This is a genomic window from Emticicia aquatilis (genome assembly GCF_014644295.1).
Taxonomy (GTDB): Bacteria; Bacteroidota; Bacteroidia; order Cytophagales; family Spirosomataceae; genus Emticicia; species Emticicia aquatilis.
The window spans coordinates 173014-288356 of the sequence record NZ_BMKK01000008.1; the positions used below are offsets into that span (position 1 = coordinate 173014).

At 37.2% G+C, this 115343-nt stretch carries 93 protein-coding genes, 2 tRNA genes and 1 pseudogene (2 of these 96 only partly in view); 61 read left to right on the forward strand and 35 right to left on the reverse strand.

Annotated features, from left to right (window positions below; translation table 11 throughout):
• A protein-coding gene (locus tag IEX65_RS19075) for a ComEA family DNA-binding protein (protein WP_188768278.1) crosses the window boundary here: on the forward strand, window positions 1-706 show its 3' portion. It extends 293 nt beyond the left edge of the window; only the last 706 of its 999 coding nucleotides appear in the window; its start codon lies off the left edge, out of view; it ends in the stop codon at window positions 704-706.
• Between the two features lie 36 nt (window positions 707-742).
• Here IEX65_RS19075 and IEX65_RS19080 read toward each other — a convergent pair whose 3' ends face one another.
• From IEX65_RS19080 to IEX65_RS19095, 4 genes are all read right to left on the reverse strand, one after another.
• Complete coding sequence (locus IEX65_RS19080; protein ID WP_188768282.1) at window positions 743-3124, reverse strand: TonB-dependent receptor; 2382 nt, start codon at window positions 3122-3124, stop codon at window positions 743-745.
• Between the two features lie 36 nt (window positions 3125-3160).
• Window positions 3161-4297, reverse strand: coding sequence for a DUF4249 domain-containing protein (locus IEX65_RS19085; RefSeq protein WP_229250778.1), 1137 nt, complete (start codon window positions 4295-4297; stop codon window positions 3161-3163).
• Between the two features lie 146 nt (window positions 4298-4443).
• Window positions 4444-5574, reverse strand: coding sequence for a DUF4249 domain-containing protein (locus IEX65_RS19090; protein ID WP_229250780.1), 1131 nt, complete (start codon window positions 5572-5574; stop codon window positions 4444-4446).
• A gap of 65 nt (window positions 5575-5639) precedes the next feature.
• Window positions 5640-8033 (reverse strand): TonB-dependent receptor, encoded by a 2394-nt coding sequence (locus IEX65_RS19095; protein ID WP_188768284.1) that lies wholly within the window; start codon window positions 8031-8033, stop codon window positions 5640-5642.
• Between the two features lie 135 nt (window positions 8034-8168).
• Here IEX65_RS19095 and IEX65_RS19100 point away from each other — a divergent pair, with 135 nt between their 5' ends.
• The 5 genes from IEX65_RS19100 (at window position 8169) to IEX65_RS19120 (ending at window position 13142) form a co-directional block, all read left to right on the forward strand.
• Window positions 8169-9521, forward strand: coding sequence for a M24 family metallopeptidase (locus tag IEX65_RS19100; RefSeq protein WP_188768286.1), 1353 nt, complete (start codon window positions 8169-8171; stop codon window positions 9519-9521).
• Between the two features lie 252 nt (window positions 9522-9773).
• Window positions 9774-10550 carry a phage tail-like protein gene (locus IEX65_RS19105; RefSeq protein ID WP_188768288.1) on the forward strand — a complete coding sequence of 259 codons (777 nt, stop codon included), beginning with the start codon at window positions 9774-9776 and terminating at the stop codon, window positions 10548-10550.
• A 19-nt stretch (window positions 10551-10569) separates the two neighbouring features.
• Window positions 10570-11487 carry a right-handed parallel beta-helix repeat-containing protein gene (locus IEX65_RS19110; RefSeq protein ID WP_188768290.1) on the forward strand — a complete coding sequence of 306 codons (918 nt, stop codon included), beginning with the start codon at window positions 10570-10572 and terminating at the stop codon, window positions 11485-11487.
• 118 nt (window positions 11488-11605) lie between these two features.
• Entirely contained in the window at window positions 11606-12295 is a 690-nt protein-coding gene (locus tag IEX65_RS19115; protein WP_188768292.1) for an HAD family hydrolase, read from the forward strand.
• Window positions 12296-12401: 106 nt separating this feature from the next.
• Window positions 12402-13142 carry a hypothetical protein gene (locus IEX65_RS19120; RefSeq protein WP_188768295.1) on the forward strand — a complete coding sequence of 247 codons (741 nt, stop codon included), beginning with the start codon at window positions 12402-12404 and terminating at the stop codon, window positions 13140-13142.
• A 22-nt stretch (window positions 13143-13164) separates the two neighbouring features.
• Here the strand turns inward: IEX65_RS19120 and IEX65_RS19125 are convergent, their stop codons facing one another.
• From IEX65_RS19125 to IEX65_RS19140, 4 genes are all read right to left on the reverse strand, one after another.
• Window positions 13165-13917, reverse strand: coding sequence for a hypothetical protein (locus IEX65_RS19125; RefSeq protein WP_188768297.1), 753 nt, complete (start codon window positions 13915-13917; stop codon window positions 13165-13167).
• Between the two features lie 107 nt (window positions 13918-14024).
• Window positions 14025-14285, reverse strand: a complete 261-nt coding sequence (locus IEX65_RS19130; protein ID WP_188768300.1) for a hypothetical protein — start codon at window positions 14283-14285, stop codon at window positions 14025-14027.
• A 7-nt stretch (window positions 14286-14292) separates the two neighbouring features.
• Window positions 14293-15123 carry a lipoprotein signal peptidase gene (locus IEX65_RS19135; RefSeq protein ID WP_188768302.1) on the reverse strand — a complete coding sequence of 277 codons (831 nt, stop codon included), beginning with the start codon at window positions 15121-15123 and terminating at the stop codon, window positions 14293-14295.
• A gap of 96 nt (window positions 15124-15219) precedes the next feature.
• A complete protein-coding gene (locus IEX65_RS19140; protein ID WP_188768303.1) occupies window positions 15220-16425 on the reverse strand; it encodes a proline dehydrogenase family protein in 1206 nt (401 codons plus the stop codon).
• Window positions 16426-16603: 178 nt separating this feature from the next.
• Between IEX65_RS19140 and IEX65_RS19145 the strand changes: the two genes are divergently transcribed.
• The gene (locus IEX65_RS19145) at window positions 16604-17698 is read left to right on the forward strand and encodes a chorismate mutase (RefSeq protein WP_064198472.1); all 1095 of its coding nucleotides are present in this window, start codon (window positions 16604-16606) and stop codon (window positions 17696-17698) included.
• A gap of 65 nt (window positions 17699-17763) precedes the next feature.
• Here IEX65_RS19145 and IEX65_RS19150 read toward each other — a convergent pair whose 3' ends face one another.
• The gene (locus tag IEX65_RS19150; protein WP_188768304.1) at window positions 17764-18081 is read right to left on the reverse strand and encodes a hypothetical protein; all 318 of its coding nucleotides are present in this window, start codon (window positions 18079-18081) and stop codon (window positions 17764-17766) included.
• A 167-nt stretch (window positions 18082-18248) separates the two neighbouring features.
• Here IEX65_RS19150 and IEX65_RS19155 point away from each other — a divergent pair, with 167 nt between their 5' ends.
• From IEX65_RS19155 to hemW, 3 genes are all read left to right on the forward strand, one after another.
• Window positions 18249-21854: a zinc-dependent metalloprotease gene (locus tag IEX65_RS19155; protein ID WP_188768305.1), complete on the forward strand. Its 3606-nt coding sequence runs from the start codon at window positions 18249-18251 to the stop codon at window positions 21852-21854.
• A 119-nt stretch (window positions 21855-21973) separates the two neighbouring features.
• A complete protein-coding gene (locus IEX65_RS19160) occupies window positions 21974-22750 on the forward strand; it encodes a class I SAM-dependent methyltransferase (RefSeq protein WP_188768306.1) in 777 nt (258 codons plus the stop codon).
• A 69-nt stretch (window positions 22751-22819) separates the two neighbouring features.
• Entirely contained in the window at window positions 22820-23995 is a 1176-nt protein-coding gene (hemW, locus tag IEX65_RS19165) for a radical SAM family heme chaperone HemW (protein WP_188768311.1), read from the forward strand.
• 3 nt (window positions 23996-23998) lie between these two features.
• On the opposite strand, the gene IEX65_RS19170 is transcribed toward hemW, so the two are convergent.
• The 7 genes from IEX65_RS19170 to IEX65_RS19200 form a co-directional block, all read right to left on the reverse strand.
• On the reverse strand, window positions 23999-24505 hold the full coding sequence (locus tag IEX65_RS19170; RefSeq protein WP_188768320.1) for a DUF1772 domain-containing protein: 507 nt from the start codon (window positions 24503-24505) through the stop codon (window positions 23999-24001).
• 168 nt (window positions 24506-24673) lie between these two features.
• Entirely contained in the window at window positions 24674-25390 is a 717-nt protein-coding gene (locus IEX65_RS19175; RefSeq protein ID WP_188768328.1) for a LysM peptidoglycan-binding domain-containing protein, read from the reverse strand.
• Between the two features lie 136 nt (window positions 25391-25526).
• Complete coding sequence (gene purE / locus IEX65_RS19180; RefSeq protein ID WP_188768329.1) at window positions 25527-26012, reverse strand: 5-(carboxyamino)imidazole ribonucleotide mutase; 486 nt, start codon at window positions 26010-26012, stop codon at window positions 25527-25529.
• Between the two features lie 90 nt (window positions 26013-26102).
• Window positions 26103-27272 (reverse strand): 5-(carboxyamino)imidazole ribonucleotide synthase, encoded by a 1170-nt coding sequence (locus IEX65_RS19185; RefSeq protein ID WP_188768330.1) that lies wholly within the window; start codon window positions 27270-27272, stop codon window positions 26103-26105.
• A gap of 20 nt (window positions 27273-27292) precedes the next feature.
• The gene (locus IEX65_RS19190) at window positions 27293-28102 is read right to left on the reverse strand and encodes an ion transporter (protein ID WP_188768331.1); all 810 of its coding nucleotides are present in this window, start codon (window positions 28100-28102) and stop codon (window positions 27293-27295) included.
• 118 nt (window positions 28103-28220) lie between these two features.
• Window positions 28221-28412, reverse strand: coding sequence for a hypothetical protein (locus IEX65_RS19195; RefSeq protein ID WP_188768332.1), 192 nt, complete (start codon window positions 28410-28412; stop codon window positions 28221-28223).
• 154 nt (window positions 28413-28566) lie between these two features.
• A complete protein-coding gene (locus IEX65_RS19200) occupies window positions 28567-28986 on the reverse strand; it encodes an OsmC family protein (protein ID WP_188768333.1) in 420 nt (139 codons plus the stop codon).
• Window positions 28987-29422: 436 nt separating this feature from the next.
• Between IEX65_RS19200 and IEX65_RS19205 the strand changes: the two genes are divergently transcribed.
• Window positions 29423-29713, forward strand: coding sequence for a hypothetical protein (locus tag IEX65_RS19205; RefSeq protein WP_188768335.1), 291 nt, complete (start codon window positions 29423-29425; stop codon window positions 29711-29713).
• Between the two features lie 276 nt (window positions 29714-29989).
• Window positions 29990-32617: an ATP-dependent chaperone ClpB gene (gene clpB / locus IEX65_RS19210; RefSeq protein ID WP_188768337.1), complete on the forward strand. Its 2628-nt coding sequence runs from the start codon at window positions 29990-29992 to the stop codon at window positions 32615-32617.
• A gap of 98 nt (window positions 32618-32715) precedes the next feature.
• Here clpB and IEX65_RS19215 read toward each other — a convergent pair whose 3' ends face one another.
• The 5 genes from IEX65_RS19215 to IEX65_RS19235 form a co-directional block, all read right to left on the reverse strand.
• Window positions 32716-33900, reverse strand: coding sequence for a Wadjet anti-phage system protein JetD domain-containing protein (locus IEX65_RS19215; protein ID WP_188768339.1), 1185 nt, complete (start codon window positions 33898-33900; stop codon window positions 32716-32718).
• Window positions 33878-37351 (reverse strand): ATP-binding protein, encoded by a 3474-nt coding sequence (locus tag IEX65_RS19220; RefSeq protein WP_188768341.1) that lies wholly within the window; start codon window positions 37349-37351, stop codon window positions 33878-33880. The genes IEX65_RS19215 and IEX65_RS19220 overlap by 23 nt, the downstream gene beginning before the upstream one ends.
• Complete coding sequence (locus IEX65_RS19225) at window positions 37332-37925, reverse strand: DUF4194 domain-containing protein (protein WP_188768343.1); 594 nt, start codon at window positions 37923-37925, stop codon at window positions 37332-37334. The genes IEX65_RS19220 and IEX65_RS19225 overlap by 20 nt, the downstream gene beginning before the upstream one ends.
• Complete coding sequence (locus IEX65_RS19230; protein WP_188768345.1) at window positions 37925-39373, reverse strand: DUF3375 domain-containing protein; 1449 nt, start codon at window positions 39371-39373, stop codon at window positions 37925-37927. The genes IEX65_RS19225 and IEX65_RS19230 overlap by 1 nt, the downstream gene beginning before the upstream one ends.
• 183 nt (window positions 39374-39556) lie before the next feature.
• Window positions 39557-40726 (reverse strand): WG repeat-containing protein, encoded by a 1170-nt coding sequence (locus IEX65_RS19235; RefSeq protein WP_188768348.1) that lies wholly within the window; start codon window positions 40724-40726, stop codon window positions 39557-39559.
• 325 nt (window positions 40727-41051) lie between these two features.
• Between IEX65_RS19235 and pheT the strand changes: the two genes are divergently transcribed.
• Window positions 41052-43484, forward strand: a complete 2433-nt coding sequence (pheT, locus tag IEX65_RS19240; protein WP_188768350.1) for a phenylalanine--tRNA ligase subunit beta — start codon at window positions 41052-41054, stop codon at window positions 43482-43484.
• Between the two features lie 98 nt (window positions 43485-43582).
• On the forward strand, window positions 43583-44200 hold the full coding sequence (locus tag IEX65_RS19245; protein WP_188768352.1) for a hypothetical protein: 618 nt from the start codon (window positions 43583-43585) through the stop codon (window positions 44198-44200).
• 96 nt (window positions 44201-44296) lie between these two features.
• Here the strand turns inward: IEX65_RS19245 and mce are convergent, their stop codons facing one another.
• Window positions 44297-44698: a methylmalonyl-CoA epimerase gene (gene mce / locus IEX65_RS19250; RefSeq protein ID WP_188768354.1), complete on the reverse strand. Its 402-nt coding sequence runs from the start codon at window positions 44696-44698 to the stop codon at window positions 44297-44299.
• Window positions 44699-44897: 199 nt separating this feature from the next.
• On the opposite strand from mce, the gene IEX65_RS19255 reads away from it, so the two are divergent.
• The 28 genes from IEX65_RS19255 to IEX65_RS19390 all read left to right on the forward strand — a co-directional run bounded on the left by IEX65_RS19255 (window position 44898) and on the right by IEX65_RS19390 (window position 70464).
• Entirely contained in the window at window positions 44898-45251 is a 354-nt protein-coding gene (locus tag IEX65_RS19255; protein ID WP_188768356.1) for an S-adenosylmethionine decarboxylase family protein, read from the forward strand.
• Complete coding sequence (locus IEX65_RS19260) at window positions 45252-46526, forward strand: DUF4178 domain-containing protein (protein ID WP_188768358.1); 1275 nt, start codon at window positions 45252-45254, stop codon at window positions 46524-46526. It abuts the gene before it with no gap.
• 1 nt (window position 46527) lies between these two features.
• Window positions 46528-46701 carry a hypothetical protein gene (locus IEX65_RS19265; RefSeq protein ID WP_188768360.1) on the forward strand — a complete coding sequence of 58 codons (174 nt, stop codon included), beginning with the start codon at window positions 46528-46530 and terminating at the stop codon, window positions 46699-46701.
• Between the two features lie 58 nt (window positions 46702-46759).
• Entirely contained in the window at window positions 46760-46978 is a 219-nt protein-coding gene (locus IEX65_RS19270) for a DUF350 domain-containing protein (protein ID WP_188768362.1), read from the forward strand.
• Window positions 46971-48488: a polyamine aminopropyltransferase gene (locus IEX65_RS19275; protein ID WP_188768364.1), complete on the forward strand. Its 1518-nt coding sequence runs from the start codon at window positions 46971-46973 to the stop codon at window positions 48486-48488. The genes IEX65_RS19270 and IEX65_RS19275 overlap by 8 nt, the downstream gene beginning before the upstream one ends.
• Complete coding sequence (locus tag IEX65_RS19280) at window positions 48470-50131, forward strand: flavin monoamine oxidase family protein (RefSeq protein ID WP_188768366.1); 1662 nt, start codon at window positions 48470-48472, stop codon at window positions 50129-50131. Before IEX65_RS19275 ends, IEX65_RS19280 begins: the two co-directional genes overlap by 19 nt.
• A gap of 34 nt (window positions 50132-50165) precedes the next feature.
• On the forward strand, window positions 50166-51188 hold the full coding sequence (locus IEX65_RS19285; RefSeq protein WP_188768369.1) for a hypothetical protein: 1023 nt from the start codon (window positions 50166-50168) through the stop codon (window positions 51186-51188).
• 37 nt (window positions 51189-51225) lie between these two features.
• Window positions 51226-51867, forward strand: coding sequence for a TetR/AcrR family transcriptional regulator (locus IEX65_RS19290; RefSeq protein WP_188768371.1), 642 nt, complete (start codon window positions 51226-51228; stop codon window positions 51865-51867).
• A gap of 59 nt (window positions 51868-51926) precedes the next feature.
• Complete coding sequence (locus IEX65_RS19295; RefSeq protein ID WP_188768373.1) at window positions 51927-52283, forward strand: hypothetical protein; 357 nt, start codon at window positions 51927-51929, stop codon at window positions 52281-52283.
• 100 nt (window positions 52284-52383) lie between these two features.
• On the forward strand, window positions 52384-52998 hold the full coding sequence (locus tag IEX65_RS19300) for a TetR/AcrR family transcriptional regulator (protein ID WP_188768375.1): 615 nt from the start codon (window positions 52384-52386) through the stop codon (window positions 52996-52998).
• Window positions 52999-53192: 194 nt separating this feature from the next.
• Window positions 53193-54176, forward strand: coding sequence for an NADH-quinone oxidoreductase subunit B family protein (locus IEX65_RS19305; protein ID WP_188768377.1), 984 nt, complete (start codon window positions 53193-53195; stop codon window positions 54174-54176).
• A 58-nt stretch (window positions 54177-54234) separates the two neighbouring features.
• The gene (locus tag IEX65_RS19310; RefSeq protein ID WP_188768379.1) at window positions 54235-55827 is read left to right on the forward strand and encodes a nickel-dependent hydrogenase large subunit; all 1593 of its coding nucleotides are present in this window, start codon (window positions 54235-54237) and stop codon (window positions 55825-55827) included.
• A gap of 89 nt (window positions 55828-55916) precedes the next feature.
• Window positions 55917-56447, forward strand: a complete 531-nt coding sequence (locus IEX65_RS19315; RefSeq protein ID WP_188768380.1) for a hydrogenase maturation protease — start codon at window positions 55917-55919, stop codon at window positions 56445-56447.
• A 119-nt stretch (window positions 56448-56566) separates the two neighbouring features.
• Entirely contained in the window at window positions 56567-56872 is a 306-nt protein-coding gene (locus IEX65_RS19320; RefSeq protein WP_188768383.1) for a hypothetical protein, read from the forward strand.
• On the forward strand, window positions 56873-57196 hold the full coding sequence (locus tag IEX65_RS19325) for a hypothetical protein (protein WP_188768385.1): 324 nt from the start codon (window positions 56873-56875) through the stop codon (window positions 57194-57196).
• Complete coding sequence (locus IEX65_RS19330; protein ID WP_188768388.1) at window positions 57171-58688, forward strand: hypothetical protein; 1518 nt, start codon at window positions 57171-57173, stop codon at window positions 58686-58688. Before IEX65_RS19325 ends, IEX65_RS19330 begins: the two co-directional genes overlap by 26 nt.
• A 139-nt stretch (window positions 58689-58827) precedes the next feature.
• Entirely contained in the window at window positions 58828-59166 is a 339-nt protein-coding gene (locus tag IEX65_RS19335; protein WP_188768390.1) for a hydrogenase maturation nickel metallochaperone HypA/HybF, read from the forward strand.
• 53 nt (window positions 59167-59219) lie between these two features.
• Window positions 59220-59918: a hydrogenase nickel incorporation protein HypB gene (gene hypB, locus IEX65_RS19340; protein ID WP_188768393.1), complete on the forward strand. Its 699-nt coding sequence runs from the start codon at window positions 59220-59222 to the stop codon at window positions 59916-59918.
• A gap of 4 nt (window positions 59919-59922) precedes the next feature.
• Window positions 59923-62184: a carbamoyltransferase HypF gene (hypF, locus tag IEX65_RS19345; RefSeq protein WP_188768395.1), complete on the forward strand. Its 2262-nt coding sequence runs from the start codon at window positions 59923-59925 to the stop codon at window positions 62182-62184.
• 5 nt (window positions 62185-62189) lie between these two features.
• Window positions 62190-62483, forward strand: coding sequence for a HypC/HybG/HupF family hydrogenase formation chaperone (locus tag IEX65_RS19350; RefSeq protein WP_188768397.1), 294 nt, complete (start codon window positions 62190-62192; stop codon window positions 62481-62483).
• Window positions 62484-62520: 37 nt separating this feature from the next.
• Window positions 62521-63624 (forward strand): hydrogenase formation protein HypD, encoded by a 1104-nt coding sequence (gene hypD, locus IEX65_RS19355; protein WP_188768400.1) that lies wholly within the window; start codon window positions 62521-62523, stop codon window positions 63622-63624.
• Between the two features lie 42 nt (window positions 63625-63666).
• Window positions 63667-64719, forward strand: coding sequence for a hydrogenase expression/formation protein HypE (gene hypE, locus IEX65_RS19360; RefSeq protein ID WP_229250782.1), 1053 nt, complete (start codon window positions 63667-63669; stop codon window positions 64717-64719).
• 23 nt (window positions 64720-64742) lie between these two features.
• The gene (locus IEX65_RS19365) at window positions 64743-65885 is read left to right on the forward strand and encodes an NHL repeat-containing protein (protein ID WP_188768402.1); all 1143 of its coding nucleotides are present in this window, start codon (window positions 64743-64745) and stop codon (window positions 65883-65885) included.
• A gap of 18 nt (window positions 65886-65903) precedes the next feature.
• Window positions 65904-66524, forward strand: a complete 621-nt coding sequence (locus IEX65_RS19370; protein WP_188768404.1) for an urease accessory protein — start codon at window positions 65904-65906, stop codon at window positions 66522-66524.
• 15 nt (window positions 66525-66539) lie between these two features.
• Window positions 66540-66785, forward strand: a complete 246-nt coding sequence (locus IEX65_RS19375) for a hypothetical protein (RefSeq protein ID WP_188768406.1) — start codon at window positions 66540-66542, stop codon at window positions 66783-66785.
• Window position 66786: 1 nt separating this feature from the next.
• Window positions 66787-67332: a bifunctional nuclease family protein gene (locus IEX65_RS19380; protein WP_229250785.1), complete on the forward strand. Its 546-nt coding sequence runs from the start codon at window positions 66787-66789 to the stop codon at window positions 67330-67332.
• Window positions 67333-67663: 331 nt separating this feature from the next.
• Window positions 67664-69025: a nucleoside hydrolase-like domain-containing protein gene (locus IEX65_RS19385; RefSeq protein WP_229250787.1), complete on the forward strand. Its 1362-nt coding sequence runs from the start codon at window positions 67664-67666 to the stop codon at window positions 69023-69025.
• Between the two features lie 32 nt (window positions 69026-69057).
• A complete protein-coding gene (locus IEX65_RS19390; RefSeq protein WP_188768408.1) occupies window positions 69058-70464 on the forward strand; it encodes a DUF1593 domain-containing protein in 1407 nt (468 codons plus the stop codon).
• A 37-nt stretch (window positions 70465-70501) separates the two neighbouring features.
• On the opposite strand, the gene IEX65_RS19395 is transcribed toward IEX65_RS19390, so the two are convergent.
• A complete protein-coding gene (locus IEX65_RS19395; RefSeq protein WP_188768409.1) occupies window positions 70502-71020 on the reverse strand; it encodes a hypothetical protein in 519 nt (172 codons plus the stop codon).
• Between the two features lie 91 nt (window positions 71021-71111).
• Window positions 71112-72827 (reverse strand): GMC oxidoreductase, encoded by a 1716-nt coding sequence (locus IEX65_RS19400; RefSeq protein ID WP_188768410.1) that lies wholly within the window; start codon window positions 72825-72827, stop codon window positions 71112-71114.
• Window positions 72828-73026: 199 nt separating this feature from the next.
• Here IEX65_RS19400 and IEX65_RS19405 point away from each other — a divergent pair, with 199 nt between their 5' ends.
• The 3 genes from IEX65_RS19405 (at window position 73027) to IEX65_RS19415 (ending at window position 78541) form a co-directional block, all read left to right on the forward strand.
• Window positions 73027-73923, forward strand: coding sequence for an AraC family transcriptional regulator (locus IEX65_RS19405; protein WP_188768411.1), 897 nt, complete (start codon window positions 73027-73029; stop codon window positions 73921-73923).
• Window positions 73924-73996: 73 nt separating this feature from the next.
• Entirely contained in the window at window positions 73997-75805 is a 1809-nt protein-coding gene (locus IEX65_RS19410; protein ID WP_188768416.1) for a serine hydrolase, read from the forward strand.
• A 291-nt stretch (window positions 75806-76096) separates the two neighbouring features.
• Window positions 76097-78541, forward strand: a complete 2445-nt coding sequence (locus tag IEX65_RS19415) for a TonB-dependent receptor (protein ID WP_188768421.1) — start codon at window positions 76097-76099, stop codon at window positions 78539-78541.
• Window positions 78542-78628: 87 nt separating this feature from the next.
• Here IEX65_RS19415 and IEX65_RS28055 read toward each other — a convergent pair.
• Window positions 78629-78859 (reverse strand): annotated as a pseudogene (locus IEX65_RS28055) (Uma2 family endonuclease); the annotation flags it as partial.
• A gap of 27 nt (window positions 78860-78886) precedes the next feature.
• A complete protein-coding gene (locus IEX65_RS28060; protein ID WP_229250791.1) occupies window positions 78887-79120 on the reverse strand; it encodes a hypothetical protein in 234 nt (77 codons plus the stop codon).
• A gap of 155 nt (window positions 79121-79275) precedes the next feature.
• Here IEX65_RS28060 and mutS point away from each other — a divergent pair, with 155 nt between their 5' ends.
• The 3 genes from mutS to IEX65_RS19435 all read left to right on the forward strand — a co-directional run bounded on the left by mutS (window position 79276) and on the right by IEX65_RS19435 (window position 83020).
• A complete protein-coding gene (gene mutS / locus IEX65_RS19425) occupies window positions 79276-81903 on the forward strand; it encodes a DNA mismatch repair protein MutS (protein ID WP_188768422.1) in 2628 nt (875 codons plus the stop codon).
• Between the two features lie 49 nt (window positions 81904-81952).
• Window positions 81953-82222: a hypothetical protein gene (locus IEX65_RS19430; protein ID WP_188768423.1), complete on the forward strand. Its 270-nt coding sequence runs from the start codon at window positions 81953-81955 to the stop codon at window positions 82220-82222.
• A gap of 75 nt (window positions 82223-82297) precedes the next feature.
• The gene (locus IEX65_RS19435; protein ID WP_188768424.1) at window positions 82298-83020 is read left to right on the forward strand and encodes a DUF6503 family protein; all 723 of its coding nucleotides are present in this window, start codon (window positions 82298-82300) and stop codon (window positions 83018-83020) included.
• Window positions 83021-83055: 35 nt separating this feature from the next.
• On the opposite strand, the gene IEX65_RS19440 is transcribed toward IEX65_RS19435, so the two are convergent.
• Entirely contained in the window at window positions 83056-84708 is a 1653-nt protein-coding gene (locus IEX65_RS19440) for a glycosyltransferase family protein (protein ID WP_188768425.1), read from the reverse strand.
• A gap of 120 nt (window positions 84709-84828) precedes the next feature.
• Window positions 84829-85293 (reverse strand): hypothetical protein, encoded by a 465-nt coding sequence (locus tag IEX65_RS19445; RefSeq protein ID WP_188768427.1) that lies wholly within the window; start codon window positions 85291-85293, stop codon window positions 84829-84831.
• A gap of 311 nt (window positions 85294-85604) precedes the next feature.
• On the opposite strand from IEX65_RS19445, the gene carB reads away from it, so the two are divergent.
• Together carB and IEX65_RS19455 are read left to right on the forward strand one after the other, a co-directional pair.
• On the forward strand, window positions 85605-88448 hold the full coding sequence (gene carB / locus IEX65_RS19450) for a carbamoyl-phosphate synthase large subunit (RefSeq protein WP_188768435.1): 2844 nt from the start codon (window positions 85605-85607) through the stop codon (window positions 88446-88448).
• A gap of 136 nt (window positions 88449-88584) precedes the next feature.
• Window positions 88585-90207, forward strand: a complete 1623-nt coding sequence (locus IEX65_RS19455) for a zinc-dependent metalloprotease (RefSeq protein ID WP_188768444.1) — start codon at window positions 88585-88587, stop codon at window positions 90205-90207.
• Between the two features lie 45 nt (window positions 90208-90252).
• On the opposite strand, the gene IEX65_RS19460 is transcribed toward IEX65_RS19455, so the two are convergent.
• From IEX65_RS19460 to IEX65_RS19485, 6 genes are all read right to left on the reverse strand, one after another.
• Window positions 90253-90789: a hypothetical protein gene (locus IEX65_RS19460; RefSeq protein WP_188768446.1), complete on the reverse strand. Its 537-nt coding sequence runs from the start codon at window positions 90787-90789 to the stop codon at window positions 90253-90255.
• Between the two features lie 177 nt (window positions 90790-90966).
• Window positions 90967-91040: transfer RNA gene (locus tag IEX65_RS19465), tRNA-Arg, on the reverse strand.
• 54 nt (window positions 91041-91094) lie between these two features.
• Window positions 91095-91168 (reverse strand) — tRNA-Arg (locus IEX65_RS19470).
• A 70-nt stretch (window positions 91169-91238) separates the two neighbouring features.
• Entirely contained in the window at window positions 91239-91544 is a 306-nt protein-coding gene (gene nuoK, locus IEX65_RS19475; protein ID WP_188768448.1) for an NADH-quinone oxidoreductase subunit NuoK, read from the reverse strand.
• A gap of 4 nt (window positions 91545-91548) precedes the next feature.
• Entirely contained in the window at window positions 91549-92103 is a 555-nt protein-coding gene (locus IEX65_RS19480) for an NADH-quinone oxidoreductase subunit J family protein (RefSeq protein WP_229250792.1), read from the reverse strand.
• A gap of 1 nt (window position 92104) precedes the next feature.
• Window positions 92105-93430 carry a 4Fe-4S dicluster domain-containing protein gene (locus IEX65_RS19485; RefSeq protein WP_188768450.1) on the reverse strand — a complete coding sequence of 442 codons (1326 nt, stop codon included), beginning with the start codon at window positions 93428-93430 and terminating at the stop codon, window positions 92105-92107.
• 205 nt (window positions 93431-93635) lie between these two features.
• Between IEX65_RS19485 and IEX65_RS19490 the strand changes: the two genes are divergently transcribed.
• Together IEX65_RS19490 and IEX65_RS19495 are read left to right on the forward strand one after the other, a co-directional pair.
• Window positions 93636-95219, forward strand: coding sequence for an NAD(P)/FAD-dependent oxidoreductase (locus tag IEX65_RS19490; protein WP_188768452.1), 1584 nt, complete (start codon window positions 93636-93638; stop codon window positions 95217-95219).
• Between the two features lie 150 nt (window positions 95220-95369).
• The gene (locus IEX65_RS19495) at window positions 95370-95990 is read left to right on the forward strand and encodes an NUDIX hydrolase (protein WP_188768454.1); all 621 of its coding nucleotides are present in this window, start codon (window positions 95370-95372) and stop codon (window positions 95988-95990) included.
• Here IEX65_RS19495 and IEX65_RS19500 read toward each other — a convergent pair whose 3' ends face one another.
• On the reverse strand, window positions 95991-97226 hold the full coding sequence (locus IEX65_RS19500; protein WP_188768457.1) for a BamA/TamA family outer membrane protein: 1236 nt from the start codon (window positions 97224-97226) through the stop codon (window positions 95991-95993).
• 326 nt (window positions 97227-97552) lie between these two features.
• Here IEX65_RS19500 and IEX65_RS19505 point away from each other — a divergent pair, with 326 nt between their 5' ends.
• The 9 genes from IEX65_RS19505 to IEX65_RS19545 form a co-directional block, all read left to right on the forward strand.
• On the forward strand, window positions 97553-100897 hold the full coding sequence (locus IEX65_RS19505) for a ThuA domain-containing protein (RefSeq protein WP_188768459.1): 3345 nt from the start codon (window positions 97553-97555) through the stop codon (window positions 100895-100897).
• A 351-nt stretch (window positions 100898-101248) separates the two neighbouring features.
• Window positions 101249-103960: an ATP-binding protein gene (locus IEX65_RS19510; RefSeq protein WP_188768461.1), complete on the forward strand. Its 2712-nt coding sequence runs from the start codon at window positions 101249-101251 to the stop codon at window positions 103958-103960.
• On the forward strand, window positions 103950-106730 hold the full coding sequence (locus IEX65_RS19515; RefSeq protein WP_188768463.1) for an ATP-binding protein: 2781 nt from the start codon (window positions 103950-103952) through the stop codon (window positions 106728-106730). Before IEX65_RS19510 ends, IEX65_RS19515 begins: the two co-directional genes overlap by 11 nt.
• Window positions 106731-106916: 186 nt before the next feature.
• Window positions 106917-107255 (forward strand): LytR/AlgR family response regulator transcription factor, encoded by a 339-nt coding sequence (locus IEX65_RS19520; protein WP_188768465.1) that lies wholly within the window; start codon window positions 106917-106919, stop codon window positions 107253-107255.
• Between the two features lie 103 nt (window positions 107256-107358).
• On the forward strand, window positions 107359-109119 hold the full coding sequence (locus IEX65_RS19525; protein WP_188768467.1) for an immunoglobulin domain-containing protein: 1761 nt from the start codon (window positions 107359-107361) through the stop codon (window positions 109117-109119).
• 27 nt (window positions 109120-109146) lie between these two features.
• A complete protein-coding gene (locus IEX65_RS19530; RefSeq protein WP_188768469.1) occupies window positions 109147-111090 on the forward strand; it encodes a 3-coathanger stack domain-containing protein in 1944 nt (647 codons plus the stop codon).
• A 40-nt stretch (window positions 111091-111130) separates the two neighbouring features.
• Entirely contained in the window at window positions 111131-111649 is a 519-nt protein-coding gene (locus IEX65_RS19535; RefSeq protein WP_188768471.1) for a hypothetical protein, read from the forward strand.
• A gap of 27 nt (window positions 111650-111676) precedes the next feature.
• Window positions 111677-112198 (forward strand): hypothetical protein, encoded by a 522-nt coding sequence (locus tag IEX65_RS19540; protein WP_188768472.1) that lies wholly within the window; start codon window positions 111677-111679, stop codon window positions 112196-112198.
• An 89-nt stretch (window positions 112199-112287) separates the two neighbouring features.
• Window positions 112288-115343 carry part of the coding region annotated (locus IEX65_RS19545; protein WP_188768473.1) for a choice-of-anchor D domain-containing protein on the forward strand (this coding region is incomplete at its 3' end). The annotated region continues 4989 nt past the right edge of the window, so 3056 of the 8045 annotated nt are shown.

Below are 115343 nucleotides of genomic sequence, written 5' to 3' on the forward strand. Positions count from 1 at the left end.
CGACCCTAATACGGCTTCGGTTGAGCAATTTGAAGCTTTAGGTTTGCCCAAATTTATTGCTGAACGCATCGAAAAATACCGTAGTAAAGGTGGAAAGTTTAGAAAGAAAGAAGATTTTGCGAAAATCTATGGTTTATTGCCCGATACGTATGAGCGTTTAGAGCCTTATATTAATTTGCCATCGGCCGACGATGAATCTTTACGCACGCCACAAGCTGAAGCTACCAATATGGAGCGAGTAGCTTCTGGTTCGCCGATTGTAGATAAGCCTAATGAGTCTAAAGAAGTAAGCCCAAAAGTAAATTTGAAACAACCTACTCGTTTTGATTTGAACGCAAGCGATACAACTGATTTTATGAAAATCAAAGGAATCGGCTCGGGCTATGCTAAACGAATTATCAAATTCAGAGATATGTTGGGAGGTTTTGCCAGTGCCGAGCAAGTAAGAGAAACCTACGGCCTTCCGCCCGAAACTGCCGATGAATTATTGAAGTATGCTTTTGTGAAGAGCGGAGTAAGGAAACTAAAAGTTAATCAATTAAGTCTCACTGATTTTCGTCATCCATACCTGAAATATTTTCAAGCAAAAGCGATTATTGCTTATCGTGACCAACATGGTCTTTTTAAGAGTGCCGAAGATTTAAAACAGGTAAAAGTATTAGATGAAGCAACGCTGTTGAAAATATTACCTTACATTGAGTTTTAAAAATGGTTGGGGCTTATTGTAAGCCCCAACTAATTATCAGAATTTAAAATTATATGACAAAGAAGGTATCGGAGAACCAAAAACTACTAATTTATATGAGTTAATAGCAGTACCCGTACTACGTACAAAAACCGAATACGCATTTTTCTTACCATAAACATTAAAGACAGTAAAGGTAAAATGGCTCTTGAATCGCTTATCTTTCATGCCTGGCTGATAGATATTCCAAGCAAAATCAAGGCGGTGATAATCGGGTAGGCGGGCATTGTTACGTACACCATAGTATGGATAACTTCGAGCTTGATACACGATGAATCCCTCGGGTAAAGTATATGGACGGCCAGTGCTGTATGAGAAATTAAATGAAAAATCGTGGTGAGTTCCTTGATTGATAATTAAAGAGGCATTGAAAGAGTGGGGGCGGTCATAATTGGCTGAATACCAATTACCAAAGTTGATTTGTTCTCCAAACCCACTTCCTTCATAAACTTTATTCATCGAACGAGAATACGTATAGTTTATCCAACCAGTAGTTTCTCCTTTTTTCTTAGAAAACATTACTTCCAAACCATACGAGCGATTTTTACCTTGTAAAAGCTGAGTTTCTGGGTGTCCGTCTAACAAGAAATCTGCACCAGGTTTATAATCAATAATGTTGTTTGTCAGGCGATAATAGGCTTCTAACGAAAACTCGTAAATATTTCCTCTTAGGTTATGGAAAAGTCCACCCGAAAGCAATGTACTAACTTGTGGTTTGATATGTATATCTGAGCTTTTCCAACGAGAGGTTGGCAATGGCGTAGTGGTATTGGTTACTACTTGCATATATTGACGCATCAAGTTATACCCAAATTTCACTGATGTACGTTCATTCAAGGAATATTTCACTCCCAAACGTGGCTCAACTCCACCATACGATTTCATTACTTGACCTTTGCCATAAACAAGAGTATCTCTCGCCGAGAACGCATCTCTTGGCTCGCCTTCTGCGTAGGTTTGCACTGTGCCAGCCCCGAGAGCAAAAAACTGAGAATATCTCGCTCCAACCGAAAGCGTAGCCTTAGGTGATAAAGTTATTTCATCTTCTGCATGAATAGCGGTTTCGAGAGCGTGTTCTCTTGGAGTAGTAACCGATAAAACACTTTTACTTGTGCCTGGAATTAATTGACCTGGGTCGATGTCGTATCGTGTTCCACTTACACCAACTTCTATGCGGTGTTTTTCGGACGAATAGTTTAGATTACTTTTAAGTTGTTTGTAAGTAATACCCGATTGTAAAACTACTTTATTAGTAGAGTTGAGTTCGGGAAGTAAAGTTTTAGGTACATAATCGGCCGATACAACAGTTGTTTGTAAATTAAACTTATTGTTTATTGCATAAAACCATCGAGCCGAAAAGCTTTTGCTTCGGTAATCATACTGAGTAGAGGTAGCATTGATAGCTCCGATTGCTCCCAAAAGTTTTGTTTGGAAAAAATCTTTGCTATAATACCCCGATGCCGTTACTGTATTTTTACTATTGACTCTCCAGAAAATCTTGCTCACTAAATCGGCAAAGTTGGCTTTAATATCATTGAGTTTGGGCGAAACAACAGGCAATAAAAAATCATTGTAAGAAGCACGCCCCGAAACCATGATGCCAAGTTTATCTTTAATGATTGGAGCATCGACCGTCAGACGATTTGAAACAAAGCTGATACCACCACTCATTTTGAATTTGTCAAGCGATGGTTGTTGCAGCGAAACATCCATTACTGAGGCTGCACGTCCACCGAATCGGGCAGGAGTATTTCCTTTGTAAACTTCAACACTCGAAGCTGCTTCTGACGGAAAAGCGGTAAACAAACCAAACATGTGAGTTGGATTGAAAATCGGAATATCGTCGAGCAATAATAAGTTTTGGTCGGTCGTACCTCCACGAATATTTACCCCGTTTGATGCTTCCCCAACACTCGTAACCCCCGGTAGCATTTGTAATCCACGCAAAATATCTACCTCGCCAATGGCAGCAGGTAGTTTTCGTAAGGTTTTGATACTGAGTTGATTAACTCCCAGAAGTGGACGCTGGATATTTGATTCTGCACCTTTGCTTGATACAATTACTTCTTCTAATTCGTTTTCAACCAAACGCAATGAATAGTTCTTTTCAATGTCTCTGCGTAAATAAATCACCTCTCTCAAAGGTCGATAACCCACAAATTTTACTGAAATGGCGTGTTCGCCCGAAGGTAATAGTAAATCGAAATGTCCCTTATCATCGGTCAATCCTCCAAATTTCCCAAAGTCGATATTGATAGAGGCTTTTGGTAATGGTCTTCCATCTAAAGTATCACGGATGTAGCCACGAAAGTGATAATTGACCTGAGCAGAAGCCGTGAGACTGACAAGGAAAATTAGAATTAAGTATATTTTTTTCATATTTGAAACAGTATCAAGAGATGTAAAATTGGGATATTAGTTTAACCAACCATTAGGTCTGCTCGGTGTACGAGTTTGACTTGCCACACACTGAGCAAAAGGAGGACGAGTGAGGTCATTTCCCATCGGTTCGGGACTTAGCGGATGGTCAAGTAACCCAATTGGATTAACGTTTTTACCTTCAGCTCCTTTTCTATCAATCCAATATCTTACCGTACGCACACTCGCTACCATAAAAAAGCCAGCGATTGATTCGTTCGGGTTATTCACATTCTTGATATTTCCAATGAGTGCCGCAGGCGGAGTATCAACCAAGCTACCGTTGTTTTGAACTTGGTCAGCCAATAATTTAAAATAACGATAAGCTGCTGGCGAAATAGACTGTTGTTTGATTTCAATCAATGCACCTCGCACATTATAGTAAGGTATTTTGGCAATTAATCGGTTATTTATCGGCTGGCCGTTTGAATAAATATCAGTAAAAACATTCAAATCTTTGCTGGCCAAAATATCCCAACAATCTCCCGGACAAAAGTAATCGAAGGTCTGACCCGCAAAAGCTCTTTCTTCACGACAACGAGCAGGAGCAGGGTTCAAGAAATAGCGACCATTATAGCAAGTGGCACATACATTCTGGCGTTCCCAGAGTTTCCATGTCCATAAATAGTTATTCTTGGCATTGGCGGGGTCTTGGGTGTCAAGATAGATATAATTACCAGGGTCGAAATAGTTATTTCCTCTTTCTATTCCAGCAACTTTAAATTCATCATGAACCCCAATAATTTCTGGTACTTTGGTTACTTGGTCTTCGGCAGATTCATATTGTGTGCCATCGGCTTTCGAGAATACCAATTTGTAATTTACACCCGGTTGAAGCTTAAAAGTGCTTGGAAGTGCATAGATGCCTTGTCCTTTTTCGGTGAGCAAAAGACGCTCAGTTCCACCAACAATTACCTCAACTTTTGCTTTTAATATAGGTTGCGAATAAGCCGAACCATTTGAATTGACCGACTCAGCAAGAGAAATGGTTTGTTCGTCGGTAGTATCTGTTAGTGTGGCATCAACCGTCAGAATTCTTAACACGCTCTCAACATTTAGCTGGAAAGGCTCGACACATGAACACACCCATAAGCCCAGTGCTATGGTTAATAGCGTAATTTTTTTGTTTATCACTTTAGTAGAATTGAATAAATGTATTTTTGACAAATATAAGAATTCTAAGGAATGATTGAAATTAAAAGATGCTTAAAGCCTAATTATGAGATGAATCAATAGATTGTGTAGCTTTTTACCGATAATTCTGATAATTTATCTGAAAATTAATCACGCCACCCTTTGGGCTTAAAGGGTGTACGACTTGGGCTTAATATACATGGAGTGAGCGGTGGCCTACCAGGAATATCGCTCATGGGTTCTTCTCGTATGGAGTGGTCACGCAGACCAGTCGGGGTTAATTTTTGTGCAATAGGGTCTTTGCGGTCAATCCAATACTTGACATATCGAACCCCAGTAACCATAAAAAATCCGGCAACAATTTCTTGCGGATTACTGACATTACGAACATTACCAACCAGTGCAGCAGGAGGGGTATCAACCAAACTTCCGTTGTTTTGTACTTGTTCGGCAAGGAGTTTTAGGTACTGATATGCACTCGGTGAAACTGATTGTTGTTTGATTTCTATCAAAGCTCCCGATGAATTATAGTAGGGGATTTTTGCAATAAGTCGATTATTAATTGGGTTACCATTGGTGTAAATATCAGTAAAAACGTTTAATTCTTGGCTGAAAAACATTTCCCAGCAGTTTCCATCGCAATAATAATCATAAGTAATACCTTCGTATCCTCTTTCGGTTTTACAGCCAGATGGGCGAGGCGTATCAAAATATCGACCACCTTCACACGTAAAACAAACATCTTGGCGTTCCCATAGTTGCCATGACCAGACATAACTGTTTTTTTCTTCAACGGGGTCTTTTGTATCGAGATATACATAATTGGCGTGTTCATAGCCAAAACTTCTTTCTATACCATTGAATACAAACTTATCATGTACATTGATGATTTCGGGAACAGTAAACATTTTGTCTTCACTCGATTCGTATTTCGTTCCATCGGCTTTCGTGAAAATTAATTTGTAAGTATTACCTGGTTTTGCTCGAAATGTTGCAGGAAGAGCATATTTTCCTAAGCCTTTTTCTATGAAAGGTATTCTTGTGGTTCCGTTCACTTCTAATTCGGCAGACACTTTCAGCACAGGAAATGCAACTACCTTCCCAAATGAATTTACTGATTCAGTGATACTAATTGTTTGTTCGTCGCTACTATCGGTTAGGGTAGCTTCTACGGTGAGTAGGCGTAAAGTACTCTTGATGTTTAGATTAAAAGGCTCAACGCAAGAGCAAATCCATAAGGCTATTGTGGCTATCAATAGTATGATATTTCTGTTCATGGTAAGTGCCTTTTTTGATATAAAATGTTTGAATGATTGTGATTTAATAATGATTTTCGTTTGTCTTAAAAATCAAGTTGATAGCTTAAAATTGGCACTAAACCACTGCCTGATTTTCGGGGTTCGAGTTTGTTGTTTACACTATTGTACTGAACGCTTGTATAATTAATATGGTTCGTGACATTCTGCATATCAAGCGAAAAAACCGAAGCTGTATTCTTGCGATTACTACGGTACGATACCCGTCCATCTATTCTAAAATAATTAGGAGCATACGCCGAATAATCAGCCCCTTTAAGTGCCACATAGCGTTTTTGTTTGGCTGATTCTACTTCGTCGATTGGGGTATAGCGATACCCTCCATTGAAAATCGAACGCCCTCCGACTTGAAAAACCGAGCCATTTTTAAAGGTAAATTCTCGTCCAAAAGTTAATGCTGTACTAAATCTATCATTAAATGCTGAATTATAAATGCTTCCATCGAAGGTTTGATATTTAGCATCGAATATGGAACCTGTAATGAGTAAGTAATATTTTTTCGAGAAAAAACGCTCAATCGACATATCAATGCCTTTGTTTTTTCCTTTTCCTTGGCTCACAGTTGGAGTTTCGGGGAAACTTTCGGCATAATTCAACATCCAATAGGTCGAACCCGCTTTCGGTTCGACAGGCACACGATTCAATAATTGATAGTAGGCTTCAATCGAAAACTTCCAAAGTTTAGGCGTGATATAATTGTAGCTAAGGATGAAGTGGTTGGAGCGTGGAAATTGCAGATTGGCGTTTGCCTTGGTTGTAACTACTTTTCCATCAACACTATCTTTTCTTACATAAAAATATGCACTCATAGGTAAAAACTGACTATGAAGACCATACGCAAAACTTACACTATGTGCATTAGGCGAGCGATATTGAATCGAAAAACGTGGCTCTAAAGATGAGGTTTTATTCAGAAACAAATACATAAAGTGCAAACCAGCATTCATAGTTAAACCTTTGGCAACATTCTGTACGATTTGGGCATAAGCCTGCCCAGTCTGAGTATTTCCACTACCGTTTACTGAGGTTTGCCGACCAACATTAAACTGATTGATGTCTGAAACATTGGTACGAGGTGCGGTTTCTTTGAAGAATGTAAAATCAACAAAGTTTATGATAGCCCCTGCTTTTAATCGGGTTTTACTGCTGAATTTATAATTATAGGCCGCCGAAGTTGCCAATCGAGCCTCCTCATATTTTTGGGTTTCGTAGCGATACGGTACATTTTGGCGGTTAAGCGTATCAGCCGTACGGTTGATAGAGCTACCAATGGCAGCTATTACTAATTTCAAAGAAGATTTTGCATTGAGATTGGCGTTGTATGTTACGCCAACAGCACCCATATTGGCGGGTCTTATTCGGTCTTCCCAGTTATCAGATTTTCCCAAAACACGCTTTTCAGGGTCTTCAACTGGCATATAATGCTCCTTGCTCAAGCCGCCTAAGCCAAATATCGTTGTTGTTTTTTTGCCATCTTTACTATGAAATGCCAAATTGAATGATAAATCTTGAAAGTTGTTAGTAACACGCTCTCCAACCAAATAAATGCCCATTTGGCTCAATAAACCTAAGGTAGAATATCGATAATTGACCAGATACGAAGAGCGTCCTTTTTGAATGGCACCTTCGGTTGAAAAATCAAGTCCTAAAACACCTATTTTAGTTCTATACTGACGTTTTTGTTGATTTCCTTCTCTAAAACGAATATCAAAAGCACCCGATAAAGCATTTCCATATTCAGCTGGCATTCCGCCCGTAAAAAAGTCGGAACGGCTCATTAATTGTGCCGAGAAAACCGTAATGCCACCACCACCCGAGCCTGGTTGGGCAAAATGATTCGGATTCGGAATATCAATGCCTTCGAGTCGCCACAAAATCCCAAAAGGAGAGTTTCCTCTAACAATAATTTTATTTTCGGTTTCGTCACGCCCTGCTTTCACTCCAGGATATGAAATCGCCATACGCCCAGGGTCATTGACCGACGCAGGAATACGTTCGGTTTCTTCGGTAGTAAACGACCTCGCACTGACATACGCCAAATCATTCACTGGCCGACTGGTATTTTGTGAAGCAGTTATTTTTACTTCTTGAAGCTCGCCTGTACTTTCTTTCAAATCAATCGTCAGTACAACTTCTCTAACTGAGTTTAAAATAAACTCTTCGCTCGAAAAAGTTTCATAACCAATAGAAGTACACTTAACTGCACGTCGGCCGATACTTACATTTGGAATCGAAAAATTGCCCGAAACATCACTTATACCGCCCTGTGTAGTGCCAACAACTGTAATGGAAGCTCCAACAACTGGTTGGCGAGTAACACGGTCAATGATTGTTCCTCTGATAGTTTGAGTTTTGTTCTGTGCCAAAACAGAAAGGCTACAAATGATAACAAAAAGATAAGTAAGTGAGAGGTACTTCATCTAATCTAAAGTGGTTGAATATAAATGTGTTCAAATGTATAAAAATCTTTGAATATTTCTGCTGGTTAGCTGTTTTTTGAGTTGTAGCGTTTATCTTTGAATTTTAGAATTGACATTTCCAAGCCTACCTTCATCATGAAAAAAACAATTTTACTATTCACTTTAATTTTGTCGTGCTTCACGGACTTTGCTCAAAGCAACATTCCCAAAATCTTATCCGAAAGAGAGCGAGCTGCTGTTATTGACGAATTGCTCGAAGACAAAATGACGAATCTATTACCCAAATTAATGCGAAAAGAAGGCATTGATATGTGGGTGATTATTTCGAGAGAATATAACGAAGACCCCGTAATGAAAACCATGTTGCCTGCGGTTTGGCTTTCGGCTCGCCGTCGAACTATTATGGTGTTTTTTGACAAAGGAGAGAAGGAAGGTGTCGAACGGTACGCAATAGCTCGTTATGACGTCGGGAATTTACTAAAAGGTGAATGGGATTTGAATACCAATCCAGACCAATGGGACGCTTTGATGAAAACTATCAAAGAGAAAAATCCGAAAAAAATTGGACTAAACTTCTCAAAATATTACGCTCATGCCGATGGCTTGACTTATACAGAGCAGAAAGAATTTATGGAAAAACTACCTGCTGAGTTTCAGAGTAGAGTAGTTTCTGCATCAAATTTGGCCGTAAATTGGCTCGAAACTCGCACTGAGCGAGAAATGACCATATATCAACAAATCTGCCGTATCTCGCACGAAATCATTCAAGAAGCATTTTCTGATAAAGTTATTCAACCAGGTATCACCACTACCGATGATGTAGTTTGGTGGATGCGTCAGCGAGTAACTGATTTGGGTTTGGAAACTTGGTTTCACCCAACGGTCGATATTCAACGCTATGACCCCGAAAATTTTGACCATTTACGTACTTTCTCCAAACGCCCACAAAAACAAGTGATTATGCCAGGTGATTTGCTTCACTGCGATTTTGGCATTACTTATTTACGCCTCAACACTGACCAACAGCAACATGCTTACGTACTTCGTGCAGGCGAAAGTGATGTACCTGAGTTTCTGAAAAAAGCTTTTAAGCAAGGCAATCAAGTACAAGACTGTTTGACCGATAATTTTAAAGCGGGTATGAGTGGTAATGATATTTTGGCAAAAGCCCTCGAACAATCTAAAAAACAAGGTTTGAAAGGCACAATTTATACACACCCCATCGGAAACCACGGTCACGCCGCTGGCCCAACCATCGGTATGTGGGATAATCAAGGGAAAACCATCGGAGCAGGAGATTATCCAATGAATCTAAATACTGCTTATTCAATCGAACTAAATGCTTCGGTAGAATTGGCTGAATGGAAAAAAACTATCAGAATTATGCTCGAAGAAGATGGTTTCTTTGATGAAAAAGGATTTCGATACATTGATGGCCGTCAAACCGAAATTTTGCCGATTCCGAGAGTTTTGAACGGAGTGAAATAAGTTTTTGAGTAATTTTTCGTAGAAAATTCTAAATATTAAATCATAATCAATAAATTGCCTTACGATTCGCTTTTCTTTAAAAGAGCGAATCGCTTTTTTCTACTCCCTACTTTGCTGTTGTTTTAAACGTACTTTGCTGCGGACTTCTTTTGAGACTACACATCTCCGACTAAACGTCCATAAAAACATTATCACTAAAATCCCCAAACAAGGGATTAAATAAGCTATTTCTAATTTTAACAACACAAAAAAATGAAAAGAAAACATCTCACTTGGTTGTTGCTGATTTATTTATGTGGGTTGTATGAGCAGGCAAAAGCTCAAAGTGTATTGATTGACCCCAGTAATAGTTCAGCCATTCTCAACGCACAAAGTACCACTAAAGGGCTTTTACCTCCTCGTATGAACGAAACTCAACGGAACAATATGACAGGTCTTGTTGTTGGCGTTGTGGTTTATTGTATTGATTGTACTTCTGGAGCAGGCCCGTATAGTTTCAGTGGGTCATCATGGATTCCGATGTTTGTACCACCATCAGCACCTGTAACACCTGCTTTTTCTGTTGGTCAAAGCAAGTTTGGAGGAGTAATTTTCTACGTCGATGAATCTGGACAACATGGCTTAGTTGCGGCACTTTCTGACCAGAGTTCGGCAGCTTGGTATAATGGAAATTATATAAATACTTTAGCTATTCGTAGTGGTATTTATAGCGGATTTAATAATACTGAGCGTATAAATACTGAACAAGGTGCAGGTACTTATGCGGCAAGTATTGCTATTCAAAACAATAGTGGTGGATTTGGAGATTGGTATTTACCTTCAAAAGATGAAATGACTAAAATGTTTCAGCAAGTGGGGGTTATTCCAGCCCTTACTGTTGGAGCTAATTATTGGAGTTCTACCGAAGAGAGTGTTACTAATCCAGAAAATACTTCGCTAAATGCTTATCAAGTTATAATAAGTTCTGGAGTAGCTTCATTGCAATCTAAGAGTGCTACTGCAAGAGTAAGAGCCATTCGTCGATTTTAAAACCTAATTCTGAATCAACATGAAAAAAATATTTATTTGTTACTTAATAACCTTATTGTGCCAAATTGCTGTATTTGGCCAAGCAACCCGTACATGGGTATCAGGCGTAGGCGATGATGCTAATCCTTGTAGCCGAACTGCTCCTTGTAAAACTTTTGCAGGGGCTATCTCAAAAACCGCAGCAGGAGGAGAAATCTCAGTTTTAGACCCTGGTGGTTATGGAGCTGTCACTATCACTAAGGCAATTACAATAAATGGAGATGGTACTCTTGCAGGAATTTTGAGTGCAGGAACTAATGGAATAAATGTAAATGCTGGCGTAAATGATATTGTAGTTATTCGTAATATTTCGATTAATGGTACTACAAGTGGACTTAATGGGATTAGATTTTTAGCAGGTGGACAATTACACATCGAAAATTGTAGTATAAGTGGTTTTACTACTAAAGGAATAGATGTAGCTAAGACTGCGGCAGGAATACTGACCGTAGAAAATACAAGCATTAATGGGCCTTCAACAGCAGCAACAGGTATATACATAAGTACAACAAGCGACACCATAAAAGCAACGTTAAACAATGTGAAAATAAGTAATTTAGGGGTAGGTATAGATGTTGTGGCCGATGCCAGCGTATCTGCTAACCAGTCGGCTATGAATTTTGTAACAATTACAAATTCGAACATTTCGAATAATTCAACTGCAATTCGAGCAAAAAATACAGCTCAAATAAACATTGAGAACTCAAACGTATCGAATAACAGTACCGCCATTATAGCCAATGATGTTGCCTCAATCATAAGATTATCGAATGTAAATATTTTTAATAATAATGTTTTCGGAATCGGAAATGGTTTAGGGAAAGTTATCTCGTTTGGTAATAATACTATTGCAGGAAATGCTGCAAACAAACCAATGCAGGTTATATCGAAACAATGAAGTACATAGATAATATGAAGAGGCAAAAGACTTGGTATCACACCAAGTCTTTTGCCTTTATTTTAAATAGATTCTAAACTAAAACTGGTACTTTTGTATTGATTTACATTTAAAATACATGCTGTCAACACTTGATAAAACAAAAATAAAAGCAATTATATTCGATGTTGACGGAACGCTCCGTGATACAGACGATGAAATTGTGCGAAGCATAGAATTGTTTTTATTGAAATTTGAGTTCTTGATTTCAAGTAAAAATGCTCAAACCGCCGCTCGACGTATTGTGATGTCGATGGAAAATCCTGCACAAATTATATTGCATTATGCTGATAAATGGGGCTGGGATAAATTCATACATCAAGTTATTCAAGGAATCAGATGGCTTTTAAAGCCCTTTAAGAATACTCAAAACTTTCAAACCATTGAAGGTATTAAGTCAATGATTGTAGAGTTGGCCAAACATTATCCGTTGGCAGTGGCAAGTGCAGGCGATGAACAAACCATAAAGGCTTTTTTAGCACAAGCGGGTATAGCTCAGTATTTCAAGTGTGTAGCCACCGCCCTTACTTGTCCGCATACAAAACCGTTTGCTGACCCGCTCGTTTGGGCGGCTTTACAAATGGGAGTGGAGATTGAAAACTGTATAATGGTTGGTGATACTACCGTTGATATGATGGCAGGAAAAAACGCAAAAACTCAAACAGTTGCTGTTTTGTGTGGTTTTGGCGAAAGAGAAGAATTAGAAGCACTAATGCCCAATTTGGTTTTAACAACCACTGCTGAATTGACGGAGGTTTTACTATCTTGATATTTTATAATTATGACATATTTAGTTTAGGGCTTGTTACTGTGGACTATTGACCGTGGAATGTTGACTATTTTGTATGAATACACTTTTGATTAAAATCATAATGATGCCCTTAGTCATTGGAGGGGTAACGATTGCCAGTAAGAAATGGGGAAATTTGGTAGGAGGGATGATTGCCAGTATGCCTTGGATTGCAGGGCCAATCATGCTGTTTTTTACACTCGAACAAGGCGTTGATTTTGCGGTAAATAGCGTAAAAGGCATTATGATGGGCGTTGTTGGTGTATTAGCTTTTTGTTTCGCTTATATTTATTCAGCACTTAAATCGAAGTGGTATGTGAGCTTATTGCTGGCATATTTGGCATTTGTAGGTACGACGGTTTTACTTAAAATGTTTGAAAATTTCATTGGCTTAGATGGCTGGTTTATATTTGCCGTGGTTTTAAGTTTGCTTGGTTTAATAGTATTCCCGAAGTTAGATGCGAAGACAAACACAGGCCAAAACCTCAAATACGACATTTATTTCCGAATGGTTATTATTACGGTCTTTGTGGCGTTAATAACCTATTTGGCAAAAATTTTGGGACCAACTTGGAGCGGAATACTTACGCCGTTTCCTATTATAACTGCGATTTTGGCTGCATTTACACATTACACACAAGGAGCGTATGGAACTTCGATTATTCTTCGAGGGATGTTAACAGGGTTTATTGGTTTTGCTACTTTTTTGTATTTACAAGCAAGACTATTACCTCATTTTCCGATAGCCACAGCATTTGCAATCGGTTTTGTTGCTAATCTTATACTTAACTTAGTAATGCGGGCTTTGGTGAAGAGATTTGTATAGAAATTCAAATTCTCTACAAAGCTTATTTTCCGTTGTAGAATTTGAATATTTGTAATAAATCAACTCGGTCTTTTACTGATAAATCATTTTGTTTGATAAATGCTTCAACCTCAGCTTTTTTATCCGACATCAGTTCCAATATTTCTTTTTTATTGGTGCTAAGTTTCAAAACTTCGTTTCCTTGAGTGATAAACAACTGCTTATCTTTCGTTATTTTGATGTCTTTGCTACCAGTATTAAAAGCCTCTACGTAGTCGGGTTTTTGGATATTTACTTTTGTGTATTCAAGTAATTTTATTTTGCCATCAACCAGTAATTCAAAAAAGCTTGGTTTTGTTTTATCGTAATTATCAACAAACTCAAGTGTACTTACGTAGTTTTTAGGTAGTTGATTGTTTTTTTGTAATGTAAAACTCTTGATAAGTGTTCCCGAAATAACTTTTACGCCTTCGGGCGTATTAAATTCTACATCATTTCCATACAAAATAATTCTAATCTGAACATCAGTAAGCGAATCGAGCTTAACAGTCCCTTTGGGAGTTGAGATAGTCTTGGGGTAAAATCTGACGGTAGCAAGCGACCAGTCTTGGTCGAGATAGTAAGAACCCAGCACTTCAGTTGTGCGAGTATCAAAACCATAAAGCATGGTTGAGTTGTGTTGCCCAACCTTTAATCCTCCTACATTAAGTGCATCTTTAGTATTTTGCATCATACTATTTTGTGCCAAAACCGTAGTTCCGATTAGGCACAAAAAAATGCTCGTCAGCTTTTTCATAGAGTTAGGGATATAAAATTTGTGGCAGATAGCCAACAGTTTTTACATATAATAGATTCTAAATTATCTAACGCAAACTCACGGCTGTTTAGTAAAAATAGGTGTTACTAAATTACTAAGTTTACTATCAATAATAATATTGTAAGAAAGATAAGCAAGACCGTCTGACGAAATTCTGAACGATAATTTTCGCTATTATTTTTGAGACTTCTGAGTGAAAGAAGTTCAAAAAACAGACAACCTCCGCCCAAAACTCCAAGTGCAATTGACTTAAATGTTGGCGAAGGCATTTGTGCAGGAGCAATGATAAGTCCTAAAAATAATACAACGATTATCCACTTAAAATTTTGACTTGATAAGAATGTCATGATTTTATTATTTTTTGTTTTCTACTTCCGAATTATCTTCACTTATATCTTTCGATGGCTCTTCGGTTAATCTAAATTGCTGGTCTTCGGCTACAATCTCTGTAATTTCTTCGTTGATTTCATTATTCAGATTTTCTTCTGCTTCTAAAGTTTCTTCGAGTGTTTCGCTTGAAACTTCTTCATTACTTAAAATTTCGTTATTAACATTTTCTTCTTCAATTACTGAAGCCTTTTGAGCGTGGTCGAATTCAAAGAATTTTTGTTGGAAAATCAAGATACTCACAACTCCGCAGAAAATACAAGCATCGGCAAAGTTGAAAATTGGTGTAGTGTTGAAATCTCCACCGATGAATGGAATCCAGTCGGGGTATTGTCCGTCAAGGCCATAAGCATAAAACATATCAATAACTTGCCCATGAAACCACGGCGTAGAAGCTCCGATTGGAGCATTTCCAAGCCAGACACCGTAAAAAGTACTATCAATTACGTTACCGATTGCCCCACCCAAAACTGCGGCTATCGACCAAAGCAAGCCCGAATGTGCATTTCTTTGTGCCAAATGTACCAAATACCAGCAGATTCCAACCATTGCACCCAAGCGGAAGGTTGTCAGGATTAGTTTTCCGTACTCGCCACCAAGTTCCATACCAAAGGCCATTCCTTTATTTTCTACATAGTGCAGTTTGAAAAAATCAGGAATAAGGTCAATCTCGCCATAATGATTTGGTAAAACATCATAATACATCCAAAGTTTGATTGCTTGGTCAACCAGAATCAATATTAGTGTCAAGAATAAATACTTGTAGGGAGATTTTCCTTTTAAAGCAATGTCAGACATGCGTGAAATTTTATTTACTAAAAATAATTTAAACTATGAGACAACAAAAATAGACTAAACTCTCGAATACTCTATCAATTTTGTTGAATTTACTCTCTAAGAAGCTTTATTCATTCTTCTTTCTCGCTCTTTTTTTACTAACAAAAACTCTCGGCTGCTTTGTCCCGCAATTGAAGAGTTTTCTTCAGCACGACGGAATAAATACGGCATAACGGCCTCAACTGGCCCATAAGGTACATATTTCGCTACATTATAGCCAGCATTTGCCAAATTGTAAGAAATATTATCGCTCATTCCCAAAAGTTGTGCAAACCAAATTCGAGCATCATTTTTGGCAATCCCATTTTCTTCCATCAGTTTCACGCAAAGCAAACAACTATCTTCGTTATGAGTGCCGAGGCAGATAGAAAGTACGTCAATATTATCAATGGCGTAATGCACGGCTTTATTAAAATCAACGTCGGTATCCTCTTTAGTAATATGAATCGGGCTTTTATATTCCATTTCGGCAGCACGACGGCGTTCTTTTTCTATATATGCCCCACGCACGAGTTTTCCTCCAACTGTATAGCCTTCGGCACGTCCTTTGTCACAAGCTTTGATTAGGTTATCAAGACTTTCCCAACGATATAATTGATACGTATTATAGACAATCGTTTTGCCACCTACGTTATATTTTTTCATCATTTCGTAGCAAACATTATCAATCACATCTTGAATCCAAGTTTCTTCTGCATCCAAAAAAATCTTTACGTTGAGTTCGGCAGCCAATTTGCAGAGTCTATCAACTCGATTATGTACTCTTTCAAAAGCAGCTTTATCTTCTGCGGTTAATTCTTCTTCGTGTTCTTGTACTTTTTCAAGAAGTTCGACCGAACCAATTCCTGATACTTTAAACACCGAAAATGGTATATCAGTGGTCTGTTGAGATGCTTTTTTGATGGTTTTTACTAATTCTTCGGTAGTTTTATCAAAATCCTTTTCGTTGTCTTCTCCTTCCACCGAGTAGTCGAGAATCGTACCGATTTTGCCCTTTGCCAAATTTTCTATTGTTTTCTGGCAAGTTTCTATGCTTTCTCCACCACAAAATTGGCTAAATAAAGTATTTTTAATAAGAAATTTTACAGGTAAACCTAATTTAAGTATTAATTTTATAAAAAAAGTTCCTATCTTTACGAGCCAATTTTGATTCATCATCGCAAAAATTAAATATGTTTTGCGAAGTTTACTGTCTGACTGATGAGCAAAGGCCACCGAAGTATCCTCAAAACTCAAGTTATGATTCTGCGTAGCAGTTTTCATGTTTGTCGATTTTAATTTTTTAAAATAAATAGTTTTGTCGATGAGTTGTATTATTTCAAGAAAAAATATTAAATAGAAATAGTTTTTGTTTGAAATCTGGTGCAAATATATTACATTTAAGGTGTATTTTTTTTGATTTTTTTATAAAAGCGAGTTATCTCGCTCCTTTAATTAACTAATGAAAGCAAATTTAGACGTACTTCCTCTTAGCAGTTGGATTGATACCGCAGGGAAGCCATTGATTATCGCTGGGCCGTGTAGTGCCGAGACCGAAGAACAAGTTTCGGAAACCGTATCTCGCATCGCCAAAGAAGGCTATGCACATGTGATACGTGCGGGTGTTTGGAAACCTCGTACTCGTCCAGGTAGTTTTGAAGGCATGGGAGAAGCTGCTTTGCCGTGGTTGGTTGAAGCAAAAAAACAAACAGGTTTACCAATTGCAATCGAAGTAGCTACACCTCAACATATTGAGTTGGCATTGAAATATGGCATCGACATCCTTTGGATTGGTGCAAGAACAACCGTAAACCCTTTTAACGTACAGGATTTAGCTGATGCTTTGAAAGGTGTTGATGTACCAGTATTAATCAAAAACCCAGTAAACCCAGATTTAGCTCTGTGGGTGGGTGCTTTTGAGCGTATCGCTGGAGCAGGTATCAAGAAAATGGCGGCTATTCACCGTGGTTTCTCTAATGCCCAAGAAACAAAATTCCGTAACTCTCCAATGTGGCAAATGGCGGTTGAGTTAAAAACACTTTTCCCTCAATTACCAATCATCGGCGACCCAAGCCACATGGCCGGAAAACGTGCATATTTGTATGAATTGGCTCAACGTGCATTAGACCTAAACTATGATGGTTTAATCATCGAATCGCACCGTAATCCAGACGAAGCATGGTCTGATGCCTCTCAACAATTGACTCCAGAAGCTTTGGGCGAAATGTTGAAATCATTGGAAATCCGTAAGGCTTCTTATGGTGTAGAATTCCAAAACGAATTAGACCAATTACGTCAGAAAATTGATAATATCGACCGTGAATTACTCGAAGTTTTAGCAGCTCGTATGTCAGTTGTTGAGAAATTGGGAGAATATAAGCGTGAAAATAACGTGGCTGTTTTGCAACTTGACCGTTGGAAAGAATTGCACAACAACCGTGCTGATTTAGGTAAAAAATTAAACCTTTACCCTGAATTGGTTGAAGAAATGTTCAAATTGATTCACATGGAATCTATCCGTAAGCAAACAGAGGTGATGAACCAACAACCTGCTTAATCATAGGATTTGTATAAAACTAAACGTGCCATACTTTTGAAGTGTGGCACGTTTTTTATTTGGGCTTAATGAAAGTATTTCCACATTTTCATTTTGAAGAATAATTGTTTGGTTTGCTTACTCATAGCGTCCATATTTATTTCTCGATTAAAACATATAGAAGTTTGCGAAGCCAACAGATAATAGCAATCTCTTTTCTTGGGTAAATATTGAGAAATCAGTGGCTTATTTTGAATAATCAGTAAATTATCTCTGAAAATGGGTTTAGTTTTATTGAAATTAACTGATTTAATGAATGATGGATGCGAACGATAAATATCTATTTGGGCAAAAGAAAATGTTGAAAATAAAAGCAGCCCGAAAATCAAGAGTAGTTTTTTCATGAGTCTATTATAAGCTGGTTGTTTGTATAATAACGTAGATTTATTACTTAAATTTTCTTTCACAGCACTTCGATTTCAATATAATTTCTCTTTCTATTTTATGAGGTATCTGATAATTTTTTGATATTTGTGATACTTGAAAATTTCATCTATTCACAATATACTTTATGCTAAAAGTTTTCTCCACGCTCGTTCTTCTTTTTATTACCTCAATCACATTTTCACAAGAAAGTAAAGTTCCACTTTGTGGTACGCCAGATAGCCAAATTCTTGACGCAAAAGTTTTAGAACGGATGCGAAATGCAGGCAAAAATCCTAACCTAAGAATGGCAGATTTACCAATGTTAGAGTGTTTGGTGGCGGTTGCGGTGGAGTATGATATTTATCTTAATTACAATAAAAATCAAGATTTAATAAAAGGGAAAGTTTATGAATATTTTGAGAAAGTTTCGAAAGTGTATGAAGATGAAATGGAAATTAAACTTACTGTTAATCATATTGAGATTATTACAACAAATAGAAGTGACACACTGCAAAGAGGCAAAAAAAAATTAGGTTATCATATTGCACATTTATTCAAACTCTATGATGCCGTGCCAAATTTTGCTGCTGGCATTGCTTTTATTTCGAAAACCTCTGATGGTCAATATGACCTTTATTGTATTTCTGGAAATTTTAATGTAAAACAACAAGTGTTAAAAACAATGGCACATGAAATTGGACATTGTTTTGATTCTCCCCATACACATAATTGTAATTGGCCTAATGGCCCTATAGATATTTGCTATAGTGCCGAAGGCGGATGCCTAAATGATGGTGTCATGAATGTTATAGGTTCAATTATGAGCTATTGTCAAAATAATGTTATGAGTTTCCACCCTTTTTGTAGAGAAGTAATAAGAAATAGAGCTGATGAAATTCTACCATTTATAATTACATCACCGAATAAACCAATTATTGAATCACTTGAACAAAAAAGTGTATCTACGCAACCCTATTTAGCTTGGAAATTCAATCTTAAAACCATTAAATATCAACTGCAAGTAAGTGACAATCAAACATTTATAAAGCCAATTATTGATTCAACTCTCTATTCAAATTTCTTCCAAGCATATAGTTTAGAAAATAATAAATCTTATTATTGGCGAGTCAAAAGCATTAATCAGAAAGGCACAAGCGATTGGTCAGAAACGGCAAAGATAACCTGTGATGGATTACAAACTGCATTAATACCAATAATAAAAGGTGCTTTTTTAGATAAAGAAAATATTGATAATGTCAGTTTAGAAGTTTATCCAGTTATTGGAGCATCTACATATGAATTTCGGCTCACCGACTATTACAATTATTCACAATATGGTTTTGATAGGACACGATTAAATAATACTGTTACATTTAGAGTCAATTCTCCTAAATTTACCTTTAACGAGCTTCAAAGAAACGATTTTTATAATCCGTTATTTTATTGGCAAGCAAGAATCATTAAAGATGGGAATGAAGGGGAGTGGACATCCATTCAAACCTTTAATAAAATCAGTCCTATTTCACATATTTTTCCTAAACAATCGTCAAAACAAGGTACTTCATTTCCAATAATTTGGCAGTTTGGTTCGGCAAATGTCAACAGAGAATATACGTTAGAAGTAGCAGAAGATGAAGATTTTAAAAGAATTCATACACAAAGAACACGAGTATTGAATAAGATGGGAGAATCAGGTGACATCCTATCTGGTTTGGGTTATGAAATAATTGAAAACTTGAAAACCAATACTGTTTACTATTATAGATACAAAGAAAAAGATGGAGTAAATAGCTGGGTTGTGTCTTACTTTAAAACAGGAAGTTCAAATTCAAAATGGAAATTTATTAATCCTGTAAATCAACCATTTGTTGGTGAAACACAATATTTTACACAAAATAATGATTCATCAAAAGTCCTTTTTATCAATAAAACAGGAATTTATCAGACAGATGGAATAAATTGGGAAAAAGTACTTAATCCATTAACAACGAAGGGATTGATAAACCCAGACTATTTTACTAAGATTAAAACAGATTTACAAAACAATATTTATTTCAATCAGCCAAAGGTGGGTTTTGTAGAATATGATGGAAACAATTTATTCCCTTTAAGTAGTAGTCTTCCCTTTAGTCGCAAAACAGCCTTTGATTTCGTTATTGATAAAAACAAAGTAATTTATATTACTGTAGCAACTGATTCATCATATTTTAACATTTACAAATATTCACAAGGGCAATGGAGCAGATTACCAAATATTAGTAAAATACAAAATTTGGGACCCGTATTATATATTGATAAGAACAATAACTTGTGGGCAACAATTGCTGATGAAGGTATTTTCAAATTTAACGGAAAATCATGGGAAAATATAATCTCAAATACTAAAAGCTATATTTATGGGTCATTTACCTTTGATTCAAAAGGAAATATTTGGTGGGTTGATATAAAAAACAATTATTATAATATCAATAGAAGAGCTCCTGATAATTCACTTAAATCATATTTAGCTTTGCCTTCTAACGGAGATTTACCTTTAGCTAATTATAAAAATTTAATTTCAGATAGAAAAGGAAATATGTGGTTACTGGCTGATATCAATCAAAAAGTAGTTCTTTTTAAACTTCAAGATGAAAAATGGGTAAGAGTTGATGTGGAAAATGACCTTCCTTTGCCACTACGATTTTTGAGTGATTATTCAGGCATGACAGTAGATAAGCAGAATCGTCTTTGGATTTTCACTAATTCATTTGGGGCTTATATCTACGATGATTCTGGCCAAGTCAAATCACAAACAATCAATGCTGAAAAAATCCTTAATCAAAGAAATACAACTAAACCTTTCAAAATAATTGCGAATGCAAGTTCAAACTTACCATTAAGCTATAAACTTGTATCAGGTCCAGCTAAAATTAAGAAAGATAGTATCACTTTAACTGGTGAAGTAGGTAAAGTAACGCTACAAATCTCTCAACCTGGAAATGAAATCTACGAACCAGCTAAAAATGTTGAACTTTCGTTTGAAGTGACTGCTAAAGCAACACAAACTATATCATTTGCCAAAATCGAGCAAAAAACGTTAGCTGAAAAATCGTTTACTCTAACTGCTACAACTACTTCAGGTTTACCAATTACCTATCAAATTGTTTCAGGTCCAGCAATAGTTAGTAGCAATGTAGTTACACTAACAGGTACAGGAAAAGTTACAATAAAAGCCAAACAAGAGGGTAATGCTGAGTTTTTGGCTGCTAATGAGGTAATGCAAGAGTTTTGTGTGATTCCTGCCAAGCCTATAATTTCGGCGGATGCTTCCAATAATTGGATTTTAGAAGTAAATGCTGATAAAAACCTACAATGGTACTTTAATGGAACAAAAGTAGAAAATGGAACAAAAAGTACGCTTTTAGTGACTCAAAACGGACAATACAAGGTTGAAGTCTTTAATTCAGATGCTACATGTGCGTCAAATACTTCTGATACTTTCCAATTGCTTATTCTTGCAAACGAAGATGATAAGAGTCAAACAATTAAAGTTTTTCCTAATCCAGCTGATGACTGGGTGACAGTTGATTCAGAAAACTCCCTAAAAATTAACTCAGTTAAGCTATATGATTTAAAAGGAAGTTTGCTTTATACGAATGAAAAATCTGAATTACCTCATAAAATAAAAATACATAGTTCTTGGCAAGGCAACGTATTACTCGAAATCAAAACAAATGATAAAACCTATCTCAAAAAGTTAGTTTTAAATTAATAAAAGTGTGTATTGACGCTTTTTTAGCGAATTAAGAATTGATAATTGTAGCATAATTCTCAATTCTCAATTCTTAATTCCTAATTCTTCCCTATCTTTGCAAAAAAAACATTATAGAAGTGAGTAAATACGCAACCACCGAAATCACGAGTGCCGAAATTCCATCGGATAATCCTGTTCATCAACGTTTATATTTTCCGTATGTAGAGGCGGCAAAAATTATTCATGGAAATGTTTTAGAATTAGGCTGTGGCTGGGGAAGAGGCGTTGAAACCCTAATCAAAAAATGTGACCATTATACAGGTCTTGACAAGAATCAACCACTGATTGACCAACTTCAAGCGGCTTATCCAAAGCATACTTTTAGTACGGCCGACTTACCGCATCTTTCTGCATTCAAAGATAATACCTTCGATTATGTAGTAACGTTTCAGGTTATCGAACACATTCAAGACGACCATAAGTTTTTGGCCGAAATTGCACGTGTTTTGAAGCCAAACGGACGAGTATTACTCACCACAGTCAATCGTCCATATTCATTAAGCCGAAACCCTTGGCACGTACGTGAATATGATACGCAAGAATTACGTTCATTGATGCAAAAATATTTCTCTAAAGTAGAAACAATGGGAGTGGGTGGAAATAAAAAAGTGTGGGATTACTACGAAGAAAACAAACAATCGGTGAATAAAATCATGCGTTTTGATATTTTTGATTTACAACACCGCTTGCCAGCTTGGATGCTTCGAGCACCTTACGAATTTTTGAATCGCTTCAATAGAAACAAACTAATGGCCGAAACAGGCAGTTTGGCTGCTTCGATTGATGTAACCGATTTCCATGTGTCAAACGAGCCAGAAAAATGTATTGATTTCTTTTTTGTGGCTACCAAGTAGAGCAATTTTCTAAATTGCTTTGTGGGTCGAAAAAACAATTTAGAAAATTGTGTTACGATTTAGAAAACCTTGCACCTTTACCTCCACATACCTTTTTGCCGTCGGGCGTGTCATTACTGTGATTTTCATTTCAGTACAAATCTCTCGTTGAAAACAACGGTCGTAGAAGCCATTTGTCGAGAAATAGATTTACAGGCTAATTACTTGAAAAACAAGCGATTAGAGACTATCTACTTTGGTGGCGGTACTCCTTCGTTGTTGAATATGAACGAATTGTATGATATTTTTGAGACAATCAAGAAACATTATACGTTTGCCGACGAAATTGAGATAACCATGGAAGCCAACCCCGACGACATCACTCGTGACCGTTTGGCAATTCTTCAAAGATTTGGTTTTAATCGCCTAAGCATTGGCATTCAGTCCTTCGATGATAATCATCTAAAGTACCTTAACAGGATTCATACTTCGCAGCATGCCGAAGATTGTGTGCGACTGGCTCAAGAAATGGGATTTGAGAATCTCACTATTGATTTGATTTATGGCATTCATCCATTACTGACGCTTCCTAAAAAACTGCAAAAAACTCAGTCAGAGTTTACGCTCGGAATTCATCAGATTTGGCAACGAGATTTAGAAAAGGCAATCATGTTGAATGTGCCTCATATTTCGTCGTATTGCCTAACAATCGAACCCAAAACCGTTTTTGGTAAATGGTTGCAAATTAATAAGATACCGCCAATTGATGAAGAATTTGCTTCGCAACAATTCGATATTTTAGTCAATACATTGGCTGAAAGCGGTTATGAACAGTACGAAATCTCGAACTTTTGTAGAGATAATCGCTATTCTCGACACAACACTTCTTATTGGAAACGCCATGAATATCTGGGAGTTGGGCCTTCGGCTCATTCTTTCAATGGTGAATCTCGCCAGTTTAATGTATCGAATAATCCTGCATATATCAAAGCTCTGACGCTCGGTCAAGTTCCTGCCGATTATGAAATTTTAACTCCCGAAGAAAAAGTAAACGATTATATCATGACTGGCCTACGCACAAAATGGGGTTGTGATTTGACAGAGATAGAAAAAATGGTGGGGCAAAAATGGCTGAAATCCAACGAAGAAGTACTACGACAAAATCTTTCTCAAAACTTTCTGAAACTTGATAATCAGTTGCTTACACTTACGCAAAAAGGTAAATTATTTGCCGATAGGATTGCGAGTGATTTGTTTTTGGTGTAATACTTATAATTTATTTTCTCTCCAAGTTTTTAAAGCGGTCAACCAAGCTGTCATATAAAATACCAATCGTAGCCAATTTAACCGTATCCACATTAAAACTATTGAGGTAGTTGTCTCTGCACTTAGCTTTAACTTTGCACTATCCATGATTTTACCAGTAGTAGGGGCAAAATAAAATAAAGTGGTTACAAAACAAATAATCAAGAGTGTAGAAATTAGTAGAAAAAAACGCTGTTGTATTTTATTTGTTTTGAATGATAGAATTAACAAACCAATCGCTGAAATAAGAATAAATGGAGATGTGAATTTCCAAAATCTAAATCCGGGATTAATAGCAAATTCGGGATATTGGGTACGTAGTAAACTAAATTTCCATACTGATTCTGGTGGAGAATGAAGAATAAGAGGTTGTATAACCCGGATTTCGTATAGACCTCCACCCACTTCAATACCACCAACTATAATAAAAAGCAATAGTAAGACCTGTTCAAGTCTGTAATACTTTTTCATATTTCAAAAGGTTTTGAGTTTTTGTCTGTTAGATGTGAAAAAGTGGGTGAGTGTTACAGATTAAAATAAAAATTTTCTAAACCTATGATTAACAATGATTATTTTATGGGATATTCATAAAAAAAGCCACCTCGAAAGATGGCTTTTCTTAAATATCTTGATTAAATACTACTGCTTTTCAGCAAATGGAATTATCAATTTTTCGCCACGAGCGGCGTAGTTTTTAGTCTTTTTGTTGGCTTGCATGATGAGTGTTTGAGAAACACCATACTTATTGCTCACTACTCTAATAATATCACCAGGACCAACTGTATGAACGGCTTTGATACGAACTTTAAGTTTAGTAACTCCAACCTTAATGCCGCTTTCATCAACACCTGGGTTCATTGCTTTCAGTGTTTCTTTCTTAATATTATAGCGATTAGCAATACCAAAGAAAGTTTCACCTTCGCCAACTGTATGTGTATATGTTTCGCCGCCTGCTGGAATTTCAACTTTAGGCTTTTCTTCCTTCGATTTTTCCTCTTTTGGTTTCTCTTCTTTAGGTTTTTCTTCTTTTACGGCTGTTGCTTCATTTTTATCGCCAACTTTTGGTACCGAAACCTCTGGTAAACCATTGGTGGCCGCAGGAGTTGTACTCGAAGTTTCAGCAGCTGGAGCTTCTTCTTCTGGTTGATTACTCATCGCTTTTGCCACAGTGTCGGCAGGAACTGCGGTTAGGTCATCACTACCCGAAGTATCATCTGACATATACTTCCAGCCAATGTAAAGCAAAGCACAAATAATACCCACAAGTACTAACAAAACTGCCATTGGCAGATTGCGGGCAGGCTCTTTGGGACGTTCATTACGTTGTTCTCGATTTTCTCGGTCTTCGAACTGCATGGGAAAAGGTGTTTTAATTTATAAATAGGAAAACAAGTTCTTTAATAAATGTACAATTGAAAATGAGTAATTATAAATTGCAAAGTAGCTAAAATTCCCTGTAATTCGATTGAAATATTGAATATTTGTGTCAAACTTACACCGATTTCTGTAATTCCTCGTTCATTTCTTCAACCAAATCCTTCAATCCTTCGCTGTATGCTCTTAGTTTTTTTGCAATTTCCTCGTCGTTTGCTCCTAAGATTTGTGCAGCTAAAATTCCTGCATTTTTTGCACCATTCAACGAAACTGTAGCAACTGGTACACCAGCAGGCATTTGAAGAATCGACAAAATCGAATCCCAACCATCAATCGAATTGCTTGATTTGATAGGTACACCAATCACTGGAAGAGTCGTACTTGATGAAACCATACCTGGTAAATGAGCAGCACCACCAGCACCTGCAATGATTACTTTTAAGCCACGACGACGTGCCGAATGGGCATAATCAAGCATTTTTTGTGGTGTACGGTGTGCCGAAACAACTTCTTTCTCGTAAGGGATTCCGAATTGTTCTAATATTTCAACTGCTGCCGACATTACTTTCCAGTCGGATAAACTACCCATTATGATTCCAACCATCTTATTTCAATTAAGAATTAAGAATTATGAATTGAGAATTAGGAATTATTTTTTGTGGTAATTCTTAATTCTTAATTCATAATTCTCCATTCATTTCGTAACTACTTTAAGTTTTTCTTTTACAAAAATGACCTTTTCTTTTAATTTATCAAAATTTTGGTCGATAATCGTTATATGTCCCATTTTTCGGAAAGGTTTTGTAATTTTCTTTCCATAAAGAAACGGATGCACGCCCTCAACGCCCAAAACCTCATTCATACCTTCGTAAACAGCTTCGCCTGAGTGGCCGTCTTCGCCTAATAAATTTACCATGGCAGCTTTTGAGTGTGCTTTTGTGCTTCCAAGAGGTAAATCAAAAATGGCTCGTAAATGCTGTTCATACTGCGAGACATCATTGGCTCTGATGCTTTGGTGGCCGCTGTTGTGTGGCCGAGGTGCAACTTCATTGATTAGGATTTGACTGTCTTTTGTCAAGAACATCTCAACCGCTAATAAACCCACCACACCAAAAGCTTCGGCGGTTTTGATGGCTACTTGCTCAGCTTGTGCTTCTATTTCAGCAGAAATTTCGGCAGGAGCAAAGAGATATTCTACCAAGTTGGCTTCTGGATGAAATACCATTTCTACGACTGGAAAAGTTTTGATTTCTCCGCTGGCATTACGAGCCACAATCACAGCCAGTTCTTTCTCGAAGTCAACCATTTTTTCCAACACACTTGGTTGGTCGAACGCTTTCGCTAAGTCAGCTTCGGAGCGTAGTACTTGCACACCTTTGCCATCGTAGCCACCCGTACCGAGTTTATGAACTGCTGGCAGAAAATCGACGTAATTTTTTACATCGGCCTGATTTTCTGTCAGTATAAAATCGGCTGTCGGAAGGTTATTGTCTTTATAAAATTGCTTTTGAATACGTTTATCTTGAATCAGGCGTAAAACCGAAGGCTGCGGATACACTAATTTGCCTTGTTTTTCGAAAGTTTCGAGTGCTTCGATGCTGACATTTTCAATTTCAATCGTAATTATATCACAGTCTTGCCCAAAAGCCATTACCGTATCGAAATCTTTCAGCGAACCATTCACAAATTCATGAGCAATGTGCTTGCATGGTGCATCGGGGTCGGGGTCAAGCGATTTGATAGTGAAGTCGAAGTCGATAGCAGCTTGAATAATCATTCTGCCGAGTTGGCCACCGCCAAGAATACCGAGTTTTTTTGAGTTATCGAATTGCACGAAGAAGTTTTTTTGTGCAAAGATAAGCATGGCATCATCGAAAAGCAATCTTAATGCGAATGATTGAACTCATTTCCGCAGTGTGGACACTTAATTTTGTGTTTTTGGCCACGCATTTGTTCAGCAAAACCCGATGCCAAGATACCAGTCGGCAAGGCAAAAAGTGCTACCCCAAGAATGGCAATTAAGCCTCCGATGATTTTGCCGATGGGAGTAATGGGTCGATAATCGGCATCTCCGACGGTTGTCATGGCATTTACTCCCCACCACATGGCTTCTGGAATACTCGAAAATTTAGTTGGCTGCATTTCATGCTCAAAATAATAAAGTGTACTCGACGAAATAATTAACACAAAAACAATGAAGACAAAACTCAGCACAAGTTCCTCTTGCTTTTCTTTCATTACTTTCTGAATCACCCGCAAGGCATGAAAATATTTGCTTACTCTAAACAAACGAAGCATTCGGAGTAAGCGAAGGATACGAATAAACCCTAAATCAGTAATGAATATGGAGACATAAAAAGGGGCAATAGAAAGCAAATCGACTAAGCCCCAAGCCGAAAAAATGAATTTTAACCGCCCTTTGATTGGGTGTGAGAAATGTGGATTTTCAACACAAGACCATAATCGTAAAATATATTCTACCGTAAAAACAATGACTGAGAAAACCTCAAAATCAAGCAAAATTTGATGGTATTTCTGAATACTCGGAACTGTATCTAAGATAATGGCAACGGCATTGAGCGAAATGATGACCGTCAAGAAAATATTTACCCAAAAACTCAAGCCGAGTTTCCGATGCCAAGTAATTTCGAGAATATTGTGTACGTGTTTGCGTAACGAAACAGTCGGACTCATTAAATGTAGGTAGTGTTTATTCGACCAATTTAAGAAAAAAAGCAATCGGAACAAAAAAAGGTCAACGATTGCTCATTGACCCCTTTACTTACTCAATTGATTATAGAAAATAAGATTATTATTCTGCTTTCTTTTGGCAGCAAGCTTTGCTTTCTTTTTTACATTCTTTGGCCATTTCTTTATCGCAACATTTCATTTCTTTTTTTGCCGCTTCTCTGCGAGCCTTACGCCCACCTTTTTCTTTTTCTACGGCCAAAACAACTGTGGCAGCCGATGCTACCAATGCGAAAACTATGATTAACTTTTTCATGATAGAATATTTTAAGATTTTTAAACAGTAACAAATAGCTTCTGGGAAATTTCCGACAATTAATGTTAGTTTAAAATACTACTATGGACTGTCGTCTATTAACCGTGGACTACTCACTGAATCTCAAATATTATACCAATAGTTTTATCAGAAGTTAATTGATAGAAAGTGTATGCGTAATTTCGGCGGTTGGACTAAACTGAGCTGTGGCCGAGCAGTATTTTTCCATCGAAAGTTGAATGGCACGCTCAACTTTTGCTTGGTCGAGCTGACCTTTGAATGCAAAATGTATGTTTATCTTGCGAAACGGACTCATCTCAGTACCTTCGATTTTTACACGCTCACCTTCTACCGATATTCTAATGTCATCAATTACTTGGCGTTGTTTTTTCAAAATCAAGATTACATCAATCGCTGTGCAGCCGCCCAAACCCATCAAAAGCATTTCCATTGGTCTTGCTCCTAAGTTATGTCCGCCAATATCAACATTAGCATCCATGTGGTTGACCGTACCTGCTGTACCGACGGCTTCAAAATGGAAGGCGTCATCGACTCTTACTAATTCTACTTTCATTCGATTACTTATATCTGTTTTTCTGATAACATATTCAAAGTAAAAGAAAGTTTCTCTAAACAAGAAATCAATTCTTTAGAATCTTTAGTGAAAAAGGTTTTTATAAATCGACTAAAGATATACAAATATTGAGCTACTATTTGAAAGTTATATAAATATATTAGAATAGTTATATTTTAGTGTTTCTGTATAAAACTTACACTTAAACCTATTTTTCTTGTTTTAGGTAATTTTATCTTAAAAATGAGTTAAAATTAAACCTATAATTCGAGTTTTAGTAAAAATAATATTGTACTATTCTAATATTTTAATTTACTATAAAAAGAATATGTGCCAAATATTATTTGGTTATATATGTATTTTGCAAAATAATTTAAAAATTACTTGACAGGTGTCGAATTATTCTACTATATTTGTATCACAAAACAGCAAAATCATGAGAAATAACATAGACAAAGAAACTTACACATGGTCATTTAAGGTATTCACTCTTCTTGGAATCCTACTTTTGTTAGTAAATATTTTCCTATACTTTTCATTAGAACCGATGCACGCTATGGCATTTAAGTTTGCAAGTTCTACATTTTGCTTGCTGTTAGCAGTTGGTGTTTGGATGCGTTTAGAATACTTAAAGGCATTTCAAGAAGCAACATATAAGGCTCGTCGTGTACCAATGTGGGCATCTATTTTTGTATTTGTAATTACAGCATTTTCAAGATTCTTCTAAGAGACTTCTCTAAACAAACTATATAACTATTCATAAGGGCAAAATGACTTCGGTTGTTTTGCCCTTTTCATTTATGCAGTTTTGTCATTTTAATCTTTCCTGAATTTTGTAATTCCTGCCTTTTTGTCGTTTGAAATTGAAAAATTTTAAGCATTTTCGGCCATTTTTTCCGAATAACACACCTCTGCATACTTTTTGATGAGTATCTCTGCGTAACACAACTGAAAGCATTAGGAAAAACAAGTGTACAGCTTGTTTCACAAAACATCAAAAGCTATGAATTTTAACCAATATACCATCAAAGCCCAAGAAGTAATTCAGAAGGCTTCGGAGATTGCCCTCGGCAATGGCCAACAGGCAATCGAAACAGGGCATATTCTAAAAGCGATTTTAGAAGAAGATGCCAATACTGCTACTTTTTTGTTGAATAAAGCAGCAGCCAAGAAAGAAACAATACAGCCCAAGCTCGAAAACATTGTTGCGGCCTATCCGAAAGTTTCGGGAGGAACAGGCCAAGTGTATTTGAGCAACGATACTGCCCAAGCATTGAGTAAAGCCACCAACTTAATGAAAGAATTTGGTGATGAATTTGTGAGTGTCGAACTCCTACTTTTAAGTTTGGCCGCAGGAAAAGACTCGGTAGCGAGTTTGTTGAAAGAGAATAATTTGAATGAAAAAAACTTAAAAGTAGCCATTAAAGAACTAAGAGGAAACAACACAGTGAAAGACCAAAACGCCGAAAATACTTACCAAGCCCTTTCTCGTTATAGCAAAAATCTGAATGATTTGGCACGAAAAGGCAAAATTGACCCAGTAATTGGCCGTGACGAAGAAATCCGCCGAGTTTTGCAGATTCTCTCACGACGTACTAAAAACAACCCAATATTATTAGGTGAGCCAGGTGTCGGAAAAACCGCCATCGTAGAGGGTTTAGCTCAAAGAATTGTGTCGGGCGATGTTCCCGAAAACTTAAAATCTAAAACCATCGTATCGCTTGATATGGGTTTGTTGATTGCGGGTGCAAAATATAAAGGAGAGTTTGAGGAGCGTCTGAAAGCCGTAATCAAAGAAGTGACTGATTCAAACGGTGAGATGATTTTGTTTATTGATGAAATTCATACGCTCGTAGGGGCAGGTGCTGGCGGAGAAGGAGCGATGGATGCCGCAAACTTATTGAAACCTGCTCTTTCTCGTGGCGAATTGCACACGATAGGAGCAACAACACTCAACGAATACCAAAAATATATTGAGAAAGACAAGGCTCTCGAACGTCGCTTTCAGTCAGTTATTGTTGATGAGCCGAATGTACAAGATGCGATTTCTATCTTGCGTGGTATAAAAGATAAATACGAATTGCATCATGGGGTAAGAATCCAAGATGATGCCGTGATTGCGGCCGTTGAGTTATCGGATAGATATATTTCTGATAGATTTTTACCCGATAAAGCCATTGATTTGATGGACGAGGCCGCCTCGAAACTTCGCCTCGAAATGGATTCGATGCCCGAAGAGTTGGATGAGTTGAATCGTAAAATCATGCAGCTCGAAATTGAGCGTGAAGCGATTCGTCGTGAAAATAACCGTGAAAAAGAAGCAGTTTTGAACAAAGATATTGCTGATTTGAGCGAAAAACGCAATGATTTAAAATCTAAATGGGAAAATGAGAAAGGTTCGCTAAACGAACTCCGCTCTTTGAAAGAACAAGTTGAAAGACTCAAAATCGAAGCCGACCAAGCCGAGCGTGCCGGTGATTACGGAAAAGTGGCCGAGATTCGTTACGGAAAATTGATTGAAACCAATAATCGCTTGAACGAAATCCAAGCCAAAAACGACCAACAACCAGCCAACTTGTTGAACGAGGAGGTTACGGCCGAAAATATTGCTGAAATTGTTGCTCGATGGACAGGCGTTCCTGTAACAAAAATGTTGCAAAGTGAGCGTGAGAAACTATTGCATTTGGAAGACGAGCTTCGCCGTAGAGTGGCAGGGCAGGAGGAGGCCATTGAGCTGGTAGCAGATGCAGTACGTCGTTCTCGTGCGGGTATGCAAGACCCTAAAAAACCGATTGGTAGCTTCTTATTTTTAGGAAGTACAGGGGTTGGTAAAACCGAATTGGCAAAGGCATTGGCTGAATATTTATTCAATGATGATTCAGCAATGGTGCGTATCGACATGAGCGAGTACCAAGAACGCCATGCCGTGAGCCGATTAGTGGGTTCGCCTCCAGGATACGTGGGTTATGAAGAAGGTGGACAATTAACCGAGGCCGTAAGACGCAAGCCATACAGTGTGATTTTGTTAGATGAAATCGAAAAGGCTCACCCTGATGTGTGGAATGTTTTATTACAAGTGCTTGATGAAGGACGTTTGACCGACAACAAAGGCCGAACTGCTAATTTCAAGAATACGATTGTGATAATGACCTCGAATATCGGTAGTCATTTCATTCAAGATAAATACCTTGAGTCGAAAGGTGATGATAAAGCTTGGCACTTATTCTACAAAGAAGAAGCCAAAAACGATGTCATGAATTTACTTAAATCATCTGTCAGACCAGAGTTTTTGAACCGTATCGACGAAATCGTATTGTTCGACCCATTGACAAAAATCAATATTCGTCGAATCGTGCAGATTCAGTTCAGACAAATTCAAGCTCGCTTGGCTGAACAAGGAATTACCCTCGAAGCATCTGATGCAGTTTTGGATAAATTGGGAGAAGAAGGCTACGATATAACTTTCGGAGCAAGACCGCTCAAACGAGTGCTTCAACGCAGAGTTTTGAATGAATTATCGAAAGAGATTTTGGCTGGAAAAGTGCAGAAAGATTCGGTAGTAATGATGGAACTTGGCCCAGAAGGTGAAATTTTATTTGAAAATATCGCTTCAGTAGAAGAGGTCTTATAAGTAGTATAGGGTAAATTAGATTAGGTTTAGTAGAATGAAACTCCTGCGAGATGATTTTCTTGCAGGAGTTTTTTTGTTATGAAAAAATCAATATTAGATTAAATCTTGGCTAATTCAGTTAAACACTTTTCAACATACCATTGAGGTATTTTTTCTTGTTCTAATCTACATCTATCAATTGGTAAGTTCTTTAGATATTTGAATAAAACTACTTCTTTTTCAGAAAGATTTGGTGGAATGCTTTTAACTGAATTCTTACCTTTTGAAAGTCCTTCCACTGAAAACTTTTCAAAACAGTCAAAGTTCATCATTAAAGAAATGGCATCTGATTTGAAATATCTTAATTCTGATAATATTTGAAATCCTTCAACATCTAAATCTCCCCAATAATAAATAATTTTTGACTTTAGCCAGCTAATTTTTGATAAGTTACTTACTGCTTTTCCACTACCAAAAATGATAATTGATTTTGGAATCTCTGGAAAAGTAAGAATACACATTTGGTTTTCAGCAATAAAAACTTGTTTTATTTGGTATTGGATGAATAAAGATTCAAGCTGAGAAATGGGTAAAGAAACATCTGATAAGCCATTGATAAACAGATTTTTATCTAAAATCCTAAGTCGAATAAGTGGTATTGATTCGAGTAACCCGAAACGTTTTTCAAAATCTTGAGTTTCATCATTTACGGCTTCTTTAGGAAGCAAGAAGTTTAGCAAAGATGTTATGATAGGCCTATTTTCTTCAATAAACTTAGTATGAATATTTTTTATAGGCAGTTGTCTTATATAAAGATTGGGTTTAGGGTTTTCTAAAAAATAAGTACCTACTTTTAGTAAATCTTCCCATTTTTCAGCATTTTCAATGACTTTAATTGGATTTTGAACTACCCATTGCATTAATTGAGGAAAAAAGTTTATTATCAACCTTGAATTAGATTGGAAAATTTCAAAATCTTCACTTTTTTGTATAAACTTCAAATAATCATCTTCTGTTTCAAATGATATTTTAGTAATAAATTCACTCTCTCCAATTTTGTGGCTTTTAATTTTTTGCCAAGTCAATTCATAGCCAAAACCTTTTTCTACTTTTGAATATCTTTTTAGTTCTTCTTGCTCACTGTAAATTTTTTCAAAGTTTGATAAAGTTTCTGATGGTTTTACTAAACCAATTTGAGGGACTTCCTTTGGGAAAAAAGGTTCATTTTTCAACCAAAAAGCTAAAAAACTGCCATCATTCCACCATTTTTCGGCTTTTAGTCTAATTTCTTGCGGACTGAGCATATAATTCCTTATTTTCTAAATATTCCTTTTTTGTCAAATTGGTGATGGACGAATATTGCCCATTTTGGTTTGCTACAAAATGAACTGCATTGATGTAATCTTCAATGATGTTGATTTTCTGTAAAGGTGTAACTATTAGCAATTGTAAATTCATTTTCTTGAAAAGTTCCAAACCATATCTTGTACTATCATCTGAACCTCGCCCAAAGGCTTCATCAATCACTACTAAGCGAAAAGTTTTAGGCTGTCCATCCCATCTTAACCCGAACTGGTAGGTAATTGCAGAGGCTAAAATAGTGTAAGCCAGTTTTTCTTTCTGTCCACCTGATTTTCCTGATGAATCACTGAAATAATCTCTTCGAGTGTCGTCTTCTCGATACAACTCCTCTGCTCCGAAAGTAAACCATTCTCTAACGTCTGTTACTTTTTCTGTCCATTTCTTATCTTCATCGGTAGTTTTTTGGAATCTCACCAATATTTTCTTTACAGACTCAAATTGTTTTTCAATGTTACTTTCAGTTTGCCCCAATATATTACTTAAACAATTGCGTAAATCAATTTTGAAATCAATAATATCATTAGTTTGGACACTACTTTTATCAATTCTAATGTATGTTCCTTCTGTCTTGTTATAATCGATTTCTTTGAGATTGTCGTTGATAATTCCAATTTTCTTTTCGATTTCTTTTTCTTGACGTTCTAAATTATTTCTGAATATCGAAATATGACCAATCGTTTTGTTGCTTAACTCATCTTTAAACCATTTTTCATGTTTAGGCAAGTCATTCTCTTTTATTTGGGTATAAAAATCAATGTAATCTTTGGCAGCTTTGGGTTCGGGGTTTACATCAAACTCATGGGTCTCTGATGGGAAGGCGTCTTTAAATTTTCTCATTTTAGTATTTAACCCAATAGCTAATTTATTTTTCTTTTCAGTCTCTATTTCTTTTAGACCAATTCTACTTGCTGTGATTTTTTTATTTGTCTTATCTTCCAAATCATACATATTATTGGTTTTTATCTCTCGATTTTCGAGTAAATTAATACGAATGAAATCATCATTCTCGGGTGTAACCTTTTCATTTTCAATACTTAGTTTATCAAGTGCTTCGAGCCATTTTGTGAGTTTTTGCATAATTGGTTGTTCTTCATCAAAAAATGACTCGAAAATTCTACTATCTTTGTCAATTACCCCTAAAATATTGAGTGCATTGAAAAGGCTATTTGTATTTTGTACTATCCCACTTTCAATATTTCCAAGTATTTTATTCTGATTATCTCTTATCTTAGATGCTATTTGTATTTTCTCTCCGATTTTTTCAAATTGAGCATTCAAAGTTTCCAACTCGCTCGATGTTGCTTTTAATTCACTTTCTTCTTGGTGTAGTTGTAAAATTTGACTTGCAATAGCTTGCCAATTGAGCTGGGCATAATCTGAAATTTGGCTTAGAATTATTATAGCGTTATTTTGCTGTTTTAAAGCTGTTTCTTCATTTCTGAGACTATTACTTTTTCCTTGAAAAGTGATGATTTTTTGACGATTTTCTTCTAAATCTTTTTCTAATAGATTAATTTTCTGTGTATTTGTCCATCCTAATATAAAATTTCTACGGTCATGGATATTTCTACGGTCATCTTTTTCATGGCGACTTTTGCCTAATTTTATTAAACCTTCTTTGGTTATTGCGAAGGGAGTTCTACGAAATTCTTCAATCGTATCACAACATATTAGATTATGGTCATTGGCTAATTTTTGTTCTATCCAATCATAAAATTCGTTGTCTTTTATCTCAATTTTACGAACTAACGATTGATTTGATAAGTTAATTACACCTCGTTTATCTTCATCTAAAACCCTGAAAAATACTAATCGTTCTCCATCAAAATTAGTGGAATTTATAAAATTACTCACTTGGTTGTAGAGTTCGTCTGCAACAATCAAACTTAGCCCAAAACCATTCAAACGCCTTTCTATTGCACCTTCCCATTCTTTCTCAGATTCTTTTACTTTTATTAATTCTCCTACAAATGGTAATTCACTTTCATCTAAATTGAAATGGTCTAAAATTCTTTTTCTAACACGCAATTGTCTATCAGGAATTTGGGTTTTTCTTTGAGTAAGTGATAATAATTCTTCCTCAAGGTTATCTTTTTCTTTTTTCAATCTGTCGGTTTCTAACAGAATATTATCTTGAAATTGTCTCAGTTCTTGCTGTTTCTGCTCAATTTCACTTGCGATTTTATCTAATTTCTTCTTATTCTCAAAGAATTCGTCACTATCCAAGACAGTTGATAAGCCAATTTTTTCTCCCAGTATTTTATATTGTTTTTCATTTTCCTGTTTGGTCGATTGCTCTTTTTTTAAGTTTTCAACTTCATCTTTGATTTGCTCTAATCGTTTTCCTTTCTCATTATTTGTAATCAAATCTCTGATTTGATTACTTTCTTTTTGGTATCTCTTTAAGTCTTCCTCTGCATTGGTCCGAATTCCTTCGGCTCGTTCATAATCAATCTGAGCATCACTCAGCGTTTCTTTCAAAAGTTGTGATTTATGATAAGCAAAATAATAGGGAATCTGCTCTAAAATCTCATCTAATCGCTTGATTTCAAGGCAAACTTCATCGTACTTAGCTAAATCTTCGATAATTGGGGTTAGTAATTCGAGTTGTCGTTTAGCTTTTAAAATGGCTTTATGAGCAGCATCTAAATTTTCAAAGCGTTCTAATAAAGTCTTTATTTCTTCTTCTACATTTGTTTTACTCAACATGTGTGTACGGACAAACTCAGTTAGATTTGAAACTTGTTTCATCGAAACTGTTTGGTAAAATAAATCTAAGGCTTCATCGCTTTTAATACCCACAATTTGTCTAAAACGGCTCGAATATTCTTTGAAACTATCGAAAAACTCTACACTTTTTGTTTCCTTTAGTCGCTTTTTTAGTTCTCTTATTTCATTAAAATTCTGAAAATGAGTAGCAATAGATAAATCATTCTCGGCGATTATAAAAAGCCGTTCAGCAGATTCATTTTCACTTTTGAGCCAAAAGATTTGTACGATTGTACAGTAGCTTTTGTAGTATTCATTGTAGAAACTCGCTAATAAAACGCTATATGTTCCATCTTCAACTTTTCGTAGCGTAATGGGCTTGCTTTTACTCGAAAAATCTACTTTTTCGCCTTTATATGCTCCCAAAATGTAGCTTTTTAGGTTACGTTCTCTGGTTTCAGCACCAGCAGCTTTATTGTATGTAATTTTTTGAGTAGAAACCAAAAGCGTTGTTAGTCCATCAATTAATGTTGATTTTCCAGAGCCTATATCACCAGTTACCAAAGCGTTAAAACCATTAGGACTTATCTTCCAAATCTTTTTATCGAAAGTTCCCCAATTTTGTACTTCAAAGCGGTGAAGTCTATAGCCAGCTAAAGTTTCATCAGTTGTGTTCGGTGTCATCTTTACCAATGTTTTTTAGATAATCTTTCATTTTTTGTTCTAATTCATTAATAAAATCAATATTTACGAATGAAATCAAGATACGTCGAATCTCAAATTCATCCTCATCGTTTTTTAACTCTCGTAAAAAGCCATATTCTTTCAATTTATTAATTGATTCGTCAACCTTTTTTTGGGTTTTACTTTCATCATTTTTATTTATCAGCAAAAAACCTTGCATTAAATCTACTATTTCTTGTTTTGAAATTCTTACTTGTGTTTCGCTTGAAGTTTGAATTTGCTCTGCCATTTTCTTCCGCAGAAGTACACACAGAAGGCTTGTATAATAGTTTAATTGGCGTTTTTCAATCAATTTCGGAAAATCTGATTGGTCTTCATGCAATTCTAAATCAATGATATGAGCAAAACCTTCGGCTTCATCAATATAAATACCTAAGCCTACTTGTTCAAAATGTTTTCTAATTTCAGTTTGATGCCTAAGCAACAGATACCAATATTTATCCTCTTGATACATTACACCTTTGTAAAGCGATACAATTGCAGGATTATATTCGGGAAGTTTTCGAGGTTCCATTATTTACTAAAAATGATTTTTGGTAATACAATTTCTTGCCATTGGTCTTTGATTTGATACCTTATCAAATCATCGGCATTTTCATCAACATAAGCTTTTTGAACTTGCTCACTATCTTTTGCTAAATTCAAATAACAAACGATTTCAGCCAAACCTTTTTGAATTGGGAAGGCTTGAATGATTTGGCTAAAGCTCACGACCGATTGTTCTCTGAGCATAAACCTAATATTGGCTTTTAACTCTTCTGGATTTATAAACTGTTGCTGATAAAGTATATCAAAATTACCTTCATTTTCGCCTTCTTCTAATATTTGAGCTTTGATTTTTGTAGTATTCGGGGGCTCAAATAGTTTGCGACTCATCACGAAATCATAATTGAGTTTTCCATCAATCTCTATAAAATTTCGCTCAGTAGGAGATTTTTTTTTAAGTGTGACGGCTAATTCTAAAACAGATTCAATCTTACTAATAATCTGTTTGTTTTGCATGAAGAACGCCGATTCAATGAATCGGCGTAAGCTACGAATAATGGAATCATTGACACGATGAATATTATCACTGTAATCAATCAGATTAAATTTCAAGTATTCAAGGTTATTATTAGAGTTAAATATTTGAATATCAGGTAATTGAAGTACCTGTTGAGTTAGTTCTTCTAACTCTTCTTGTCGCTTGAGATTCATCAAAAAGTCAAAAAAAGCTTTAAAGCTTTTTCCTTGGTCTTTTTCCCAAATCTGCTTATCAATCGTCCGAAAAAGATTATCTAAAAACTTACCTTTTGAAAGTGAAGTTGCTATTATTTCTTCTCGTAGTTTGGTGTCAATCTGCCTAAAATTCTCTTCAACTTGTCGAAAGTCAGAAGTCAAACGCCCGATTTTTTCCTCTAATAATTGAAAAGTCTCTCGAATTTTTGTAGAGTCCCAAACCTCAATTTCGCCAGCCTTGATTTTTTCAATTTCTAATTCCTTTTCTTTTATTTCTTTCCTTAATTGCTCAATTCGGGTTTCTTTGTTTTCACTACTTCGTGTCGCTATTTCTCGTAGGGTATTAAAAATGTCTAAAAGCCTTGATTCTGTTCCTACAAATTCAGATTTATTGAGTTCTTGAAGCCAACGAAGGGTATTTTCTGTATCAGACGTAATATCATAAAAATATTCGTCTGATTTACTTGGGTTTGTAGTATTACGATAAAAACCTTGGTCAACCCAATCATCAATATATTCACGAGGCAATCTTGGATTTTCAATTTCTTTATCATGAAGAAAATCAGATAATAGTAAAGTCAAATCTGATTTTTGATAGCGAGAAATGTTCTTAGTTTTGAAAGCCCAAAAACTGAAAGATAGCACCAAAGCAGTAGTGTCCCTGCTACGAGTAAGTAGTTTGATTGATGGATTGGTTTCTATAAGATTGCGTACTTGGTGAAAGTCTGTATAATCAAGAGCCATGTTTGTTTAGTAGATGTGTTGAATCAATATTATTCAAAAAATATTGATATTCAAAAAGAATTTATTAAATGGTAAAAGACTTGAAAAATGAAACCTACAATACAAAAAAAACGAAGCACCTTTCGATGCTCCGTCCCCATACTCAGTTCATTAATTTACTCAAATATTATCTGAGACCTTAAATTATTTATCCAATTTCGTCAACTCGCCTTTGCTAAATGGTTGCGATTCTACGAAAACTTCTTTGCCTTTTTTGTTCACAAAACCACTCTTGCCGAAGATACTCACACGAGCCATTCCTTCCGAAAAATTATAGGCTTCGTCATAAATCATCGGAATAATTTCTTCACCCGATTTATCAATAAAACCATATTTTCCTGCAATAGCTACTCTGGCTACACCTTCCGAAAAGCCCCAAATATTGTCATATTTAACAGGCGTTACTTCTTTACCTGTTTTATCAATGACACCGTATTTTCCTTTTATGCTTACCACCATCAAACCTTCCGACGAACCTTCAATGAAATCGTAGATAACGGGTACAACTTCATTGCCTGCTTTATCAATCATTCCCCATTTGCGTTTGCTGCGTACAACCGCCAAACCCTCTGTGAAGCTATCCACTTCATCAAAAGCATCAATTACAAACAGAGCATCGTTTTTGTCGATAAAGCCCCATTTTTTATTGTCAGTTTTTACTGCTGCACGACCTTCGGCAAAACTTTTGGCTGATTTATATCTTAACGGAATAATCTGAACACCTTTTTTGTCGATGAAGCCATATTTGTTTTCGATAGCCACACACGCCATTCCTTCTGAGAAACTTTCAGCTTTATCGAATTGCGGATGTGCTACATAATTATTCTTTCCGTCAATTACGCCCCATTTTCCGTATTGTTTCACAAAAGCTAAGCCTTCGCTGAAACTTAATACGTTTTCGTACTGAGGTGTAATCTTCAATTTACCTTTTTTATCTACAAAACCCCATTTTTCGCCAAGTCTGACGGCTGCCATTGCTTGCGAAAAATTAAGTGCTTCGTCATAGACAAAAGCAATTTTCTCTTTGCCTGATTTATCTACAAAACCCCATTTGCCATTTTTTTCAACGGCTGCCATGCCCTCGCTCATGTCGTAGGCATTTTCGTATTTGGCTGCTACAACCTCTTTTCCTTTTTTGTCAACAAAGCCAACTTTGTCTTTACTTTCAACCCGAGCAATGCCCGACTGAAAATCACTTACTTGTGTGGCTGATGCAAATTTCATTTTTGCTTCTTGGGCAAAAACATTACCCGAAAGCAAGGCAAGACCTAAAAACAGGCTTTTATGTAAGTTGTTGTTAAGAAAATTATTCATGGGATTATATGGTTATTAGGAAAACAAATCTTGTACATTATACTGTATCACGTTGCCAAACTTGTGCCAATCGACCATTTTTGAATGGAATCTTACCCAACGGATACATTTACCGATTTGGCAGTTTTTGAAACGCAATTTGTCAGGTTTAATTTTTAATTTCTCTAAAGGGTCAAACTCAGTGCCAAGCTTGCCCCCAAAAAGATAAACTTAGCCAACGGATACATGAGTAAAATTTAAGGAACCTCAAAGGGAAGCCTTCCTTTTGTTAACCATCAAAAAATATTACCTTTGTGCAAATTATCGGATAGCAAATAGAGCATAAATGAAAATTTCGTACAATTGGTTAAAGGGTTTGATTGATATTCAGGAATCGGCCGAAGAAATTGGTAAATTATTGACCGCTACTGGCTTAGAAGTAGAAGGCATCGAAGAAATAGAGTCGATAAAAGGTGGCTTGAAAGGTTTTGTAGTAGGCGAGGTGCTTACTTGCGAGACTTTTATGGTGAAAGAAAAACAACTAAGCCTCACAACCGTAAGCATAGGTGCCGAAACTCCTTCGACGATTGTTTGTGGAGCCGCCAACGTAAGAGCAGGACAAAAAGTGATTGTGGCTACGCTCGGAACAACCATTTATTTTGAAGACGGAAAATCTTTTGTAATCGAAAAACGTAAAGTTTATGGGCATCCGTCAGAAGGAATGATTTGTGCTGAAGATGAGATTGGAACTGGGCATTCGCACGATGGAATTTTGGTTTTGGATACTGATTTACCGAATGGTACGCCAGCAATAGAATATTTCAAATCTATCGGAAAATCGTTTGAAGCTGATTATCAAATCGAAATTGGTCTTACACCAAACCGTGCCGATGCGGCTTCACATTTGGGAGTTGCTCGTGACCTAAGAGCTGTTTTGGGTCGTGAAATCAAAATGCCTTCTATCGAAAACTTCAAGCCAGTTTCTCAAACAACAGATTTTCAAATAAGCTTAGAAAATACTGAAGCTTGCCCACGTTTTTGTGGTTTAGAAATTCGTGGAATTACGGTAAAGGAATCGCCAGAATGGTTGAAAAATGCTTTATTGGCTATCGGTCTGAATCCAATCAGCAATATCGTTGATATTACAAATTATATCTGCCACACACTCGGACAGCCGATGCACGCTTTTGATGCTGACGAAGTAAAAGGGCATAAAATTGTAGTCCGTGTGCCAGAAAAAGGCACAAAATTCACAACCCTTGATGGTACAGAACGCACACTTTCGGGTAGTGATTTGATGGTTTGTAATGCCGAGGAACCAATGGCAATTGCTGGTGTTTTTGGTGGTCAAAAGTCTGGTATCAAAAATTCTACACAAAATGTGTTCTTAGAAGTAGCTTATTTTAGTCCAGTTTGGGTACGTCGAACTGCTACTTTTCATGGCTTGAAAACCGATGCTTCGTTCCGTTATGAGCGTGGCACTGACCCAAATATGCCTCCGTTTGCGATTCGCTTGGCGGCAGTTTTGATTCAAGAATTGGCGGGCGGAGAGATAATCGGCGAACCAATTGATGTTTATCCAAATCCAATTGCCAATTTTGGAATTACAGTAAAACATAAAAACATCAGTCGCCTAATAGGTAAAAACTTAGACGACCGTTTGATTCATAAGATTCTGAAAAGCCTTGATATTGAGATTTTGAGCGATAACGGTAGCGAAATGCAAGTAAGCGTTCCACCATACCGTGTGGATGTAACTCGTGAAGCTGATGTGATTGAGGAAATTTTGAGAATTTATGGTTTTGATAATATCGAACTTTCAGAAACGCTCCAAACTGATTTCTTATCGTCGTTTGCCGAGAAAGATGCCGATAAATTACAGTTCCGTATTATCGAATTGTTGGCAGCAAATGGTTTCAACGAAATTCAAACACTTTCAATTACCAGACCTGCTTATAATCAAGCACTTGAAGCAACTGCGAAAGGTGAAACGGTCACTTTGCTGAACCCATTGAGCGAAGAACTTTCGGTGATGCGTTCGAGTCTTTTATTGACTGGAATGGAATCGGTAGCATATAATATTAACCGCCGTCAGAAAGATTTGAACTTATTTGAATTCGGACGTAGTTATTTCAAGAAAGACGACAAATATAAAGAAAATAAGCATTTAGGTGTTTGGATGACGGGAAATCGTCAGTCAGAATCTTGGGCGAGTCCGAGTACACCTTTGGCTTTCCATGATTTGGCTTTGGTTGTGCAGAAAGTTTTGAAGGCAATGAAAGTTGTAAAATTCGACACACAGGAAGCTGATTCTTCGGTTTTCCAATATGGTCTTACTTATTTAATCAACAAAAAGCCAGTTGTAAGTTTGGGTTTAGTAAAACCACAGTTGACTAAATTGGCTGATGTGAAACAAGCAGTTTTCTACGCTGATTTTGATTGGGAATATTTATTAAAACAATATTCGGGAAAAGTCGCTTTTGTTGAGATTCCGAAATTTCCAGAAGTACGTCGTGACCTTTCGTTAGTGATTGATTCAGAGGTGAAATTTGAGCAAGTTTCGGCCATTGCCGCCAAAACCGAAAAGAATTTACTCCAAAGCATCAATGCTTTTGATGTTTATGCAGGAGAAAAACTGGGTGAAGGTAAAAAATCTTATTCGGTGAGTTTCACACTCATCGACAAAGAAAAAACTTTGACCGATGATGTGATAGATAAAACAATGCAACGCCTCATTGCTGCCTACGAAAAAGAACTGGGAGCAGTGATTAGAAAATAAGAGAATTTAAGGAAGACTTCGTTTTAAACGAAGTCTTCCTTTTTTATGTATCTTTCTGGAAATTTTTCGTCTCAAGAAAAACTAAAACAATTTTGCTAATGAAAAAGTATGTAATGTTGGCCATTTCGGCAGCTATTTTAAATGTTTTTGTTGTAAATGTGAGTGTAGCAAATACCTCTAATTTATTAGTTTTTCAAGAAGAAACACCAGAAGCTGAAATTCTATTGGATAAAGCAATTGAAGCCGAAGCTGCGGGAAATCAAGAAGCTCTTTTGAGTTCTTTGACAGCTGGCACGGCTGCTCTCGAAAAGGAAGCAAATGCTGATAAAGGAAGTTTTAAAGACAAACTTTTGGGACAGGTAGGTGCATTACAAAAGTTTGCTCCGATGGTAAAAAGTGGACTTTTGAAAGGCGATATGCTTAAAAAAGTAATAAACACCGTGAAAATGCTATTAGCAGCCAAGAGAATTGAAAATGCTCTCGGTGGTTCAAATCTACTTGGCAATGTAGGTGGATTAACCAAAAACTTAGGTTTGATGAAAGCAGGTTTGCCTGCTCTCGGTGGCGATTCTCAGAGTAAATTGGGTGGCCTACTCGATACTGCTATGGGAAGTGTAGGAAACCTCAGTAAAGGAGGTATGACCGCCAAAGCTGCCGAACCAGCCGTAAAAAAACAACTCGGTGGAATCTTAGATTTTGTGAAAGGAGCGATATGAGTTCTGAAAGATTTGATTTATATTTTATTATCGCATCAATTCAATAAAATTCATTGCCGTCTGCTTTAGCTGACGGCAATGAAAAATAAGCACTATTTAGATAGACTGACACAACTCAATCAAAACTCCGTTTGTGCCTTTTGGGTGTAGGAAACACACCAATTTATTATCAGCACCACGCTTTGGTGTTGGGTTTAAAAGCGTGAAGCCTTCTGCTTCTAAACGTTTCATTTCTGCCAAAATATCATCTACTTCAAAGGCAATATGATGTATGCCTTCGCCTTTTTTCTCGATAAACTTTGCGATTGCACTATCAGGATTTGTGGCTTCGAGTAGCTCTACTTTAGTTTCGTTAATCTTGAAAAAAGAAGTTGTAACTCCTTCACTTTCAACGCTTTCTGATTTATACGGAGGCACGTTGAAAAGTTTAGTAAATAAATCATTTGAGGCAGAAATGTCTTTTACTGCAATCCCTATATGTTCTACGTTTGTTAGCATACAATCTATTAATTTCTATAAATTTTGATGATGAATTTCTTCCTAATCCATAGCGTCTGGTTTGCAAACCAGACGCTATGGATTAGGAAATCAATTTTAGTTTATCTAAAAAATATCTTGTACCAAAAGAATGGAAATTTCATGAAAAAATCTAACTTGCATCTCAAATAATCGCTAAACGATATAGAAACACCATTCCATGACCTATTCAAAGGGTTTGCATATTTTGGCCGAGATTGATACCACTGCAATCGAAGCTCTGACAGATTATGCAGCAGCCAAACAATTATTACAGAAACTCATCGAAAAACACCGACTGACGATTGTGGGTGAAGTTTTTGCTAATTTTGAAGGAGGAGGTTTTACGGGTGTGTATTGCTTGACGGAATCTCATATTTCGATTCACACTTGGCCAGAGTTTGGGCGAGTTACTTACGACGTATTTTTATCTAATTTTCGGAATAATAACGAAGCCATCGTGCGAGATTTTCACCAAGAACTCGTTGCGTTTTTTCAACCTACTGCATTAAATCTAAACGAACTTTATAGATAGATGAAGCAACGTATATGCACTAAATGTACAAACAAGATTTCGATGAACGACAACGACACTTTTGTTGCTTGTTCGAAATGCTTTAGCTATCAAGAAGTTACCGAAAACGGAATGAAGTTTCTTTCTTCCTTCAAAAGTTCCAATCGCCCGAAAGAAGTTTGTTTTGAGTTAGGTCAAAGTATCAGAGTCAATGGGACAACTTATACAATTACAGGAATTACACAGAGAAATGATGGAACAAACCTAAGAATTAATTGGAGAGAGTACGTTTTAAATGATGGGATACAAGAAAGATTTCTAAATGAGTATAATGGGAATTGGCAATTAGTTTGGGCGTTAAATGAAAAATCGCCACTTACTGGTAATTATAATCTTTTTCAAAAATATTATCAAGATGTAAATTGGGCGGTAGGAGGCTTTAATTTCGATGTTGTTGATACAAATAGAATCTATTCAAAAGAGTATATTTCTCCTCCCCAAATATTAATTGAAGAGGTTTATAGAACTTCTAATGGAAAAGAAAGTAACTCCGAATGGTATGAAGGTGAGTATGTAGATAATAATGAAATCTATCAAGAATATTTAAGTCTTGGGAATTCCACAACATTTCCCTCGAAAATTGGCGTAGGAGCAACCGAGCCTTATAAAAGTCAATTTTACTACAAAGATGCTTTAAAAATGAGCTTGATTGCTTTTGCGGTAATCTTGACGATTCAGCTATATTTTATGGCAACTTCGCCTACTACTACGGTTTTTAGAGAAACTTTCAGTGTGGCAGATTTAAAAATTGATTCAACCAGCACTAATCTGACTTCTGCCAAACCTATTGTTTCAAAAAGTTTTTCGATTGATAAAACAGGGAAAATTGAAATCGAACTTACTTCTGGCGTAGATAATTCGTGGTTAGAGTCGAATATCACGATGGTCAATGAAAGCACACTCCAAGAATTGCCTATTGTGATTGGAAATGAATTTTACCATGGTTATGAAGGTGGCGAAAAATGGACAGAAGGCTCAACCAGTGCTTCAAAAGATTATTCAGAAGTTCCCGCTGGAAAATATCATTTATTGATAGAAACCACAACACCCGCAACTAATGGTGGCACTTACGAAGTAAAACTTCAAACTGGCGGAATTTATTGGATAAACATTTTTATTATGCTGTGCTTGATTGTTATCGTGCCATTGATAAAATATTTTCAAGAATATAATTTTGAAAAAGAACGCTGGGCCGATAGTGATTATTCACCGTACGTAACTGAAGAAGACGAATAACATGAAATTAGATAACCGATATAAAATAATGTATGCAGCTTTTCTGATGGTGATAGTTGGCTACTTTGCCTATTCGCTGCAAGTTGGAAAGCTTTTTTATGAATTCAGCACCAAAAGCCAATGGGACGGCAGCAATAGCAGAACATCGGGCGTAAATCGTTTTTATCATAAATAATGTGGAACGAACATCCTGTTCGTTTTTGTCTATAAAATTCATTCAAAAAATTAACAATATGACCGACATCCTTAGCCTCAAATACGTTTATGCCTCAGTGATTTATTCGTTGATTGGTATTTTTATTTTGGTAATTTCATTCGTGATTCTCGAAAAAATCACGCCCGAAAACATCTATAAAGAAATCGTTCAGAAAGGAAATACCGCTTTGGCGATTATAGCAGGGGCATTTATTATTGCCGTAGCGATTATTATTAGTTCGGCCATTCATGGATAAAAATTCGGCAAAAATCCCAATTTTACTGCTTTTTTCGGTGTTTTTGGTGGCTACTTGTGGGCTTATTTATGAGCTAATTGCGGGTACTTTGGCCAGCTACCTCATGGGCGACTCGATTAGTCAATTTTCAATCATCATCGGATTATATCTTTTTTCGATGGGAATTGGCTCATTTTGCTCAAAATATTTCGACGAAAACTTACTTGATTGGTTCATTCAAATCGAGCTTTTGGTTGGTCTCGTCGGCGGAATCACATCGAGCGTTTTGTTTGTAATTTTCAATAGTGTCGATTCTTTTCAATGGATTTTGTACGGACTTATCAGTCTGACGGGTATTTTCGTTGGCCTCGAAATTCCGTTATTGATGCAAATCCTCAATAAAAGTAACTTTGGGTTTAAAGACATCATTTCCAAAGTTTTTACCTTCGACTATGTGGGAGCCTTGCTTGCTTCTATTCTTTTTCCGTTGGTTTTTGTGCCAAAAATGGGCCTGATTCGTACCTCTTTTTTCTTCGGAATCCTCAATACTTTGGTGGCTTTGTTGGTATTGTATAATTATTCTGCACAACTTAAATACCGCCTAACACTTTGGTTTCAAGCTATTTTTGTGTTTGTTTTACTCACGCTTGGCTTTATCTTTTCGGATAATATTTTGTCGTGGGCTGAGGCTACAACTTATGACGAAAAAATCATTTTTGCTAAATCTTCACCTTATCAACGCATTGTGTTGACTCGACAAGGCAGTAATATCAAACTTTTTCTGAACCGAAATCTACAATTTAGTTCGTTCGATGAATATCGTTATCACGAAGCATTGGTGCATCCGCTCATGACTTTTACAAAAAAGCCCGAAAAAGTTTTGATTTTGGGCGGTGGTGATGGTATGGCGGTACGTGAATTACTGAAATACGAAAGTGTGAAAGCCATTACGCTCATTGATTTGGATGCCGATATGACGAACCTGTTTCGGAGAAATGAAATGCTCACAAAATTGAATCAAAATGCCCTGAATAGCCCGAAAGTTAAGATTTTGAATCAAGATGCTTTTTTGTGGATAAAGCAAAATAAAACACTTTTCGACGCCATCATCATTGATTTTCCTGACCCGAATAATTTTGCTTTGGGAAAACTCTACTCTAATACTTTTTATCGTGAACTTACTCACACGCTCGCACCCGAAGGCCTAATTGTAGTGCAGTCAACTTCGCCTTTTATGGCTCCAAAATCATATTGGTGTGTCAACAAAACCTTACAATCAGTGGGTTTTAAAACGCTTCCCTATCATGTTTTTGTTCCATCTTTTGGCGATTGGGGCTATGTTTTGGCTACAAAAAACGAATTTAGCAAAACTCAGAATTTTCCAGAAAAGCTACGTTTCATGAATGATGCCGCTTTCGAGCAAAGCAAAGTTTTTCCGAAAGATATGGCACAGCAAGAAACCGAAGTAAATAAACTCAACAACCAAATTTTGGTGCAGTATTTTGAAGAAGAATGGGCAAAAGTGATGTAAGCATATCTCGCAAAGAGTTTCTTGAGTTATCAGGAATCGCACTTTTGGGTAGCACTTTGGGGCTACAAACACTTACTTCTTGCGAGTCTGCCACTGTTATTCAAGGGCAAATCGTTGGGGCAAATCACGCAATTGGACATTTACTTCGTAAGGCCATTTCTTTACCAATTCATCAATCACATCAAACAAAAATTCTGATTGTAGGTTCGGGAATATCTGGACTCACGGCTGGCTATTTTCTACAAAAAGCGGGTATCAAAGATTATGAAATTTTAGAACTTGAAAGCCATATTGGAGGAAATTCTACCTTTGGCGAAGATGAAGCCAGGTACCCGTGGGCTGCTCATTATTTGCCAATTCCGAGTCCAGAAAATAAAGAATTGATTGATTTTTTGGCAGAAAACAAGATAATTACGGGTTTTGATGAAAATAAACTACCAGTCTATGATGAATATGCACTTTGCTTTCACCCCGACGAAAGGCTTTTTGTAAAAGGTTTTTGGCAAGAAGGGCTGATTCCAAACATGGATATTTTGGACGGAGAAAAGAACCAAATTGGGGAATTTTTATCAAAAATGAATGCTTTTAAAACTGCCAAAGGGAATGACCAAAAATGGGCTTTTACGATTCCATTGGCTTATTCATCAAGCGATACGAGTTTTACTGACTTGGATAAAATCAGTATGAAAACTTGGATGGAGAGAAATGCGTTTACGGCTAAACCGCTACATTGGTATGTAAACTATTGTTTATTAGATGACTACGGTACTTCGATTGCCGAAACTTCAGCTTGGGCGGGCATTCATTATTTTGCTTCACGAAAAGGAAAAGCTGCCAATGCTAAAGATGATGACGTGTTGACATGGAGCGAGGGAAATGGTTTTTTGATGAAACTTGTGGCCAAAAATCAATTAAATCATATCAAAACTCAGCGTTTGGCTTATCAAATTGAAGAGAAAAATGGGAAAGTTTCAGTTGATGTGTATGATTGGAAAACTGAAAAGCGAGAAAATTATACAGTCGAACAAGTAATTTGGGCAGTTCCGCAGATGCTTCGCCCATACTTAATGCCGCAACAGAAATCTGATTTTATCAAAGATTTTACGTATTCACCGTGGATGGTTGCCAATATTCAAACCAAGCCTTTTGATACGGGTAGAGGACAAGCCTTATCTTGGGATAACGTGATTTATGAAGGCAACGGACTTGGCTATGTTTTATCGAATCATCAAGAACTCTCTCAAGACCAACAAACTTGGCAACTGACTTATTATAAGCCACTTGTCGATAACAATCCTGCTGACGAACGCAAAAAAGCAATAGTAAAAACCCACGAAGAATGGAAAAGTGAAGTGCTGACTGACCTAAAAAAAGCACACCCAAAAATTGAAGAATCAATTCTGAAAATTGATATAAAATTGTGGGGACACGCCATGATTCGCCCAACGATTGGTTTTATTCACGGGTCGGCTCGATATGAAGCACAAAAATCGCTCAATAATAAAATACATTTTGCTCATTCGGACCTTTCAGGTGTTTCGATTTTTGAGGAAGCATTTTATCATGGGGCTGAGGTGGCTAAGAAAGTGATTTCAAATATTTACCACGGAGACACGGATTACACGAATTTTCACGGAGAGTAAATCTTTAAATAATTGTCAAAACTTTGAAAATTTCATGCAAACTCAAACTTGGATACACTCAGCTAAATACGATTTGAGTTTTATTATTGCTCCATCATTTTTGGCGGTTATATTACTGTTTTTCTTTCCCGAAAGTTGGCTTTGGTCAAACGAAATGCCAAACTGGGCGTGGTTTGCAATGGTGCTGTTGATTGATGTTTCGCATGTTTATAGTAGTCTTTATCGCACTTATTTTGATAAAGTTTCTCTGCAAAAACACAAAAAAATACTATTTTTCACACCAGTTTGGGTGATTTTGGTGGCTGGAGGCATCCATTATTTTTCCGAAGCTATCTTTTGGCGATTGGCTGCTTATTTGGCTGTCTATCATTTTATTCGTCAGCAATATGGTTTTCTGAAGCTTTATACCCGCACCGAAGGAATCAAACAGATTGATGTTTGGATGATATACATCGTCACAGTTTTTCCTATGGTCTATTGGCATTTGTCAGAACCTCGCAATTTTATGTGGTTTACTGCTAAAGATTTTCTGTTTTATACGAATCAGAATCTGGCCGATTTACTGAAATATGCTTTTTGGATTTGGGTGATAATCTACTACTTTTTAGTCATTAAAGATTACATCCAAACTCGACAAATCAACTTGCCCAAGACTTTGTTGATTTTATCTACGATGCTCACGTGGTATCTAGGAATTGTCTATTTCAATGGCGATATGGCATTTACAATGCTCAATGTAGTAGCTCATGGCGTGCCGTATATGGCTTTGGTTTATGCTACTGAACAAAAGAAAGCCTATAAAAAAACTGGCTTTTGGAAGTTGCTTTTCTCCAATTTTGGCATTCTCATTTTTATCGGAATTTTGTTTGTTTTGGCCTACGTCGAAGAAGGTTTTTGGAATGGTCTCGTTTGGCACGAATATGATGAGTTTTTTGCATTTTTCCCGACCATCAATCTCACAGATAATCTATTGCTTTCTATAACAATTGCCTTATTATCAATGCCACAGCTTACGCATTATATTCTTGATGGCTATATTTGGAAGCGGGATTTTTAGCCTTAGTTTTGTCTTTTAGAATAAAAATATTGAAAATATGTCGGTCAAATCAGCTGATACGAAAGCACGTATTCTTGAAAAGTCAATCGAGTTATTCAACCGATTTGGCTTTGTGAGCATTCGTATGCAACATATTGCCGATGAAGTTGGAATTAGCGTTGGAAACTTAGCCTATCATTTCAAGAACAAAGATGCTATTGTAGAAGAGGTGTATGAAGAAATCGAGCTGAATCAAAAAATACTCTTGTCAGATTTGAAAATCGTGCCTCTGTTTATCAATATCGACCAACATATCCGTGATACATATCTGATTCAGCAAAAATTTAGCTTTTTTTACTCTGATACTTTTGAGATTCTTCGAAATTTTCCCCTCATCAAGAAAAAGTATCGTGAATATACTCGCTGGTATATTCAACAAATCGAGAATATGATTGCTTTCAATGTTGCTCGTGGTACTTTTATTCCAGAGACACAAGATGGGCTTCACCAAAAATTGGCTGAACAATATTGGATGACAATGGAATTATGGCTTTACCAAAGCCGAATTCGTACGTTCGACGAAGCCAATATTGAAGATTACGCTGCTTCACTTTGGGCATTGCTTATACCTCACTTCACGCATATTGGTAATATCGAATACAAACAAATGCACTTCAACGAAAATTTTAATTGGTTATGATTTGAATTTAGAAATTATTTTCTAAATTTGATTACAAATCATTATTAAGCAGCCTAAATATGTCGCCTTACAAAATAGATGAAAATGTCTATAATAGTCTATTAGAGCTATTAAACGACGCCTATTTTGTTGATTCTAAAGGTAATTTTACTGATTTTCAGTTTTATCACGACGACCATTGGCTATCGGATAGTGCCGTAATCGACAATCTCATTTACAAACGAGGAGAATGGAATATTGAGTTGGTTTTTGCTTTGCATACCAATCCATTGAAGTTCATTAAACGTCAGATAATGTCTTATTCTTGTCTTAAAAAAGCCACGCTTTCGGCGAGTCTAATGCGGCGAATGGCCGCCAAAGACCAACGAGGAACGCTTGAGGTCAAGGTCGAAGATTTTAAGATTTGTTGTAATTAAAGCTATGTAATGAGTAATGACAACTCAGCGAGTGTAAAATAAAATTTAACGCATATAAAAGTACCTATTGTTTGTTGCAAAGAGGTGATTGTTTAGAGAGATGTATAACACAAAAGAACGGATAGTAAATGCCTCAATTAAGCTATTTAATGACCACGGAATAGCGAGCGTGCGTCTTCAGCAGATAGCTGATGAGATAGGAATTAGTGTCGGCAATTTAGCCTATCATTTCAAGAATAAAGAGGCAATCATCAATTCTGTTTATGAAAAGCTATTCGAAGACTTTCAGCAGATTTTAGGTGCATATCTCAAAACACCTTCTTTATTAGATTTTGATTCTCAAGTAAGTTATTATTTCGATTTTTTTAAAAATTATCAATTCTACATTACCGATTTATTTGCCACTGAGCATCCGCTTCCCGAAGTGCGACAGCGTTGGCAGGAGTTTATGAATAAAATGATTTTTCAGATTCGTAAACGACTTGATTTTCATGCTCGCCGAGGCGACCTAACTCCACAAACTGAAGCTACCTACGATATTTTATCTGAGGCAATCTGGATGACTATTGTTTTCTGGATTCCACAACAGCAGATGCGAAGCAAACCAATTACCGAAACTCGTTTTAAGAACGCCGTTTGGAACAATGTTAAGCCTTATTTAACCGAAAAAGGTACAAACGAATTCTCCAGTATGATACTTCCCGTATTTATTTAGAAAATATGATTTACATCATTTTTTTGTGATTGTATAAATCGCATTTTTGACAACTAATCTCCTTGCTTTGTTTAGAATAATTCTTAATTAGAAAATATTTTCTAAATTTAATTAGAAAAATTTTTCTAATTAAATTTATTATTTTACATTTGAACATCAAATAATACAATTTCAACTCTTTTACAACCTGTCCTATGGCAAATGTTCTATGGTTACAAGGGGGGGCATGCAGTGGAAACACCATGTCGTTCCTCAATGCCGAAGAGCCAACAGTCGTTGATTTAGTGACCGACTTTGGTATCAACATTCTTTGGCATCCTTCTATCGGCTTGGAGATTGGTCACCAAGTTACTTATCTTCTCGAAGATATTATTAAAGGTAAAGTTCAGTGCGATATTTTTGTCTATGAAGGCAGTATCATTGAAGGCCCGAATGGAACAGGAACCATGAACTATTTTTGCGACCGACCAATGAAAGATTGGGTGAAAGAGCTCGCAGCAGTAGCAGGCTATGTAGTGGCCATAGGAGATTGTGCAACTTGGGGCGGTATTCCTGCCGTTGCTCCTAATCCGAGTGAATCAACAGGTATGCAGTTTTTGAAGAAAGAGAAAGGCGGTTTTTTAGGAGCTGGGTATAAATCAAAAGGCGGCTTGCCTGTAATTAATATTCCAGGATGCCCTGCACATCCTGACTGGGTTACGCAAATTTTAGTTGCCATTTCAACAGGCCGTATTGGAGATATTAGAATTGATGAATATCATCGACCAAGTACTTTCTTTACAGATTTTGTACAAACAGGATGTACGAATGTTGTAAACTTTGCCAATAAAATTGATGGCGGATTTGGTAAAAGAGGAAATGGTTGTTTGTTCTACGAAGTGGGCTGCCGAGGGCCAATGACTCGTGCGAGTTGTAATCGTATCTTATGGAATCGTACATCGAGCAAAACCCGTGCTAATCACCCATGTTTGGGCTGTACTGAGCCAGGTTTCCCTCATCATGATTTGCAGAAAGGTAGCGTATTCAAAACCCTTAAATACCTCGGTTTCTTGCCACAAGATGTTCCCGCAGGAAACTCTAAGTTGGGTTATTATCTGAGAGCAGGTTTTGAAAAAACTATGCACGCTACCGAATCCGTGTTTGGTGTTACGAAGTCGCACAGCGAAAGCTCCATTTAATTAGAAATCCTGAATTTCTGATTGCAAAAATCATCATTTCTAAAATCAACCGTTAAAAATGGCTATCTCAAAAGAATTAAATATATCACCCGTAGGTCGTGTAGAAGGCGACCTCGACGTAAAAGTATATATGGAGGACGGCGTAGTGACCCGAGCCCATACACAAGCCGCTATGTTTCGTGGTTTTGAACAAATCATGGCTGGCAAAGACCCTCAATCAGGCCTCATCGTTACTCCTCGTATTTGTGGGATTTGCGGTGGCTCACACCTTTATTGTGCTTCTTCGGCTTTAGATACGGTTTGGGAAACCACTCTTACGCCAAATGCACTTCTACTTAGAGCCTTAGGTCAAGCAACCGAAACTATACAAAGTATTCCTCGTTGGTTTTATGCCATTTTCGCAACCGATATGGCTAATAAAAAATTTGCTAATAAGCCACTTTATTCGGAAGTAGTGAAGCGTTGGGCTGCTTATGTTGGAACATCGTTTCAGAGAGGAATCACCACAAGTGCTTTGCCAGTACAAGTTTATGCCTTATTTGGCGGACAATGGCCTCATTCGAGCTATATGGTGCCAGGAGGTGTAATGTGTGCTCCAACACTGAAAGATATTACACGGGCTCATGCAATAATGAATCAATTTCGTAAAGATTGGCTCGAAAGTATTTTCTTAGGCTGTTCGATTGAGCGTTATCGTCAGATTAAAACTTGGGATGATATGCTTGCTTGGGTTGATGAAAACGAGAGCCAAAGAAATTCAGATTTAGGCTTATATATCAGAGCTGGCTTAGAGTTTGGTTTACATAAATTTGGGCAAGGCGTTGGAAAATACGTGGCCTATGGTACATATATTCATAAAGACCTTTGGAATAAACCAAAAATAGAAACACGCCAACACGCAGTAATCAGCCCTGGTGGTTTCTTTGATGGCAAACATTTCCATGATTTCAATCATCTTGATGTAATGGAACACGTAGGACACGCTTGGTATAAAGATGTGCCTGCTGCACACCCGTGGAACGAGCCGTTGCCAACACCAATGCCTTCTCAGAATTTAGCAAATTCAGACTTTGGCGGAAAATATAGTTGGGCTAAAGCTCCTCGTTATGCAGGTTATGCTGCCGAAGCGGGGCCGCTTTCGAGAGTAATTATGAATGCTAATCCTAAAAATGCAAGTCATCAGATTCAAGACCCATTATTCTTGGATATTATGGAAAAACTCGGGCCAAGTGTGTTTACTCGCACATTGGCACGCTTGCACGAAGCTCCACGCCTTTATGATTATATTGATGAATGGCTACGTCAGGTTGACTTAAACGGTGATTTTTATATCAAGCCAACCGAAAAAGATGGTAAAGGTTTCGGTGCAACAGAGGCTGCTCGTGGAGCTTTAGCTCACTGGATTGAGATAGAAAATGGTGTAATTAAGAATTATCAGGTGATGGCACCAACGACTTGGAATGTTGGACCAAATGATGATAAGGGTAATCCAGGGCCAATCGAAGCGGCATTAGAAGGTACAGAAATCGAAGACCCACATGACCCAGTGGAAGTTGGTATGGTGGCTCGCTCATTTGACTCTTGTTTGGTTTGTACAGTTCACGCCCATGATGCAAAGAATGGTAAAGAGATGGCAAGATTCAAACTTTAATTTTGTACATAAATTACCCCAAATAATAAAACAATTATAGCCCGTAAATCAACAACTATTTACGGGCTTTTTGTACTAAATGGCTCATTATGAATCTTACCTTACACAATACTGGTGCTGTAATTGAAACCTCACAGACAAGAAAAAAAACAGCAATTATGGGGTTTGGCAATCCTTGTCGGAGTGATGATGGGGTAGCAATCTATGTGATTGAAGAACTCAAAAGACTAATTGGAGAAGAGCATGAAACAATTACACTCTTCGATATGGGAACATCGGCTTTTGAGGTACTTTTTCAGTTGCAAGGCCATGAGCGAATAATTATAGTAGATGCAGTAATCAATACAGGAGAACCCGCTGGAACACTTTATAAATTGCCCGCCAGCGAAATTGATGCTCAGATTCAAGACGACCCAATGGTGTTTTTGCATAGCCTCAAATGGGACCAAGCTCTTTCATATGCCAAGAAGATATTAAGAGAAGAATATCCAGCAGATATTGAGGTGTATTTGATAGCGGTTGATAATACCCGACTTGATATTCAACTAAGCGAACCTGTAAGACAAGCGGGAGAAAAAGTGATTGATTTACTGAAAGCCGAAGTTCTTGAAAAGAACTGAAAATAGGGCTGTTTGAGCGTAAATCTGTTAGATTTAGAAATATGATAGATATAGTTGATTATAAGTTTTTACATCACTGTGAGCTTTTCAACTATTGACTGTGGACTATTTAATAAGCAATGATACAATTAAAGAATGGTCATATTTGGTTTGAAAAAGAGCTTGTCGATTTGCTCTTTGGAGAAGAAGAAAAGGTAAGTCTGGTCTATTATCCCGAAAGAAAAACTTTGTTGTTGGCGGCTCGTTCTAAAGTTTTTTTTGAAAAAATGCACAAAACAACATGGGCAGTACTAAAACTAAGAAATCTTAAAGGCGATAAAACTATTTCGGTTCAAGACCTAATCTTAGATAATGACCTTGATAATACTGACCGCACTTTGGCACATGAAGTTAAAAATACTGGAATCATAAGTATCGAATTATAGATGTATATAGCTGACAGCATCAACTTTGATTTTCCCGAAAATCAGCGGGGTAATAAGAAAGACTTAGCGATTTTTGAACAAAACTTATGGTTACATGATACCGAGATTCGCTATTTGATAGATTTCAAACAAGGACGCTGGCATTTATCCATGCTTTATATCTCGATTCATAATCCACTCAAATTACTTTGCCATTATCTTGACCACTACGACTCCCAGAAAAAAGCCGAATTATATGCTCAGATATTTCAACGGGGCATCAGAAAAGATGCACGAGGAACCCTAAAACTTAACGAAAATGCTTACAATATTTGCTACAACTGACCAAACATCTAAAATACAATCAATTATTGATAGCGAATTTCGCTTGAATGAGGTTGTGACCGTAAAAGGCCAACAACATCTTATGGATGCACTGGGCTTTAATTACCTGATAGTCAATGAAGATGAAATAAAGATTCCATTAAATTGGAGTAATGATATCCCCCCGTATTTATTCGAAGATGATATAAAATTTAATGAAAATAATTTGTTGGCTCTGATTTATTTTAAGTTAGAAAATTATGAAAGAGCCTACGAATGTGCCGAAGATAATGCAACTTTATTGACTGATATTGATGCCGTCAACTGCCTCCAACATGGTATAAGCGTAAATATTGATACCGAAATATCGGCTTTTGATTCATTTCAGCAGTTTAGTATTTATCGTCACTGGCACAACATTGCTATTAAAGCCTATTATGGCGAAACTCTAAGTTTTATTAATGTCTATCAGACTAAAAGTTTTTATCAAAAAGCCATTGATTCAGCTCCAAATGATGAACTTAGGGCGTTCACAGCCAAGCATTATGCCTCATTATTATTAGATGTAAATGAACTCGAAACTGCCGAAAGATTGCTCAATGAAAGCATAAAAAGGGCTATTTCTGATGATGCAAAGTATGAACTAAAAAATGTTCAGTATGCCGTTTGGCTGAAACAGCTGGGAATTCCTTACGACCAAACTTTGCTAAATAATATTAAAACTACACTTTGGGAAGTTCTTAAACATTATGAGAGACAGCAAAATCATTTACAAACAGCCTTGTTATTGATTGATGCAGCTTATGTTGCCAATATTTCAGAGAGTTTTGCCGAAGCCTTAGGGTATATTAATCGAGCCATTGATATACTTCGTAATGAAGATATCCCTGAATTACTTGCTAATGCTCAATACCGCAAAGGTGTTTTGTTTTATACTTGGGCTCAAAGTGGAAATACACAGTTTTATAAACCAGCGATGGAAGCTTACCAAGAAGCCCTCAAAGTATTTTCGTATGATAATGCACCTGATATTTTTGCCGAGATTCAGCATCATTTGGGTGTAATTTACTCCGAAATCCCCGATGAAATTAAGAAAAAAAGCCTTTGGGCTGCTGTTTCGGTAAGTTCTTTTCATCAAGCATTAAATCATTTTACCAGAGAAACTCACCCTTTTGAATATGCCATGATTTGTAATAGCTATGGCAATGCTCTCACCAAATATCCTCCATCTGTCAAGGGCGATAATTTTGCAAAAGCTTTGGGCTATTATCGACAATCGCTTGAAATTCGTACAGCCGATGAATATCCTTACGAACGAGCTTTGACATTGCTCAATTTTATAGAAGCTTGCTGGTTTGTCAATCATGAAAACGAACTACAAGAGCAGCTTTTGTTCGATGAAATGATGGCTAAAGCTCATGAAGTTGAATTACTAACAACTGATGAGAAACTATTGGCAGAAGCCCAACGACATTTAAATAAAATACATGAATTAAGCAAAATTTTGGCTTAAAAATACCCGCATTTTTGGGCAGATTTCCTGTAAAAAAACAGTTTTAGAAAATGTTTTCTAAAACAAAAATAATGCTGTGTTTTGCTTAAAGATTGCAATATATTTGAACAAAAAGAATCAATAATTATCGTCATTATTCATGCACGAAATCTCATTAGTTAGAAATATTTTCAAGACCCTCGAAGAAGAGTTTCCGAACGACATGGATAAAGTGAGGGGAATATATATAAAGGCAGGTTTGCTCTCAAATGTTCAACCGATATTAATGCAAAATGCGTTTCAGGCTGTACTTGAAGACCAACCCGAATACGGTAAAACAAGTTTGCATGTAGAAGTACTTCCGATTCTGATTCATTGCGACGATTGTAATAAAACTACCGAAGTACAACAATATAAGTTTGTATGTACTTGCGGAAAGCCCAGCCGAAACGTAGTTCAAGGAGAAGAATTATTGATTAGTAGAGTAGAGTTTGAATAAGAAATAAGTATTTATTATAAAGAAAATGCCTCGATTATGAGGTTAGATGATTTATGAAACCAAAATCAAATCAAGCATCAGTAGGCTCGGTTCAATGCGATAATACAACGCTTAATTTATTGAAAGTCAACGACTTTGTGGCAAAAGCTATTCGAGAACGCTTACCCAATATTTTGGTTGTGAATGTTTGTTCTTCGCCTGGAAGTGGCAAAACAACCCTCATGCAAGAAACAGGCAAAAGGCTAAAAGGTAAACTCAATATGGCTGTTTTGGTTGGCGACCCCGAAACCGAACGTGATGCCGTGCGTATGCGAGATGTAGGAATCAATGCTTTACAAATCGTAACAGGCGGAATGTGCCATATCGAAGCACAAATGATTTTTCAAGCCCTTGACCACATTGACCTTACAGGCGTTGATTTATTATTTATCGAAAATGTGGGTAATTTGGTTTGCCCTGCGGCTTTCGACCTCGGCGAAGATTATCGAGTGACGGTTTTGGCGGCTACCGAAGGCGACGATAAGCCCAAAAAATATCCTCGCATGTTTCTGACGAGCGAATTGATGATAGTCTCAAAGGCTGATTTACTTCCTTATGTGCCATTTTCGGTTGAAGCAGTCACCCAAGATGCCCGTGATGTAAACCCAGATATAGAAGTATTGACAATTTCGAGCCTCAAGGGTGATGGAATGGACGAATGGTGCGAATGGCTCATGAATAAAGTAGAAGAGAAAAAGGGAGTTTTGGCCTAAAAAGATGGTGTATGAAATCCGAATAAAAGGACAGGTTCAAGGTGTTGGTTTTAGGCCATTTGTGTACTGTTTGGCAACTGAAATGCAACTTTCGGGCTATGTAAATAATACTAATGAAGGAGTTTTAATTGAAATCGTAGCTTCTGAAAAAATTAAGGATTTTACCGAAAGTTTACTTAGTAAAGCCCCTAAACTTGCCAAAATTACAGAATTATCTACCAAACAAATCAACCGTTTGCCAAAATATTCTGAGGGATTTCATATCATTAAAAGTCAATCTGGTGATAAACGGAATGTTCTTTTAAGTCCAGATTTTGGTATTTGCGAGCAGTGTAGTAACGAAATTGATAATCAAAAAAATCATCGGTTTCAATATGCCTTTACAACTTGTACGTATTGTGGCCCACGTTACTCTATTATCAAACAATTACCCTACGACCGTGAACATACAAGCATGGGTGTCTTTGAGATGTGCGATGATTGCCGTCAAGAGTACCAAAATGTAAACGACAGAAGGTATTTTTCGCAGACGAATTCATGTAAAAAATGTGGAATAAAACTTACACTTTTTGATAACCAGAAAAGGCAGATTGCTGATAATGATTCAGCGGTTATAGAACAAACTATCAAGGCTATTAGTGAAGGGAAAATTGTGGCGGTTAAAGGAATCGGAGGATATTTATTGATGTGTGATGCCACTCAGCCATCAACCATAGAAACGCTTAGACTCCGTAAGCATCGACCTTTAAAACCTTTTGCCGTAATGTATCCAAGTTTGGTCGCTCTCGAAAAGCAAATTGAGGTAAGAGCTGAGGAAAGAGAAATACTAACCAACGAAGTGGCGGTTATTGTTTTACTATCGACAAACATTCAGCTATCAACAGCGGGATTAGTAGGTGTGATGTTGCCCTATACACCTTTATTTCAACTAATATGCCAAAAAATTGATAGGCCCTTGATAGCAACCAGTGGTAATTTAAGTCATTCGCCAATCATTTATCAAGATGCAAAAGCTCTTGATGAACTGTCAGAAATTGCAGATTTTATATTAGTAAATAACCGAGAAATCGTAGTGCCACAAGATGATAGTGTGCTTCGATTTACACCGAAATATAACAAAAAGATAGTCTTACGAAGGTCACGAGGGCTTGCCCCGACTTTTATTTTGCCCAGCTTTTTTGCCCAAAATAATATCATTGCAATGGGGGCGATGCTCAAAAGTACTTTTACGATTACTCACGAAAATAATGTTTACGTAAGTCAATATCTTGGTGATTTAGAAGATTTTGATTCGCAAGAAAACTATAAAAATACGCTTTCTCATTTAAGTAATGTCTTATCATTTACGCCGCAAACTGTTTTAGTTGATATGCACAAAGCATACTCATCCACTGAAATGGGGCGAACAATAGCAAATGAGAAACAATTAAAACTTGCCGAAATTCAGCATCATAAAGCACATTTTGCGGCAGTTTTGGCCGAAAATAATTTACTTGATAGCTCAGAACCCATATTGGGTGTTATTTGGGACGGCACTGGTTTGGGTGAAGATGGACAAATTTGGGGAGGAGAGTTTTTTAGTTTTCGGAGCAATAGCATAGAACGAGTTGGGCATTTCGAATACTTCCCTAATTTAATGGGTGATAAGATGGCTCGAGAACCTCGATTATCAGCTTTAGCAGTTTGCTCAAGTTTCTTTGAAAATCTCGACTTTCTCAAAGAAAAATTTAGTGATTTAGAGTGGAATATTTATCAAAAGCATTTGAAACAAGCCAAAATGCTGCAAAACTCTTCGGTTGGGCGATTATTCGATGCGATGGCGTCATTACTCGGAATTGCAGATAAAGTAAGTTATGAAGGTGAGGCGGCAATTAATATCGAATCAATAGCTCAAGCGTATCTCAACGAGAATGGTATTCCAAATGAAATATATGAAATAGTGATTTTGCCACAAAATACCCTTTCAATACAGCACTTATTGCAAGGTGTTTCGAATGATTTGAATCAGAATGTAAACATCGGTAAGATAGCTTTGAAATTTCATTTAACGATGATTGAATCCGTGAATATGATTGCTAATAAATTGAATATCAGTAAAATAGCTTTCTCGGGCGGGGTTTGGCAGAATGCCCTCTTGGTTGATTTAGTTATTGAGCGTCTGAGTAATTTTGAACTCTATTTTCACCAACAATTATCTCCGAATGATGAGTGTATTTCGTTTGGACAAGTAGCATTTTTTGAATTGATTAATAGAAATAAATCTTAAAATATATGTGTCTTGCAATTCCGGGTAAAATCAAATCTATTGAATACCAATACGATGGCTTAGTGAGAATGGCAAAGGTCGTTTTTGGTGGAATTACCAAAGAGGCCAGCCTCGAAATGGTGCCTGATGCCAAAGAAGGCGACTATGTGCTTGTACACGTTGGGGTTGCTATAAGCATTGTCGATGAAGAAGAAGCCCAAAAGACATTTAAGTATTTAGAAGAAATCGGAGAGATTGACGAACTCGTTCAACATTCTCAGATTGATGCTTCTGAGGGTGGTACTCAATGGAGAAATTAGTAAACTTTTCAAACCTTTAATTTGCATTTGGGGCTTTATGAAATACCTATCCGAATTCCGAAATCCTGAGATTGTAGAGCAATATATTGCCGAACTGCATAAAATTACCACCAAACCATGGACAATCATGGAAGTTTGTGGAGGGCAAACACACAGTTTGGTTAAGAATGGAATACTAAATATTCTGCCGAAACAAATCACGATGGTTCATGGGCCGGGTTGTCCAGTTTGTGTTACGCCACTCACACTTATCGACAAAGCACTATATTTAGCAGAAGAAAAAAACGTAATTCTGTGTTCGTACGGAGACATGATTAGAGTACCAGGTTCGAAGAGGAGTTTGCTTGAAGCCAAAGCCAACGGAGCCGATATTCGTATCATGTATTCGCCACTCGAGGCCGTAAAAATTGCTCAAGAAAACCCAACACGAGAAGTAGTTTTCTTTGCGGTTGGTTTCGAGACTACTGCTCCAGCCAATGCCCTTTCAGTGATTCATGCTCAACGATTAGGGCTTAAAAATTATTCAATATTAGCTTCTCATGTATTAGTACCGCCCGCAATGGAGGCCGTTATTAATGATAAGGAAGCAAAAATTGAAGCTTTTTTGGCAGCTGGGCACGTTTGCACCATCATGGGTATGAGTGAATATGAGCCAATCGTAGAAAAATATAAGATTCCAATGGTTGTGACTGGCTTCGAACCAGTAGATTTATTACAAGGAATCTTGATGACGGTTCGCCAACTTGAAAATGGAGAAGCAAAACTCGAGAATCAATATAGCAGAGTTGTAAAGCCTGAAGGAAATCCAGAAGCTCAGAAAGTAATAGCCAAAGTTTTTCGAACAGATGACCGTGAGTGGCGAGGAATCGGAACAATTCCCCAAAGCGGTTGGGAAGTTAACGAAGAAATGGCGGCTTTTGATGCTAATAAAAAGTTTTCGGTCAATATCCAAAAAGTACCCGAATGTGCCGATTGTATTGCAGGACAGGTGTTAAAGGGTATCAAAAAACCATTTGAGTGTAGCCAATTTGGCAAGGCTTGCACTCCACTCAATCCACTCGGAGCCCCAATGGTATCGTCGGAGGGAGCTTGTGCCGCTTATTATCACTATTCAGAAGCAATGGAAGAGGCTCTTGTTTAGCCTGAAATTACTTTTGAACCTTAAATTTAATGCTTTATCTAAATGAATAACTCAATACTTAGCCTTTCGTGTCCAATGCCAAAGCTCGACTTTGATGTGATAACTTTGGGTCATGGAAGCGGCGGAGTTCTGACCAATAAACTGCTCGAATCAGGTGTTTTCGATTTACTCAAAAATCCAATTTTAGATGAGCATCACGACGGAGCAATTTTTGAGTTAGATGGGAAATTGGCGTTTTCGACTGATAGCTACGTAATTTCTCCTGTATTCTTCCCAGGTGGTAATATCGGCGAATTGGCTATCAACGGCACTGTCAATGACCTCGCTATGTGCGGAGCAATTCCGAAGTACCTTTCTCTAAGTTTTATTTTGGAAGAAGGCCTTACAATGACAGAATTTTGGGAGATTCTGCTTTCTATCAAAGCTGCCGCCGAAAAGTCGGGCATTTTTATCGTAACTGGAGATACAAAAGTGGTGGAACGTGGAAAAGGCGATAAGATATTTATCAATACCTCAGGTGTTGGACAATTACACCCGAAAGCAGCAATTTCGGCCAAAAGAGTACAAGTAGGTGATAAAGTCATTGTTAGCGGAAATATTGCAACGCACGGCATTGCAATCATGTCAGTGCGTGAAGGGTTAGACTTTGAAACAAGTATCGAAAGCGATACAATAAACCTAAATCATACAGTTGAGGCTCTATTGGATACTTTTGGAAATGATATACACCTGTTTCGTGACCCTACTCGTGGAGGAGTAGCGACTGTTCTCAACGAAATTGCTCGTGACACCAAATTAGGTATAAATATTCAACAAAAGGATATTCCTGTCATAGAAGAAGTGTATGGGGCTTGTGAATTATTGGGTTTAGACCCTCTTTATGTGGCCAATGAAGGTGTTTTTATGGCGATAGTTTCGGCTGAAATTGCCGATGATTGCTTGAAAAAACTACAAACATTTGAGAACGGTCAAAATGCAGCTATCATTGGAGAGGTAGTATCTGAGCATCCCAGACAAGTAGTTTTACAGAGTAGAATAGGTGGGAAAAGAGTCATTAATATGTTGGTTGGCGAGCAACTTCCTCGAATTTGTTGATTTTATAAAAAGCCCGTAATCGAATGAATATAAGTCTTTCAAAAACACCAGTTTCGTTGGGTAGTGGTTTGGGGGCGTCGGCTATTGATAAATCGCCTTTGGTGGGTCAATACCTCATTTTTAAAGGTAGCGAAAATAACCCCTTACTTGCTCCAAGAGGAGTTTGGATGCACGAAAAGAAGCTTTTTGTGTCAGATACAGGGCAAAATCGGGTGTTTATTTGGCATTCAATTCCACAGACGGCTTATGCTACTCCTGACTTAATCTTAGGGCAAATCGAACAAAATGATACAGGCCGAAACGCAGGAGCAGGAGTAAGTGCAAGTTCGCTGCAATATCCTTCGGGGATATGGTCAGACGGACAAAAACTGATTGTGGCAGATGCTTGGAATCACCGAGTTTTGATTTGGCTTACATTCCCGACTCAAAATGGCCAAGCTGCTGATGTAGTAATTGGACAGCCAAACTTTGAGCAGAACGAACCAAATGTACGTGGTATTGGCTCTACGCCATCAGCTCAGTCGCTCAACTGGCCTTATGGCGTTTTTTCTGACGGAAATCGCCTTTGGATTTGTGATACAGGTAATAGACGAATACTTTTTTACGAAAATATTCCAACCGAAAATTATGTAGCAGCCGATAAAGTCATAGGAAAACCAAGTTTTACTGAGCGAGACTATGAAAATTATGAACCTATTTGGCCGTATTCGGTAAGAGTAAGTCCCAACGGACAACTATCGGTTGCTGATACTCAGTTTTATAGAAACTTGATTTGGCATCAATGGCAAGATGCTTTTTCAAAGCCTGCCGATGTGATTATTGGCCAACCCGATTTTGATGCTAATGGAATGAATCAGTTTAGCTTATTTCCCAAACAAGATTCTATGAGCTGGACTTACGATTCGTTTTTTTATAAAAATGGCATTTTTGTGGCAGATACTGGTAATAGTAGGGTTTTGTGGTTTGAGAATATTCCAAAAAACAATGCTGCTGTGGCCGATAACTTATTGGGACACTATGACTTCAATACGGGTAGCGAAAATACAGAAACTCGATTTGGAACTGATAGCCAATTATATTGGCCGTTTTCGCTTTGTGTAGCCGAAAATCAATTAGTACTGACCGATACTGGCAATCATCGAGTTGTAATTTATGAAATTTTATAAACACCCTCTTAGACCAAAATGCAAGATATTGTCTTATTGCTGAGTGCTGCTGCGATAGGTTTTTCGCATTCTTTTGAGGCCGACCATTTGGTGGCAGTAAGTAGCATTGTCACTCGTCGAGATAGCACTATCTCTGCCATTAAAGATGGTGTTTTCTGGGGATTAGGACATACTTCAACAATTCTTTTGGTAGCAATTATCTATATTCTGAGCAAATTTGCTTTAAATGAAGATGATTTTCGATACTTCGAGGCGGGAGTAGGAATAATGCTTATCATCTTAGGCTTTGTGAGATTTTATCGAGTATTTCAAGAGCGTTCGCATGGCCATTTACATATAGATGAGCCCTCTTTTGGCTTGGCCTATGGTGTTGGTTTAGTGCATGGCTTGGCAGGTAGTGGTAGCTTACTAATTTCTATACTTACACAGATTAGAGATAATTTTATGGCCATCACTTATATTCTTATCTTTGGCTTAGGTTCAATCATAGGGATGATGCTCGCTGCAGGCATTTTTAGCCTACCGTTTTCGGCAAAATTTATTAATAATCGTTGGTTTTCGATGAGTTTGAGTATTATATCAGCCGTTCTGTGTATTGGCCTTGGAGTAGTTGTTTTTTATAGAAATATTCATCAATAAGTTAAGATTTGGTCAATGGAAACACAATTAAATTACAATGAATCCGATTTTGTAGAATATGCCTTGACTCAAATGAATATCAAAATACTGAAAAGAGAAGGAAAATATTTTGATTTAGAAGGTGGGTTTAAGGTTGAAGTAGAAACAAAAGACCTTTATCGCTTATCAGTGGAAGACTGGGTGATTTCGCCTTTCGAGGATATTGGAAAAATGTGTGAGTTTATCAAAAAAAATCTTGAAATGTCGCTACACAATGAATAAAATGGAAGTATCAGTAATAGCCTTGGCCGAAAGTGAGTCGAAAAAAGGTTATTATGTCTTGATTTTAGAAGAAAGTAAGTCCAAAAAACGAATACCTATCATTACGGGAAGTCAGGAGGCTCAAGCTATTGCGATTCATTTGGAGCGATTGCAGCCCGCCCGTCCACTTACACATGACTTGTTTAAAAATACTATCACCCAATTGGGGGCTATCATTAAAGAGGTCTTTATCCATCGACTTGAGATGGAAATTTTTCATGCCTTAATTATTCTACAAACTGCTGACAAAAAACTTATTGAAATAGATGCTCGTACATCCGACGCTATTGCTTTAGCCATTCGGTTTTCATGCCCGATTTATGTGAGCGAGTCAGTATTAGAAAGTGCTGGATACGAAATTGACGAAAAAGGTAAAGAGAAAAAAGGCTCTTATGCTGAATATACTCTTGAAGAACTGGAAGAATTATTGGACAAAATTCTAAAAAAAGAAGATTACGAAAGTGCCGCAAGAGTAAGAGATGCCATCGAACGCAGAAAATCAAACTAATATAAATTTATATTGCCTAAATTAGAGGTATGTTTACCTACCTACAACTTCTTTTCATAGTTTTCTGATTATTTAGATACCATAAGTAATCTTTATCTCTATTTTTTTAGATTAAACGATTCAAACTTCTTGAATGATTTCTATTTTAGAGGCTTCAAATCTACATAGCCTCTGTATAAATACTGTTTGACCATAATAATGATAGTTTCAGTGCCACAAAGTACTAAAAGAAGTGCCAATTTCTCTCGAAAACTACCCTAAATATACACTAAAGCCCAAGAGGTTAGTAAAAAAGAGACCATAAATATCATTTTGAAATTAACTGATAAAGATGCTACACGGCAATAATAATAATAACAGTTATGCTAAATTTACTCATTTAGCTCCAAAAGATACTCAACTTATGATTAGCAATATTTTAAAAAATATTTTGTTTTTATGGGCGATAGCAATGGGTTTCAATTCGTCATTATTTGCTCAAAAAAGACCTAAACCACGAATCATGATTAGCACCGACATCGGCGGAACCGACCCCGATGATAATCAGTCAATGATTCACTTGATGATGTATTCTGACCTGTTTCAGATTGAAGGTTTGATTTCTTCGCCTTTCGGAAAAGGACGAAAAAAAGACCTTTTGGATATGATTGATTTATACGAAAAGGATTTTCCGAAGCTGAAAAAACATAATTCAAAGCTGGTAAGACCCGATGCACTGAGAGCCGTTTGTAAACAAGGAGAAACAGAATCGGCTCCGTATTTAGGAATTAGAAAATCATCGGAAGGTTCAGATTGGATAATCAAATGTGCGAAAAAGAAATCGACCCAACCGCTCTGGGTGTTGGTTTGGGGTGGTTTGGAAGATTTGGCCCAAGCCCTGCACGATGCTCCCGAAATTGAAAGCAAAATAAGGGTATTTTGGATTGGTGGACCCAATAAAAAATGGAGTATCAATGCCTATTCATACATTGTGGAGCATCACCCAAACCTATGGATGATAGAATCTAACGCTACGTATCGTGGTTGGTTTATGGAAGATGAAAATGCCCCAGCTAACATGCACGATGCTGCTTATTACGAGAATTTTATCAAAGGTCGGGGCATAATGGGTGCTGACTTTATCAATTATTACAAAGGATATATCAAAATGGGCGATACACCTTCGTTGGCCTATTTGATGAAAGGAAATGCCAATAATCCATCGGATGAAAGTTGGGGTGGGACATATAATCCCATTACTCACAGTTCAAGACATATTTTTGAGAGAAACACCACCAAAGTAGATAGTTTTCCTTCCTACGGAGTGGTAGAATGGCGGTTTAAAGGCCCTAATATTTCAATTCCTGCTGATTCATCTTGCTTTTCACTTGAAATACAAAAACAAGAATGGCCAGGGTATTATCTCGGAAATGGTGTTTATGGAGTGCGATATTCATCCAAAAAACCAGAGGTCAGTTCGTATATTATTCACAGTAAAATCAAGGAATTGGACGGACAAAAAGGTGAATATACCAGTACTGCCCCGTGGCCTGGCAAGCCCAACAAAGATGATTATAAACTGGGGAAACATTGGTACAGTGATTTACCCAATCCTGAATATTTTTTGGATGGTCAGCAAGGAGCAAAAACACTTTCTAAACATCGAAAAGCGTATCTTAGTGATTGGGCAAAACGCTGGGAATGGCTGAAATAAGCTTTTAAATTTAACTTTAAATCTTATTATAAATGAAAATTTTTAAACTACTGATTATCATACTTTTTTGTACGAAACTCCATGCCCAAAATACAAAGCCAAGAGTAATTGTTTTGACCGATATTGAAAATGAACCCGACGATGCGATGTCAACGGTGCGTTTTCTTACCTACTCCAGTCAGTTTGATGTGGAAGGCTTGGTCGCTACTACCTCTGTTCATCAAAAAAACAAGGTTGCTTCGTGGCGACTTAAAGAAATTGTAGAAGCTTACGGAAAAGTGCAGCCAAATCTTTCGCTTCACGAGTCGGGATATCCAACAACCGAAAAACTCCTTTCGCTCATTAAAGATGGACGTGCCGATTATGGTATGCAGGCAGTGGGTAAAGGTATGGATTCTGATGGCTCTGAGTTAATTATTCAATCTGTTGACCGTGCAGACGCTCGCCCTGTTTGGGTATTGGTTTGGGGCGGCCCCAATTGTTTGGCACAGGCTCTTTGGAAAGTAAAAAATACTCGAAATGCCAAAGAAATTGAGAAATTTGTGGCAAAATTAAGAGTCTATACTATATCAGACCAAGATGATAGCGGCCCGTGGGTTAGAAAGACATTTCCGAAACTATTCTACATTGCCAGTCCAGGGTTTCATGCATTAGGTGGATACCATTTTGCCACTTGGTCGGGTATCAGTGGTGATAAATTTCATGGTCGATTTGCGGGAGGGAATTTCAGCATCGTTGATAATCCGTGGCTTGATACGCACATTCGCAGCAAAGGACCTTTGGGGCAGCAATATCCTTTTGCGAAGTTTTTAATGGAGGGTGATACCCCAAGTTTTTTGTATTTGATAAACAATGGTTTAGGAAATTCAGAAAATCCAAATTGGGGAAGCTGGGGTGGTAGATACGAATTTTATCAACCCCGAACAGAAAAGTGGTTTTTAGAACCCGAAACTCGCCCACTATGGACTGATGCCGAAGATGAAGTTTTTGGGTCAGATAGCAGTTGGCACACCAGTAATAAGGCAACCATTTGGCGTTGGCGTGAAGCTTTTCAGAATGATTTTGAAGCTCGAATGGATTGGAGTATCAAGCCTTACAAAGAGGCCAACCACCCACCAGTTGTGAAAATTGGTAGTGAAAAATATATAAAAGCCAAAGTAGGCGATAAAATTAATCTAAGTGCCGAAGGCTCAACCGACCCAGATGGAAATCTACTTTCATATAAATGGTTTTATTATCCAGAAGTTGGAACATTTACTATTGCAACCGCCCGCACGGGAATTCCATTAAAAATTGAAGATGCCGATAAAGAAAAGGCATGGTTTACCGTACCAAAAAGCATCCGTTTAGGTACAATGCACATTATTTTGGCTGTGACTGATAATGGAAAACCTGCTCTGACTCGTTATGAGCGAGTGATTGTTGAGGTTGAACCTTGAGAATGTTGTGATTTATTTTTCTGAATATTATGGTTAATCAAATGACCTTTCCCAATGCCAAACCTGCAAAAGTTGGGTGATTTCTAATCATGTTAGGAGTAAATCTGAATTTTAGATAAAACTCTCTATCAATTTTTTTGGTAAAGTGAGTTCTAAAGCCCAAAATTGGCATTACATACTCAATATTACCAATAGTTCCTTGATTCGAATGGAAGATTTGACCATAACCGATTTCTAAGAATGTTTCATTTCTCAATTTCGGGTTAGGTTTGCATGGGTCTCTTCGTTTAGCTGGTTTATTGAGTAGATAATTATAAGAAATGGCATGTGGGAATGACCATTGGTCTTCAATCGTTGACATAATTCCTATACCAACTTGCAAACTAAAAAAGCCTCTTTGGGTACGATGCAAGGCGTAATCAAAATTGAGCGAACCAAAAGGGCTGATTCCGAATGCTTCTAAAGATATACCTTTTTGATGTTTTTCGATTGAATGTTCTTGTCCAAAACTAATGAATGGCAGGAAGTAAAGTAGGTAGATTTGTAGTTTTTTCATGTAGATTCTTTTTTTCAGAACGTACAGAATTTTCTCAAATTGTATTTTAAGGAAGACTTTGCTTAAATGGTGAAGTCTTCCTTAATTTTTATTACAAATTCTTCTTCTTCAATTCACTAACCGCAAAATTGGCAGCACGAGCCGTGAGAGCCATGAAAGTAAGCGAAGGGTTTTGATTGCCAATGGATGTCATGCAAGCACCGTCGGTAACGAATACGTTTTTGCAAGCGTGTAATTGATTCCATTCATTTAGCAGCGAAGTTTTTGGATCTTTGCCCATTCTTACGCCACCCATTTCGTGAATATCCAAGCCTGGGTTTTGTTTACTATCAAACATATTGATGTTTTTACAACCTGCCTTTTCGAGCATTTCAGAGGCTTGCACATGAAAATCTTTCATCATTTTGTGGTCATTCTCATCATAACCAATGGAAGTAATTAATTGCGGCACGCCCCACGCATCGGTTTTATCTTTGCTCAATCTTACGTGGTTTTCTTTTTTAGGAATTGTCTCGCCTTGCATCTGTATATACACGCTCCATGTATCGCCTGGGTGAGTAAGACTTTCCTTAAAATCTGCTCCAAATGCTTCTGGTTGCGAACCTCTTTGCCACGAGCCACGTCCTGCCGAAAACGCCACCATATAGCCACGCTGAAAATCAGTTTCTTGTTTTTCAACATTTCTAAACGAAGCCATAAATGCCGAAGTTGGTCGGCGACCGTAATAATATTGGTCGGTGAAGCCTTCAAAAGTTGCTCCACCTTGTCCACGATACTGATGGAATGCAATGTATTGCCCTAAAACTCCGCTATCATTTCCCAGCCCATTTGGGAAACGATTAGAAATTGAATTCAATAAAATCAAATTGGAATTAAGAGCTGCGGCATTGACAAAAATGATACGAGCCTTGTAATCAATGCTTTCTTTGGTGTTGGTATCAATTACTCTAACTCCCGATGCCTTGCCCAGCTTTTCATCATAAATAATCGAATGAACAACTGAGTTGGGGCGAATCGTCAATTTGCCTGTTTTAGCCGCCCACGGTAAGGTAGAGGAATTTGAACTGAAATATCCACCAAATGGACAACCTCGCTCGCACAAACTACGGGCTTGACATTGCCCACGCCCTTGTTTGGCGTGAATTTCGTTGGGTTTTGTCAAATGAGCACACCGGCCGATAATCACTTGGCGGTCTTGGTAGTGTTTTTTTACCGCCGACTGAATGTGTTTTTCAACACAATTCAATTCCCAAGCTGGTAAGAACTCTCCATCTGGCAGATTTTTGATATTATCTTTATTTCCCGAAATTCCTGCAAAACGCTCCACGTGGCTGTACCACGGAGCAATATCTTTGTATCTGATTGGCCAATCTACCGCAAAACCATCACGGGCAGGAGCTTCAAATTCGTACTCGCTCCAACGTTGGGTTTGTCTTGCCCAAAGCAAAGATTTACCGCCAACTTGGTAGCCACGAATCCAGTCGAAAGGTTTTTCTTGAATGTAAGGGTGCTGTTCGTCTTTTACAAAAAAATGCTGCGTTGCTTCCGAGTAAGCATAGCAACGATTCACGATGGGGTTTTTCTGTAAATCTTCTTTCGTATCTCGTAGTCGATGCTCAAACTCCCAAATGTTTGTCATGGAAGTTGGGTAATCTTTCACGTGTTCGACCATTCCGCCACGCTCCAGAACCAATGTTTTTAGTCCTTTTTCGCAGAGTTCTTTGGCCGCCCAGCCGCCACTAATACCCGAACCGATTACGATTGCATCATAAGTTGTGCTTTTATCAGCGTCAATATTGAAATTCATAGTTTTGTTGGTTGAAGAAATAACAAATTTATGAGAATTTCGGAGAAGAACAAGTGTAAAATGTGTGTTTCAGAAAATTCATTTCCCTTTCGTAAAGTTGTCGAGCCACATATCATTTTTTAACATTTCGTTTGGCTGAAACGCTGTTATTTCGAGTGATTTATGTGGCTTTTTGCTAAAATACTTTAATTCAAGCATTATGTTTCAGCTATTCAACGAAACAAAGGACGTACTGGAAGCGATAAAATATGATGATAATATCGTTGTGTTTTCGTCATTGCGTGAGTTTTATCATCCAATTCATTCGAAAGGTTTTGCCATAAAGTATGTCTTTGAGGGAAGTGAAAAATATATCATTAATGGTCAAAAGTATGATGTAAAAGCTGGAAAATATTTGCTCACAAATTATCTTTTAGAGGGTAGTGTTGAGATTGAAAGCAACAAAAATGTCAAAGGAATTTGTATCAATATCATACCTTCAATGCTGACCGAGGTGGTAGCAAGTATGAAACGACCTGATACCTCTTTTTCAGACTCTGCACTTGGAGAATTCTTTAGTACAACTGATTTTTTGGAGAATCATTATGATGCCAATCAGACCCAACTTGGTGGCGTTTTATCAAGAATGGGACTTTCTGCTCAAAGAAATCATTTGTCAACTGATATTTTCAATCAAGAGTTTTTCTATCAATTATCGGAGAAAATCGTTGCAGACCAATTGCCAGTTTTTAAGCAATTACAGCAAATTCCTACCATCAAATCTGCCACAAAAAAAGATTTATACAAACGAGTTTCGTTGGGGCGAGAATTTATTGATAATGCTTTCTTTATGCCGCTGACCATTGAATTGGTAGCAAAAGAAGCCTGCATGTCGGAATATCACTTTTTTAGGATTTTTAAATTAGTTTACGGACTTACACCTCACCAGTATATTTTGCAGAAAAGACTCGAACACAGTCAGAAAATTCTTCGACAAGACCGATATTCGGTGTCGGAAGCTGCCATTGAGTCGGGTTTTGCTGATATTTATGCTTTTAGCAAAGCTTTCAAAAACCACTTCGGAGTTTCGCCTACGTTATTTTTAAAACAGAATTAGCAGGATTTGACAAATAGAAGTGCTGTGGTCATGATAATTTTACGCATCCTCATTCATTTGTGTTACAATTATTATGAAAAAAGCTATTACTATTTTACTCCTTTTGATGCTACAAAAAGGATTTTCACAGACAACCGATAAACGCTTCATTGGCATTGATTCAACTTTCAACCGAGTGCTGAAAGATTGGAATTGTGCAGGTTTTGCCGTTGCGGTTGTCGAGAAAGACAAAATTGTCTATGCCAAAGGCTTTGGCTATGCCGATGTTGCCAACAAAATTCCAGTTACCGAAAATACTCTTTTTGCTTCAGGAAGTTGCACAAAGGCATTTACTTGCTCACTTTTGGGAATTTTACAAGAAGAAGGAAAAGTAGATTTTGATAAACCTGCCCGAAACTATCTCCCACAACTTAAATTTTACAACGATGAGCTAAACAACAAAGTGACGATTCGAGATATGATGTGTCACCGAACTGGCTTACCACGTTATGATGATGCTTGGGGACTTTTCAAATCAAAATCAGTCGATTCATTACTGAAAAAAGTGCAATTTCAAGAACCAAATTATGGACTTCGAGAAAAATTTCAGTACAATAATTTCATGTTTTTGGCCCAGGGAAAAATCATCGAAAATCTGACAGGTGAACCTTACCGAAACTATTTGCAAGAAAAGATTTTACAGCCATTGGGAATGAAAAACCTCAATTTTTCGGTCGATTCTATGGCAAAAAATAAAGATAGGGCTTTGGGATATATCACGACCGATGATGATAAAATCAAGCAAACCGAATACGTAAATTTAGATGTGATGTCGTCGGTTGGAGGAATCAATACTTCGGTTGTCGAAATGGCCAAATGGGCAATGCTGTGGGCGAATAATGGCGTTTATAAAGGTAAACGAATTTTGCCTGCTTCTTATGTCAGAGATGCCATCGGCTCGCACATGATTATTGCGGGTGGCGTGCCGGCCAATAACAATCCTTCGCTCTATTTTAACAATTATGGTTTGGGTTGGTTTGTGTCATCGTATCGTGGGCATTACCGAGTTGACCACGGCGGCACGATTACAGGTTTTACGGCCAATGTTGCGTTTTTTCCTACCGATAATGTCGGAATTGTGGTGTTTTGTAATCAAAATCTATCAAAAGTTACCTCAATCGTCCGCAATGTAATTGCCGACCGAATGCTGGATTTACCTACTAAAGATTGGAGTAGCTATTTGTTAACCTCTGAAAATGCTGCAAAACTGGCCATGAAAAACGCCAAGAAAAGTGCATTACAAAATCAGAAAACTAATGAAAAACCCTCGCATAATTTAGAAAACTACGAAGGATATTATACCAACGAAGCCTACGGAAAATTTGAAATTTCACTCAAAAAAGATTCATTATTTGCAGTTTTTGCAGAAGATAAATGGTGGCTTCGCCCTTTCAAAAATGATGTTTTTGAAGTGTATCAAGTCGATAAAAAAACTGGGGTTGACACGAGTTTTAGCATTAATCGAATTGTATTTAATCAAGATATAAACGGAGAAATCAAAAGTACATCAATTCAGTTTGACCCCGAAGTAGCTAAACCCATAGAATTTGAGCGGTCTGTCAAGCCAAAAACGCTTTCAAAAGAAGTTTTAATGACTTATACAGGAGAATTTTTATTAAATGGAACACCCATGAAAATTAGCCTCAAAAATGATAAAACTTTATTCATGTCGTTACCGAACCAATCTGATTTTGAGTTGGTGGCTATCGAAAAAGATAAGTTTAATTTAAAAGTAGGAGCAGCGGGGTATTCTGTAAATTTTATCAAAGATTCAAAAGGAAATTACAATGAATTGCTGTTAAATCAGCCTAATGGTACATTTAAAGCAACACGAAAAAAATAGTAATAAACAAATTAACCAACTGCTCAAATAGAAAATGCAACATTCTCTTAATTTTCTCGACTTTTAGCAGTAAAGTTCAAAGTAACAGGTAAATCCAAACTTTCTAAATCTTACAATCATGACAAAAGAAGCACTTTTCAAATCGAACTTATTTAAAGTTTTTTTGGTCGTATTTATTGCAGTTTGTATCATCAAAATATTCGCAGCTGGCTTTTCTTTTGGGAATTGGCTGTATTTGAAAACCCACTAAGAACTGACACAAACAACTGAATATATTAAAAAAACAAAATTATGATTAAAAGCTATTACATTACAATTTTACTATTTCTGGTTACACAACTGACTTATAGTCAAACGATTGATAAAGTGACTGGTCAAGTGCAGAATGAAAAAAAAGAACCAATTATCGGAGCAACGGTCATTCTTTCTAAAGCAAAAACCAATAAACTTATCAAGTCAACTTTTACGGATGTTGACGGGAAATTTGAATTTGAAAAATTAAAAGAAGACACCTGCAAAATCACGGTTTCGTATATCGGTATGCAGCCATACGTTGCCGAAAACATCATTTTGTCAGCTTCAAACTCAAATGTTGATTTAGGGATTATTTCACTTTCGGAAGCTATCAAAAACTTACAAGAAGTGACTGTCAAGGCTCAAAAATCGTTCGTAGAAAAAAAGATTGACCGAGTTGTGATAAATCCCGATGCCTTGATAGGAAACGCTGGTACAACTTCGCTCGAAATCTTAGAAAAAGCTCCAGGGGTGCAGGTCGATGTGAATGGTTTGATTACGCTCAAAGGAAAATCAGGCGTAGTAGTTTTTGTTGACGACAAACCCACGTATTTGGCAACTGCCGATTTGGCTGGTTATTTGCGTTCATTGCCCGCAGGTTCGGTCGAAAGTATAGAAATCATGACCAATCCACCAGCCAAATATGATGCCGCAGGAAATGCGGGTGTCATAAATATCAAGCTAAAAAAGAACCAAGTGAAAGGTTTGAATGGCGGAATTAATTTGGGTTACGGGCAAGGGCGATACGCTCGAACCAATAATAGTGTCAATTTCAATTACCGAATCAATAAGGTCAATTTCTTTACCAATGCCAGTGTCAATCAAAATAATACATATCAAGATTTGACCATCAATCGCCTTTATTACACACCCGAAGGTGCTTATTCTTCAGCTTTTAGTCAAAATTCTTATATCAAACGCCAATTGGGGAGCAATAATCTCAAATTGGGTCTTGATTATTATGTATCGAAAAAATCTACTTTGGGACTTGTCTTGAATGGTTTTTATAATCCAACTTTTGTGCCTACCACCAACAAAGCACAGATTTTGAACCAAAATAACCAAGTCGTGAGCATCATTGAAGCATTTAGCCCCAACGATAGAAAATGGAAAAATGGCAGTGTAAACTTAAACTACTCACTTAAAATTGACTCTTTGGGCAAGGAATTGACGACAAATTTTGACGTGATTCAATATAGCTCAACCCAAGACCAACAACTCACAAATACCATTTTCACACCCGAAAGAGTTTTGGTTGGACAAACCGTTTTAGGCTCATCGCTTCCCGCCGAAATCAATATCAAAACCGCTAAAATTGATTACGTAAATCCGCTAAAAGGTGGAGCAAAATTTGAAACTGGAATAAAGACAAGTTTTATCAAGACTGATAACACAGCCGATTTTTTTGATATAATTAATAGTCAAGAAGTTCCAAACTATGAATTTTCTAATCGTTTCAAATACAATGAAAATATTAATGCGGCTTATGTAAATTACTCAAAAAATTGGAAAAGATTGTCGTTGCAAGCAGGATTACGTTACGAAAATACAAGTATTAAAGGCAATCAGCTGGGCAATAAAATGACCAAAGATTCAACTTTTACGAGGGCTTATAATAGTTTGTTTCCGACGTTTTATTTGCAATATCAGTTAGATAGTACACAAACGCACCAACTCGGTTTTTCGGCTGGACGTAGAATCGACCGCCCGAATTATCAAGACCTGAACCCATTTACTTATCCGCTTGATAGATATACGTATTACGGAGGAAATCCATTTTTACAACCAACTTATTCGTATAATTTGGAGGTTTCGCATACTTACAAAAACTTCCTAACAACTTCGTTGGAATACAGTATTTCTAAAAATCTCATCTTTGAAACTAATGAACAGCGAGGCACAATTTATTACAGTCGCCCAGGGAATTTCGGAGAATTTACTTCTTACGGCATTTCAGTAAACGGTAATTTTACCATCAATAAATGGTGGACGCTCCAACTTTATACCGAACTCAAAAATCAAGGCTATAACACCAAAGTTTACGGCCAAATCCTCGATGAAAGTAGATTTTATTGGTATGTTGGCCCAACCAATCAATTTAAAATCAATAAAAAATTATCGGCGGAATTAGCAGGAAACTACCAAACAAGAGTGTTGGCAGGGCAGTTTCTGACGATTCCAGTTTGGTCGATGCGAGCAGGGATTTCGCAGAAAATCTTGAAAGACAAAGGTACATTTCGCATAAATGTTTCTGATATTTTTTACACCAATCAACCTGGTGGAGACATCAGAAATATTGCCAATGCTCAAGCCAATTGGCTAAGTTATCTCGATAGTCGAGTCGTAACGTTCTCATTTGCTTACCGATTCAGCAAAGGGAAAACCCTCAACGCACGTCAATCGGGCGGTTCAGAAAGCGAGAAAAGTCGGGTGAAGTTGTAAATGATTTCGAGTAAAGTTTAATATAAAAGCGGTTGTATTTTGAATCATTAATCAAAATACAACCGCTTAATTTTTGGTAAATATATTTTACTCGAATACTTTCTTCAAATCAATCTCGATATTTAGGATTTTATCTTTCAGTATTTCGTCTTCGTGATAAAACTCATAATGAGTAGGGCTATCATAAACTAAAATGGCTTGTAAAGTCGGAATCACAATCCAGCAAGATTTTACGCCAAAATCGAAGTAAGGTTCGAGTTTTTCGACCATTTCTTTGGTGCTTTGTGAAGCTGATTGAATTTCTATCACAAGCAAAGGTGCATCTTCACGGCGTGTAGGGTCGTTTTAATAATCAAGTGCTTGTTGCGGATAAAGAAGCAAATCGGGTGTACTTCCCAACGGTTGGGTTGCGAGGGTTACTTCACTTAATACTCTAAGTTTATCTTGATATTTTAATCTAAGTTCAAATAATAAATTTGATTGAATTGCTCCATGGATATATGTAGGCAGAGGTTTTCCTCGTTCTTTTTCGTACACCGAAATTTCATTCGATTCGACGGTGTCAACTAATAATTCCATATTAATTTTATTTTTTATCTCAAATATACGAAAAAACAAAATCCTTACTTAAAATGTGATTTTTTTTTGGGTTTTCCTTAATTCTTCAACCAAAACCAGAGATTTTCTCCTAAATTTGGGCTAAAATTAACATTCATTTTAGCAAGCATCAAATCGTGGCCCGACCTTCAAAAGAAGAATTAGTAAAGCAAATCAAGGAAACTCCCTTAAATCGTCAATATAACCAAATCAAGTCAAAATACCCTGGGGCGATGTTGTTGTTTCGGGTGGGTGATTTTTACGAAACATTTGGCGAAGATGCCATTCGTGCCTCAAAAATCCTCGGAATCGTACTTACTCGCCGCAATAATGGTGGAGCTCAAGAAGAGTTGGCAGGTTTTCCGCATCACTCGCTCGATACCTATTTGCCAAAACTCGTTCGTGCGGGCGAACGTGTAGCTATCTGCGACCAACTCGAAGACCCTTCAACTGCCAAAGGCATTGTGCGTCGTGGAGTTACCGAACTTGTTACGCCTGGGGTTTCGTTCAACGATAATGTTTTGAACCACAAACAAAACAATTATTTGGCGTCTATTCACTTTGCCAAACCCGATTATTTTGGTGTTTCATTTCTGGATGTTTCAACGGGTGAGTTCCTCACAACCGAAGGAAACACGGCCTATATTGATAAATTATTACAGAGTTTTGCACCCTCAGAAGTGCTTTATTGCAAAAAACACCGTGGAGAGTTTCAGATACTTTTCGGAGATAAATTTAATGAATTTACGTTTGAAGATTGGGCTTATAAGTTCGATTTTGGCTATAATTTACTCTTAAATCACTTCAAAGTAGCTACTTTGAAAGGTTTTGGCGTAGAAACCATGCCCGATGGAATCATTGCTGCTGGTGTAATTTTGCGTTATTTGTCCGATACAGAGCATAAGGAAATGGGGCATATTTCCCGCATTACTCGCCTCGATGAAGACAAATACGTTTGGCTCGATAAATTCACAATTCGTAACCTCGAATTAGTTTTTGCTCAGCACGATGGTGGTGTTCCATTGATTCAGATTCTCGACCATACAATCACACCAATGGGAGCGAGACTACTCCGAAAATGGTTGGTTTTACCGCTCAAAGAACGTTCGTTGATTCAAGAAAGGCTCGATACGGTAGAGTTTTTTGTGAAAAATGAAGAGATTTTGGAGCAACTTTCTACACTTCTCAAACCAATCGGAGATTTAGAAAGATTGATTTCAAAAGTGGCAGTTCGTCGCATCAATCCACGAGAATTGGTTTCTTTGAAACGAGCATTAGTACAAATCGAACCTATCAAAAAGCAATTGGCTTTGGGTGGAGAAAAATTCTCGGTGCTTCAAAAATACATCAATCAACTCACTGATTGTCAGTATTTGATTGATAAAATAGAAAAGGAATTGCGTGACGATGCTCCCGTTGTAACAAATCAAGGAAACATGATTAAATCGGGCGTTGATGCCGATTTGGATGAATTACACAAAATTGCTTTTTCGGGAAAAGATTTCTTGATTGAAATTCAAAATCGAGAATCGGCTCGTACAGGTATTCCTTCGTTGAAGATTTCTTATAATAAAGTTTTTGGTTATTATCTCGAAGTTTCTAATTCACACAAAAGCAAAGTTCCACCCGAGTGGATTCGTAAACAAACGCTCGTCAATGCCGAGCGATACATTACCGAAGAATTAAAAATTTACGAAGAAAAAATCCTGACGGCCGAATCAAAAATTTTTGAAATTGAGTATAGAATTTTCAATGAATTGGTGCTTACTGCCAATGAATTTGTGGCTCAAATTCAGCAAAATGCTCGTGTGATTTCTATTCTTGATGCACTTTCGTCGTTTGCAAAAGTTGCTCAAAAAAATAATTACTGCAAACCACAAGTATCTGATAATAAGGTGCTTAATATTAAAGAAGGTCGTCACGCAGTTATCGAGCAGCAACTTCCTTTAGGCGAAGCCTACATTCCAAATGATTTGTATTTAGACGACCAAACCCAACAAATTATTATCATTACTGGCCCAAATATGGCGGGTAAATCCGCTTTGCTTCGACAAACCGCTTTGATTTCGCTCATGGCACAAGTGGGTAGTTTTGTGCCAGCCGAAAGTGCCGAATTGGGTATTGTCGATAAGATTTTCACAAGGGTAGGAGCGAGCGATAATCTTTCTCGTGGAGAATCGACATTTATGGTAGAAATGACCGAAACAGCTTCGATTCTAAATAATTTGAGCGATAGAAGTCTGATAATCATGGACGAAATCGGTCGAGGAACAAGCACTTATGATGGTGTAAGTATTGCGTGGAGTATCGCAGAATATTTGCATAATCACCCAAAATGTAAGCCTTATACGCTCTTTGCTACGCACTATCACGAACTCAATCAACTGGCCGAAGATTTTAGCCGAATCAAAAACTTTAACGTATCGGTAAAAGAACTCAATAATAAAGTTGTATTTTTACGTAAGCTCAAAGAAGGAGGCAGCGAGCATAGCTTCGGAATTCACGTGGCACAAATCGCAGGAATGCCGCAGTCGGTAGTGCTTCGAGCCAATGAAATTTTGCATCATCTCGAAAAAGACCATATCAAGGAAGACAATAAAGAGCGAATAAAAGAAGCTCCAAAGAATAATTTTCAATTAAGTTTCTTCGAGCCAGAAGACCCAAAAATTGAAGAATTGAAAGCAAAATTAAAAGCGATAGACGTAAATACACTTTCACCAATTGAGGCCTTACTTAAACTCAACGAATTGGTAAAATTAGTATAAACGGATTGCATAATTTATCATTATCCATTAACAATTATCCATTCATACAATGGCATCATTCAACATCGACTACCCAGGTTCGTCTAACGAATTTGTAGTAAACGCCACAAAGGCTATTCAGAACAAAGGTGGTGTTTTTCAAGGAAATGCAAATGCTGGTTCGTTTAGTTTGCAGACACTTATTGGAGCAGTGAAAGGTAATTATAAAGTCATTTCCGACCCAAATAGTCCGCAAACGAAGGTAGAAATAACAATTACTAAAAAGCCGATGATTGTACCGATGAGTAAGATTCAAGAGGTTATTTCGTCATATTTCTGATAAATCAGTAGCACAATTCTCCGAATTGTGTTTTATAAAACTTAAAGACACAATTCGGAGAATTGTGCTGCAACTATGAAAAAACTTATTCTAATATCAGCCCTTGCTTTAGCATTTATTGCCTGCCAAGACAAAACCGATAAAGCCCGTGAAATCGTAGATAAAAGCATCGAAGCACACGGGGGAGCAAAGTACGAAAACTTTACGGCTGAATTTGATTTCCGTAAGTTTCATGTAAAACTTATGCAAAATGAGGGCAAATTTCAGTATGAACGAATCTCAAAAGATAGTGCTAATAACGATATTTGGGATGTTGTCAATAATGAAGGCTATCTTCGTTTAATCAACGGAAATCAGATTACCCTTTCAGAAAAAGACCAAGAAAAGTATAAAAATGCCGTCAATTCAGTAGCATATTTTGTTCTTCTCCCGTATAAATTGAAAGATAAAGCCGTTAATCTTGAATACTTAGGAGAAGCCGAAATTGAGAAACAAAAATACGACAAAATTAAAGTTTGGTTTGATAAAGAGGGCGGCGGCAAAGACTTTGAGGATGTATATTGCTATTGGTTTAATCAGAAAACTCACCTGCTCGATTATTTAGCTTATGCCAATGGTGGGCCAAGATTCCGCCGAGTGAAAAATCGCCAAACGGTCGGTGGAATTGTTTTTCAAGACTATGAAAACTTTGCCATTACTGATACAACACTCAAAACCCACGATTATGACAAAGCATTTATTGCAGGAAAAGATTCGCTTCTTTCATTAATCGAACAGAAAAATATTGTAGTAAAGTAACAAAAATGCCACATTGAAAATGTGGCATTTTTGTTTTACTTCGTAGCGTTCATTTCTATTAATCTTTCTTTGTGAACAAAGACTCTCTGCTCATCAAATTCACCTATTAATTGATAGTTCGAATCAATATGTTCTTTCAATTCTTTATTGGTTTCGTAGCCCAGTTTATCACGAGTCATAAATGTGTTTTTGGTGGGATGAGCATCCACAAAAACGGGGAACGGTTTTTCTTTCAATTCCATAATAAACTCTTTTTGAAAGTTTTTTTGGAGCGAATCGCTGTACATTCCCCAGTGTGAATTACTCCACCTAACACCCTGAGTACGCTTTGTTTCCAAATATAATCTTCCTGCATCGCCCCAAACTACAAGCGATTCATCTGGATGTGAATATTTTAAAATCTGATGACCTGTTTTTGAAACTGATAGTGGTCGCTGTGGTTTGTCCGAACTGATAAAGTAATTAGAAAAAAGAATAGTTGATGTTTGAGCAATGGTATAAATCGTAGCAAGTATAGAGAGTCCAATTATTATGTAGTTTTTTGTATATTCAGCAACATCATTTAGCAAAAAAGCAAATAGAAATACAACTGGGAAAACCAAAAACAAAAGGTAATGATGAAACATAAACCCAGTTTTATAAACTGATACTATTGTACTTAAAATAAATAATGCCATCAACGAACCCAGCATTGTGGGCATTAATTGGCGTTTAAACAAGACATGGTAAATTAGCAAGATTATTGAAAGTACCAAGGTAGCACGTATAAAAAAATTAATTGGGTCGCTTAACGAAACATAGATACTATGTATTAAACCATAGCTTTCTTTGCCATAAGCAAGATTATTTTCAATGTAGAAAATCCAAATTTTATCAAGGAAATTATACTTATATCCAATCAGAACCAAGACTACAATTGGTAATACTCCACCAGTCGTAAGTATGATGGCATTTTTCAGTAAATCATGATTATGCTGCTTTGGATAAATGAGCCAATATCCAATTAATGTTAAACAAAATGCAATTGGAATTGCTTGGAGTTTTGTAAAAATTACACATCCAGCCATTAGACCAAATACAAAAATTTGAATTTTGTTGATTGGTAATTTACTTTTGTAAATTGACACAAATAGATAGAGCATGATGCTCAATAAAAACATAGGTAGATGCTCACTACTGAAATTAACAAAATCCCAGTGTTTGGTTAACCCCATGAATGCGACGGCAGGAAAAAGGCTTAAAAGAGCAATTGAGGCATTAAAAATAGTTCTAAGAGCCAAAAAACTAAAGAAAAAACTACCCATTAGTAAGATTATACCAATCATTCGGGCAGAGATATAATCATACGGCTGGTCGAAAACTTCGCAAAAGATAGTGACTATATAAAAGTTAAAGGGGCCACTTGTACAACCATCGACCGATTCCCAGTAAAGTGGCGACTCGGCGAGTGTCATTGCACCAACTATAAATAAATTCTCATCTGGATTCAGTGCCTCATTAAATACAATAATCGGTAATCGGAGATAAACCAATAGTAGTAATTGAAACAATAATGCAATCCAAATTATGCCATTCTTTTTAAACCTTTGGTCTGGTAAAGAAGGCGTAATGGTCAATAGTGCTGTTGAGGTGAAAAGGAAAAACACCCCTGCCCAATATAAGGTAGGAGAATTATTAAATGAAATCATTTTATATAGTAACACGAAATAGATTGTCAATGCTATTTAAGTGCAAATCTACTGCTCAAAAAATCTTATCCCAACAATAAATTTGCACTAATAACAAATCTATATTTACAGGTAACAAGCCTAATTCGCCCCAACAGCAACTTTTGCCGCATCGAGTTGGGCATCAAAAAACCAGTAATTTACCTTAAAAGTTTTTTGAGAAAATGGTTTAAGCGAAAGGTCCTCAGCCAGTTCTAAGATTTGTTTTATTTCAAATACGTAATTATCATTGTTTTTGGCTTTGGCTGCCAACTTTTCTATCGAACCATTTCCGGGCAAGGTGATGCTTGCTATTTTTTGTCCATTTCTCACTAACGACGCTTCCAGTAGAGCAACCGCTAATTCTTTATTGGTTGTTGCATCGTACGCTTTTAACTGAATATTTTGGTCTGATTTTGTAAAAGTCTGATTTGATGGATGCAGTTTTCCATCAATATACATCTGTACTTTAATTTTTTTCTTTTCTGGCTGAACAGCCGACTGGGCAAACGAATTAAATGAGAATAGGCATAAGCCTACAACACTGAAGAGTAGATTTTTAAACATAGCATTAAATTTTATAGGGTTCACTCGGTTATATATTCCCTAATTCAATTAGGGTTTTCAAAAATATACAAATTTTGGCAAAATACATACTTTCAGTAAATTACTTTTTATTGAGCCAAAATGTTTTGGGTGAGTAAGAATTTATCCTAAAATAAATTTTAATCTCAATAAAATTAATATTACTTCTTTTTTATTGTACTTTTCTAAGATAATGAGTTTTGTTAAATGAAAAAATAAAAAAACTATGTTATCTTTGTCCTTCGATAGTCACGTTTAAGCGTGTAGTAATCGAAACCCCCTTCAAAGAAAAAATGCCAAAAAATCCCAATCTCAAGTCAATTCTTATTATCGGCTCTGGCCCTATTGTCATTGGTCAAGCCTGCGAATTTGATTACTCTGGTTCACAAGCCGCAAGGTCTCTCCGAGAAGAAGGTATAGAGGTTAGTTTGATTAATTCAAACCCAGCCACTATCATGACCGACCCTCTTAATGCCGATTTTGTATATCTAAAGCCTTTAGAAAAAAAATCTATTGTCGAAATCTTAGAGAAACACCAACAAATGGGTCGCCCGATTGATGCTGTTTTACCAACAATGGGAGGCCAAACGGCTCTCAACTTGGCTATTGATTGCGATAAAGCAGGTGTTTGGAAAAAATACAATGTTCAGATTATCGGTGTTGATATAAAAGCCATCGAAACAACCGAAGACCGTGAGAAGTTTCGATTAAAAATGCTCGAAATTGGTGTGGGTGTTTGTAAAGGTCGCACGGCTCGCTCTTTCTTGGAGGGTAAGGAAATTGCTCAAGAAATCGGCTTTCCACTCGTAATTCGTCCATCATTTACGCTTGGTGGAACTGGTGGTGGTTTTGTGAATACACCAGAAGATTTCGATAAAGCACTCAATCATGGTTTACATGCTTCGCCAGTGCATGAGGTATTGGTTGAGCAGTCAATCTTAGGTTGGAAAGAGTTTGAATTAGAGTTATTAAGAGATAATCTCGGAAATATTGTAATCATCTGTACGATTGAAAACTTCGACCCAATGGGTGTTCATACGGGTGATTCGATTACTGTTGCTCCTGCCATGACTTTACCTGATACTATTTATCAGAGAATGCGTGACATGGCAATCAAGATGATGAATGCCATCGGACAGTTTGCGGGTGGATGTAACGTTCAGTTCTCACTTCACCCAGATACTGACGAAATTATTGCCATCGAAATTAACCCACGTGTATCACGTTCGTCGGCTTTAGCATCGAAAGCAACTGGTTATCCGATTGCAAAAATCGCTGCTAAAATGGCGATTGGTTATAATCTCGATGAATTGATAAACCCAATTACTGGAAGCACATCTGCATTTTTCGAACCAGCAATTGACTACGTAATCGTAAAAGTGCCACGTTGGAATTTCGATAAATTCCCTGGTTGCGACCGTTCGCTTGGATTGCAAATGAAATCGGTTGGAGAAGCAATGGGTATTGGCCGTAACTTCCAAGAAGCACTTCAAAAAGCTTGTCAGTCACTCGAAATCAAGCGTAATGGTTTAGGTGCTGATGGAAAAGAATTGAAAGACCAAGAAGCTCTCAAAAAGTCGTTGGCTAATCCATCATGGAACCGTCTGTTCCACGTCTATGATGCTTTCAAGGCTGGGCTTTCGTTCAAAACCATTCAAAATCTAACTAAAATAGATAAATGGTTCTTGCGTCAAATCGAGGAGATGATTATGCTCGAAAAAGAAATTGAGCAAACTACCGTTGAGGAGATTTCAAAAGAACTATTATTGACTGCTAAGCAAAAAGGCTACGCCGACCGCCAAATTGCTCACTTGCTGAATTGTAAAGAAAGTCAAGTTTTCAATAAACGTATTGAACAGAAAATTCACCGTATTTATAAGTGTGTTGATACTTGTGCGGCTGAGTTTGAAGCTAAAACGCCATATTTCTACTCTACTTTCAGTACATCGCTCGATAATCTCGATAACGAGTCGGTTAGTTCAGACAGAAAGAAAGTAGTAGTATTAGGCTCTGGCCCTAACCGTATCGGTCAAGGTATTGAGTTTGACTACTCTTGTGTACACGGAATTTTGGCAGCGAAAGAAAGTGGCTACGAGGCAATCATGGTTAACTGTAACCCAGAAACGGTTTCGACCGACCCTGATATTGCTGATAAATTATACTTCGAGCCAGTTTTCTGGGAACACGTTTACGACATCATTCAGCACGAAAAACCAGAAGGTGTGATTGTGCAGTTGGGTGGGCAAACAGCCTTGAAAATGGCCGAGAAATTGACTAAATATGGTATCAAAATCATCGGAACATCTTATGATGCCCTTGATTTGGCCGAAGATAGAGGTCGCTTCTCGAAGAAACTCAAAGAAATGGATATTGCTTATCCGTTATTTGATACAGTTCGTACGGCCGACCGTGCGGTTGAAGTTTCTCGTGAATTAGGTTTCCCATTGTTAGTTCGTCCGAGTTACGTTTTGGGTGGACAAAGCATGAAGATTGTTATCAACGAACAAGAATTAGAGCAACACGTTGTGAAAATCTTGAATGATATTCCTGATAATAATATTTTGATTGACCACTTCCTTGAAAACGCCATCGAAGCAGAAGCAGATGCCATTTGCGATGGTGAGAATGTTTACATTATCGGAATCATGGAGCATATCGAGCCAGCGGGTATTCACTCAGGCGACTCTTACGCTCTACTGCCAACATTTGATTTGAGCGAAGCAGTAATTGCTCAAATTGAAGATTATACTCGCAAAATTGCCGTTGGATTAAATACAGTAGGTTTAATCAACATTCAGTTTGCCATCAAAGATGAGAAGGTATATGTAATCGAAGCCAACCCTCGTGCTTCTCGTACGGTTCCGTTTATCTGTAAAGCTTACCAAGAGCCTTACGTAAACTACGCTACGAAAGTAATGTTAGGTGAGAAAAAAGTTACAGATTTTGATTTCAAACCTGTGAAAAAAGGCTATGCAATCAAGATTCCAGTTTTCTCATTCAATAAATTCCCGAATGTAAATAAAGAACTCGGTCCAGAGATGAAATCAACAGGTGAAGGTATCTACTTCATTGATGATTTGACCGATGATTATTTCTTGAAAGTTTACTCAGAAAGAAATCTTTATTTGAGCCGTTGAGGAACAACCGCTTAGATTTAGTTTTAATATTATATTCAAAAGCCACTATGCAATTTGCGTAGTGGCTTTTGGTTTTATGTTTTTTTTCAATAAATTTGATTAGTTCAGACTTATTCTATCTACTCAGCCTATTTTAATGAAAGCTACCTTTCTCATACTTGTAATCTTCCTGACATACGGCAATCCTTTAAAAGCTCAGACTATATTTAGTTTTGAGCCGAATGAATCTTTACGAATAAATGATGCCGAATTACATGGTAAAATAAAGCAAATTGGTAGTGGATACGATGAAATTTACTTTAACTATAATGCACGAAATTTACATTTAATTTTCAAACCCAGTAAATTCAAACAATACACTCATGTTTTGAACTCGACTGGAAAAACTCAGAGTGAGTTGTGCGTTTATGAAGCTGCTTCATCGGATGGGAAATATTATATGATTATTAGAGGCGGAAAGTGCCACAGTATTTCTTTTTTTGAAGGAGAAGATTATTTCAGCCTTGAAAGTACTTCAAACAATTTTTTTGTATTTACAAAGAATGTTAGAAGTAATCTTCCAGAGAATTTCTGTGGTTTTGAGAAAGAGCCTTTACTTAGGCTTTCAATTTCACAACAGAAAGCAGTAAATGGTTGTTTTGATTTTCCTGTTGCTTTTGTAGTAGATTATGAGCAATACAAAGCGAAAATTTCAAATGGTCAACCTATTGCAGATATTGAAGCTGATAATTTGAGTTATATAATTGCTGCTCAAGAGGTTTGGGCTAAAAATACTTTTGAAGGCGAAGTGAGATTTCGAGTAGTAGGGCAAAAAATATACACCAATCTTGATGAATTACCGTGGCCTTATGATTTAACCTTAGATTATTCAAGAATAGCTATTGACTTTGATAATTTTTGGAAGAAACCAGAGGAATGGAAATCCTATAAACTCCTAACCTTAATTGGTATAACTGGACTTGATTTTTTTACACTTGATAAAAAAACAAATAATATCTGGGGGTATGGGCTTACCAAAAAGCAAGAGTATAAAATGGGAGTTATTATGCTGAAAGGGCTTCTGCCGAAAGACGCCACTACTTGGTTATTAAGCCATGAATTAGGTCATGTCTTTGGTGCCGTACATGATGATAATCGTTATGTGATGAATCCATTTTATGATGAATCTTCTTTGGTTAATTGGAGTCCAAAAAGTAAAGAAGCAATTAATAGTACTTTAAATGAATTGAATGACAAAAATTGGCTAAAAAATTGCCCTGAAATATTACTTTCATGGAGTTCGAGTACCGATACTTTACTACTTGAATGGAAAACAAATTATGATGATGTAGAAGACATGTATTCGATTGAAAAAAGTCAAGATGGACAAAAGACTTGGCAGGTAATCGAACAAGTTAAATCATCTGGAAAATATAATTATCAAACAAGGTCACTACTTGTTCAACTGGGGACAGAATCATTCTACTACCGAGTTAATCAGAAAGGTAGAAATAGTATTTTGTCAAATTCTGTAATAGTTTCTTTGACGAGTGTTAATGAGGAAAATTTGACGAATACATTTTACGTGTATCCAAATCCAGTTGGAAATATACTTTTTATTAAGTCTGATTATGATATTAGCATTCATGACTCAAGAGGTAATTTACACCAAACTATTTTATCTTCACAAAAAACAATCAACACTTCAAATTGGCCAAGTGGTATTTATTTTATTACAGAGAATGGAGGAATAAGAAGAACTGTGAAGATAGTAAAATAAAAGAGCCACCATTAGTGACTCTTTTAAATAACGTACTTACAAAAATTATTTTTTTCCAAGCCACCATCCGAGCCAAGCACCAACAACTCCCCAGCCAACAATAGCGTCAACCAAATCAGGAATTGTATTAGTCTCAAACCAAATTTGTTTGGTGTAGTCGGTTATCAAATAGGAAATAAATCCAAATACAAGGGCTGATAGTAATGTGTTTTTCAAATCAAGCGAACTCTTTAATAAATACGAGCAAAACAAAAATACCACTAAAATATTAACCAAAAGCCCACGAATCATGTTGAGTGGCATATTGGCATCAAGAGCTTTGTGATAGCGTATTTCAGCCCATGGTTTTCCCATTGAGGCTTCCATTAGTTTTTGTTGTTCGTCAGCCGACGCTCCTTTAGGTGTGGTCGGTAGGTAGTAGCTACCATCTTCAAGGTTTTTACTCAGAAAATCCAAAATTTCTTGCTGCTTGGAGGTGTAATTTTGCATCGGTCGATGCGTGTCTAAGATTGTCCATGATAGAAATTGCCAAAAGAAGAGGATTAGCCCTCCGACAACGGATGCGATGATGGTCTTTTTCATAAATAATATAAGGTTTAAAGAAGAGTTAGGTACTAAAATGCTTTTCAAAATTAAAAATATTTTTGAAAAAATTGCATTATTCGATGATTTTATTTGCAGAAGAAAGTTCTTTAGAAACTTTGCAATGAGAGCAGAAGTGTAACCAAATAAAAAAAGCAAGTCTTTCGACTTGCTTTGTGACCGCGTAGGGATTCAAACCCCAAACCTTCTCATCCGTAGTGAGACGCTCTATTCAGTTGAGCTACGCAGCCATTACTTTCAAGAACTTTAACTTTAATTATGTAAGAATCTAAATTCTTACTCTGTGACCGCGTAGGGATTCAAACCCCAAACCTTCTCATCCGTAGTGAGACGCTCTATTCAGTTGAGCTACGCAGCCTTTATATTTACTCTTTTCCCTTTTGGGACTGCAAAAGTACGACTAAAAAATACCTTTGTCAAGCCTTTTATTATTTTTTTAATGAATTTATTTCGTCTAAATCAAGGTTCTTGAAATAGTCATATAATTTCAAGATAATTGCCAGTGCTACGGTTATTTCAGCTGCTGCCACAACCATTATAAAAAGCACAAACATTTGTCCTTGTAGGCGATTAGGGTCGTATTGACTAAATGCAACCAGATTCAGATTTACAGCATTGAGCATCAACTCAATTCCCATCAGAATCAGAATTGCGTTGCGTTTAGTTACGGCAATGGCCAATCCAATCGAAAACAACAAGGCACTAATAACGAGATAATTTTGAATGGCTATCATCTGATTAAACTTTCTCTTTTTTTGCAATATACACTGCCCCAATCAGAGCAGCCAATAAAAAAATGCCAATAACCTCAAACGCAAAAATATAGTCAGTCATAAGGTTTACCCCAATCTGTTGAACACTACTGCTATTGTGAATTTGTTTACCAATGATATGGAAGTTGGCTTCAAAGATGATTTTCAAGAACCCTAAAAATAATAGAACGGCTACCAAAACTGCCCAAAAACGATTATGATGCCCAACTTCAATTTTGTTTGGTTGTAAATTGGTGCGTTGGAAATTCTTATTGTTAGTAAGCATGATACCGAAAATCAAGAGTATCAGAATCCCGCCCACGTAAATCATAATCTGACTAACGGCCAGAAAATCAGCTCCCGCAAAAACAAAAAGTCCTGCTATTCCCAACAGTGTGAGTAAGAGACTAAATGCCGCATAAAGTACATTTTTCGTGAAGAGTAAGTACAATGCACCGCCAACCGTGATTACTGCAAAAGCAGCAAATGCAATTTGCTTGATAAGCGTGTAGTCGAGGTTTTTTAATAATTCGTCTAACAATTTAGTCGTTATTTTTAGGTGTTATTTTCATTGTTGGTCTAAAAACAGGTTTTGGCTTTGGCGTTTCAGCTGTTGCTTCCTCTGCTTTTATTTCCTGTGTATCAGTTGTTTCTGCTGGTTTTGCCGCAGGCTTAAAAGTCGGCTTGAAAACAGGTTTAGGCTTCGGCGTTTCAGCTGTTTCCTCTGCCTTTATTTCCTGTGTATCAGTTGTTTCTGCTGGTTTTGCCGCAGGCTTGAAAGTCGGCTTGAAAACAGGTTTAGGCTTCGGCGTTTCAGCTGTTGCTTCTTCTGCTTTAATTTCTTGTGTATCAGATGTTTCTGCTGGTTTTGCAGCAGGTTTGAAACTTGGTTTAAAAATAGGTTTAGGCTTCGGTGTTTCGGCTGTTGCTTCTTCTGTTTTTACTTCCTGTGTATCAGATGTTTCTGTTGGTTTTGCCGCAGACTTGAAACTTGGTTTAAAAACAGGTTTAGATTTCGGCGTTTCGGCTACAACTTCTTCTGATTTAACTTCTTGTTTATCAGCCGTTTCCGCTGGTTTTGTGGCAGGTTTGAAAGCTGGTTTAAAGACAGGCTTTGATTTAGGAACTTCAGATGCTGGAGCTTCTGGTTCTTTGTTTTCAACTTTATTATCTTCAATTGTCTCGCCCGATTCTTTTACAGCTGGCTTCACAGCAGGTTTGAATGCTGGCTTGAACGCCGTTTTCGGTTTTGGTGCTTCTGCCGTATTTTCGGTCGGAGCGGTAGTTGTAGAGGCCGCTGTACTTTTCTTCAAAGACTCTTTTTCTTCTAAGTATTGTTCGTATAACTTACGTTTTTTATCTGCTTGCTCGGCGGTGAGGTTTGAGAATTCAAAATTTAATTGTGTAATATCAACTACGCTAAAATCATAATCATTGGTCATTGTCAAACATTCAGTCGGACAAACAGTCGTGCAAAGTCCACAGAAACAACATTTGGCCATATCAATATCAAACTTCGCTGCATAAAGTCGAATTGGCGAGCCATCAGAAGCATAGCTGATAATCTCAGAAGACTTAATGGGTTCAATATCAATACAATCAACTGGACATACTTTCGCACATTTATCACACACAATACAGTCATCAATCTCGCAGTCGAGTTGATAACGCCCGTTATCTGGCACTGGTAAAGTCTGATGAGGATATTGTAGCGTAACGATACCCGTTTGCAAATCGAAATAACTCGAATCTTGCATTGCATACGGTTGTCGGCTTCTACGGGCTTGCCAAAAGTGTCTGAGCGTCAGGCTCATACCTTTGAGAGTTGTTCTTATTCCTCGACTGATATTTTTAAAATAAGCGGACATTCAGTGTGTTTTTCGGGTCACAATTATTTGATTTCTGCAAAGATAACTTCAAAATTGTAATAATAGTCTATCTTTTTAGTATGATAAACAATAAATTTCACTTCAAAGTTTGTGCCTAAGTCTATTTTGGCAGATTCTATGAAATAAGTTTAAGGTGAATTGCTTAACTTTGCACGAAATTTAGAGGATAAAAACCTTTCAAGCAATGCAACAAACCTTGAGTCTTACCTTAGAGCCTGAGATTGCTCTCGATGATGCCGTTCTGCGTCAACACATTCAAAAAACATACTTAAAAACGATTGATGAAGATTTTTCAATCAGAAAAATGCGTCAGTCAATTGATGCTCGAAAAGGGCAAGTGAAGATTAATCTCGAAGTAGAAATATATTCGGGTGAAGTTCCACCACCCGAAATGGAGTTTCGGAAAGAATATGCCGATGTCGCTAACAAACCACAGGCAGTTATAGTAGGAGCGGGGCCTGCTGGAATGTTTGCAGCTCTGCGTTTGATTGAATTAGGAATTAAACCGATTTTGCTCGAAAGAGGAAAAGATGTGCGTGCCAGAAGGCGAGACTTGGCGGCGATTAATAAAGACCACGTTGTAAATCCTGAATCGAATTATTGTTTTGGTGAAGGCGGAGCAGGAACTTATTCTGACGGAAAACTTTATACTCGTTCAAAAAAACGGGGCGATGTTCGTCGAATTTTAGAGATTTTGGTGGCTCATGGCTCAACAAGCGAGATTTTGTTTGATGCTCACCCTCATATCGGAACTAATAAATTGCCCAACGTAGTTGCCGATTTGCGTGAGAGCATTTTGAAAGCAGGCGGCGAGGTGCATTTCGATACAAAAGTTGTTGATTTTGTATTGGTCAATGGTGAGATGAAAGGCGTAATAACCGCCGATGGCAAAGAAATAACTGGGCTTGGGGTTATTTTAGCAACTGGCCATTCGGCAAGAGATATTTTTGAATTACTACATCAAAAGGCTATTCTGATTGAAGCCAAACCTTTTGCAATGGGTGTCAGAATCGAGCATCAACAAAGTTTGATTGATACACACCAATACCACCGTCCAGAACGTGGGCTGTTGCCTGCCGCTTCTTACAGTTTGGTGGCTCAGACCTACTATAAAAATATTCAGCGTGGCGTTTTTAGTTTTTGTATGTGTCCGGGTGGATTTATCGTGCCTGCTGCTACTGCCAAAGGTGAATTGGTAGTAAATGGTATGTCGCCGTCACGCCGAGATTCAAAATATGCCAATTCGGGGGTTGTGGTTGCCATTAATGAAATTGATTGGCAAAAATATAAGCATCTTGGGCCACTGGCTGGACTTCAATTACAGAAAGATGTAGAGCAAAAAGCATGGAAATTAGCAGCCAATGCAAAGAAATTATCAGACTCACAATTTGCCCCTGCCCAACGTCTGACAGATTTTCTTTCGGGCAAAATTTCTCGTGAACTTTTACCTACTTCCTATCAGCCAGGTTTAGTGTCAATGGATATGGCCGAAGTTTTATCTGATATTATTGCCCGACCGCTACAAGAAGGAGTAAAAGAGTTTGGTAAAAAGATGAAAGGATACGTAACGAACGAAGCTCAGTTGATTGGTATCGAAAGCCGAACGTCTTCGCCCATACGCATTCCTCGTGATAAAGAATCACTCGAACACTTGCAGATAAAGAGATTATTCCCGTGCGGAGAAGGGGCTGGTTTTGCGGGTGGAATAGTTTCGGCGGCGATGGATGGCGAGCGTTGTGCTGAACAACTTGTCAGAATATATGGTTAAATTATGGATGATGGTTTTTCATTTAGGGACAATTTTTTACAACAAAATTGCTAAACATATTTTCGTCATTCGTAAATCGTCATTCGTAAATATTTTTTGTATATTGCCATGAATATCTGATTTCATAGCACTTGACCAACACCTAAAATCGTGAATTTTGCTGACTTTATAAATACCCTCAACAAACGCCTTTCGGAAAAACCTTTACCGGGTCATGAAGAAATCATGCGACAAATGTCGCCTTATCGACTAAAAGTAAAGATTGAACCCAACGAGAATACTCGTCGAAGTGCGGTTTTGATGATGTTTTATCCGAAGGGAGAAGATATTTTTCTTCCCTTGATTTTGCGTCCGCAATATGATGGTGTTCACGGTGGGCAAATGGCGTTTCCGGGTGGGAGAGTGGAGTTGAAAGATAAAGATATTCAAGCAACTGCTTTGCGTGAGGCTCAAGAAGAAATAGGAATAAAAGCTACTGACGTAAAAATCATTAAGAATCTCACCGAATTATTTATTCCACCCTCAAATATGTTTTGTCAGCCAGTGGTTGGCTATATGGCTTCACGCCCAGATTTTTACCCTGACGAACGTGAGGTTGCTGGAATTTTTGAAGTATCAATTTCAGAAATCCTTGACCCATCAATCGTTCAAGTACGAACAGTCGAAACCCGTGGAGTAAAACTCGAAACTCCTTGTTTTGTGATTCAAGACCAAATTGTCTGGGGAGCAACCGCTCTGATGATAGCCGAATTGATAGAGGTACTGAGGTAATTAAAAAACCTCATTGATATTAAACACAAAACCTTGTGAACCACCGATACCAATACCATAGTCGAATGCAATGATGGTGTTGTTGAGTTTATTCCATTTTATACGAATTCCACCACCACCTGCGGGTATAATTTTGCTCATTCCGTTGTTCGGATAATTAGCCAAACTTTGTGTGTTACCGAAGACTACGCCTCGTAAAAGACCATTACGAGTGATGGCAAAACGGTATTCTGTCTCGAAATAAAGAAGCGTTTTACTTCTAAATCTCCCAATTGGATAACCCCGACCAGTATTGTAGTAAGCATCCCACCCGATGCTTGGAAGGTCAAAATAGGGAGCATTTCCACCAAATGAAATCCAATCATAACTCCAAAGTGCAATAATATTTTCGGAATTACTCGGAAATCTGATATACTTCCTGCAATCCAAAACTACTGATTGCCAATTTTGATTACTGCCCAAAAGGGTGGTGTTGTAGCGATATTGTAGATTGGCGTAATTCCCACTCGTAGTATTTGAACTATTATCTCTGCTATCGTGCTGAATATTCAACGAAAGTCCCGATGATGTTGATTTGGGTGTTAGGCCGTATTTCTGTAAGTCTGTTTCACCCAAATCTTTTTCGTTGATTTCGTGTATTTTCCAGTGATAATCAAGGTGATAACCAATACCTGCATCGAAATTTTTAGATATTTTTCGTAAAGCTACTTGATACAGCCTGACGTGTCTGTAATCTACCAAATTAGCATCGTCAAAAGTCGTATTTCCGCCCAATCCATAAGTGTTTGCCGGGAATTTATAGTATCTTATGTCGCCCAAGAGGTTTATTTTATTTCCTTTTGTCCAAATATTAGTGTTCAGAATCGAAACAAATTGTTTGTACTGTGAGTAGTTAGTGAAAGTACGAATGCTTGAGGGCTTAGTCTCTGCTTCAGCACTCAGTTTAAAAATATTTACCGTATTAGCTCCTGCAGAAAAACCTGTAACAATAGAATAATTGACCGAAGGCAAGATAGCAAATGAACTATTTTTTTGAGTACTACTTTTGGGTTTTGGTGTGGAGTTTTTGGCGAAAATTGCTCTGAAAATATCTTTTACATCAACTTGTTTGGTAGTTTTTGGTCGGAATGAACTTGTATCGGACGAATACTCGATACTGTTCGCTTGGTGATTTCTCGAATAACTATATTCTATCGTAATCAGAAAAAATAATATGCTTATATATGTAAATTTCATTACCCAATATTAAACTTATTGCAGCATCAATTTATGCCCATTAAATTACGAACATAAATGCGGAGTGATTAGTTGTTACACAATCGTTCGATTATCATCATTTACGTAAAATCAACTAAATTAATTGTGGATTTCGATAAAAAATCATACTTTATCTATATAAAATACTTTTTAGTGTCTAAATGACAATTAAAAAATACTTTTTATCTATCTTTGTTTCTGCGAAAAGAAATACTATGATTGATAAATCTGGAAATTTATGATTTCTTTGTCACAAACTACGATAATTGGTTTTTGAATTTAAACCCCAACCTACATCATCAAAAATGAAAAAAGTTATTTTGCTTTACGCACTCTTACTGAGTGTTTTGGGTGTACAAGCCCAAAAAAGAGTACTGGTGTTTTCTCTAACAAGAGGTTTTCACCACAATTCCATCAAGGAAGGAAATCAATATTTTCTTGAACTCGGAAAAAAGCAAGGCATTGCGATTGATACAACGACTGATGCTACCAAGTTTAACGAAGAAAATCTCAAAAAGTACAACGCTGTTGTGTGGTTAAGCACCACAGGCGATGTCTTGAATCCTGCTCAACAAGCTGATTTCGAGCGTTATATTCAAGCGGGTGGTGGCTATGTGGGTATTCATGCTGCTTCTGATACTGAGTATAACTGGCCTTGGTATAATGATTTAATGGGCGGTTATTTTGCGAGCCACCCAGGTGGGAGAGTATCGAATGTGCAGAATGGTAAAATGATTACGCTTGATAAAAGTTTCCCTGCTTCGGCACATTTTCCTGAGACTTTTGAGCGTAAAGATGAGTTCTATGACTTCAAATCTTTGAAAAAAGATATTTTGAAATTTATTGTGAGAGTTGATGAAGGTAGTTATGAAATGGGTAAAATGGGCGATTTTCACCCGATGGCTTGGTACCATGAATATGATGGTGGAAAAGCTTTCTACTCAAATTATGGACACACACCCGAAACTTTCAGTGAGCCTTTAATGACCGAACACTTTTGGCAAGGTTTGAAATGGGCAATGGCCGAAAAATTGGATTATTCGAAAGCCAAAACTCAAAGAGCTCCTGAAGAAAACCGCTATGAACGCACAATTTTGGCGAGTAACCTCGACGAACCAACCGAATTGGCCACTATGCCAAACGGAAAAGTGATATTTGTAGAGCGTAAAGGATTAGTGAAAGTTTGGAATCCAACTACCAATAAAGTGAAGGTTGTTGCACAAATGCCAGTTTATACAAAATTCGAGTATGGTTTAATGGGCGTTGGAATTGACCCTAATTTTGCACAAAATAATTGGGTTTATTTTTATTACTCTCCAAACGAAACTCGTGAGGCAACAAAAGACAATTTCCTTTCAAGATTTGAATATGATAATCAGAAAGATACAGTTGTGTTTTCGTCTGAAAAAGTAGTTTTCAGAGTGCCTGTAAAGCGTGATGAATGTTGCCACACTGGTGGTTCGATTGATTGGGATGCCAAAGGAAATCTTTATTTATCGACTGGTGATGATACGAACCCATTTGCATCAGATGGCTACGCTCCAATAGATTTTCGTGATGGTCGTGATGGTTGGGATGCTCTTCGTTCATCAGGAAGCACTAACGATTTACGTGGAAAAGTTTTGAGAATTACTCCACAAAATGATGGAACATATACGATTCCAGAAGGAAATTTATTTAAAGTTGGTACAGAAAAAACTCGCCCAGAAATCTATGCGATGGGTATGCGTAACCCGTACAGAATTGCGGTAGATAAGCGTAGCGGATACCTGTATTGGGGCGATGTTGGCCCAGATGCTGGAAAAGGAAACGACAAACGTGGCCCTGAAGGTATCGTAGAATTTAACCAAGCTCGTAAACCAGGTTTCTATGGTTGGCCAATTTTTACAGGCCCTAACTTTGCCTACAATCATTATGATTTTGCTAAAAAGGAATCGGGCGAGAAATATGATGCTTTAAAGCCAATCAATGATTCTCCACATAATACTGGTTTAACAGAGCTTCCTCCAGCTCAAAAAGCATGGATTTATTATGGCTATGGCGACTCTAAACTTTATCCAGAATTTGGTAAAGGTGGCTGTAACCCAATGGCTGGCCCGGTTTATTACTCAGAAGATTATGACAAACATCCAAAAAAATTGCCAAGCTATTTAGATGGGAAATTCTTTGCCTATGAGTGGATGCGTGACTGGATTTATTTGATAAGCATGGATAAAGATGGTAATTACACAGGAATGGAGCGTTTCATGCCAAATACTAAATTCTATCACCCAATGGATATGGCGTTCTCGAAAGATGGTCGTTTGTTTGTATTAGATTATGGTATGAACTGGTTTGCACAAAACGAAGAAGCAACGCTTTCGGTTATTGAGTATAACTATGGTAACCGCAAGCCAGTTGTGGTAGCTAAGGCCGATAAAAAAGCAGGTGCTGCACCATTGACAGTGGCATTTTCATCGGCAGGAACGATGGATTATGACAAAGATGCTTTAAAATACTCATGGAATTTTGGAAAAGGAATTCCTGCCAGTACACAACCAAATCCGAAGATTACTTTCGCAAAACCAGGTGAATACAACGTTGTTTTGACAGTAAGTGATGGAGCAGGAAATAAGGTGAATCAGGAAGTAAAAGTGAAAGTAGGTAATGCCGAACCAAAAGTAAATATTGCGGTGAAGAGCAACAAAACTTTCTTCTTTGATGATGAAAAAATTGATTACGAAGTAAGCGTTGCTGATAAAGAAGACGGAACAACTACCAAAGGTATTGATGCTGCTGATGTGGTTGTAAATATCAATTATTTGGAAGGTTATGATAAAACCATGATTGAGCAAGGCCACAAAGAAAACATGAACTTTGCAGCAGGAAAACGTTTGATTGATTTAAGTGACTGTAAAGCTTGCCACTCAATCGACAAAAAATCTATCGGGCCGGCGTACATTGATGTAGCTAAAAAATATCGTCGTGGACAAACTACTATTAATCAGTTAGCTGAGAAAGTAATCAAAGGTGGTGGTGGTGTTTGGGGGGAACAAGCAATGGCTGCTCACCCGCAAGTGTCACTCTCTGATGCCCGTGATATGGTTGATTATATTCTTTCTTTGAACGATAAAAAGAAAGCATCGCAACCAATAAAAGCAGCTTATGAAACAACTGCTCACAAAGGCAAAAAAGAAGGTGCATACATTATTCAAGCAACTTATACCGACAAAGGTGGTAAAGTAATTGGGCCATTGACAAATACTGAATCGGTTGCGTTGCGTAGCTCAAAAGTAAAAGCCAATACTTATGATGACGGCAAAGCAACAAGTAAATTTAATGTTGAAGCATTGGGTGGAGAAATTGTTGTTGGAACTGAAGATGGAGCTTATGTTGGATTTAAAAATATTGATTTAACAGGCGTAAAAGGTCTTTCGATTGGAGCATTTTCGCAGAAAGGACAGAGTGTTGGTGGTAAAGTTGAAGTGCATGCTGGTTCGCCGACTGGTGCATTATTGGCCGAAGCTGAAGTGTCGGAGTCGAATATGAAGCCAGTGAAAGTGAGTTTAAACACTACTGGTCAGCAAAATCTTTATTTCGTATTCAAAAATCCGAAGGCAGAAGGTAAAGCCTTATTTGGCATAAGCACGATTGATTTCTTGAATAAGTAATTTTTGATTTTATAAGATTGCCCAACAGGTTGTTTTTAGAAAGACATTGTCGCTAAAAGCAACCTGTTTTTTGTTTTTATCACATAAACAAATGTACTGAAATGCCAATTTTGTTTTAGAAATTTTGAAGTGCTATATTTACTCTTGAAGTAACCCAAACCAAGACTTAACTGTCGAAATCTGAAAACTAATTGTCCTCTATGCTGTTGTAATACAGAGGATACCTATTAAATATAATATGCTATGAAAATGATAAAAAAAACGGTGTTTTTTTTAATAATCTTTATCTTTCTACATCCACGGCAGAGTTATTCACAAGTCATTGAATTATCATCTACGTCAAAAATTCCGATGAATATTACTTCCAATATGGAGGTTTTTAAGGATTCAACATCAAAAATATCTTTTGAACAAGCCCAACATCAAAAGTTTATTAAAAACTCAAAAAACTATTTTTTATTTCCTTATTCTGATAATGCCTATTGGATAAAATATACTTTTAAAAATACGAATGCCGAATTCAAAAAATGGGTAATAAAATGGAATAACCCTCTTACCGAACAACTCGAGTTGTATGTTTTAGACTCGACAGGAAAAAAGATTGACTACCAAAAACAACGCTTACTGACGAAGGAAAAGAAAAGGCGGTTTTCGGAAGAAGAAATTACTTTTAACTTAGAATTACTACCAAACTCTACCAAAACAGTTTTTCTGAGACTGAAAAACCAGCGAGGTATTTATGGAGCAATTGTGCTTCATTCGGTACCATCTTATGTTTACTCAAATATTGATATTTATGCTGACCAAAGTTTCAACTTCGGACTGATTATATTCCGCTTCTTCTTAGTAGTTATTTTGGGGCTTTTTATCATAAAAGATAAAATTTTTAGGTCTTATTCGCTCCAAATTGCTATCCGAACTTTCTCGTTTTTGGGTATGATGAATATCCCTGGGCCAATTTTTACATCAAATCCTGATATTGCTCAAAAAATAGATTTTCTCTGTTACAATTCGTTTGCGATAGGTTCTGGAATCTTGATTTTGGCGGTATTGGAAGTTGATAAGCTACCCAAATGGATGGTTTGGTTAGTTAAAATATCAATTATTTCGACGGCTTTAATAGATATAATCGTACTATTCGATTACAAATGGTATTGGCTAAAAGCGGGGCATTATAATATTGTCAGTTCTTCAATTATCGTGTTGATTAACTACGTTTATAGCATTATCAAGCGATACAAAATCCATATTTATTATTCATTTCCTTTTATTTTAGGAGTTATTGCTAACCTAATTTTTAACCTCAGATTGTTCGGTTTGCTTGAGTTTAAGCCAATTTTCGAAATCACTACTTTCCTTTTTATTGCCGAAATATTTTTGTTTGTTGTTTTCTTGGGACAAATCTTTAGGAGTGTGGAGCTAAATAAAATGTTGGCTGAACAAAAACTTCAATTCAATGTCATTCAAAATGAGCGTCTGAAAGAACTGGACAACCTTAAAACAAACTTTTTTACTAATATTTCGCATGAGTTCCGTACGCCTTTGAGTCTAATTTTGAGTCCGATTGAGGACTTAAAAAAGAAATATCCATCAGAGAGTATGTTAGAACCCATGCGTCGAAATGCCCAGCGGTTACTTACACTTATCAACCAACTATTGGATTTGAGCAAACTTGATTCGGGACAAATGCAGGTAAATATTAAACAAAACGATTTGGTGAGTTTTATAAAAGTCATGACCAGTTCGTTTAGTTCACTGGCTGAAAATCGAAAAATTGATTTTATTATTAATCAAAACCGTTCAGAAGCCATTGCCTATTATGATGCCGATAAAATTGAGAAAATTCTAATAAATCTACTTTCAAATGCCTTTAAGTTTACCTCTAATGGCGGAAAAATAAGCGTTTTGGTAAATTACAGTGAAGATTTTAAGGAAGTGGAAATCAATGTAAAAGATAGCGGAATTGGTATAAATGAATATAAAATCAAACACATTTTTGATAGATTTTATCAAGCAGATAGTACGCATCAGCGAAATTATGAAGGCTCTGGTATTGGGTTAGCTTTGGTAAAAGAAATGGTAGAACTGCATAAAGGAAGCATTCGGGTTGAAAGTAAGGAAGGAGAAGGGACAACTTTTAGCGTAAAATTATCAATCAACAGAAAAAGCTGGGAAGAAGAATTGAAAAAGGCGATTGAAGATGTGCCGAACTATAATTTAGTAGATTTAACTTATTTGGCACACCCCGAACAGCCAACTGAGAATATATTAAAATCTGACATACCCACAGTTGAAGACAACATTCTGCTAATCGTTGAGGATAACGCTGACTTACGGCAATATATTCGTAGTGTTTTTGAGCAAGATTACCGAATTATAGAGGCTGTGGATGGTCAAGAAGGTATCGAAAAAGCCTTAGAGATAATTCCTGATATTGTGATTTCGGATTTAATGATGCCACGCTTGGACGGTTTAGAGTTGTGTAAATTATTGAAAACCAACGAAAAAACGAGCCACATTCCAGTAGTAATGCTCACAGCAAAAGCCAACGTTGAAAGCCGCATTGAGGGCTTTGAATTGGGTGCTGATGATTATCTAACAAAGCCTTTCAATAAAGAAGAATTGCAGGTGAGAGTCAGGAATTTAGTAATTCAACGTGAGCTATTGCGACAAAAATATGATAAGCAAGTTTTTAGTTTAGTAACGAGTGAACTGAAGGTAAGTTCGGTTGAAGAGAGGTTCTTAAATAAAGCAAAAAATGTAGTCGATAAGTATATTTCGGAAAGTGAGTTTGATGTAGAAATGTTTGCCAAAGAGATGGATATGACTACCGTTGTTTTACGTCGTAAATTAAAGTCGATTTTAAATCAATCGGTCACAGAGTTTGTTAGAAAATACAGACTTCAACGGGCCGCTGAATTGCTTACAAAACGGGCGGGTACGGTATCAGAGATTGCTTACCAAGTAGGGTTTGAGAGTTTGTCGTATTTTACAAAAGTCTTTCAAGAAGAGTTTGGTATGAACCCTTCAGATTTTAGTTTTTCCCAAAAACATGAAAATTAAACTTTACCAACTTTTATTAATCTTTGTCTGTTTACAATCCGCTTACGCCCAAAAGCCGATTATAATTACTGATAGCACAGCAGCCGTTAATGTGTGCGATTATGCCAGTGTTTTTCAAGATGAAAAGGGTGAGTTGTCATTTGAAAGTATCAAAAAGCAGTCATTTTTTCCAAACAAAGGAAGTTCTTTTCTGTTTACTTTTTCGCCCACGGTTTATTGGTTTCGCTTTCAAGTTGATAACCAAAGCAAACTCAATCGAAATAACTGGTATTTCTTATGGAGCGATGGCCTAAGTGACAATATTGATATTTATATTCCACAAGAAAACGGCCAGTATCAATGTTTGAAAGGTGGATTGATGGCATCTGTCAATGAAAAAGCTTACACTGGACTTTTTCCACTCTATAAAGCAGGGTATTTGCCCCAAAATAAGGTTCAAACGTACTATATTCGCCTAAAAGCCAGTGGTTCTGTCAATGCTCAACTTACCTTGATGACACACCAGACCTACATTGACCAAATACCTGGTACTTTGGCAATGGTTTGGTTGGTTATAGGAATCCAACTGCTGCGTGTGCTATACAATATTATTTTAGCACGTTATATAAGCAATACTTCTTTCAGATGGTATGCTTTTCATACGCTAATAGTTACTATCTCTGTCTTGGGTTCGTTTGGAGTAGTCGGTAGTATTTTTAGTAGCAATCCGCCGTTGGCGAGCTTTCTGAATGATTCATTTTATCAGTTAATGCCCGCTACCTACACTCTGTTTATTTTTTCGCTCTTGAATGTTAGGAAAAATTTCCCAAAAGCCCGCTGGATATTTTTCTTCATCATCGCTTGTAGTGTTTTACAGGTATTGGCTCACGCATTTGTGCCAAAAATGTATCTTCTGATTTTTAATAATTACTTGTTTTTGTTCACCGAAGCGTTTTTGAGTATCATGTGTATGTATGCTCTCTACAAGCGGATTTCGATGAATACCTACTTGCTTATTCCGTGTTTTATTACCTTAGTTCCGTTTATTTTTCTTAATCTCAGTGCATTAGGGTTTATTAATTACGGCTGGATTTATCTGATGATTTACATCACCAACTTCTTAGAAATCTTGGCTCTTTCGCTTGTGCTGGGTAAAATCATCGAAAGTGCTGAAAATGAACGAATTTCGACAGAAAAAGCTCTCTTTGAAGAAAAAATCGAAGCAGAAAAACTGCAAGAATTAGACGCCGCAAAAACACAGTTTTTTACTAATATTTCGCACGAATTTCGTACTCCTCTAACCTTAATTTTGAGTCCGATTGATGATTTAACAAAGCGTTATCCGCACGAAAAACTCTTTGATTCAATGAAGCGTAACGCTCAACGCCTACTCGTACTCATCAATCAATTGCTCGATTTGAGCAAGCTCGATGCAGGGCAAATTCAGATAAATATTCAGCAAAATGATTTGGCCAAGCATATTCAGATACTCGGTAGCTCGTTCAGTTCACTGGCCGAAAGTAGAGGGATTGATTTCCAGATTATTCAAAATCGCCGACAAGCAATTGCCTATTTTGATGCGGATAAGATTGAGAAAATATTGCTAAACCTGCTTTCAAACGCTTTTAAATTTACGAAAGATTCGGGTAAAATTTCTTTAAGAGTAACTTATACCGAAGATTTGAGTGGAGTAGAAATAGTGGTGGAAGATTCGGGAATTGGTATTTCTGCCGAAAAAGTGAATCAGATTTTTGATAGGTTTTATCAGATTGATGGTTCGCACCAACGAAACTACGAAGGTTCGGGGATTGGCTTGGCGTTGGTCAAAGAAATGGTGCAATTGCACAAAGGAACGGTACGAGTAGAAAGCAAGGAGGGGATAGGAACAAATTTTTTCATAAAACTCCCTACCGATAAGAAGACTTGGGAAAAAGAATTGCTTAATGGTGTTTCGGAAGACTCTCAAAATGCCGATTTGAGTGCCTTCTATACCAGCAGCGAAAGCAAGAAACTTACCGAAACCAATAAGATAAACGAAGAAGAAAAAATACTTTTAATAATAGAAGATAACGCCGACCTCCGCCAGTATATTCGGAGTGTATTTGAGGAAGATTATCAAATTGTAGAAGCCATTGATGGGCAAGAAGGCATAGAAAAAGCTCTGGAAATTATTCCTGATATGGTGGTTTCTGACCTCATGATGCCACGATTAGATGGTTTGGGCTTTTGTAAAATGTTGAAAACTGACGAAAAAACGAGTCATATTCCTGTGGTGTTGCTTACGGCCAAAGCCAATGTGGAGAGCCGAATCGAAGGTTTTGAATTGGGGGCTGACGATTACCTCACTAAGCCTTTTAATAAAGAAGAACTATTGGTTAGGGTCAGAAACTTAATTAATCAACGAGAACTATTACGCCAAAAATATGATAAGCAAGTGGTAGATTTGAAACCAACCGAAGTAATTTTGTCTTCGATTGATGAAAAGTTTATCAATAAGGCTAAAGAAATAGTAGAAAGGCATATCTCCGAAAGCGAGTTTAATATAGAAAAGTTTGCCGAAGAAATGAATCTTTCAACAGTAGTTCTTCGCCGAAAAATCAAAGCTGTTACTAATCAATCTGCCACACAATTTGTGCGAAAATATCGCCTACAGAAGGCTGCAAATCTACTACAAAATAGTACGGATACGGTTTCAAATATTGCTTATCAAGTAGGTTTTGAAAGCCTGTCTTATTTTACGAGAGCCTTCCAAGAAGAGTTTGAGAAGTCACCTTCGGAATATGGAAAATAATTGAGTTTTTTCAAAAAGAGCAAAAGAAAGTTCATTTTGAGCAAAGAAAATAGCATTTTTTTAATTAAAGCCTCGTTTTTCGAGGCTTTTTTGTTTCAAAAAGAGCAAAAGAAAGTTCATTTTGGGTTAAATGGAAATGCTTTTCGTGGACGAGTTTTGTAGAAACTTTTCAATACCACGAGAACTATGAATGAACTTTACCTTACACGCCGTCAGCAGATAGAAACTGACGAAATCTTATACCTCGAAAGCGAGGTGAATTATACCAATATTTATACTACGTCAAAAGCAAGAATATTGGCCGCCCTTACACTCGGAGTCATTGAGTCACGGCTCGATACAAAATCTTTCCTCAGAGTTAACCGAAGCTACATCATCAATCTTTCGCATCTCTCAGCTTTTCGCCATGAAAACAATAAGCTAATCATTCGGCTCAACGGTGGGAAGGAATTTACAGCTTCACGGAGAAGACTAAAAGCCTTCCAAAATATCTTTTTAGAATCATCAAAAGACCTTTCGTGGTAGAAAGAAGTGGGTTTGGGGGTAACTCTTAGGAGTTATCTCCTACTTTTTTTGCCATGATTTTTACCCTATTATTTTCAAAAATGACCTCAAAAATTTCACTACCATGAAAAAAAGAATTTTCTCAAAAGGACTTTTCGCAATCCTTTTATTTATCAATCAATTATCATTTGCAGCCGCCATTACTTGGAATGGCAGCGTAAGCACCGACTGGAGCAATGCTGCTAACTGGACGGGCGGTTTACCTACTTCTGCCGATGATGTTACGATTCCGATTGGTCTGACAAATTATCCTGTTTTAGCAAGCAATACTTCTATCAAGTCTATTTTTTTAGTTAATACGGCGGCAAGTCTAACCATAAATTCGGGAGCAGTGCTTGATATAAGCACTACCCTTAGTTGTCGAGGGAGTATTCAAAACTTTGGCACTATCAATGTAAACGAAGGGAGTCAGTTTGAACTAAATGGAATCTTTACCAATAAAACCACTGGAGTTTTTAATTCAATCATTCCTGTTGTGAATGGTGCTTATGGTATCAAGCTTTTTAATTTATCAAGAATTGTTAATGAAGCGGGTGGAGTTATCAATGCAACAGGTTCAAGAGGGCTTTTCATACAAGGCGACAACACAGCCTTAACGATGCTCAGCAATAGTGGAATGATTAATCTAACTGGTGGTATCGAAAAATATACCGATAACCTTATCAACGAAACCTGTGGTATTATAAAACTCATCACGTTTAGCAATTTTTATCGAGGAGAAATTATCAATCAAGCAGGTTTGGTTCAGAACAATGGCTATTTTGATATTCAGTATAATTTAACCAACAATGCTGGGGCTTCCAATTTTGTGAATGATGGTCTGATAAAAATTGGAAATACGGCAGGAACATTTACAAACAATAAACTTCGAGTTAGAAATAATCCAGCCAACGCAACTTTTATGACCATCGGAACGAGTAATAACTTGGTCGTGGATGGAATATATACCGATTTGGCAACAACTGTTTCGGCGGGTACTTATAGTCTGACCACTAATGTTTTTACGCCCGCTACGCTCCCAAGTGGGTCTCAAACACTCTATGCTAAAATCACTTATGGTGCTTGTAGTTTTATTGCTCCAATTACGTATGTGCCTCTTCCCGTTTTTACTTCGCAATACACCGACCGTAACCTGTGTACGGGTGCAAGCGAAGTGCTAAATCTTCCCGCAACCGATGCTATAAGTTATCAATGGCAAAGCTCATCTTTTGCTAATATGAATGCACCAACTAATCTTTCAACTTCTGCTGGCTCAACAACAATTTTGGGAAATGCCTCATTTGCAAATAAGTACATCAGATGCACTGCTTTGAATAATACAGGTTCGGTATTCTCAGATGTGTTTCGAGTGATAGTTTCGTCCGCAGTTACTGCCCCAACGGCCGTTAGTAGTTCTAAAAATAATCTTTGTAGTGGGGTTAGTGCTTCATTATCAGCTACTTGTGCAGTTGGGTCGGCAAAGTGGTATGACCAAGCAACGGGCGGAACGGCACTTGCCACAAGCTCACCTTTTGTGGTTACGCCATCGGCTACGACGACTTATTATGCCGCTTGCGAGAATACAGCTTGTTTTAGTAGTCGAGTAAGTCAGGCCATTACGGTTGTGAATGCAGTTGCTACGCAAACGTTGGTTAGTCCAACGAATGATATTACAGCCGATGCAGGAGTTTTGTTGGCAGGAAATAACATTACGGCCAGTAATAAAATAGAAACAACAGGAAAAGCGACCTTCCAAACTGGCAAATATGTAGAGCTTAATGCAGGTTTTGAAGCAAAAAATGGAGCTGTTTTTCAAGCTATCATCCAAGCAGTTTGTAATAATTGAAAACCTTCCTCTTAAAATCGTCATTCAATGAAAAAAAATACTACATTCTCATTCAATAATCGTTGGTTATATACCTATTGTTTTTATCTAATATCACTAATAGCTTCCGCCCAAAATTTACAGCTTCTCCGACAAGCATCATCTGGTGGGTATAATTCTATTATTGCCTCAGTAACTGATGATACTGGAAATCTTTATGTACTTGGGGGCTACAATGGAGTTTTAACTTGGGGAACTATTTCTTTGCCAACGGCGGCCTCCAACGAATCGTATATCGCAAAATTTGATGTTTCGGGAAATTGTTTGTGGGTCAAACGTTTTGGAGGAGTGAGTTATGATATAGCATTATCGGGGAGTTCGATTTATATAACTGGCTATTTTTCTGGCACAATCAATTTTAATACACCTTCAGCAGCAGGAAGCAATGAACTCACAAATGCGGCTGGTGGAGGCGATATTTTTGTGGCAAAATTTGATACAGATGGTAATATTCAATGGGCAAGAAGAGCAGGTGGAACTAACTCATACGTTGATATGGGCGAAGGTATTGCCGCAACGAGTGATGCCGTTTATGTAGTAGGTTATTTTTATGGTACTGCTAATTTTAATACACCTTATTCGGCAGGTTCTAATGAAATTACGAGTGCTGGTGGAACGGATGGATTTATTGCAAAATTCGATACAAACGGAGAGATACAAACCATTCAAAGAATAGGAGGAACGGGGCTTGATTACTGTCGAGAAATCGCAATTAAATCTAACGAAATCTACGTTGTGGGTGATTTTTCTGAAACGGCTAATTTTAATACACCATCAGCTTTTGGTACAAATGAATTAGTAAGTGCAGGTTTGACTGATGGATTTCTGGCAAGATATGATAATACAGGAGCTATTCAATGGCTCAGAAGGTTTGGAGGTGTAAAAAGTGATAATACTCCAGACATCGCTTTATCAACCAATGATGTGTATGTGTTGGGTGGTTGGGGAGGAACAAGTAATTTTAACACACCCTCTGCTTTTGGCTCTAATGAAATCACGAGTGCCAGTACAACTTATGATGCTTGTATTGCCAAATTTAATGATGCTGGAACATTTCAATGGGCAAAACGTGCAGGGAGTACGTCAGCAGCGACCGGTGGTAGCAGTATTTTCGCTTCAAATAATGCCGTATTTTTCACGGGTAAATTTAGTCGAACAATCAATTTTAATACACCAGCCGCCACAGGAAGCAACGAACTAATAAGTGCTGGTACTGTTAGTGAAGATATGTTTGTGGCGAAATACGATGAGGCTGGCGTTTTTAAATGGGCTAAAAGAGGAGGAGGAGCTGGAGATGATGCTGGGTATTCGGTAACTGTACGAAATAATTCTTTGTATGTCTTGGGAAGTTTTACACGTACTGCCAATTTCAATACGCCATCGGCTTCGGGTAGCAACGAACTCACAACGTCAACAATTACTTCATATTTTGCAAAATATACTACGATTGCCCTACCAACATTTTCAACCCAACCAACAAACGAAAGTATTTGTGAGAATGGCGATGCTACACTGACCGTAGTCGCAACTGATGCCTCCACTTTTCAATGGCAAATTTACAATGGTTCTACGTATGTTGATTTGACTAATATTAATCCATACAACAATATAACTACTTCTTCCCTAACAATTACTTCACCACTTAATAGTTTAGATGGTTCAATGTATCGTTGTGTGGCTACTTCAGAAGCAGGAAGTACAAATTCTAATCCTGCTACACTGACAATCATTGCTAATAACGTAGCTGAAACTACAAATATCACTGGTCAAACAGTCCTAAAAAAAGCAGCTCAAAACTTAACTGCTACAAATAGTATCACTGCAAACGCTAATGTAAATTATTCCGCAGGTAAATCGGTATTGATGAACGCTGGATTCCAAGTACAAAGCGGGAGCGTGTATAGTGCAGTCATTCAGAATACGTGCAATTAAACTAAAAATGTATTATTTCTCAACTCTAAAATTTATAACCATGAGCGTAAAATTTAATTTAAACACCTTCAAAAGTTTGTACCCAAACTCAAAGTCTTATAGCGAGTATTTGGAATACAAAGTAGAAGATTCTCAGTATCGGGTTTATAATCCGACTGTGAAAGCAAATAATGTATTGTATGTGAAGCTTGACCATATTCGAGCCGATGCAACTGACGACCACGTTGAGCTTACGGTTGAGTTCGATACGAACGCCTCAATTAAGCACGTAAGCTATACTTGGAAGAAAGGAAATGATGGCTATCAGATTTCAGATACTGCGATTAGCATCGTTGACGACTCACTTGAACTGCTGGGAGCAGTAGGTGCTTTAGAGACTTTTGGGCTTTCGGAAGAATTAGCACTTGATGCCAAAGAAGCCTTTGATTTTTGTGCCAAAGCCTTCAATGATATTTCGACGGCGGTTGTAAAATGGAATGATAACGGTGGACAATTGTATTTTGTGGCGGTGGTTAGTCATACAATCAATCGTCTGTGTTCATCAGTCTATGTTAAATAAACTTTCAATCTTAAACTTCTTACAACTATGAAATTTGATTATGATGCTTTTGGTAAAGCAATGAATAGCAATAAAAACAATGATATTGATGTAATAAATAGCGGGAAAAACTATGGTTGGTTTTATAAAGATGATGATGATTCGAGTGAGTTTAATCAAGTAATGGAGTACAGAATAAAAGATGGCGACCATAACTACCGCACTTGGCACCAAGAAAGCTCGATGATTACGCACGATGCAGGAATGCTGGTTTCCGTAAAAATAGACCACATCAGAGGCGAAAACATAGATGACCACATAGTGCTGCTAACAGGTTTTGATTTTAATGGAAAACTATTCTACGGACAAGCCTTTGTGCAGATGAAAGAAGAAGACCCGTTTCATACCGAAATCATCACTTCGGGCGATATAATTGATACAGTACACGACCAAATACAAGATAAAATAAAAGATAATTATGGCGTAAATGGCAGTACCGAAGGGCGTAAGCAAATACCGCACATTGTAAGACTCAACATGAAAGCCATGTGCGATGGCGTAAAGAAATAAAATAATAGTGGCTATGATAAATCTATCGTAGCCACTTAACATCAAAATATCAGATTGAATCTTATGAATAACCCAAATTGAAATCTACCATGAAAAAAATTATATTTATTTTATTTGCACTATGCTTCTTTCAAAATGCTTTAGCTCAAATATTCCGTACACCTATATCGGCAGCAACTGATGTAAATACAGGTTCTTTGAGACATCCCAATCTAATAGTCAATGGTCTTCCTGCAATTGTTTACAGAAACTCAAGTTCTAATTTGATGTATGTTCGAGCTACTAACGCCGAAGGCACTTCTTGGGATACACCTGTTGTGATAGAGCCAAACTTTGGAGTAGAGGCAAGTTTCTCAATGGCTATTATTGATGGAAAACCTGCGGTATGCTATCTTGTATTTGAATCTGGCCTATTTCGGGTCAGGTACAGAACAGCGACAAATGTCGCTGGCACTGCATGGAGTGCCAGCACGAATGTATATTCTAGCGTTTTGCTTTATTCATTGACATTACAAGAGGTTGGAGGAGTACCCGCAATAGCATTTAGAGCAGGTTCAAATATATTGTTTTCGATAGGTACTAATGCCAGTGGGACTTCTTTTAATACCCCCATTACTGCAGTTTCTGGGGTTTCATCAGATGCTGTTTCAATGAAAGTAGTGAATGGAAATCCAGCCATTATTTTTAAAAACAGCAGTACTTCAACATTAAACTATGTGCGAGCCACGGCTGCCAATGGAAGCACTTGGGGTAGCAGTATTCAGTTAGAGGCGGCTGATTCAGGCACTAATTCAACCATTGAAGTTGTCAATGGAAACCCAGCTGTGGCTTATCGTGGTTTGGATAATTATTTACGGTATATCAGGGCTACCGATGCCAATGGTAGTGCTTGGGGGACTACTCAAACTCTTCATAGATTAACACCAAATAGCTGTTCGATGGCTGTGATAAACGGGATACCGTGTATTGCTTATGCTGGTGCTTCAAGTGGTTTATATTATATAAAGGCAGCAGATGTTAACGGCAGTTCTTGGGGAAGTTCGCAATTAATAGCTACTGGAGGGTTTGGCGGGGCATCGTTAACTGTCATTGATAACAAAGCAAGTATTGCGTGTATAGATGGAAATAATGTTGATGTTAAGTATATTCAAGAAGCATGCACCCAAGTAGCCACCGCCACCGAGACAATGACTTGGAATGGTTCGGTAAATACCGATTGGAACAATGCCTGTAACTGGACACCCAATGGTGTGCCAGGGGCAGACAACGGTGTAACCATTCCTACTGCAGCCGTCAGAGAATCTGAAATATTTTCGGGGGTATCTGTTTCAGTAAAATCCATTGCCATATTTCCCGATGCAACGCTGAAAGTTGCACCTTCAGCAACCTTGACTGTAAATGGAGGTAATAATAATAGTGGTAGTTTGGTTTCTATTGCAAATGCTGGAACTTTAGAAAACAGTGGCACTATTAGCATAGGAAATAATCCTGCTGTTAGTGTAGTTTATTATGGTATTGACGTTTTAGGTGGTGGAGTATTGATAAATAATAGTACAGGTTCGATTACCATAGAAAGGGCATCTCAAAGCTACATTCATCATACAGCTTCTGGAACATTTACTAATTCTGGTACAATTACCGCTGGAAGTAGCAGTAATTTAAGTGTATTTGGTATTCATAATCTAACAACATTCAATAATACAGGAACAATCTCTATAAGCAATACCACAAGTGGGGGTTTTTATAATTTTACTGGCACACTGACTAATGATGGACAAATAATTGCTGAGGCAATAAATACTACTGATAGAGGTTTTATTAATCAAAATATCTTTACGAATAATACTTGTGGTAAAATTATAGTATTAAAAGGCGAATTGGTGAATAGCGGTTCATCTGGAATTATAACAAATATGGGTTTAATTCAAATTGCAAACAATCTGAACAACTCCCGACCTTTTACTAATAATGGTGTTTTAAAATATAGTAGTATTTCAGGGTCTGCTGCTATTACCAACAATCAAAATTCGTCAATCATTGTAAAAAACACTCCCATTCCAATTTTCACCTACGGTGGCACATATAACGGCACGGGTGCAAGTACAGTGAATGGCATTTATAAAGAACAAGCCGCTACCAACTTAGCAGGGACATTTACCGCACCTAATACTTTTGTACCTGATGTATCGCTACCCGCAGGTAATCAAACGCTCTATGCTAAAATAACTCCAAGTGGTGGGGCGTGCTTTTATGTAGTGCCGTTTACGTATAATAACGGCAATCCTGAAATAGACGTTCAATGGAATGGAAATAGTATTTCGGATGGTGATATAAGTCCTTCACTTACAGATGGGACGAGTTTTGGTAATTCTAATGCAAGCTTTGGTTCGATCGTTAGAACATTTACGATTAGAAATCTCGGTAATGCAAACTTAACATTGAATGGTACACCCAAAGTGTCTGTGATTGGTGCTCATCCGCTTGACTTTACTGTGACATCTGAGCCTGATACACCTGTCCTGCCATCAGGTAGTACTACTTTTAATATAACCTTTAACCCGACGGCATCAGGCCTTCGTACTGCTACGGTAAGTATTTCAAATGACGATTCTAATGAAAACCCTTTTGATTTTACTATTTCTGGAACTGGAATCTGCTCGCTATCTCCTCCCCTTGGAAGTGTTAGTAATAGTTCTATATGTAATGGGTCAAGTGTTACACTTACAGGGTCTTGTGTTGGTGGAACAGTTACTTGGTATGACACTTCTTCAGGTGGAACATCGCTTGGTTCCGGTGCGAGCTTTGTGCATAGTCCAACTACCACAACATCTTATTATGTCACTTGTTATGCCGATCCATGTGAAACCAGCAGGGTATTTGCAGGTGAGGTAGTAGTTAATAATTGCCCTGAGATTAACATAATAGGCAATTCAACAACCATAGCCGACAATGACGGAACACCAAGTGCTGCCGATCATACAGATTTCGGCTCAACCTCAGTTTCACAAGGTTTGGTAGTCAGAACCTTTACAATTGAAAATACAGGACTTGGAGCGTTGAATTTGACTGGTAATCCGGATAAAGTAGTAATTGGAGGTACACATGCAAGCGATTTTACTGTTACTCAGTTGCCAAATTCACCAAT

Bases quoted from the DNA above. Each gene is read 5' to 3' on its own strand.
- IEX65_RS19445 (WP_188768427.1), bottom strand. From the start codon at position 85,293: ATGTTTAAAAATCTACTCTTCAGTGTTGTAGGCTTATGCCTATTCTCA.
- IEX65_RS19080 (WP_188768282.1), bottom strand. From the start codon at position 3,124: ATGAAAAAAATATACTTAATTCTAATTTTCCTTGTCAGTCTCACGGCT.
- IEX65_RS19270 (WP_188768362.1), top strand. From the start codon at position 46,760: ATGACCGACATCCTTAGCCTCAAATACGTTTATGCCTCAGTGATTTAT.
- carB (WP_188768435.1), top strand. From the start codon at position 85,605: ATGCCAAAAAATCCCAATCTCAAGTCAATTCTTATTATCGGCTCTGGC.
- IEX65_RS19275 (WP_188768364.1), top strand. From the start codon at position 46,971: ATGGATAAAAATTCGGCAAAAATCCCAATTTTACTGCTTTTTTCGGTG.
- IEX65_RS19365 (WP_188768402.1), top strand. From the start codon at position 64,743: ATGAATATAAGTCTTTCAAAAACACCAGTTTCGTTGGGTAGTGGTTTG.
- IEX65_RS19520 (WP_188768465.1), top strand. From the start codon at position 106,917: ATGAATGAACTTTACCTTACACGCCGTCAGCAGATAGAAACTGACGAA.
- IEX65_RS19380 (WP_229250785.1), top strand. From the start codon at position 66,787: ATGGAAGTATCAGTAATAGCCTTGGCCGAAAGTGAGTCGAAAAAAGGT.
- IEX65_RS19280 (WP_188768366.1), top strand. From the start codon at position 48,470: ATGGGCAAAAGTGATGTAAGCATATCTCGCAAAGAGTTTCTTGAGTTA.
- IEX65_RS19430 (WP_188768423.1), top strand. From the start codon at position 81,953: ATGGCATCATTCAACATCGACTACCCAGGTTCGTCTAACGAATTTGTA.
- IEX65_RS19130 (WP_188768300.1), bottom strand. From the start codon at position 14,285: ATGACATTCTTATCAAGTCAAAATTTTAAGTGGATAATCGTTGTATTA.
- IEX65_RS19090 (WP_229250780.1), bottom strand. From the start codon at position 5,574: ATGAACAGAAATATCATACTATTGATAGCCACAATAGCCTTATGGATT.
- IEX65_RS19375 (WP_188768406.1), top strand. From the start codon at position 66,540: ATGGAAACACAATTAAATTACAATGAATCCGATTTTGTAGAATATGCC.
- IEX65_RS19350 (WP_188768397.1), top strand. From the start codon at position 62,190: ATGTGTCTTGCAATTCCGGGTAAAATCAAATCTATTGAATACCAATAC.
- IEX65_RS19535 (WP_188768471.1), top strand. From the start codon at position 111,131: ATGAGCGTAAAATTTAATTTAAACACCTTCAAAAGTTTGTACCCAAAC.
- IEX65_RS19135 (WP_188768302.1), bottom strand. From the start codon at position 15,123: ATGTCTGACATTGCTTTAAAAGGAAAATCTCCCTACAAGTATTTATTC.
- IEX65_RS19455 (WP_188768444.1), top strand. From the start codon at position 88,585: ATGAAAGCTACCTTTCTCATACTTGTAATCTTCCTGACATACGGCAAT.
- IEX65_RS19300 (WP_188768375.1), top strand. From the start codon at position 52,384: ATGTATAACACAAAAGAACGGATAGTAAATGCCTCAATTAAGCTATTT.
- IEX65_RS19255 (WP_188768356.1), top strand. From the start codon at position 44,898: ATGACCTATTCAAAGGGTTTGCATATTTTGGCCGAGATTGATACCACT.
- IEX65_RS19235 (WP_188768348.1), bottom strand. From the start codon at position 40,726: ATGAATAATTTTCTTAACAACAACTTACATAAAAGCCTGTTTTTAGGT.
- IEX65_RS19155 (WP_188768305.1), top strand. From the start codon at position 18,249: ATGCTAAAAGTTTTCTCCACGCTCGTTCTTCTTTTTATTACCTCAATC.
- IEX65_RS19370 (WP_188768404.1), top strand. From the start codon at position 65,904: ATGCAAGATATTGTCTTATTGCTGAGTGCTGCTGCGATAGGTTTTTCG.
- IEX65_RS19205 (WP_188768335.1), top strand. From the start codon at position 29,423: ATGAGAAATAACATAGACAAAGAAACTTACACATGGTCATTTAAGGTA.
- IEX65_RS19415 (WP_188768421.1), top strand. From the start codon at position 76,097: ATGATTAAAAGCTATTACATTACAATTTTACTATTTCTGGTTACACAA.
- IEX65_RS19485 (WP_188768450.1), bottom strand. From the start codon at position 93,430: ATGTCCGCTTATTTTAAAAATATCAGTCGAGGAATAAGAACAACTCTC.
- IEX65_RS19100 (WP_188768286.1), top strand. From the start codon at position 8,169: ATGAAAAAAACAATTTTACTATTCACTTTAATTTTGTCGTGCTTCACG.
- IEX65_RS19200 (WP_188768333.1), bottom strand. From the start codon at position 28,986: ATGAAAGTAGAATTAGTAAGAGTCGATGACGCCTTCCATTTTGAAGCC.
- hypE (WP_229250782.1), top strand. From the start codon at position 63,667: ATGAATAACTCAATACTTAGCCTTTCGTGTCCAATGCCAAAGCTCGAC.
- IEX65_RS19290 (WP_188768371.1), top strand. From the start codon at position 51,226: ATGTCGGTCAAATCAGCTGATACGAAAGCACGTATTCTTGAAAAGTCA.
- purE (WP_188768329.1), bottom strand. From the start codon at position 26,012: ATGGTTGGAATCATAATGGGTAGTTTATCCGACTGGAAAGTAATGTCG.
- IEX65_RS19120 (WP_188768295.1), top strand. From the start codon at position 12,402: ATGCCCTTAGTCATTGGAGGGGTAACGATTGCCAGTAAGAAATGGGGA.
- IEX65_RS19325 (WP_188768385.1), top strand. From the start codon at position 56,873: ATGTATATAGCTGACAGCATCAACTTTGATTTTCCCGAAAATCAGCGG.
- IEX65_RS19245 (WP_188768352.1), top strand. From the start codon at position 43,583: ATGAAAAAGTATGTAATGTTGGCCATTTCGGCAGCTATTTTAAATGTT.
- IEX65_RS19305 (WP_188768377.1), top strand. From the start codon at position 53,193: ATGGCAAATGTTCTATGGTTACAAGGGGGGGCATGCAGTGGAAACACC.
- IEX65_RS19330 (WP_188768388.1), top strand. From the start codon at position 57,171: ATGCTTACAATATTTGCTACAACTGACCAAACATCTAAAATACAATCA.
- IEX65_RS19150 (WP_188768304.1), bottom strand. From the start codon at position 18,081: ATGAAAAAACTACTCTTGATTTTCGGGCTGCTTTTATTTTCAACATTT.
- IEX65_RS19295 (WP_188768373.1), top strand. From the start codon at position 51,927: ATGTCGCCTTACAAAATAGATGAAAATGTCTATAATAGTCTATTAGAG.
- clpB (WP_188768337.1), top strand. From the start codon at position 29,990: ATGAATTTTAACCAATATACCATCAAAGCCCAAGAAGTAATTCAGAAG.
- IEX65_RS19230 (WP_188768345.1), bottom strand. From the start codon at position 39,373: ATGGCTCTTGATTATACAGACTTTCACCAAGTACGCAATCTTATAGAA.
- IEX65_RS19525 (WP_188768467.1), top strand. From the start codon at position 107,359: ATGAAAAAAAGAATTTTCTCAAAAGGACTTTTCGCAATCCTTTTATTT.
- IEX65_RS19285 (WP_188768369.1), top strand. From the start codon at position 50,166: ATGCAAACTCAAACTTGGATACACTCAGCTAAATACGATTTGAGTTTT.
- IEX65_RS19460 (WP_188768446.1), bottom strand. From the start codon at position 90,789: ATGAAAAAGACCATCATCGCATCCGTTGTCGGAGGGCTAATCCTCTTC.
- hypD (WP_188768400.1), top strand. From the start codon at position 62,521: ATGAAATACCTATCCGAATTCCGAAATCCTGAGATTGTAGAGCAATAT.
- IEX65_RS19410 (WP_188768416.1), top strand. From the start codon at position 73,997: ATGAAAAAAGCTATTACTATTTTACTCCTTTTGATGCTACAAAAAGGA.
- IEX65_RS19540 (WP_188768472.1), top strand. From the start codon at position 111,677: ATGAAATTTGATTATGATGCTTTTGGTAAAGCAATGAATAGCAATAAA.
- IEX65_RS19390 (WP_188768408.1), top strand. From the start codon at position 69,058: ATGAAAATTTTTAAACTACTGATTATCATACTTTTTTGTACGAAACTC.
- IEX65_RS19320 (WP_188768383.1), top strand. From the start codon at position 56,567: ATGATACAATTAAAGAATGGTCATATTTGGTTTGAAAAAGAGCTTGTC.
- IEX65_RS19175 (WP_188768328.1), bottom strand. From the start codon at position 25,390: ATGCAGTTCGAAGACCGAGAAAATCGAGAACAACGTAATGAACGTCCC.
- IEX65_RS19405 (WP_188768411.1), top strand. From the start codon at position 73,027: ATGTTTCAGCTATTCAACGAAACAAAGGACGTACTGGAAGCGATAAAA.
- IEX65_RS19310 (WP_188768379.1), top strand. From the start codon at position 54,235: ATGGCTATCTCAAAAGAATTAAATATATCACCCGTAGGTCGTGTAGAA.
- IEX65_RS19185 (WP_188768330.1), bottom strand. From the start codon at position 27,272: ATGCTTATCTTTGCACAAAAAAACTTCTTCGTGCAATTCGATAACTCA.
- mce (WP_188768354.1), bottom strand. From the start codon at position 44,698: ATGCTAACAAACGTAGAACATATAGGGATTGCAGTAAAAGACATTTCT.
- IEX65_RS19515 (WP_188768463.1), top strand. From the start codon at position 103,950: ATGAAAATTAAACTTTACCAACTTTTATTAATCTTTGTCTGTTTACAA.
- IEX65_RS19500 (WP_188768457.1), bottom strand. From the start codon at position 97,226: ATGAAATTTACATATATAAGCATATTATTTTTTCTGATTACGATAGAA.
- IEX65_RS19265 (WP_188768360.1), top strand. From the start codon at position 46,528: ATGAAATTAGATAACCGATATAAAATAATGTATGCAGCTTTTCTGATG.
- IEX65_RS19440 (WP_188768425.1), bottom strand. From the start codon at position 84,708: ATGATTTCATTTAATAATTCTCCTACCTTATATTGGGCAGGGGTGTTT.
- IEX65_RS19095 (WP_188768284.1), bottom strand. From the start codon at position 8,033: ATGAAGTACCTCTCACTTACTTATCTTTTTGTTATCATTTGTAGCCTT.
- IEX65_RS19395 (WP_188768409.1), bottom strand. From the start codon at position 71,020: ATGAAAAAACTACAAATCTACCTACTTTACTTCCTGCCATTCATTAGT.
- IEX65_RS19435 (WP_188768424.1), top strand. From the start codon at position 82,298: ATGAAAAAACTTATTCTAATATCAGCCCTTGCTTTAGCATTTATTGCC.
- IEX65_RS19110 (WP_188768290.1), top strand. From the start codon at position 10,570: ATGAAAAAAATATTTATTTGTTACTTAATAACCTTATTGTGCCAAATT.
- IEX65_RS19115 (WP_188768292.1), top strand. From the start codon at position 11,606: ATGCTGTCAACACTTGATAAAACAAAAATAAAAGCAATTATATTCGAT.
- IEX65_RS19195 (WP_188768332.1), bottom strand. From the start codon at position 28,412: ATGAAAAAGTTAATCATAGTTTTCGCATTGGTAGCATCGGCTGCCACA.
- IEX65_RS19105 (WP_188768288.1), top strand. From the start codon at position 9,774: ATGAAAAGAAAACATCTCACTTGGTTGTTGCTGATTTATTTATGTGGG.
- IEX65_RS19505 (WP_188768459.1), top strand. From the start codon at position 97,553: ATGAAAAAAGTTATTTTGCTTTACGCACTCTTACTGAGTGTTTTGGGT.
- IEX65_RS19190 (WP_188768331.1), bottom strand. From the start codon at position 28,102: ATGAGTCCGACTGTTTCGTTACGCAAACACGTACACAATATTCTCGAA.
- IEX65_RS19315 (WP_188768380.1), top strand. From the start codon at position 55,917: ATGAATCTTACCTTACACAATACTGGTGCTGTAATTGAAACCTCACAG.
- IEX65_RS19335 (WP_188768390.1), top strand. From the start codon at position 58,828: ATGCACGAAATCTCATTAGTTAGAAATATTTTCAAGACCCTCGAAGAA.
- IEX65_RS19490 (WP_188768452.1), top strand. From the start codon at position 93,636: ATGCAACAAACCTTGAGTCTTACCTTAGAGCCTGAGATTGCTCTCGAT.
- IEX65_RS19145 (WP_064198472.1), top strand. From the start codon at position 16,604: ATGAAAGCAAATTTAGACGTACTTCCTCTTAGCAGTTGGATTGATACC.
- IEX65_RS19225 (WP_188768343.1), bottom strand. From the start codon at position 37,925: ATGGAACCTCGAAAACTTCCCGAATATAATCCTGCAATTGTATCGCTT.
- IEX65_RS19260 (WP_188768358.1), top strand. From the start codon at position 45,252: ATGAAGCAACGTATATGCACTAAATGTACAAACAAGATTTCGATGAAC.
- IEX65_RS19510 (WP_188768461.1), top strand. From the start codon at position 101,249: ATGAATATTACTTCCAATATGGAGGTTTTTAAGGATTCAACATCAAAA.
- IEX65_RS19220 (WP_188768341.1), bottom strand. From the start codon at position 37,351: ATGACACCGAACACAACTGATGAAACTTTAGCTGGCTATAGACTTCAC.
- IEX65_RS19125 (WP_188768297.1), bottom strand. From the start codon at position 13,917: ATGAAAAAGCTGACGAGCATTTTTTTGTGCCTAATCGGAACTACGGTT.
- hypB (WP_188768393.1), top strand. From the start codon at position 59,220: ATGAAACCAAAATCAAATCAAGCATCAGTAGGCTCGGTTCAATGCGAT.
- pheT (WP_188768350.1), top strand. From the start codon at position 41,052: ATGAAAATTTCGTACAATTGGTTAAAGGGTTTGATTGATATTCAGGAA.
- IEX65_RS19385 (WP_229250787.1), top strand. From the start codon at position 67,664: ATGCTACACGGCAATAATAATAATAACAGTTATGCTAAATTTACTCAT.
- IEX65_RS19530 (WP_188768469.1), top strand. From the start codon at position 109,147: ATGAAAAAAAATACTACATTCTCATTCAATAATCGTTGGTTATATACC.
- IEX65_RS28060 (WP_229250791.1), bottom strand. From the start codon at position 79,120: ATGGAATTATTAGTTGACACCGTCGAATCGAATGAAATTTCGGTGTAC.
- IEX65_RS19215 (WP_188768339.1), bottom strand. From the start codon at position 33,900: ATGCTCAGTCCGCAAGAAATTAGACTAAAAGCCGAAAAATGGTGGAAT.
- nuoK (WP_188768448.1), bottom strand. From the start codon at position 91,544: ATGATAGCCATTCAAAATTATCTCGTTATTAGTGCCTTGTTGTTTTCG.
- hypF (WP_188768395.1), top strand. From the start codon at position 59,923: ATGGTGTATGAAATCCGAATAAAAGGACAGGTTCAAGGTGTTGGTTTT.
- IEX65_RS19400 (WP_188768410.1), bottom strand. From the start codon at position 72,827: ATGAATTTCAATATTGACGCTGATAAAAGCACAACTTATGATGCAATC.
- IEX65_RS19170 (WP_188768320.1), bottom strand. From the start codon at position 24,505: ATGAAAAAGTATTACAGACTTGAACAGGTCTTACTATTGCTTTTTATT.
- IEX65_RS19140 (WP_188768303.1), bottom strand. From the start codon at position 16,425: ATGAAAACTGCTACGCAGAATCATAACTTGAGTTTTGAGGATACTTCG.